Raw genomic sequence first — 99,005 nt, 5'->3', positions numbered from 1 at the left:
ATCGTCGACGCCATGCATCAGCGCGTCGCTTTCCTCCTGGGAGAGCAGCTCCGGCACGGCCATGTCGTGTTCCTACTGCAGTACGAAATTAGTGAAAAGCAACTGTTCGATCACCACTTTGCCCAGCTCTTTCTGCGCCACTTCCTGGACGCTGGCTGTGGCCTTCTGGCGCAACATCTCCTGGCCGACCGGGGTCGCCAGTGTGGCGAAATCCTGACCGGAGAAGAGCATCACCAGGTTGTTGCGGATCACCGGCATGTGCACTTTGAGCGCGTCCAGATCGGCCTGGTTACGCGCCAGCATGGTGAGGCTCACCTGCATGTAGCGCTGACGACCGTTCTGGTTGTAGTTGGCGACAAACGCCGGCGCCATCGGCTCGAAAATCGCCGGTTGCTTGCCGACGGGCGCTGCATCGGCGGCCTCGGCAGGCTTGCTCTGGGCACTGTGCATGAAGAACCAGGTCGCCCCCACGGATGCACCAATGGCCAATAGCAATGCCAGCACGATCACAATGATCAGCTTGAGTTTGCCTTTGGTTGCGGGGTCTTTCACTGCTGCTGTTTCGCTCTTCGCCATGCCAATAATCCGTCACTAATCGGGTTTTCACAGTCGCACGGCAAGGCAAGAGCAAGTGTTATGCCAGAAGTGTCAGTGATGGTGGAGACAACGCTAAAGTCAAAGGCACCCTCACCCCAGCCCTCTCCCGGAGGGAGAGGGGGCCGACCGAGGTGTCAGACGTCAAACATCGACCTCAAAGACTGAGTCGATTATGGATTTACAGCAGAAGTAGTGAGACATCGACCTGAAAGACCGAGTCGATTGTGGATTCACAGCAGAAGTAACCGGTCGGCGCACGTCCCGAGCACCCCCCGATCAGTCCCCTCTCCCTCTGGGAGAGGGCTAGGGTGAGGGGCTCTTGATTTGATCAGGCGTAATAGTCGACCGCGCTGCTGCCAATCACGCTGGTAGTTTGAGCAGCGGCTTCAGCAATGGCGGCAGGCGCCAATTCTTCATCCGCCGAATCGAGGCGACCGCCGGCCGCGCTGGTGCGGCCACTCTGGCCCTGCTGCGCCTGCTCCTGGCCTTGCTGGCCCTGCCAGCCACGGCTCTGGTCGGAGACATTGACGTCAACCTGGCCCATACCCTGCTGGTTGAACATGTCACGCAGGCGATGCATCTGGCCGTCAAGTGCTTCGCGCACACTTGGATGCGCGCTCATGAAGGTCACCTGTGTCTGCTGATCCGGCACCATGTTCACGCGGATATCCAGACGCCCGAGTTCGGCCGGCTGCAATTGAATGTCCGCCGCCTTCAGATTGGCGCTCGACAGATACATGACGCGGTTGACAATTTCTTCAGTCCAGCCGCTCTGATGCATGGCAATTGGTTGATTCACCGGTACCGCGTTGGCGGTCTTCGGTGTCGCGGCCTGAGTCAGTGCCGCCAGACGGTTGGCGAAGTCATCGACACGGGTATCGCTGGTCGCAGTCTTGAGGTCTTTGAGACCGTCATCGATCAAACCACTGAAAGCCTTGTCACCGCCCTGACTGGTGCTGTCCTTGTCGGCTTGCACGTCGAGCATACCGGCCATGCCGGCCGCAAAATTCTGCGCCGCCGTCAGCTCACCGTCGGCCTGAGCCTGAGCTGGCGAGGCTTTCGGTTGCGCCTGGCTGGCAGCGGAAATGTGCCCGCCCTGCTCCATCGCCATACGCACCACTGGCAGCGAGTCGAGGGGGTCCGCCGAAGGATCGAAATCACTGTCAGTGGCAGGCGCCGGGTCTTTGACCACGCTCGGCAATGCGGCGAGCGCAGGGGGGGCGGTTTCAGGCTGGGCGGTGGCAACCGGGGTCGGCACCACGGGCGGCGTGGTCACCGGCTGCACAGCGATTGCCAATGCCGGATCGAGTGCCGGGTCAACGGGCGCGGCATCAACCACTGCTGGCTGAGAAGTGTCCGTGCTGTCGTCGCTGCTGGCAGTGGTGTCATCGCTCGCGGCGGTTTTATCGGCTGGCAAGTCGTTGCCGCTATCGGCAACCGCCGGTTGCGCAGCGGCAGATGGATCCTTGCCAACGTCCTTTTTACCGCTGTTGTCAGCGACCTTGTCGCGCGGCGACTTGGGCGAATTGTCAGCGGCTGCAACAGGCTTGCTCGACCCCTGATCGGCGAACACTTTCGCGAAGCTTGAGGCTTTATCCCCGGTGTCTACGGCCATCGCCGACGTTTTGGCAGAAGCGGCTTGCGCCTTGGCCTGAGCGGCGTTTTGAAGAAGGATGTTGGGGGTCGCAGGCATGAAACGGTCTCCGCTGCACTGGGATCGTAGGTACAGTTGCGGAGATAACTGCAAGTGCCGGGCCAGTTTTGTCCGGCGCTTGATAAAAGCGCCGGACGGCGGGATCAGTGGGTGTGAGCGGGATGTTTTTCGCTTTCGTAAACCGGGCGAACTTCAGCAAATTCGCCACTGATCTCAGCGACCAGTTTGACTATTTCCGCCGGACTCTTGTCTTTGGCGTCCGATTCGAGTTCCTGGCAGAGTGCCGCCAAACGGACAGCGCCCATGTTGCTGGCGCTGCCCTTGAAACTATGGGCAACTTCCGACAACACCTTGGCATCAGAGGTCTTTTGCAACTCGCCCAAGCGACTTTCGGAATCCGCCAGAAAGGTATCCAGAAGCTCCGGATAACCCTCCTCCATGACTTCGCGCAGTACGCTGAGCGCCTCGCGATCAATATGTGTGTCAGCCACTTGTTCACTCCTTGATCAAGAATTGCGCGGATTATGCCTGAACCTCCCAGGAAAACTCCACGCGGGCACTACGACCTTCGTCCGACCAACTGGCGTTGCGCCCCAATTGCCGGACCAGGCTGACACCACGTCCCGACAAACGGACACCGTCCAGCGGTCGATCCATCACCCGCGCCACATCGAAGCCCTTACCACTGTCGTCCACCCGAATCACCAGACGACCGCCGTCGCCCTGCGGCTGCACCTGCAAATGCACGCGCACGAAACCGTCCTGCAACGCCTCCAGCCGATCGTTGCGCTGCTGATAGTAGCGAGCGAAACCCGCCGCATCGCGCTTGAGACTGGAATCCAGCCCGAGCACGCCGTGCTCGAGCGCATTGGAATACAACTCCGCCAGCACGCTGTACAAAGCACCACTCTGCGCCCGCAATCCATGCACCTCAAGCAGCAACTGCAGCAGGTACGGCAACGGATTGAAACGTTTGAGCGTGGCGCCGCAAAACTCGAAGCTTACCGACCAGTCCAGCGGGCACGACTGGCCGCTGTCGGAATACACCGGTGCCGAGGGCCTGACCTGCGCCGGCTCCAGCAGGCTAACCTCGACCATGCTGACGTCATCGCGCGCCTCGCCGCGAAAATCCCGCAGTGCCTGCTCGATGTCCTCGAACAAGCGATCCGGCTCGCGGTTGGCGGCGAACACCTGCTGCAAGCGCTCGACGCCGAACAATTGATCACTGGCATCGCTGGTGTCGATCACCCCGTCGGACAACAGGAAAACCCGATCACCGACTGCCATCGGATGAACTTCAGTGCAATCGTCGAACGCTTGGGGGCTGAGCACTCCCAACGGCAGATGCCGCGCGGCCAACGGCACGCGCTCGCCCGTGGCGATCCGGTGCAGATAGCCGTCGGGCATGCCGCCATTCCACACTTCGACCGAGCGCCGCTGAGAACTCAGGCACAGCAGCGTCGCGCAGCAGAACATGTCCACCGGCAGGATGCGCTTGAGCTTGGCGTTCATCTCGCGCAGGGTTTCGGCGAGGCCGTAGCCCTTGGCGGTCATGCCGTAGAACACTTCGGCCAACGGCATCGCGCCGACCGCAGCCGGCAACCCATGGCCGGTGAAGTCGCCGAGCAGCACATGCATGTCGCCGGCCGGGGTGTACGCCGCCAGCAACAAGTCACCGTTGAACAGCGCGTAAGGCGATTGCAGATAACGGATGTTCGGTGCACTGAGGCAGCCGGAGTGCGCAACCTTGTCGAACACCGCTTTGGCCACGCGCTGTTCGTTGAGCAGGTAATCGTGGTGTTTGGCAATCAGATCGCGCTGCTGCAGCACGGTCGCCTGTAACCGGCGCAAGCGGTCCATCGCCTTGATTTTGGCGGCAAGGATCACTTGGTTGTAGGGCTTCGCCAGAAAGTCGTCGCCGCCGGCATCCAGACATCGCACCAGCGCTTCGCTTTCAGTGAGCGAGGTGAGGAAGATGATCGGCACCAGCGTCTCGCCCGCCAGCGCTTTGATCTGCCGCGCGGCCTCGAAGCCGTCCATCACCGGCATCATCGCGTCCATCAGCACCAGATCGGGTCGCTGTTGGCGAAACAGATCGAGCGCTTCGGCACCGTTGGCCGCCGTCAGGACTTCGTGGCCCTGGCGACGAACGATGGTCGACAGCAATAAGCGATCGGCGGCGCTGTCTTCGGCGATCAGGATCGTCAGCGGCTCTTGCACCTGCATGGCCGTCAACTGATGTCGAAGAGTTTGTCGAAATTGGAGATGGCGAGGATCTTTTTCACGTCGGAGCTGCTGTTGACGACTCGCACGTCCGAGTTATCGCCGCCGGCGTGATCGCGCAGCAGGAGCAACATGCCCAGTGCCGAGCTGTCGAGGTAGGTGGCTTCTTTCAGATCGACCACAATGGATTCTGGTTTCCTGTCGAGCCGCTCATAAGACTCGCGAAATTCCTGATGGCGCCCGAAATCGAACCGCCCCTTGACCGAAATCGTCAGTTTTTGACCATCCGGAGATACTTCTGCAACGACTGACATTGACTGGCTTCCTTGTCATTGACGAACGTGTACAAGGTTTAGCATCTGGACAGGGTTGGGGCAAGGTCAGGAAGCCAGATCAAAAGATCGCAGCCTTCGGCAGCTCCTACACCGATCCCCTGCCGAAGGCTGCGATCTTTTGATTTTTGTTTCAGAACGGATTCTGTCGGGGCAATCGCTGCGACAGTTCATCAAGCAGCTTCTGCTCGCGCTTGTCTTCGAGGCGTTGCGCCTCTTCACGGTAGCGCTGCACCAGTTTGCGCAGGCCTTCGACTTTGGCGAATGCCTGTTGCCAGGCCTCACGCGCGTTGTCCAGATTCTTCTGGTGCCAGTTAAGGCTCTGCCGTTGCTGATCGACGGCGGTGTCGAGCTGCGCCAGAAAGCCCTGAAAACCCAGCAACCATTGGCCGGTCACGCCGGTGGCGCCGCGTACGATCCATTGCTCGGAGTAGTCCAGACGAAAGGCATTGAGGTCGGCCAGCTTGCTTTCTGCGACCTTCACTTGCCCCTGAAAGTAACCCAGGCGCTGCACAGCGGTTTTCTCGGCTTTTTCAGCCATGTCCACCACCGGCGCCAGACGCGCGGCTCGACTGACGGCGGCCATGAGCGGTTAACCGCCCGCCGCAGGTGCGAACAGCGTTTCGAGATAGGCCTGACTTTCACCCATGTTGATTTTGTCGTTGAGGCCCTGACGCTGATAGCGGACTAACTGCGGTTGCAGGGAAATCGCCACGTCGGTTTCACGGTCGCCGCCGGCCACATAGGCGCCGACACTGATCAGGTCACGACTCTGCTGATAACGCGACCACAGTTGTTTGAAATACTGCGCACGCTGCATGTGCTCCGGCGAAACCACCGCCGGCATCACCCGGCTGATCGACGCTTCGATGTCGATGGCCGGATAGTGCCCTTCCTCGGCCAGACGCCGGGACAGCACGATGTGGCCGTCGAGTACGCCTCGCGCCGAGTCGGCAATCGGGTCCTGCTGGTCATCGCCCTCGGACAACACGGTATAGAACGCGGTGATCGAACCACCGCCCTTCTCCGCATTACCGGCGCGCTCCACCAGTTTCGGCAGCTTGGCGAATACCGACGGCGGATAACCCTTGGTCGCTGGCGGCTCGCCGATGGCCAGGGCGATTTCCCGCTGGGCCTGAGCGAAACGGGTCAGCGAGTCCATCAGCAACAGGACGTTCTTGCCCTTGTCGCGGAAATACTCGGCGATGCGCGTGCAGTACATCGCCGCGCGCAAACGCATCAACGGCGCGTCATCCGCCGGCGAGGCAACCACCACGGAACGTTTGAGGCCTTCTTCACCGAGGCTGTGCTCGATGAATTCCTTGACTTCGCGACCCCGTTCACCGATCAGGCCGACGACAATAATGTCGGCCTCGGTGAAGCGGGTCATCATGCCCAGCAACACCGACTTACCGACACCGGTACCGGCGAACAGGCCCAGACGCTGGCCACGACCGACCGTCAGCAAACCGTTGATGCAACGGATACCGACGTCCAGCGGTTCGCTGATCGGGTCACGGTTGAGCGGGTTGATCGTCGGGCCGTCCATCGGCACCCAGTCTTCGGCCTTCATGCCGCCCTTGCCGTCCAGCGCACGACCGGCGCCGTCGAGCACGCGACCGAGCATGCTCATGCCCATCGGCAACCGACCGGTATCGGCCAGTGGCACCACGCGGGCGCCGGGGGCGATACCGGCGACACTGCCGACCGGCATCAGAAAGACTTTGCTGCCGGAAAACCCCATGACTTCCGCTTCCACCTGCGAGGGGTGATAGCTGTCGTCATTGATCACCAGACAACGTGTGCCCATGGCAGCGCGCAGGCCTTCGGCTTCGAGGGTGAGGCCGACCATGCGCAGCAGGCGACCTTCAAGAATCGGCGCGCCGGCAATCTCGGTGGCCTCAGCGTAAGTGCTCAGGCGCTTGGCGAAACTGGTGCGTTCAAGGCGCATCGGGTTCGTCCGCGAGCGGCTCTTCAGACGTGGCCGCCGGTTTCACGTCTTCGGGGATATCCAGAGTCAGATCCGCCTCGGCCGGGTGCAAGGCTTGCTCGTGCAACTGATCGAACAATTTTGCCATGACCTGGGCCACGCGGGTTTCGATGCTGGCATCGATGCGGCTGTGCTCGGTTTCAACCCGGCAACCACCCGGCAACAGCGATTCATCTTCGACAATGCGCCAGGTTTCCTCATGACGTTCGCGCAAAGCCTTGGCTTGCTCGAAGTCCTGCGGATTGACGTACAGGCGCACGTTGTCGACGCCCAGCGGCAACAGCTTGAGCGCATCGCGCATGACGTGTTCGATCTGGCTGGAATCGATGGCCAGTTCGCGCTTGATCACTTGTTTGGTGATGTGTTGCACGAGGTCGACCAACGACTTTTCGATCTGCGTGTCTTGCTCGGCGATGGGCTCGAACAGATTCGCCATCAACTGCTCAAGGCTGGCGAGTTTGGCGGTGAGCGCCACCTCGGCTTCTTGACGCACCTTGAGCGTGGCACTGTGAAAACCTTCCTTTTCGCCGATGCCGAAGCCCTCGTTGTAAGCCTCCTGACGGATGCTTTCGAGTTCTTCCAGAGTCAGTGGCTGGACTTCTTCCAGCGGCACTTCTTCCATTTCCGGCGGTTCGGGCTCCGGTTCAGGCTCGGGTTCCGGCTTCGGCGGGTCGAAGCTGGGCATGGCCCAGGATTCGAAACCACGGACATCGCGGGCACGGATCAGATCCGTCACATCGTCGTCGTGCTTGTCCATGGGCTTAGATCATTTCCTCGCCACCTTTGCCGCCGAGTACGATTTCGCCGGCTTCGGCCATACGACGGGCAATGGTGAGGATTTCTTTCTGTGCGGTTTCGACGTCGCTGACACGCACCGGGCCTTTGGCCTCGAGGTCGTCGCGCAACAGTTCGGCAGCACGTTTGGACATGTTCTTGAAGATCTTCTCTTTGACGCCCTCGTCCGAACCCTTGAGGGCCAGCACCAGCACGTCGGAAGACACTTCGCGCAGCAACGCCTGAATGCCACGGTCGTCGACATCGGCGAGGTTGTTGAACACGAACATGAGGTCTTCGATCTGACCGGACAGGTCTTCGTCGACTTCGCGGATCGAGTCCATGAGCTGGCCTTCGATCGAGCTGTCGAGGAAGTTCATGATGTCCGCCGCGCGCTTGATGCCACCCAGGGTGGTGCGCGAGGCATTCGAGTTGCCGGAGAACTGCTTCTCGAGAATCTGGTTCAGCTCTTTCAGTGCCGCTGGCTGCACGGTGTTCAACGACGACACGCGCAGGATGATGTCCAGACGCACTTTGTGGTCGAAGTTGCCGAGTACTTCACCGGCCTGATCCGGGTCGAGGTACGCGACCACGATCGCTTGAATCTGCGGGTGCTCGTAACGGATCACGTCGGCAACCGCGCGCGGCTCCATCCATTTCAGGCTGTCGAGGCCACTGGTGTTGCCACCGAGCAGGATGCGGTCGATCAGGCCGTTGGCCTTGTCTTCACCCAGGGCCTGGGTGAGCATTTTGCGCACGTAATCGTCGGAACCAACGCCGAGACTGGTCTGGTCGCCGACGATGTCGACGAACTCGCTCATGACCTGCTCGACCTGTTCGCGATGGACGTTGCCCATCTGCGCCATGGCTACGCCGACGCGCTGAACCTCTTTCGGGCCCATGTGGCGCAACACTTGTGCAGCATCGGTCGAACCCAGGGAGAGCAGCAGAATCGCGGCTTTGTCGACCTTGGTCAGTTTGACGGCTGCGGCTCGGTTATCACTCATCTGCGTTAATCCACTCTTTCACGACCTGAGCCACACGACCCGGATCCTCGGCCACAAGGCTCTTGATTGCATTCAGTTGCGCGTCATAACCCTCGCTCGGGCTCGGCAACAGAATGCTCTGCGGACCACCGAGGCTCACGCGGTCGTTGGAAAGTTCGCCGTCCAGGCCGCCCATCCCGCCGAGTTCCACGTCGCTGCCAAGACCGGCCAGCTCCTTGCCTTTGCCGCCGCCGGTAATGTTGTTGAGCACCGGACGCAGCACACCAAACACCAGCACCAGGATGAACAACACACCCAGCACTTGTTTGACGATGTCCCAGAACCATGGCTGGGAGTAGAACGGAATATCGGCAATCACTTCACCGCGCTCGGCGGAGAACGGCATGTTGATCACGCTGACGCTGTCGCCACGGCTGGCGTCGAAACCGACGGCGTCCTGCACCAGACGGGTGAAGCGCGCCAATTCGTCGGCGCTCCACGGCGCACGGGTGGTTTCACCGTTGGCCGCGTTGATCTTGACCTGATCGTCGACCACAACCGACACCGACAGACGATTCAGGCGACCCTGCTGCTGCTTGGTGTGGCTGATCGAACGGTCGAGCTCGAAGTTCTTGGTCGATTGTTGACGCTTGTCGGCCGGGTACGGCGCGAGCATTGGCTGGCCGGTGGCCGGGTCCATGATCTGCTGACCGTTGGCGTCAACCAATGGCTGACCTGGCTGCACCATGCTGGCCGGCGCGGCTGCGCCACCGGTGGTTTGCGGCGCAGAAGCCGGTGCCGGTGGCTGGTTGCTCAGGGCACCCGGCACACCTTGCGGGCCATTGCTGGCGGTGCGTTGTTCGTTGACCGACTGCTCGCTGCGCAACGCCGGTTGATCCGGGTTGAACTGCTCGGCAGTGGATTCGACGGCACTGAAATCGACATCGGCCGAGACTTCAGCCTTGTAGCGATCGTTGCCCAGTACCGGTTGCAGAATGTTGTGCACGCGCTGAGTGAGCATGCTTTCCATGCGGCGGCTGTAATCGAATTGCTTGCCGGCCATGGTCATTTCAGAGTTTTCCGCCTGATCAGAGAGCAGGTTGCCCTTCTGGTCGACGACGGTGATCTGCGATTTGCTCAACTCGGGAACGGAAGTCGCCACCAGATTGATGATCGCAACGACCTGACCCGGCTCCAGCGAACGGCCGCTGTACAGCTCAACCAGCACCGAAGCGCTTGGCTTGCGTTCGTCACGGACAAACACCGAGCTCTTCGGAATCGCCAGGTGCACGCGGGCACCCTTGACGTTGTTCAGGCTGGAAATGGTCCGCGCCAGTTCACCTTCGAGGCCGCGACGATAACGGGTCGCTTCCATGAACTGGCTGGTGCCCAGACCCTGTTCCTTGTCGAGGATTTCAAAACCGATGTTGCCATCGCTGGGAGTGACACCAGCGGCTGCGAGCTTGAGGCGCGCACGGGACAGATCATCGGCCTTGACCAGCAAGGCGCCGGAGTTCGGTTCGACGGTGTAAGGGATGTCGGCGGAGGCCAGGGTATCCATGACCTGCTTGGCGTCCATGCCGGCAAGGCTGCCGTACAACGGACGGTAATCCGGCTGCTGCGACCACAGCACCACGGCAAAGCCAATCGCCACGCTCGCAGCCAGGCCGACCAACAGGCCTACCTGACGCAGCATGGTCATCTCGGAGAGGTTTTCCAGGAAGGACAAGCCGAACAACGGCGGTTTGCCGTCTATCGGGGAGGCCTTGGCCGGAACATTATCGGCGACTGCTTCTGCCATGACTCAATCTCGTCCTTATACCGGCATCTGCATGATGTCTTGATAAGCCTGAACCAGTTTGTTGCGCACCTGGGTCAGAGCCTGGAACGACACGCTGGCTTTCTGCGAAGCGATCATCACGTCGGTCAGATCGACACCGCTTTTGCCCACTTCAAAGGCGTTGGCCAACTGAGTCGACGCGGTCTGGGTATCGCTGACTTTGTTGATCGCCTGACCGAGCATGTCGGAAAAGCTGCTGCCTCCCAGCTCAGGGACAGCGGTCGTCGATTTCGGCGCAGACATGGCATCCACTTTCATGGCCTGCATGTCCATCATCAACCGATTAAATTCAATACCTTGGCTCATGGTCTACTCTCTTGGGCGGCCCGCAATTTTTTGACACTCACTCGGCGGGTACACAGGTATTAGCAACAAGGGTGCCAGCTCACGGGCACCCCTTCAGAAAAGCGTTTGCAATGCATGACGCCACGGATCAAGTGGCGAACAGATAGCCTTCGACGTCCATCCCCGCATCGCGCATTTGCGCGAGTTTGTAGCGCAGGGTTCGCGGGCTGATGCCGAGTTTTTCCGCCGCTTCTTTGCGTCGGCCACGCTCGGTGCGCAGGGTGTCGATGATCATCTGAAACTCCCGGCGGCGCAGGTCATCGCCCAATGCCCCGGCGGAATCCACGTCGATTTCCACTTCACGAACCACGGTTTGCGCGGGCGCTGCGACCGGCAACGCGGCGAACGTCACGGCACCGGCGAGACAGAAATCCTGCGGCTGGATCAAACCGCCCTGCTGCAGAATCAGTGCGCGCTGAATCGCGTTATCCAGCTCACGAACGTTGCCTGGCCACGGGTAAGCGGTCAGGCACGCTTGCGCCTCAGGCGAAAGTTTCGCCGCGGCATGCTTCATTTTATTGACGTGTTTGGCCAACAAGCGCTCAGCCAGCGGCAAGATATCGGCAGTGCGCTCGCGAAGTGGACGCCAGGCCAGGGGGAAAACCGACAGACGGTAGAACAGATCCTCACGAAAACGTCCCGCCGCCACTTCGCCCGCCAAGTCGCGGTTGGTTGTCGCAACCACACGGATATCGAGGGTGATCGGCTTGCGCGCGCCGACGCGCTCCACCTCACGCTCTTGCAACACACGCAAAAGCTTGGCCTGCAGACCGAGGGGCATTTCGGAAATTTCGTCGAGCAGAAGCGTGCCGCCGTCGGCCTGTTCGAACTTGCCTGCCTGCGCGGCGATGGCGCCGGTGAATGAACCCTTCTCGTGACCGAACAACGTTGCTTCAAGCATGTTGTCCGGGATCGCGGCGCAGTTGATGGCAATGAACGGTTGATTGGCGCGATGGGATTGCTGGTGAATGTAGCGCGCCAGCACTTCCTTACCGGTACCCGACTCACCAGAGATCAACACGGTGGAATCGCTGCGTGCGACTCGCGCCGCCAATTCGAGAAGCTGTGCACTGGCCGGCTCGACGGCAATCGGACCTTCGCTTTCGCTTGCGCCCATATTGCCCAACGCATGGCGCGCCACCAGATCCAGCAGCGCTTTGGGCTCAAACGGTTTGACCAGATAATCCGCCGCGCCTTGGCGCATGGCATCGACCGCGCGTTCGACGGCGCCATGGGCGGTCATCAACAACACCGGCAATTGCGGCTGGCGGGCCCGCAACAATGCGAGCAGTTGATGACCATCCATGCCGGGCATGTTGACGTCGCTGACCACCAGACTGAACGCCTCTCGCGCCACCGCCGTCAGCGCGTCTTCAGCGCAACCGACCGCATGGTAATCATGGCCGGCCAGCAACAGCGTATCGGCCAGCGCCTCGCGCAAAGAACGATCATCCTCGACCAGCAAAACCTTGATGCCCATGACCTTTACTCAGCTCCCTGTACAACGGAAAACAGCGGCAGGATGACCTGCGCACACGTGCCACGCCCGACCCGCGAACGTAGCTGCAATTCTCCCTGATGCGCCCGGGCCACCGCCTTGACCACGGTCAGGCCCAGGCCAGTACCGGTCACTTTGGTGGTGAAAAATGGTTCGCCGAGCCGTGCCAGAACAGCGGGCTCGATGCCGCTGCCACTGTCGCTGACGCTGATGCGCAAGGCGTTGTCGCGGGTATAGCAGTGGACTTTCAGCCGTACATCGCCGGCGCTGGCCTGAATCGCGTTTTCGATCAGGTTCAACAACGCGCCGACCAGAGTGTCGCGGTTGCACAGCAACTCTCCGACATGACTGTCGCACTGCCAGCGGATTGGCAGATCCTGCACATGGGTCAGCGCCGCAGCTTGCAGGGCCTGCATCAAGGCGCCGGGAGTCAGGCGATCGGTCAGCGGCAATTCACCGCGAGCGAATACCAGCATGTCGCGCACCTGGTGTTCGAGCTCATGCAGGCGCTCTTTCAGGCGCCCGGCGAAACGCTGCTGCGTGGCCACCGGCAACTCCTGCTCAGTCAAATGACTGGCGTACAGCAGAGCAGCGGACAGCGGTGTGCGGATCTGATGAGCGAGCGAGGCAACCATGCGCCCCAGCGATGACAGACGCTCATGTCGCGCCAGCTGATCTTGCAGATGACGGGTTTCTGTCAGGTCGTTGAGCAGCACCAACTGACCCGGTTCGGCGTCCAGCGAGCGGGTCGCAATCGACAGGCGCCGACCGTTTTTCAGGGAGATTTCATGACCATCGTCTTCACGCGGGGCGAAGCAGCGCGCAATCACCTGGCGCCACAGTTCGCCTTCCAGTGGCAGGCCAAGCAGATCAATGGCAGCCGGATTGGCTTCGCGCACCATGCCGTGGCCGTCAATCACGATGACGCCACCGGGCAATAGATCGAGGAGGTTTTGCAGACGGTTGGCCAGGCGTTCTTTTTCCGCCAGTTCCTGCATGCGCTGGGCACTGACCACCGCCAGCTCACCTTTGAGCTCGGTCACCCGCGCCTCGAGCATGCTGTAGGAATCAGTCAACTGGCTGGACATCTGATTGAACAGCTCGAAGGCCTGCTCAAGACCCTGTCGGCTTGCCTGTTCTACGGAGGACGGTTGCCCCTCGGGACTGGAGGCAGAAGACATCTGGGCGGCTTGGGGCATTGTGCTTCTCGCTTGGCTGACCGTCAGTTAAACGGAACGTTGCGAGGGCTGTAGCAATACCCGTGCCTAAAAAAAACCGCTTATAAATGAAGCAGTTGAAAAACAGGCGTCAATCCTCCGCCTGTTCATCTCCATCGCGCCGGCTCATGCCGTACTTGCGCATCTTCTCGACCAGCGTGGTACGGCGAATACGCAGGCGCTCTGCGGCACGCGCCACAATGCCATTGGCATCGTCCAGCGCCTGCTGAATCAGGCCCTGCTCCAGACCACCGAGGTAGTCCTTCAGATCCAGGCCTTCCGGCGGCAGCATGGCATTGGCGGTGAAGTCCGGCGTATGGCCGTTGATGGCCACGCGCTCTTCCAGATCGCTACGCAGGCTGTCGACCATTTGCTCGTCTTCGTCGTCGACGTAGCGGAATTTTTTCGGCAATTCGACCACACCGATCACCCCGTACGGGTGCATGATCGCCATGCGCTCGACCAGGTTGGCCAGTTCGCGGACGTTGCCCGGCCAGCCATGACGGCACAGCGACATGATCGCCGCCGAGTTGAAGCGGATCGAACCACGCTTCTCGTGCTCCATGCGCGAGATCAGTTCGTTCATCAGCAACGGAATGTCTTCGACACGCTCACGCAGCGGGGCCATCTCGATCGGGAACACGTTCAGGCGATAGTAGAGGTCTTCGCGGAAGCCTCCGTTCTCGATCATTCTAGCGCGTTTCTTGTGCGTTGCGGCGCAGATGCGCACGACGACGGTCTGGGTCTTGTTGCTGCCCACGCGCTCGAAGGTGCGTTCCTGCAGCACGCGCAGCAGCTTGACCTGCATCGGCAGCGGCATGTCGCCGATTTCGTCGAGGAACAGCGTCCCGCCGTTGGCCAGCTCGAATCGACCGGCACGGCTGGTGATCGCGCCAGTGAAGGCGCCCTTCTCGTGGCCGAACAACTCGCTTTCGAGCAGCTCTGCCGGGATCGCCCCACAGTTGACCGGCACAAATGGCGCGTCGCGGCGCTTGGAGTGGTAATGCAGGTTGCGCGCAACCACTTCCTTGCCCGTGCCTGACTCGCCGAGGATCAGCACGCTGGCGTCGGTGTCGGCGACCTGCTGCATCATCTGACGCACGTGCTGGATCGCCCGGCTGGTGCCGACGAGACTGCGGAACAGATTGGGTTCGCGATGACGACCGCGCTCGCGGGCCTGGTCATACATTTCGCGATAGACCTGGGCGCGGTGCAGCGAATCGAGCAATTTGCTGTAGCTGGGCGGCATTTCGAGGGTCGAAAGCACTCGGCGACGCTGGTCATCAGGCAAGTCAACGGAAGAATTATCGCCCATCAACAAAACCGGAAGGAACTCATCCCAGGTTGAGAGTGTCTTTAGCAAGCCCAAAAGCGCGCCAGGAGCATTAACCGTCCCGATCAGTACGCAAATGACCTCACGACTAGACGACAAAGAGCCGACTGCCTGCTGCCAGTCATGGCTGCCGCAGGGTAAATTTTCTTCACCGAGAAAATTTAGAATCACCGCCAGGTCGCGGCGGCGGACGCTATCGTCATCGATTAGCAGAATTTTGGTTTCACGCCACATGCAATAGCAACTTCCCTAGTCAACTCAATGCCCGAAAAATGGGGCAAGCGACACGCTTGCAGGACACCATGTGCCTGTAGACGCCTGAAATCTGAAAACAGCCACTAGTTAAGTCAAAAAACCGTGCACAGTCAAATTTATGGCGCACATGTCTGGATTAACTGGAGGTTAATTAACCAAACAGATGGTAAACCTTTGCCGCCTTCTGCGCTTGGGTGATCTGCGACATCTCGTTGGCTATCGCCTGCCGCTCACCCATGGCCACCTCAAGAAGCTCCTTGTAGACATGGAGCAACTCCTCAAGATTATCGCGCAACGCGACTTCATCCAGTGCAGCTTCAGCCATGACGTCTTCCATGCAGGAACGGCAAGCCAGATCCAGCTCACCAATAGCTTCCCAATTGCGCTCGGCCAAGGCAGTGACCAACGCTTCACGGGTATCGGCAATTCGCTGCAATACAAGACTCATGGTGCTCTCCTTAAAACTGGGGGCCCGGCGGAGCAATGCCGTCCCAGCCTTCCTTCACAGTGCGCAGCAGGCCGGCAATCTCGTCGAGAATCTTCGGGTCGCTCTTGACGTTGGCTTCGGCCAGTCGCTTCATCATGTAAATGTAGAGCTGATTGAGCTCACCTACCGAATCGGCGCTGTTTTCCAGATCCAGGCCTTCACACAAGCCACCAATGATGCCAACGGCCTTGCTGATGGCCGTGCACTTGGCAGGAACATCCTTGCGCTCAATGGCGCCCTTGGCCTGAGCAATGCGCTCCAGACCGCCTTCCATCAACATTTGCACCAGACGGTGCGGGCTCGCTTCGGACGTCTGTGCGTGTGCGCCGACTTTCTGGTATTGCCGAAGGGCTAACATCGGATTCATGTTCTACCTCATTGCCACAATGACTCGTATATCCAGTGTATCGCCAACGAATCAGAGAACTTTAGATCAAAAGACAAAAACCCGGCGCACGCCGATAAAGCGTAGCCGGGTTTTTGTCGTGCACGTCTGTTACTTCGCGGACTGCTGAGCGTTCAGCGAGGTGAAGAACGAGGTAATGCTGCTCGCCGTCGCCTTCATCTGCCCTACCAGCAAGTCCATGGCGTTGTACTTGGCAGTCAACGTCTTGGTCAGGTTGGCGACACGCAAGTCCAGCGCCAATTGCTGCTCGGTCAGGCTTTTGGTGTTCTTGGTAAGAATAGCCATGCGCTGATCAAGCAAACCACTGCCGGTAATATCACCTGTAGCTGGCTTGAGATACGGGTCCACTGCTTTGCTCATGCGCGCCAACAGACCATTGGTGTCGTCGGTGCCGGTGAACAACTGCTGAACCTGGCCAGTCATGCCTGGCTGGGCCATGGTTTTGGTGAAAGCGCTGGTATCAAACGTCAGGTTACCGGTGTTGCGATCGGTCATTACACCCAACTGCGACAGCACCGCCAACGGACCGCCAGCCCCCGTGTTGGTCAACTCGGCACGCACGTCAGCAATCAGCGTGCGCGGCATCGCGTCGCCGGTGAATGCCGCTTGCACGGTCAACTTGCCATCGGCATCCGGCGTCGCCTTGGACAGCGTATCGATGGTGGTCTTCAAGGTGTTGTAAGCATCGACGAACGATTGAATCGATGTCTGCAGACCTTTGGTGTTGGCATCCACGGTGACAGCCGTAGGCTTGCTCGGCGGCGTGCCCTCACTGACCGTCGTCAAATTCAGGGTCAAGCCACTGATTGCGCCGCTCACCGTGTTGCTTTTGCTGGTGACCTCAAGGCCGTCGATGGTCAGCTTGGCGTTTTTCGCAACGCCGTTGACGGCGCCTGAAGCGCCTGCAGCCGGACTCGCGCCCATCTCCTGGGTACCATCGATTTCCAGACCGGCAATACCGCTGACTTTGAGGTCAGAGCCTTCGCCGGTCTTGCTCGAACTGATTACCAGGCGCGAAGCACCGGTACTGTCGGTCACGATGTTGGCAGAAATGCCGTTGGCGCCCTGAGCCTTGTTGATGGCGTCGCGAGTGGTCTGCAACGTGGCATTGGCCGGGATATCGACATTGTAATCAGTGCCATTCTGACTGATTTTCAGGGTACCACTCGGAATGGCACTGGCGGCACCGCCGGCGAAAGAGGCGCTGGCGATTTTCGAACCCGTGGCCAACTGACTGACAACAACGTTGTAATTGCCCGAAACCGCAGTACTGTCGGAAGTCGCGGTCAGGTTGGTGTTGCTGGAAGTCGCGGTGAAGCCGGCAAATGCAGGATTGGTCTTGCTGCCCAGATTGGTCATTGCCGTCTGGAACGCGGTCAATGCGCTCTTCAGCGAACCGATACCGGAAATCTTCAGCGTGTTGGCTTTGGTCGCGGTATCGATCTGCGTCTGCTTTGGCGCCTTGTCGGCGTTGACCAGCGCAGTGACGATCGCACCGATGTCCAGGCCGGAACCCAGTCCGGAACCCGGTAGAATTGGACTTGCCATGTGCATCTCCCTTCAGATTGTTGCCATTCTTTTGACCGTTACACGCGCCCTGAGAATGGACAAACATTATTCATGCCAGCTATCAGACTTTGGCGTCGAACAACACGTGACTCGCATTGGCCAGACTGTCTGCCAGCTTGAGGGCTTCTGCGGAGGGAATCTGTCGAACGACCTCACCCGTCTCGCTTGCGATCACCTTGACGATGACCTTCCCGGAATGCTCGTCGATCGAGAACTCCAGATTGCGCTTGATCGATTGTACGAACTTCTCGATCTCCTGCACCGCCAGTTTCAACTTGGCGTCGTCCGTAACCTGACTCTTGGCAGCGACCGGCGCTTCAGTCTTGGCAACTTTCGGCGTTTCTGACGGTTTGTCAGCAACCGGCGTGACTGGCTTGGGAGCCGGATAAGACTGGTTAAGCTTGACGCTCATGTCCATGCTCATCACCTCCTAACGTAAAAGGGCGAGAGAGCACGACAAGCGCACTCCCCCGCCCAAACTCGATCCGAAATTACTGAAGCAGCTTCAGTACAGCGGAAGGCAGTTGGTTGGCTTGAGCCAGAACGGAGGTCGAAGCCTGCTGCAGAGTTTGCTGCTTGGTCAGGTTAGCAGTTTCCGCGGCGAAGTCGGTGTCTTGTACACGACCCTGTGCAGCGGTGGTGTTCTCAACGATGTTCTGCAGGTTGGAGATGGTGCTGGTCAGACGGTTTTGCGAAGCACCCAGGCTGGCACGGGTATCACCGATCGCAGCGATAGCAGCGTCGATTGCAGTGATAGCGTTGTCGATGTTGCTACCAGCGGTAGCAGCGTCAGTACCGGTCAGAGCCAGAACGCCTTTGTCCACGGACAGGTTGACGGCGTCGAACTTGGAGCTCAGTACCAGGTCGATGTGGTTAGCAGTACCGGTGTTTGCGCCAACTTGCAGAGTCACAGTACCAGCCGAACCGTCCAGCAGGTTTTTGCCGTTCAGGTTGGTGGAAGCTGCGATACGGGTGATTTCGTCCGACATGTCGGCGAATTCTTTGTTGGTCGCTTTCTGGTCAGCAGTGCCGTTGGTGCCGGTACGTGCTTTAACAGCCAGTTCACGCATACGCTGCAGGATGTCGGTAGTAGCTTGCAGAGCGCCTTCAGCGGTCTGAGCAACGGAGATACCGTCGTTGGCGTTCTGGATAGCCTGGTTGCCACCGCGGATTTGCGATTGCATACGGGTGGAGATCTGCAGGCCAGCGGCGTCGTCTTTAGCGCTGTTGATTTTCAGGCCGGAAGACAGGCGCTGCATCGAAGTCGACAGAGCGTCGGAAGCGCGGTTCAGGTTTTTCTGAACGTTCAACGATGTGGTGTTGGTGTTTACTGTTAAAGCCATGACGAATTCCTCGGTGGTTGGGTACTGCGGCTTCCGGCCCTGGCAACCGCCGGGTATGGCCTAGAGAACCTTCGTAATAGTTATCGTCGGGATTGCAGGTTGCTTGAGGGCTTTTTGAAAAAAATTTGCCATCACCCTGCCACCCCCGCGAAAACAATGACTTAGCCACCCATCGCCCGCGAAAAAATGACGCCATAAAACCGACTGCCGCGCAAACCTGCGGGCCAGCGCTGTCGGCCTGCTCAGGCCGGAACGCTTTGCAGCAATTCGACCAGTTCATACTCCATATAGTCAGCCAGTCCCAACCAGTCCTGGCGCTCCTGGCAATCGAGCATTTGCGTGAGCACCTGGGTCCACATCTGCTGGGCATCCGCTGGCGCGGACAGCAGCCACTGCTGCGCTCCCTCGAAGACATCGACCATGCTCAACGCAGCCTCGACATCCCGCCCCAGCCGAAACAGAACTGCGCACTGACGGCATTCACCGATACACGCTTGCATCGCCGTCATTGCACGAACTCCTGATTGAACTGCGCTCCGGCGATCAGCGCGCCCGCCCGGCTGCTATTGAAGAACTGAACGTGCGGATGCGCAGCGATGTAACGTTCCAGCACACACAGATATCCGCGAAAGTTGAGTTGGGTACTGACACGCTGGCCATGCCCGTCGCGCACCCAATGCCGCGCCTGACTCACACCCGGACCCAGCTCGCCATCATTCCAGCCGGCGTGGGTCTTGTTCATCGGGAAGGCGAAGTCCGCGCCGAACAAGGTAATGCGCGTGCCGCCCAGTTTTACCGCCAGATCCACCGCCGGATGAATCACGCTGCCACCCACATGCAGTTCCCCGCGCGGATACTGCTCACGCAATTGCGCATACACCGGACTGGCCGAGTAGCCGCCGTAGCGCTTGCCCTTCCAGGCGCGCAACACCTCGGGGTCACTCATTGGCAAATACACCAGCGGGATATCGTCGGACGCTTCGAACGGCAAATGTCGAAAGCTGATGCGCTGATCAATGGTCACCACCAGATCCGGCACGATGCCGTGTTCACGCAATGGCCGATAAGCGGTGTCGACGCAGATGAACAGCGGAGGCTGTGCCTGAGCCTGGATGGCCGCCAGTGCCTGAAAATGCCCTTCAAGCGTCGGGCCGGTGCCGATCACATAGATCTCGCGCTCGGTGCACATGCCAAACAATTGCGCGACATCGTCATCGCCGAGCAGCACCGGTAAGCAGTCCTGCAAGCGCTGCTGTATGAACGGAGACTGCGCATCGAATTCGCGATTGTTGAAACTCAGATGGACTTCATTGACCAGCCGATCGCGGATCTTCGCGCTGAAGTCATCGGCCAGCAGCATTTCGGCAGGCAGCGCAAAAAACGGCGAGCAAATGTCCGACAGATCGCCGGCGTAGAACAGTTCGGTACGCGGATCTTCCAGCCACTGGCGCTGATCAAGCAGTTGCAGCACCAGCGCGAACAACGCGCCGTTGAGGATGTGCACGTACAACCGTTGCAGCCCTTCGCGCTCCAGCAGCACAACGGGCAAATCCCCAAGAGCGGTGCCATAGACGTGCAACTGCGGCTTGTCGGGCAGGCTGGCGGCCTGAGTCTGCGCTTCATGAAGGCGATCGTGACGACTGGTGAGCTGAATGCCGTTGATGCTCAGCGTCGAGCCAAGTCCCTCGACCAATTGCGCCGCAACGGCCGCACTGTCTTCTGCCTGCAGTCGCTCGAACAGCGCCGGCCAGCGCCGCTGCAACACCTCGGCATTGGCTTGAAAAAACTCGCTCATGACGCCTCGCGCTCCCCGTTCAGGCAAAAAAATAGCGCTCAAGGTTAACCTTGAACGCTATTTTTGTATCCGCCGTTTTTGCTTCGGTTCAAGGACGATAGATGATCGCCGAGCCCCACGACAGGCCAACGCCAAAACCGCTCAGCGCAATACGCTGCCAATCGGAATCGATGACGTGCTTTTCCAGCAGCAACGGAATGCTCGACGACACGGTGTTGCCGGTCTCGACCATGTCTTTGATGAACTTCTCCGGCTCGCCTTCGAAACGCCGCGCCACGGCATCGACAATCGCCGCACTGCCCTGGTGAATGCAGAAGGCATCGATGTCATCGGCTTTCAGACCGGAATCATCGAGCAGTTCGTGCAAGTGTGCCGGGACTTTGAGCAGGGCAAAGTTGAACACCTGACGACCGTTCATGAAGAACACGCCATCAGTGACTTTCAAGTGCGGTGCGCCGGAGCCGTCGGTGCCGAACTTGGCCTTGCCCAGCGCCCAGGTCGGATCTTCGCCCATCCAGGTGGCCGTGGCGGCATCGCCAAACAGCATGGTGGTGTTGCGGTCTTCCGGGTCAACGATTTTCGAATACGGGTCAGCGGTGATCAGCAGGCCATTCTTCAGGCCGGCGGCTTCCATGAAACCCTTGATCGCGTAGATGCCGTAGACGTAACCGGAGCAACCCAGGGAAATATCGAACGCCGCGACGTTGGTCGGCAGACCGAGTTTGTCCTGCACGATGGCGGCGGTGTGTGGCAGGCCTTCTTCGTCACCGTTCTGGGTGACGACGATCAACGCGTCAATCGATTCACGCTTCAGATCCGGGTTGCTGGCAAACAGCGCATTGGCCGCTTCCACGCACAGATCGGAAGTTTCCTGCTCAGCGTCTTTGCGTGGCAGAAACGCCGAACCAATCTTGCCAATGATGAACTCTTCATCCTTTTCGAATTTTGCACCTTGTGCGTAATTGTCCACGCCGGCTACAGGAACGTAGCTCGCAATGCTTTTTATGCCAATCATTACGGCTTCCCAATAAAAAAACAGCCCAAGACCACCGCTCGCAAGGATTTCGAGGGGCGCCGACAAACAGAAAACGGCCGCCACAACGGGCAGCCACGGAGAGCGAAAAGGGCTATCACTGGAATCGAAAACGAGCCAGGCGCCATCTCCCCGATCAATACAATACAGTGAAGATGCGCGTTATGACTCGCAGGTCACGCTATTTTGCCGATTCGGTGCAGATCGGCTTATTCGACCAGCGACCAGTCCAGCGGCGTGCCGCGCTTGATCGGCGCACGTGCGCGGCGGCCGAGGACGGCGTCGGTGTGTTTGGGCGGCAGACCGAGACCGGGGCGAATCGCCCGCAGATTGTCCCCGGTAAAGGTGTCACCGGCGGCCATGTCGGCGGTAATGTAAAGCGAGCGGCGATACACCACCGATTTCAGTTCGGCTTCGGTGGCGCCGTAACGCACTTGACCCAAGGCCTGCCAGGCACGTTCGGTTTCCACCACCAGACTGGCCATTTCTGCCGGTTCCAGCGAGAAACTCGCATCGACGCCACCCGCCGAACGGTCGAGGGTGAAGTGTTTTTCCACTACCGTCGCACCAAGCGCCACCGCCGCCACCGACACGCCCACGCCCATCGAGTGGTCGGACAGCCCCACCTCGCAACCGAACAACTCACGCAGATGGGGAATCGTGCGCACGTTGCTGTTGAGCGGAGTTGCCGGGTAAGTGCTGGTGCATTTGAGCAGCACCAGATCCTTGCAGCCGGCTTCACGCGCGGCGCGCACGGTTTCATCCAGCTCGGCGATACTGGCCATGCCCGTAGAGATGATCAGCGGCTTGCCGGTAGCGGCCACGCGGCGAATCAGCGGCAGATCGGTGTTTTCGAAACTGGCGATCTTGTAGGCCGGCACGTCGAGGCTTTCGAGAAAGTCCACCGCCGTCTCATCGAACGGCGTCGAGAATGCCAGCATGCCCAATTCCCTGGCGCGGGCAAAAATCGGTGCGTGCCATTCCCACGGCGTATGGGCCTTTTCGTACAGGGCATACAAAGAAGTGCCTGCCCACAGACTGCCTGGATCCTTGATGAAGAACTCACCTTCGGCCAGATCCAGGGTCATCGTCTCGGCGGTATAGGTTTGCAGCTTCAAGGCATGCGCACCGGCCTTGGCCGCCGCTTCGACAATTTGCAGGGCCACGTCCAGCGACTGGTTATGGTTGCCGCTCATCTCGGCAATGATGAAGGGCGGCGCATCGGCGCCGATCGAGCGGTCGCCGATCTTGAAACTAGTCATGCGGGTGATCCTTCAAAACACGGGTGAACGCACAGGCACTCTGGGTAAACCCGGCGTCACGAAACACATTCAGTGAGGGCAGATTGTCCGGCATGACACGGGCGCTGATGACCGTCAGTTGCGGCCAGTGTGCGGCGACAAACGTTTGGCCACGGGTCAACAGCGCCCTGCCCCAGCCGAGGCCGAAACGTCCTTGCAACAGGTAGAACGATACTTCGGCTTCAAAACCACGCAAGTCATAACGCAACACCCCGACGGCGCCGTCGTCCGCCTCGGCGATCAACAGCAACCGCTGCGGATTACGCAAAGCTGCCGTCAGCCAGTTGAGGTGTTGCGCCCAATCGATCGCGCCAGTCTCCGGCGACCAGCGCTGCACGGCTTGGGCATTACGTCCCTCGAACAGCAACTGCGCATCGTCCAGCGTCGCCGGGCGCAGCTTGAGCACCGCGCCCGCCAGCGCTGCCGCGACGCGCTCGGCGCCGCGACCATCGACCAGTTGCCGCGAACGCTCGGCCAGGCTCTGGCGCAGAAAATGGTTGCCCACAACAAAGCCGACAGCGTCACGCAACTGCTCGACACTGACCTGCTCGCGGGCGCCCATGAACACATGCGCCCCCGCCGCCGCCATCACTTCACCGTTGTTCTGCTGGTTGTTCGACACCGCAATGCAGATCGTTGGCAAACCCAGCGCCGCGCGCTCCCAACTGGTGCCGCCGCCGGCGCCGATAAACAGGTCCGCCTCAGTCATGCGTTGATGGAAATCACTGACAAAACTGTGCAGGCGCCAGTTCGGCCGCGTCTCGGCCAAGGCCTGCATCTGCGCCCACGCCGGGTTCTCGGCGCCAGCAACGAAATCCACCTGCAATTCGCTGAATTCAGCGAGGGCGAGCATCGCGTGATGAGTCTGCATCGCCGCATCGAAGCCGCCGAAATTCACCAGTACCCGGCGAGCTGTGGGTTTGATCTCGATGGCCGGGCAATTGAACTCTTCGCGCAGCATGGCGTAGCGCGGGCCGAGCAACGTGCGGCAACCTTCAGGCAGCAGAGGTGAGTAGTTTTCGCTGAGTCCGGACAAGTTCTGATTGAGCAAAAGATCAACGCTGTAGCGTCGGGTCGCCAGATCATCCACCGCCGCGATGCGATGCGCCCAGCGGCGTGCAGCGGTTTGCCAGTGATGATCGAGGCCGTAATGATCGACGATGATCCAGTCGAACTCGGCATGGCCGCCCAGCAGCAGACCCAGTGCGTCGATATCGGCCTGCCACGGCAGCATCGATTCGATGGCTTGCTGCGGGTCTTCAGCGGGGTAGAGATCGGGCAGCGCAAAGGTCTCAAACCCTTCGCCGCTCAGCATATCGAGCCGATGCCCCGGCAATTGCCGACAGGCAAACGCGACGTGGCTGCCCTGCCCGCGCAACACGCGCGCCAGCGTCAGGCAGCGGGCGATATGACCACTGCCGATGGTCGGCGAGGCGTCCGCGCGAATCAGCACTCTCATTGCAGCTCTCCGCCAGCCTTGAGCGCGGCGTACAAGTATTCGGCGCGCTTCCAGTCCTCAGGCGTGTCGATGTCCTGCACCAGGTGCCGGGGCAGAACCACCGGCAGACTGGCCGGCGAATAGACCGCCTCACCACGCAACCAGGCCTCACTGCGGCCCCAGTAAAACTGACCGGCATCCTGAAACGCTTCGGGCAGATCCTGCGAGCGGGTATGGCGAAATTCCGGGTACAACGCCTTCAAGGCGCCCTGCCCGTCCAGCGTCAGCGCACGCTGCACCGGAAACCCGAAGCTGCACACGGAAAACGCAAAAGACTTGTCGGGATGCTGCTCCAGCAACTCGATTCCCTGGCGCAGATAATGCGCCTGCAACAGCGGCGCCGTGGCGTACACACAGCAGGCATAATCGAACGCCGGCAACTGCTGCAAGGCATGCACGATCACTGCCGCCGTGCCGGTGAAATCATCGGCCAGTTCCGCCGGGCGCAGGAATGGCACCTGCGCACCCTGCGTGCGTGCCACATCGGCAATCTCGGCATCGTCGGTGCTGACCACGACCTGATCGAACAAGCCTGATTCCAGCGCGGTGCGGATCGAACGGACAATCATCGGCACGCCATCGAACGGCAAGAGATTCTTGCGCGGGATGCGTTTGCTGCCGCCACGGGCCGGGATGATTGCAACCTTGCTCAAGGACGTTTTTCCAGCAGGAACCAGGTGACATCGTCCGCCGGGAATTGCGGGTCACGGTGATAGACAAAGCCGTAATCGAGCAATTGCAGATCAGCATAGCGATCAAGCATCTCGCCAGCGAAATCGCGCTTGAACAGCTTGCCACTGTTACCGCGATAGGAGACTTCCACCGGGGCCGGATTGTAATACTCGGCAATCAGGATGTAGCGCTGGCTCAACTCGTACAACTGCGCATAAGCGGTCGGCAACAGCTCCGGGGCCAAGTGAATCAGCACGCCTTTGCTCAGGGTCAGGTCGTAGCAGCGCTCGCGCGGAAAATCGAACAGCGAGCCATGCCAGATATGGGCAATGTCCAACGCCTGGGCCTGAGCACAGGCGCTGTCATTGATCTCGACGCCGAACAGCTCACAGCGCGGCAGCAACTGATGCAGCGCCTGCAAATTGTTGCCGGCGTTGGTGCCCAGTTCGACCAGGCTGGCGATGCGCCCGGCGCGGCTCAGCGCTTTGGCAAACAATGCCAGATTCGCCGCCACCAGCGGTTGGCCGACATTGCGCTCGACGTACTGGTTACCGAAGTCGCCCTGCCAGAATTTTTCCTGCTCACTCAAATGACGCATTGCCATTACTCGTCCATTGCCTCAGCGGCCATTATTCGGTCAGCCGACGCAATTGCTCGACCACGTAATCCTGCTGTTCATCGCTCAACAACGGAAACAGCGGCAGGCTGATCGCCTCGGCGTAGTAACGCTCGGCCTCGGGGAAGTCGCCCTCGGCAAAACCCAGCGCTTGATAGTAAGGCTGCAAGTGCACCGGGATGTAATGCAGATTCACGCCAACACCGGCGGCGCGCAAGCCTTCGAACACCTGACGATGGCTGAGGCTGATGCGCTCGGTCTGCAAACGAATCACATACAGATGCCAGGCAGATTCAGCCTCTGGCTGAAGGCTCGGTAGCGTCACCGGCAAGTACGCCAACAAGCGATCATAACGCGCCGCCAGTTCACGACGACGGGCGATAAAGTCGTCGAGTTTGCCCAGTTGCGACAAACCCAGCGCAGCTTGCAGATCGGTGATGCGGTAATTGAAACCCAACTCGATCTGCTGGTAGTACCACGGACCGTGGCTGGGTTCGCTCATCTGCAGCGGATCACGAGTCATGCCATGGCTGCGCAGACGTTGCAGACGCTCGACCAGTTCCGGGCGGTTGGTCAGCACCATGCCGCCTTCGGCGCTGGTGATGATCTTCACCGGATGAAAACTGAACACCGTCATGGCTGCGAATTGGCCACAGCCGACCGGACGCCCGGCATAGCTTGCGCCCACGGCGTGCGAGGCATCCTCGATCACCGTGAAGTTGTAGCGCTCGGCAAGCATGGCAATCTTGCGCATGTCGCAGCTCTGTCCGGAGAACGCTACCGCCACCAGAACTTTCGGCAACGTGCCGTCACGCTCGGCCTGATCGAGCTTCGCTTCGAGGGCGAACGCATCGAGGTTCCAGGTCAGCGCATCAATGTCGACGAAATCTACCTCGGCACCGCAATAGCGTCCGCAATTGGCGGAAGCGAGAAAGGTGTTCGGCGTGGTCCACAAACGATCACCCGGCCCCAGCCCTGCGGCCAGGCAAGCAATGTGCAGCGCTGCCGTGGCATTGCACACCGCCACAGCGAAATCGGCTTGGCAACGCTCGGCCATCGCCTGCTCGAAACGCTCGATGCCCGGCCCTTGGGTCAGCCAGTCCGATTGCAGCACCTCGACCACGGCGTCGATGTCCGCCTGATCGAGACTCTGCCGACCATAGGGAATCATGCCGAAAGCTTCGCGTGCAGATCGGCGATCTGCCCGACCGAGAGGAAATGCGGATTGGTGTCGGAGCGATACTCGAAATCTTCGCTCACGGCACGCCCCTGCTCGCCGAGCTTGTCGACGGCAAAATCGACATCGACGCTGGTGAAGCGGATCGACGGCTGAATGGTGTAGTGATCCTCGAACTCAAGGGTCATCCGCGCATCGTCCAGCGGCACCATCAACTCATGGAGTTTTTCACCCGGACGAATACCGACATTCTTGTGCGGCAGATGCTCCGCCATGCCACGCGCCAGATCGACGATGCGGATCGACGGAATCTTCGGCACGAACACTTCGCCACCGTGCATGCGCGCGAAGCTGTCGAGGACGAACTGCACGCCATGATCGAGGGTGATCCAGAATCGGGTCATGCGCTCGTCGGTGATCGGCAACTGCTCCGCGCCATCGGCGATCAGCTTGCTGAAAAACGGCACCACGGAACCGCGCGAGCCGGCCACATTACCGTAGCGCACCACGGCAAAACGGGTTTCCTGCTCGCCGGCAATGTTGTTGGCCGCGACGAACAACTTGTCCGAAAGCAACTTGGTCGCGCCGTACAGGTTGATCGGGCTGGCCGCCTTGTCGGTGGACAGCGCGACGACCTTCTTCACGCCGTTGTCGATGGCGGCAGCGATGATGTTCTCCGCGCCGTTGACGTTGGTGCGAATGCATTCGGTCGGGTTGTATTCCGCCGCCGGCACTTGCTTCAACGCGGCGGCATGCACTACGTAGTCGATGCCGCGCATGGCCTGACGCAGACGGTCAGCGTCACGCACGTCACCAATGAAATAACGCATGCACGGCGCGTTGAACGTCTGCTGCATTTCGTACTGTTTCAACTCGTCACGGGAGAACACCACCACGCGTTTGGGCTGGTATTGCTCAAGCAGTCGGGCGATGAATTTGCGCCCGAACGAGCCGGTGCCGCCAGAGATGAAAATCGATTTACCGTTGAACATAGGTTGATTCCTGTCCGGCACGCTTAGGCGAGCAACTGAGCCCAATTGATCGAGCTGTTTTCGCCCAAGGTAAAACCTTTGCCGGTCAGGGCCAGGTTGGCGTTGTAAGCCGGATCCTGCGCGAACGCATCAGGCCATTTCTCACGCAGTGCCGCCAGTGTTTGGGGAGCCTCTGGCAACGCGCCGGTATGCAGCACCTGCACCGACGGCGTCCACACAGTGAGGAAACCGTTCTGACTTGCCTTGAGGCACAGATCGACATCGCTGAAACCGTCAGCGAAGGTCACTTCGTCCAGCCCACCGAGAGCGTTGAACAGCTCTTTGCGCACCATCAGGCAGACCTTGGACACAGCCGAGTAATTCTGCTCGACGGCCAAACGCTGCATGTAGCCCTCGGCCGCATGTTTTTCGCCGATGAACGCCGAACCCACCCCATCGTTCAGGCCTAGAATCAAGCCGGCCTGGGAAATCTTGCCATCGCGGTCGACCAGTTTGGCGCCGACGATGCCCACTTCCGGACGCTGGGCCTGGTTGAGCAACGAGTCGATCCAGTTCGGGTTGACGACTTCGCTGTCAGCGGCCAGGAGCACCAGATAGTCACCCCGCGCCTGTTCGCTGGCGGCGTTATACAACGCCACTTCACCGAGCGCCTGATCGGCACGCAAGACATTGACGCGGGGATTGCGCAACTGACCCAGCCAGTCGTTGACCGCCGCCGACTGATTCGGGTTGGCCGCCACCAGTAATTCATAACGGCTGTAGCGGGTTCTGAGCAGCACACCCTCCACGCAACGGCGCAGCGCTGGCAGGTCATCACTGGCCGGCACAATGATCGACACCATTGGCAGTTCGGTATGACGATAATCGACCTGCCAAGTGCCTGGCAGCGACGAAGTGACCTTGGCCTTGTAGCCGCGATTGCCCAAATGACGCAGCAACGCCAGGCGCTCGTGGGCATTCTCTTGCACTGCAGCGGCCTGGGTAATCAGCAGCGGCTCATCGAGGTGCGCCAGACCGCCGAGACCACCCTGCTCAATCAGGCGCAACAACAGGTCAAACTCCAGCGCCTTGCTGAAATCGGCCTGATAACCGCCCGCTTCAAGGAAAACGTCGCGTCGAATCAGCCAATGGCGCGCCATCAGCGATGGCACGCTTTGCAGCAAATCAAGGTTGAAACCCGGACGGAATACATCCACCAGCGCGCCATCTTCAGTGCGCTGGATTTCATCGGTGGCCACCGCGCGCAGATCCGTGGCGGACATCAATTCCAGGCCAGCACGCAACAGGCCACCGGCGGTGAATTCATCGCCCGCGTTGGCCAGCAGCAACCAGTCGCACGGAGACTGCGCGGCGCTCTGGTTGAGTTTGTCGATGAAGTTGCCCGGCGTGACCCGGACAAAGTGCAAGGTATTCTGTGCAGTGGTCGCACTCTGTGGCTCGTCCGTGGTGAAGACCACGATTTTGAAGGCTTTGCTGTGCCCTTCGACGAGGCTGTCGAGGGTAACCTGCAGCTTGTCGATGTCGTTGTCCAGATCCAGCAGGAAAATGCCGAATTGTGGTCCGCCATTGTTCGCCGCCAGATGCGCGGCAATCAACCCGGCTTGTTCGGCGTCCGGCTTGCGGGCAGCCATCCAGTCGAGCAAACGGCCCGAGCGCATTTTGTTGAAGACCGGGTAGTGTTCGACATTTGACACGACGTCAAGACGCGTCGCCCACTCAGCCATTTCCTGCGCCTGATCGTCCTCGCCGAGGATCTGCAGTTGCTCGGCCAGACGCTTGACCACGCGACGGTTGAACACGTTGCTGTCGTGGGCCTGCCACAAACGGTCGAGGACACTTTCCGCCGTATCGTTATTGCGCGACTGCAACAGGTACTCCTGGCGGGTCCAGATGCCTTCGAGCTTTTCCAGTTGGATACGACCAGCCGGCATCGCGTGCAGCAGAAACTCGAACTGGGCCAGCAAGTCAAAGAAGCGCTGGTTGTAGAACGGCATCTCGACGTATTGCCGTGGCCCGAATTTGCGCTCAGGGGCTTTGGTCAGGTGGTTCCAGGTCGACTCGAAAATCAACTCGGCCGTCAACGCCCGCCCGGTGACCAGGCTGTCGGTCATGGCCGCGAAACTTTCCAGGGCAAACGCCTTGCGCTGCGCCTGATCGAGATCCTTGATATCGGTCGGCAACGAGGCGAGGAATTCGGCGAAGGCTTCGCGCTCGGCCACCGACTTGGAGTCGGTGTACGACAGCGCGTGATACACCTCGGTGTTGTGGTCGGAGAAACCGACATTGATCTCGCGCACGACATACGGGATCGGCAGGATCCGCGCCTTGGCGTTCGCCAGCAGGTAATAGGTGTGGCCGATCTCCTGCCATTCGAAACTGGTGCCCGGCGGCAATGCCGCGTACCAGTCCTGAATGATCGAGGTGCGGCAGACGCCATAGAACGGCGGCACGTACTGATGCATGAAATCGAGGACTCGATCCTCGGCGCGCTCTGAGGCGTAGTCTTCGCAGATTTTCTTGTCGCGGCGGTAGTAGCTGACGCTGCCGGCCAGCGCCAGGTACATCAGGCAGTAGCCGTGGCACAGACCATAGTCGCGGTTGGCTTCGAGGAAGTTGACCGACTCGGCCAGCGATTCGTGCAGGATGAAGTCGTCGTCGGCGGCGAACACCATATAAGGCGTGGTCAGTTGCGCAACGCCATAGGTCAGTTTGGCCTGCATGCCCCAATAGGCAAATTGCGGCAGGTGCTGGTAATCGACCGCCGAAAAGTCATCTTCCGGGCGCTCGGGGGACGAGTCCAGCACCAGAACCTTGCAAGGCAGGCTGCTGTAATACTGCAGCGCTCGACGCAGAAACGCCGGGCGGTTGTGGGTGATCAGTACCACCGTCAGCAACTCGCTCAATGGCAGCTTTTGTTCAGAAACAGACTTGCCTTGCATAACTTCTCCCACGACCGGCGAAACCGCCCGAAAAACGCTTTGATAATGGAACTGATTAACGAACCCGGCGCAGGTAACCGTCCGACGCGACGGTGATCAGCAGCTTGTCTTGCATCGCCTGATCAATCTCGAAATCGTCGTTCTCTTTGAGGTACGCCCACACGGCGGTTTTCGGGTTGTCGCCCGGGCCCCATGGGCGATCCGGGAAGGCATCGGCCGGCATGTCTTCGACCACCGTGTCCATGACCACGCAATAGCTGTCGACCGACACCAGTGGTGCGTAGAGACGCAATTCTTCGAGGACATGTTCGTGGGTGTGGTTGGAATCGAGCACCACGATGACTTTCTTGCCTGCAGCGGCCTGACGCACTTGCTCGACCACCGCAGGATCAAGGCTCGAGCCTTCGATCATGCTGATGCGTTTGATCATCGGGTGGCTTTCGATGGCTTCACGGTTGTGCGCACGAATATCGCGATCAATGCCCAGTACTTCGCCGTGGCCCTGCAACTCCAGCAGCGAGGCGTAGTAAATGATCGAACCGCCGTGGGCAATGCCGCATTCGATCACCAGATCCGGCTTGATCCGCCAGATCAGTTCCTGCATCGCCATCATGTCTTGCGGCAACTGGATGATCGGACGGCCCATCCACGAGAAGTGGTAGGTGTATTTGTGCTTGGCCGACTGGTTGTAGAACTCCTGGGCCAGCGCCTTCAAGTCCTTGTCCTGGCCTTGGGCAATCACTTCGGCCTGGCACTCCGCCTCGAAAGCTTTGATTACGTTATCGCTCATTGTCCGGTCTCACTGAAAAGTCATTTGATATTCACGCTGCCAAAAGGCATTCGCTGCAGGCGCATCAGCGGATGCGTTGCGCCTCGAGTAACTGTTGTAATCGCTCGACCACGGCCCAGAACGCCAAGGGTTCGTGTGTCGGATAGGGGTAAAGCCCCAGGTTTAAATCGATCGAAGCGCCACGCTCGCGCAGGCGTTGTTCGACCAGGGCCCGCACCGATACCGGTTGGCCACTGGCGCAATTGATCACGCCGTCGAAGTCACGTTGTTGCACAATCGCAACGAGATAATCGGCGGCGTTTTCAATCGGTAGAAAATCGCGTAGCTGCTCGCCGGCCGACATGTTGAACGACGGCTCACCGGCATCGACGGCCCGGTCCAGTGCCGCCAACAGACTGTTGGGGTTTTGCCCTTCACCATGCAGATAAAACAGGCGCGCCCACTGCAAGGTGAACGGCTGTTGCTGCTGCAGATTCTGCAAGAACAGGTGCAGTGTGTGTTTGGCCAGACCGTAAGGATTGCTCGGCTGTGGCTCGCTGCTTTCGCTGAGCGGGCCGCTTTGCATGCCGTATTCGAAGCAGGTGCCGGTGACCAGCACTTGCTGCACGCCCGCCTCGACCGCGCTTTTGATAAAGCGGTAATCGGCCATCAGGTTGTGCTCGAAATGAAACAGCGCCCGGTAGTTCGGCAAGCCCGGCCACGCCAGATGCGCCAACGCATCGATGCCTTCTACCAGCGCAGCGACATCCAGATCGGGCGCGTGAATATCCGCGCTCACAAACTCGACGTCGTTGATCCACGGCATGCCTTGCGCCGTTTGCGCGTTACGCGCCACGGCGCGGACTTCGCAGCCACGTGCCAGCAATGCGGCAACCAGATGCCGGCCGACAAAGCCCGTGGCTCCGGTGACCAGAACCTTCACAGCACTTTCAACTCAGGCACGGCGATCACGAAGCGCCCGTCCCACTGACGCACCTGCGCCAGTTGCTGACTGACTTCATGCAGCAGGTTCCACGGCAGCACCAGCACGTAGTCGGGTTTTTCGAGATCGATCTGCGCTGGCGCAACGATCGGGATGCGACTGCCCGGCAGGAACTTGCCCTGCTTGTGTGGATTGGCATCCGCCACCCAGGCCAGCAGGTCCGGTTTGACCCCGGCGTAGTTGAGCAAGGTGTTGCCCTTGGCGGCCGCGCCGTAACCGACCACACGTTTGCCGTCGGCCTTGGCCTGCAGCAGAAAGCGCAGCAGTTCATGCTTGATACGTTCAGCAGCCGGCGCGAGGGTCGCATAGTACTCGGCGGTTTTTACCCCAGCATCGAGTTCGGCTTGCAACTGTTGCTGCACCGCTGGCTGAACCGGGCGGCGCTCGCCGTCCTTGCGCTGGACGAACACGCGTAACGAACCGCCGTGGGTGGTCAGTTGGCTGACGTCGAAGACTTCCAGGCCATTGCGCTCGCACAGGGTCTGCACGGCGGTCAAAGACAGGTAGGAATAGTGCTCGTGATAGAGCGTGTCGAACTGCGCGCCGGCCATCAGCGTCAACAGTTGCGGGAATTCGAAGGTGGCCACGCCGGTCGGCTTGAGCAGCGTTGCGAAACCGCCGAGGAAATCGTTGATGTCCGGCACATGCGCGAGCACGTTGTTGGCCGCCATCAAATCAGCGCCCCAGCCTTCGGCTTGCAACTGCGCGGCAGTCTCACGACCGAAGAACAGTTCGCGAATTTCCAGGCCTTTTTCACGAGCCGCTTGCGCGGTGCTGCGCGTCGGTTCAACACCGAGGCAGGGGATGCCGCGACCGGCCACATATTGCAGCAGGTAACCATCATTGGCGGCGACTTCCACCACGCGGCTATCGGCGCTCAGGCCGAAGCGCTCGACCATCTCGGCGACATAGCGCTCGGCATGGGCCAGCCAGGTGCTGGAGAACGAACTGAAGTAGGCGTACTCGGCGTCGAACAGGCTGTCGGCGCGGGTGTAATCCTCGGTCTGCACCAGCCAGCATTGCTGACACACCGCGACCTTCAGCGGCACCCACTGCTCAGCCTGTTCAAGACGATCGGCGTGCACATAGGCGTTGGACGGTGGCGAGGTGCCAAGATCAATCAGCGGCAGGCTCAGCGGTGCGGCGCACCCACGGCAGTTCATAGACGCACTCCAGCAAAGTGTTGATCGAGCGCGGGATGGCTGGAATCGCGCGCTGACAAATTATTGACAGGCAACGGCCAGGCAATCGCCAGCCGTGGATCATTGACCGACAGACCGCCCTCGTGCTCCGGCGCGTAATCGGCGCTGTGCAGGTAAAGCAGTTCGGCGTCCTCGGTGAGGGTCTGGAAACCGTGGGCGAACCCGGCCGGAATCAGCAGGCTGCGACCGTCGCCGGCCTTCAGATGCTCGGCGTGCCAGTGCAAAAACGTTTCCGAGTCGGGGCGCAGATCCACCGCCACGTCCCACACTTCACCGCGCAGGCAGGTGATCAGCTTGGCTTCCGGGGCGTTGCCATTCTGAAAATGCAGACCGCGCACACTGCCCTTCTCGCGGGTGCAGGAATGGTTGATCTGGCGGATATGGAATTCGCTGCCGAACGCGCTCAGACTGCCTTCGCAAAACAGCCGGGCGAAGTGTCCGCGCTGGTCTTCGAAGCGTTTGTGCTGGACGCTGAACAGCCCGGCCAGCGGCAACGCCTTCAGAGAGAATTCGCTCACAGCGCGCCTCGATACAGATTCAATTGACCAAGGGTGACGTTGCGCATGTCATCGCCGTTCTGCCAGGCCAGGTGCCAGTCGAGGGTCTGGGTCAGGCATTGCTGCAAGGTCCAGCGCGGTTGCCAGCCGAGCAATTGACGGGCGCGACTGCTGTCCAGACGCAACAGGCCGGCTTCGTGCAATTCGCTTTTTTCGATGCGCAGACCACGCGCCTGCGGCCAGCGGCTGGCGAGCAATTCGACCACTTCGCCAACGCTGCACATGTCCGCTTCGCCCGGGCCGAAGTTCCACGCCCCGGCGTACTCCGGGCCGTCTTCGTAAAGGCCGGCAGCCAGCTGCAGATAACCGGCCAGCGGCTCCAGCGCGTGTTGCCACGGCCGCACGGCTTGCGGGTAACGCAGGGTCACCGGTTCGTCTGCCGTCCAGGCCTTGAGCACGTCGGGAATCAGTCGTTCGGGGGCAAAATCACCGCCGCCCAGGACGTTGCCGGCACGCGCGGTGGCCAGGGCCAGACCGTGTTCGACGTACTTGTCAGCCGGAAAGAACGACGCGGCATAAGACTGCGCCAACAGTTCGCAGCAAGCCTTGCTGCTGCTGTAAGGATCGTGGCCACCGAGGGCTTCGTCTTCGCGGTATGGCCACAGCCATTCCTTGTTGGCGTAGACCTTGTCGGTGGTGACTAACACACAGGCGCGCACGCAACCGACCTGACGAATCGCTTCGAGCAGGTTCAGCGTGCCCATGACGTTACTGGAATAGGTGCCCAGCGGATCGCGATAGCCTTCGCGCACCAATGGCTGCGCGGCCAGATGCAAAACGATCTCCGGCTCGGTGTCGGCGATGATTTCCAGCAAGGCGCCGAGATCACGCAGATCACCGCGCTGATCGTTGATGCCTTCGTGTACCCGCGCCAGTTCGAACAGGCTTGGTTCGGTCGACGGCTCCAGGGCAAAGCCGCTGACTTGCGCGCCGAGGCTTTGCAGCCACAGGGTCAGCCAACTGCCTTTGAAACCGGTGTGTCCGGTGACGAGAACGCGTTTGCCGCGCCAGAAATCCGCACTCAGGCCCATTGCTTCCATGGGGCCTCCCCGCTCTGCCACAGCGCTTCGAGATGGTTCTTGTCGCGCAGGGTGTCCATGGGCTGCCAGAAGCCATCGTGTTCGAAAGCCTTGAGCTGCTCATCCTGAGCCAGACGGGCCAATGGCTCGGCTTCCCAGGTGGTTTCATCGCCAGCAATGTACGGCAGCACTTTCGGCGACAGCACGAAGAAGCCACCATTGATCCAGCCACCATCACCACGGGGTTTTTCGGTGAAGCCGAGAACCTGATCGCCCTGACGCTCCAGCGCACCGTAGCGCCCTGGCGGTTGCACGGCCGTCACGGTCGCAAGGCGGCCATGAGCCTTGTGGTATTCGACCAACTGACGAATGTTCAGGTCGGAAACGCCGTCGCCGTAGGTGAAGCAGAACGCCTCTTCATCTTTCAGGTAACGGCCGGCACGCAGCAGACGGCCACCGGTCATGGTTTCCTCGCCGGTGTCGATGAGCGTGACGCTCCACGGCTCGCTGTAGTTCTGGTGCACGTCCATGCGGTTTTCGCGCATGTTGAAAGTGACGTCGGAGGTGTGCAGGAAGTAGTTGGCGAAGAAGTCCTTGATCGCGTAACCCTTGTAGCCCAGGCAGATCACGAAGTCGTGGATTCCGTGGGCGGAATACTGCTTCATGATGTGCCAGAGAATTGGCTTGCCGCCGATCTCGATCATCGGCTTGGGCTTGAGGTGCGACTCTTCACTGATGCGCGTGCCGAGGCCACCCGCCAAAATTACTGCCTTCATCGTCTCCCCTCTCGTTCGTCACCGGGCTGCGCAATGCTTTCTTGAGCTTTGCGGGCCGTCTGCCTCAACCTTTTGCCGCTTCGGGCGCCGGTGGGATGACCGCGAGCGCTCGTTTTATGGCGATTTGCGGGGGACTTGCAGGAAACGCGCCAGCTCCATGAGCACCGTGCCTGCGGCGCCACAAGGCATGAAAAAAGGGCTGAATCCAGCCACGGACCCAGCCCTTTCCTTGAGCGGCGTCAAACAGTTGAGCGATTAGCCGAACATGGCGAACGCATCACCACTGGCGGGTAGATCGTAGACCTGACCGTCGGCAGTCTGGATATGCTCGATGTTGTTGAAGCCGGCATACCAACCCTCCAGTTTCACGCCATTATTCGGCACACCACTCGTGCCGTCGTTGGCGCTGTGCAGATAGGCATCGTTACCGATGCGGCTGACGCTCAACTGACTGGCATTGGCAATCGTGTTGAGGATCAGGGTGTCGTTCAGATCCCAGCCCTCATCCTGAATCGTCACCAGCCCGCTAGTGTTGACCACATAGGTGTCATCGCCCTGACCGCCATAGGCACTGCCGCCAGAGGTCGACTGGCCGGCAAGATTGAGGATCAACAGATCGTTGCCCTCGTCACCGAACAACAGATAGTTGCGTCCCGTGCCGGTGAGGATATCGCTGCCCTCACCGCCCCGGGCCTGACCGCCGACCATGGTGATGGTGTCGTTGCCTTCGTCACCGCTGGCGGAACTGGTCGTATCAAAGGCATCGCTGACGATGACGTCGTCACCCGCGCCTCCCGACAACCAGTCGCTGGCATAGCCTTGAGTATCGAGTCCGGAAGCCAGTCCGCCATAAATATGGTCGTTGCCGTCACCGCCGTAAATCATGTCAAAGCCAGCCCCACCCTCGAGAATGTTGTCGCCCGAGTCGCCATACAATTGATCGCCGAACTGGCTACCGCGCAACCCCTCAATATCGATGTAGGTGTCGTCAGTGGCGTCACCGCTGCGAGGTCCTCCCCAGTTGAGAGAAGCAGCCACCCCTTCCTTGCTGTCTGCGTAACTGACAATGTCGATGCCGGCACCGCCATTCAACACATCCCATCCCGCACCACCAGACAACACATCATTGCCGGCGCCCGAAATGATGATGTTGCTCTCATCATTACCGTAGCCAGTGAAGTCGCCGGTGCCGGTGTAGGTGAGGTTTTCAACGTACGCGCCCAGACGCACCTCCGACAGGTTGGTGTAGACCTGATCGATGCCGCCCGTGTAACCCTCGACTTCCTCGATGGTCACGCCGCTGCTATTGATCGTGTAGACGTCATCGCCCATGCCTCCGGCCAAGGTCAGGCCACCTGAGTTGGCCGTGAAATGGTCGGCGCCAGACGAGCCGATCACCTTCTCCACATTCACCAGCCTGGAGCCTGCGCCGACCTCAACAGTCACCGGATCGAACGAATGCTGATAACTCACAGTGTCATAGCCACCGGCACCGTCAATGATCATCGCCTGTTCGGCAGGTTGATTGAGGTAGATCAGATCATCGAAGCCTGAGCCCTCAATGGCTTCGATTCCGGTGAAAGTGTCGCCGTAGGCAATGGTCAGCCCGTCGAAGTTGGAGTCGTCATTGACCCTCACCCCCTCAAGACTGTCGCTGTAGCTGACCGTGTCGTAGCCATCACCGCCGACGAAGTGATCGGCGCCATCGCCGCCCCATAGCCAGTCGTTACCGGCACCACCGATAATCTCGTTGTCTGTGTCATTGCCGTAGGCGTGAACATCACCGGTGCCGGTGAAGGTCAGTTTTTCGACGAAGGCGTTCATCTTGATGCTGTTCAGGCTGGAACGCAGTTCGTCGTAACCACCGGAGTTCTCCTCGACAATGCTCACGTCGGCGCTGTTGACGATGTAGACATCGTCACCGTCGCTACCTTCCAGCGCCACACCGGCGACATCACTGGTGAAGGTATCGTTTTGCCAGGTGCCGATGACTTTTTCGACATTGAGCAGGGTATCGCGCTTGCCGGCGTTCCCCACTACCGTCGATGAGTCTGTGCCGATCTCGACACTCACACCCGAGGTCAGCATGCGATAGTCGGCGGTATCAAAACCCTCCCCGCCATCGAGCACATCCGAGCCAGTGCTGCCGTACAGATGATCGTCCGACTCCAATCCATAGAGTTGATCATTGCCATCAGTGCCCAACAGGGCATCCGCTTCACTCGTTCCATTCACCACTGTCATTTACGTCTTCCTTGCGTTGTTGAAACCGGATCAGCCGTGCGAGGGATCTGCCAATCTGCGTGGCAATCCTTGCCTGACGGACGAATAAACAAACACACGAAAAAGGCGATCCAGAGATCGCCTTTTTCTGTAAAGCCTTACGGGCAGATCAATCCGCCAGCCAGCCCTGCTCCCAGTAACGCAGGTTATCGCCGCGCAACACGTAGTCGCGCAGCACGACTTCACGCAACTCGTCGCCCATGCGGTAGCTGGCGTCCGGATCGGCCAGATGCATGCGGATTGCCTGCAGCCATTCTTGCGTGGTGTTGGTCTTGACTCGCGTGCACGGCAGGTAGCCGCGGTAGGCCTCAGTGTCGGTGCAGATCACCGGGTAACCGCAGGCACCGTACTCCAGCAGACGCAGGTTACTTTTGCAGTCGTTGAAAATATGGAATTCCAGCGGCGCCAAAGCAAGATCCAGATTGAGGCTGGCCAGTTTTGCCGGGTAGGCGTCGAGGCCGATCACGCCGTGGAACTCATGCATGTAAGGACGCAGATCGTCCGGGCACATGCCGAAAAACACCCAGTCGACTTCATCCGCCAATTCGCGCACGACATCTGCGATCACCGCCAGGTCACCATGGTGACTGGTGCCGCCACCCCAGCCGACGCGCGGTTTTTTCGAGGTCCGGCGCTGGCCGCGCAGGTTGCTCCAGAATTCTTTGGCCAACATGTTCGGCACCACGCGGATGTCTTGATGCATGTCCGACAAGGCATTGGCCAATGGCTGAGTCGAGACCACGACACGATCGCACATGCCGATCGCACGGCGAACAATGCGCTCCATTTCATACTTGTCCGGCATATTGCGAATATGCGCATTGCGATGCGGAACATCGATGACGTAATCGTCGAGCTCATAGATGCTGCGGGCGTTGAAGTAGTTGCACAGCACCGGCATTTCGTTGACCGATGACACGGTATAACGACCTTGCAGAACGATCACATCAGGCGCCAGACGCTCGATTTCAACAATCGGCGGCAGGTTTACGCTATAGCGAATCTGCCCCTGCACCCGGCCTGCCGCTTCGAGTTCGATCAGCGGTTGAGTGACACGATAGTGCCCGATCGCGGAAGCGTTGAGCGGCAACCCGAGAATCTTCGGCAGGGTGCTATTGCTGAACGGACTCCACCCGGTGCGCAGGCCCGGCTCGAGGGTGAAGCTCGAACCCGTGTGCTTGTGCAACGACAGATTGGGATTGTAGGCAGGGTCGCGGGCAATGACCGGCATCCAGCGCTTGAAGAACGTTTCTTCCTGCTGATTGTGCGAGACGCCTTCTTCATTGATGACCGCCTCGACCGGCTGCGCGCCAAGCGCCAGCACCGCATAAGGCGTCCACACCACGAGATACCCCTGGCCGGCCACGCGTAGCGCCAGGTCCACTTCATGCAGCATGCGCGGCAGACTCTGCTCATCCAGACCGTCAACCGCATCGAATACCGACTTGCGCACCATCAGGCAATCGGCACCGACGGCACTGAGGTCCTGAACCACCTGCAGGCGGAACATGTAGCCGGATGACTGCATCGCCTGACCATAAAACGGCAGACCGGCCGGCCCCTGCATACCCAGCACCAGACCTGCATGCAACACATAGCCATCGGGATTGAAGATCTTGGCACCGACGATGCCGACTTCCGGGCGCTGGGCGTGATTGAGCAACTCGTCGAGCCAGTCACCCTGAGTGATCACGGTGTAGGGATTGAGCAGCAGGACGTATTCGCCCCTCGCCTGAGCCACGGCAAAGTTGCGCAATGCGGCGACGTTACCCTGCTGCGGGTAGGTCAGCACGCGCACGCGCTCGCTGCCCAGTTGCGCCATGCCGTCCAGCCAGGCACGTGCCTCGGCAGTCTCGCTGGCGTTGTCGACCAGCAACAACTCGTACTCGCTGTACGTGGTTTTTTCCAGCAGGCTCTCGACGCAGCGCTGCAAGGCCGCAATCTGGTCGCGAGTCGAAATAATGATCGAGACCAACGGCCGCTGCGCATGCCGGTAATCGACCCGATTGAGCAACTCGACACTGCCACGACGCAGATCGTGGGCGATTCCCAGGCGATCAAGATGCGCCGACAGCAATCGTTCGTTGTTGTGCGTCACGGCGGGCAGCGACAACCATTGGGCCAGGTCGAAGGACGATTCGATGGCAATTTCGGCCAGATGCCCCACCACCTGCGTACCTTGATCCTCAACCATACGCCAGAGCATGTCGTGGGGCGCGAGCTCGGTGAACGTCGAATCAAAGCCGCCGAGCGCCAGAAAGGTCTCGCGCTGGAACGCCAGCGCGCGGCCGACATACGGATAGGTGCGCATCAGATCCAGGTTGAAATCAGGCTTGAATGCCGGCTCCGCCGACTCCCCCGAACGCAAGCTGCCCTCATCGCTGTACAGGCAGTGCAAGGCGCTGTTGAAGGCGATGCGTTCGGCCATCATCAGCAACGCCGGGGCCACCAGACGATCACCGCCGCGCAGCAGATAAAACCAGTCAGCGCCTTCCAGCTGCGGCAGCAGCTGATTGATCTGTTGCAGGTAATCGTCCTGCAACGGCAAATGGAACACACGCCCATCCAGTACCGGCTCAGTGCAATCCCTGGACAGTACCAGTGTCAACTCGGGTGGATAGACCTGCGCGGCGAGGCTTTCCAGCGTACGTTCCAGCGCCGCCGGACTGCCCTGCTCATCCATCACGATGGGCACGATTCGCGGCGTGGACGGCCAGCCCGCCAGAGTGTCCGGCAGCAATCTGCTCTGGACGTCGCTGAGCCTGCGGCACGCCAGCCATTGCGCATAGAGCTCGGAAAAACTCTGGCTGTCAGCGCCAACCTGCCAGATCTGGGCGCTCTGTTTGGTACCGAGCGTTCGGCTCAGCGGCAGCTCTGTCCAGACCCGGGGCGACTCATCCGCGTTGGGCAATGGCACATAACGCGCCCACCCTTTCGCAGGCGCCGACTCTCCGCTGCGCGCCTTGAGCATTTGCAGCAGCCATTGCCGCTCGACGAGCAAAGCATCCTTCATGGCTTGCTGGCCACTCAGGCGATCCGGGTACAGACGCTCGACACTCAACACATGATTGGAGATCACCGCGTTGCCGCGTCGCAGCAAACACACGAACAAGGCGAAATCGAGGCTCGCGACAAAACAGTGACCCGGCTGTGTCAGCGCCGGCAGTAACTCGACAACGTCAGCGCGACGGAACATTGCGTTACTGAAACCACCGAGGAGGTTCGACGGGAACGTCTCGAAGAGGGCCAGCAGGTCATCACCCTTGAACAAGCCACTGATCGGTGACAGGGGTGTGTTTTCCAGCCGTGAAGGCAGGACCATGTCGTCGGCGTCCCAGAACAGACGCTGGGCCAGCACCAGATTGACTTCGTCATGATGAGCGAGCACGTCGGCCTGACGCTCGATGCAGCTGGCGAACAGCTGATCGTCGTCGCACAGAAACTTGATGAATTCGCCCTGCGCCTGATCCAGGCAGGCCTGCAGATTGCCAACCATCCCCAAGGTCTGCGGATTGCGCACGTAACGCACCGCCACCCCGCTCTGCTCAGCCAATGCCGCGACAATGGTCTGGATTTCATCGCCACGACTGTCATCGCACACAATGATTTCAAGATTGCCGTAACCCTGACTGACGGCGCTGCGCAATGCCCGCTCGAAGAAGCGCGGATTGAAGGCAGGAATGACAAGGCTGACAAGGGGAAGTGAATTCACGGCGGACTCGCAAGCGGCGGGAACCCGCCCGGAATTGCGAGCCCTCTGAAACCGCGAAAAAAGACATTAAAAACTCAAGAGCCGAAGTTCCGGGCGCTTGCGCGCCCGTTATCGTCAGATCTTGTTGAACAGACCCAGCTGGCTGATCTTGCTGAACGCCAATTGCGCAGCCTGCAACATGGTCTGCTGCAAGGTCAGGCGGGTCATGACTTCGGCCGGATCGGAATCGCGGATCGAACCCTGCGTCGTGGTGTTAGCGGTGCTCAGGCTGTCGTTGGTGACAGCTTGCATATCCAGCGACTGACCACGGGCACCGATCGAAGTGACCGCGGTGCCAATCTGGTTGGCCGCGGCGTCGATGTTGCCGATACCGGCTTCCATGGCGCCCTGCAGCTTTTGCTTGGCGACCGGATCGCCATCGATCGGTGTGTTCAGCGCGGTAATCATCTGACCGAGGGTGTCGAGCACGTTCTGGGTCTGATGGTCATTCGGCTGGATCGAAAACTGATCGCCGGCTGCCGGGGTGTTACCCAAGGCAAACGTCACACCGGCTGCGGTCGCGTTACCGCCCGCCACAGTGCCCGAAGACACCGGCTTGCTGTCCGCAGTGACCGGCGCCGCGTACAGGTCGAACGCCGTGGCGCTGGTGAATTTGAGAACCGCGCCGCCCTGCGGGAATGCTGCGGTGTAGGCAGCCTGGTCGGTGATGCTGGAACCGCTGATCACCGCCGTCGAAGTGTTGCCCGGGCTACGCGAGGTGGTGAACGTGTCCGGGGTCACTGCCAGCTGAAAACTGTGCCCGGCAATGACTGCGTCCGGGTTGGTGTCTCCGGCCTTCAGGTTGAGGTTCAGCTGCATGTCGACGCCACGGAAGCTGAAGCTCTGGTTGGCGCCACTGGTGTTGCTGATCACGCCGTTCTTGCTGGCCTCAGCGGTCACGTCGTTACCCAGGGCGTCAGTGATCTGCATCTGCGTGCTGCTGACGAAACTCACGGTATACGGCTGCCCAGCGGTGAACTTGGCGTTGTAGGTGGCTTCAGTGCCGATCGTACCGTTGGACAGCACGACACGACCGTCATCCACCGCCGGAGCGGTGCGGGTGACGTTGGTGCGGGCAGTGTTGATGGTTTGCTGGAAAGCATCCCAACCGGTGGTGTTGGTACCAACCGACAGGCCATCGCCGATGCCCAGGTTGATGGTGGTCTGGTCACCGTTGTAGGTATAAGTGCCGTCGCTGTTTTGCGAATACGGGGCAGTGCTGGTTTTCGAACCGGAGAACAGGTAGTTGCCGTCGGCATCCTTGGAGTTCATCAGGCCCAGCACTTGCTTCTGGATCTCGCCCAGTTCCGAGGCGAAAGCCTGGCGGTCCTTGTCGGTGATCGTGCCGTTGTTGGCCGCCAGAGAAATTTCCTTGGCGCGTGCCAGCGCCGTGGTGATGGAGTCCAGCGTGGACTCCTGCACGGTCAATGCACTTTTGGTGGTGTTGACGTTGGTCTTGTACTGATCAAGCATCGCCGCCTGCTGACCCAGTTGCAGCAGACGACCGGCGCCGACCGGATCGTCGGAAGCGGTGTTGATGCGCGTCAGGCTGCTCGCCTCACTGGCGGTGGCAACGGCCTTGTTGAAGTTACGCTGATAGTCCGAAGCTTGCGTTCCGTAATACTGGGCGGTGGAAATGCGCATGAATTACGACTCCTTAAAGGCTGTTGATCAGCGTGGCGAAAGTTTCCTGCGCAGCTTTGATGATCTGCGAAGACGCTGTGTAGTACTGCTGGTATTTGACCAGGTTGCCGGTCTCTTCATCCAGGTTGACCCCGGACAACGAGTCGCGGGCACCTTTGGCGTTATCGAGAATCGCCGAGGTCGCAGCGCTGTCGGACTTGCCTTGAGCAGTCTTGGTACCGACGTTGGTGACCAGCTTGTTATAGGCGTCGGTCAGGCTGATGCCCTTGCTCGCCGAACCGGTATCGACAGTCTGCTTGGTTTGCAGGCCGACCAGTGCCTGCGCGTTGCGGTTGTCCGAAGACGCCGCACCGGTGAGATTCATGGTGAAGGTTTCGCCGGACTTCGGCGTGCCGCCGACCGTGGTCTGCACGGTGAAAGTCTTCTGCACGTTGGGCGTGACAGAGGTGTCCATCACCGGGTTGCCACTGGCATCGACGATGCCGACTTTGAGGTTCAGTGTGTTCGCCTGGCCGGGAACGATGGTGCCGCTGCTGATGGTGGCACCCTTGGTATCCACCAGTTTGTACGACTGGCTGCCCCCACTGGCATCACCGAACACCAGTTTGACTGGCGTCGAATTCTTCAGCGCCGCCTGCATGTCTGCCTGGGCGGTCGGGTTGTAGATATTGATGGAGTCGCTGAGCGTCGGCTGAGTGTAAGTACCCAGGCCGGCAGCACTGGCAACACCGGTCAATGGACCGGCCGCCGCGATTTTCTTCGGATCGCTGAGAACAGTCTGGATGCTTGCCGCCGCGTTGCGGGTCGGCGTCACCTTGAAGCTGTCACCGGCGCTCAACCCACCGCCATTGAGCGACAGGCTAAAGCCGTCGATCACCGGAGGTGGCGTGGTCGTGGTGCTGAACGCGCCCAGATCGGTGCCGTCGGAACGCTTGACGGTGTAGTCGGTGGCGCTGGTGAACGTGACCTGATAATCGCTGGTGGTCAGCTTGCCGGTATCCTTGATGGTAACGTCAAGGTTGCCCGAACCTGTGCTGTTGCCCGACGCCGCGATGCTGCGCTGGCTGACCAGTGCAGCACTGTTGATGTTGTTGAACAGCGCCGCGCCGAAGTCACCGTTCTTGTCGATGCCTTGTGCTTGCTGGCTGTTGATCTGATCAGCCACCACCAGTGCAACACGACCCAGCTCGTTGAGCGAAGGGTCGAGAACTTCCTTGCGATACGTCAGCAGACCGCCCATTTCGCCACCACTCATCACCGAAGTGATGTCGAGGGTGCTCGAGCCGCGATCCATCTGAATGCCCATGCGCGACGGATCGTCTTTGAGCGGCACGGTGCTCAAGGTGTTGGTAGTGTTGCCGATCACCAGCGGCTGACCGCTGCCGACGTAGATGTCGAAGCTGGTGCCGCGCTCGACGACCTGCGCACCGGTCAGCTCGGACAATTGGCGTACGGCTTCGTTACGGCTGTCGAGCAGGTCGTTCGGCGCGCCGCCGCTGGTGGAAATCTCACCGATCTTCTGGTTCAGAGTGGCAATCGAGCTGGCCAGCTTGTTCACCTGAGCCGCCATGTCGCCGAGGCTGCCGTTGATGCTGGTGTTCTGGTCGTTGAGCTGCTTGGCGAGGGTATTGAAGCGATTGGTCAGGGCCTGCGCGCCAGTCAGCACCGACTGACGGGAGGTGTCGTCGGTCGCCGAGGTCGAAACACCCTGCATCGAGGTGAAGAATTTTTGCAGCACGCCGGTCAGGCCGGTGTTGGTGTCCGACAGCATCGAATCCAGCGGTGTGGCCTGGGCCAGAAACGAGGCCGACTCGCTGTCGAGCGAAGTCGCCGTGTGCAACTGGCTTTCCAGGTACGAGTTGTAGACCCGGCGCACGTCGGCCAGGGTGGTGCCCGTGCCGATGAAGACGTTACCGAACTGCTGCGAGGACTTGGTGCCCTGCACGGTTTGCTGACGCGAATAACCGGCGGTGTCGACGTTGGCAATGTTGTTGCCTGTCGTAGCCAAAGAGGACTGGCTGGCCGACAGTCCCGACATCCCGATATTGAGCAAACTCATGGTTCAGACCTTATACCTTGTGCCTTATAAAGGCGTGGTGGATACACCCGCCGCAGCGTAGTTTTGGAAACTGTTCATCTGCTTGGCTATCTGCGAAATCTTTGTCGCGTAGTTCGGGTCGGTGGCGTAACCGGCCTTTTGCAACTCGCGTACAAACTGTTCTGGGTTATCGGCAGACTTCACGACATCTTGATAGCGATTATTGCTCTGCAGCAAAGTCACCAGATCGTGGAAACTGTCCTTGTACGAGGCGTAGGAACGGAACTCGGCCGTCTCCTTGACCATCTGCCCGTCACGGAACTCGCTGGTGATCGCCCGGGCCGAATCGCCCTTCCAGTTGCTGCTTGCCTTGATGCCGAACAGGTTGTGGCTGCTACTGCCATCCTGGGCGCGCATGACCGACTTGCCCCAGCCGGTTTCCAGTGCCGCCTGCGCCACCAGGTAACGCGGATCGACGCCGATACGGTCGGCGGCTTCCTTGGCCATCGGCAACATGGTGTTGACGAATTCGTCGGCAGAACTGAAGGCCTTCTTCGCCGGCGCCAGCGGAATTTGCGCCATGGCGCGGCCATAAATCTGCATCTGTCCGCCGCCAGCTTTTTCGCTTTCGGCGCGGGCCAGCCAGTCGCCGTTGTACAACGGCCCAGAGCCGGTGGCGACAGCGCTCGTGGCGCGCGGCAACAAGGTATTCGGCGCAGGCGTGGCGTTCGTCGCGGCCGACGGCACCAGACCGGCGAGCAGACGATCAGCCAGTTTCGGCGGCAAGGCCAGGCGACGCTTGTTGATCATCGCCATGTCATTGCTGTGGGAAACATCGGCGGTGTTCGACACCCGCCCGGAACGCGATGCCCACAGCGGACGTTCGCCATTGACCCGCGACAACGGACCGTTGGTGGCGGTGGTGCCGGCGGCAATCGGCGTGGCCACGGCAGCGGCTTTCGCCCTGGCTTCTTCTTGCTTGGCGGCGGACGCAGCGGCGGCTTCACCCGGGGCCATCGGTTTGTTCTTCGACATCTGGCGCATCAGCACGTCAGCGAGGCCGATACCACCGCCCTCGCGGGCCATGGAAACGGCCATTTGCTGGTCAGCCATTTCCTGATATTGCTTGGCCGCCGGAGTGTTGAGCGGATTATCCTGACCCAGGGTCTCGGTCGCCGAACGCATCGACTTGAGCATTTCGCCGATGAACAACGACTCGAATTCCTGCGCAACCTTGCGCATGTTGCCGTCGCTGTTCTTGTCGCCGACCTTGAGCTGATTCAGGCGATTGAGGTCGGAGTACGAACCCGAATCGGCGTTGCTGACCAGACTGCCTTTACGCATATCCATGATTGCCGTCCTCAGATCACGATCAGGTCGGCTTGCAACGCGCCGGCCTGCTTCAGAGCTTCGAGGATCGCCATCAAGTCACCTGGCGCCGCGCCGACCTGGTTCACCGCACGCACGATCTCGTCAAGGGTGGTGCCCGGACCGAATTTGAACATCGGCTTGGCTTCCTGTTCGGCATTGACGCGCGAGCGAGGCACCACAGCCGTCTGGCCATTGGACAACGGGCCCGGCTGGCTGACAATCGGGTCTTCAGTGATGGTCACGGTGAGGCTGCCGTGGGTCACGGCGGCCGGCGAAACCTTGACGTTCTGGCCGATGACGATGGTACCGGTACGCGAGTTGATGATGACTTTCGCCACCGCCTGACCCGGATCGACTTCAAGGTTTTCGAGGATCGACAGATAGTCGACGCGCTGGCTTGGATCGAGCGGCGCGGTGACACGGATCGAACCGCCGTCGATCGCTTGGGCGACGCCAGGGCCGAGCATGTCGTTGATCTTGTCGACGATGCGCTTGGCGGTGGTGAAGTCGGAGCGGTTGAGGTTCAGCGTCAGGCTGTTGCCCTGGTTGAAACCGCTCGGCACCGAACGCTCCACCGACGCACCGCCAGGGATGCGACCGGCCGACGGAACGTTGACGGTGATCTTCGAACCGTCGCGACCTTCGGCATCGAAACCGCCAACCACCAGGTTGCCCTGAGCGATGGCGTAGACGTTGCCGTCGATACCCTTGAGCGGGGTCAGCAACAAGGTGCCGCCGCGCAGGCTCTTGGAGTTACCGATCGAGGAGACAGTGATATCGACCTGCTGGCCCGGTTTGGCAAACGCCGGCAAGTCGGCACTGATCGACACCGCTGCGACGTTCTTCAACTGCACGTTGCCCGAGCCCGGCGGCACTTTGATGCCGAACTGCGAGAGCATGTTGTTGAAGGTCTGCAGGGTGAACGGGGTTTGCGTGGTCTGGTCACCGGTACCGTTAAGCCCGACGACCAGGCCGTAACCGATCAACTGGTTGGAACGCACGCCGGAAATGCTGGCGATGTCTTTCAGCCGCTCGGCGTGTGCACCAAAGGCTGCGGACATCAGCGCCGCAGCGAGCATGAGGCTCTTGAAGTTCAACGTAGCCACCTAGAAAGGGAACAGCGGGCTGAGGAAGAAACGGTCGAACCAGCCTGGCTGACTCGTATCGGCAAACGCACCGGTACCGGAATAGGTGATGCGCGCATCGGCAACCCGGGTCGACGACACGGTGTTGTCGGTGGCGATGTCATCGGCGCGCACCAGGCCGGCGATGCGAACCAGTTCGTCACCGGTGTTCAGCGTTAGCCACTTCTCGCCGCGCACGGCGATGATGCCGTTGGGCAGCACGTCAGCGACGGTCACGGTGATCGAACCGGTCAGGCTGTTGCTCTGCCCCGACTTGGCGTCGCCCTTGGTCGAACGGTCGGCGCTGTAGCCGGCGTTCAGGCTCAGGTCGTTGCTGCCGATCGGGTTGTTCGTTGTCAGACTGGAACCGAACAACGACGTCAGGCCGATCTTGTTGTCGCTGTTCTTGTCCATCTGCGAGTTGGCGTTCTTGCTCGCCTGGGTGCGCTCGTTCAGGGTGATGGTGATGATGTCACCGACCCGGAAGGCCTTGCGGTCGCTGTACAGGTTCTGCTCGAACCCGGCCTGATAGATCGAGCCATTGTTGGCGGCAGCCGGCAACGGCGTGCGCGGCAACACCGGTGCGTAGTAAGGGTCATTGGGCTTGGGCGTCGGTGCGACGCAGCCCGCGAGCGAGACGACCCCACCCAATGCCAGAACAGATACAAAGCGTTTCATGACCCTACCTCACGGTGTTGCAGGCAGCCTCATGGCTGCCTCATAGACTTGATTACAGATTCTGCGTTACGAACGAGAGCATCTGGTCGGCGGTGGAGATCACCTTGGAGTTCATCTCGTAAGCGCGCTGAGTGGTGATCATGTTGACCATCTCTTCAACGGTGCTGACGTTGGAACCTTCCAGGGTGTTCTGCAGCGTGGTGCCGAAACCGTTCAGGCCCGGCGTGCCGATTTGCGGCGCGCCGGAAGCGGCGGTTTCCAGGAACAGGTTGTTGCCGACCGCTTGCAGACCGGCCGGGTTGATGAAGTCGGCGGTTTGCAGGTTGCCGATCACCTGCGCGGCAGGGTTGCCCGGAACCGTGATGGACACGGTGCCGTCAGTGCCGACGGTGAAGCTCTGCGCGTTGTTCGGAATGACGATCGCAGGCTCCAGCGCGAAACCGCTGGCGTTGACGATCTGGCCATTGGAGTCGAGGTGGAAGGTACCGTCGCGGGTGTAAGACGTGGTGCCGTCCGGCTGCAGGATCTGGAAGAAACCGCGACCGTCGATGGCCATGTCCAGCGGCTGCTCGGTGGTTTGCAAGCTGCCGGCGGTGAAGTTTTTCTGCGTGCCGACAATGCGCACACCGGTACCCAGTTGCAGACCCGACGGCAATTCGCTGTCCTGGGTCGACTGAGCACCTGGCTGACGCTTGATCTGATACAGCAGGTCCTGGAACTCGGCGCGGTCACGTTTGAAGCCCGTGGTCGACACGTTCGCCAGGTTGTTGGAAATGGTGGTCAGGTTGGTGTCCTGGGCGGACAGACCGGTTTTGGCAACCCATAGAGCCGGAAGCATTCAATTCTCCTCGTGCGCCTGTTTTACGGCGCGACGTTCTGATAATTAGCTGATCTGCAAGACCCGAGCCATGGCCTGGTCGTCGTCTTTGGCGGTGTTCATCATCTTGATGTGCAACTCGAACTGCTTGGCCAGCGCCAGCACCGAGGTCATTTCTTCCACGGCGTTGACGTTGCTCGACTCGAGGAATCCCGACACCAGTTTGACGTTGGCATCGGCCGGCGCAGGCTGGCCGTCCTTGGTGTAAATCGAGCCGTCGAGGCCCTTGTTCATGTTCTTGATGTCCGGATTGACCAGTTTGATCCGGTCGACTTCCGCCATGACGCGCGGGCCTTCGCCCATCGCACGAATGCTGATGGTGCCGTCTTCGCCGACTTCGACCTGCTGCTCGGGTGGCACGGCAATCGGTCCGCCATTGCCCATCACGGCCATGCCGTTACCGGCGCGCAATACGCCGAGGGCATCGATATTGAGGCTGCCGGTGCGCACGTAGCTTTCACCGCCATTGGGGTTCTGTACGGCAATGAAGCCGTTGCCGGTTACGGCGACGTCGAGGTCACGCCCGGTTTCCACCAGGGAGCCCGGAGAGAAATCAGTGGCCGGACGCTCGCTCATGGCAAACGCACGCGCCGGAAAGCTGTCACCAAACACCGGCATCGAACGGGCCTGTTCCAGGTCCTTCTGAAAACCGTTGGTGGAGATGTTCGCCAGGTTGTTGGCATGCGCCTTTTGCGCCAGTGCGTTCTGGCTGGCGCCGGTCATTGCCACATAAAGGTACTTGTCCACACTCTTTCCTCTGCATGCCGGACGTTTGCCGCCCACCGCTGTACTGCTGAGCCATAAGCAATTTGCAGACCAACTTTTTTCTGGCGGCGCGAGACCCGGTAAACAAAGGACTTGAGGGATAACGAAGGGGAATTTGAAATGTATCGAAGTCGAAAAACCGGCGGTGTTATGCCGCTTGGCGGCAATCCCCTCGAATGATCGTTCCCACGCTCCGCGTGGGAATGCCTCAATGGACGCTCTGCGTCCGCTTTGGGACGCAGGGCGTCCCGGGCTGCATTCCCACGCAGAGCGTGGGAACGATCACGTGCTGCCCGGATCTTTGCCGACTTCGTATTCACGCAGCTTGTTGGCAATGGTGGTGTGTGAAACCCCCAGCCGCTTGCCCAACTGTCGACTGCTCGGATGCTCGGAATACAAGCGCTCCAGCACCGCTTTCTCGAAACGCCCGACAATCTCGTCCAGCCCGCCCTCCAGCGAGAAATCGCCAAGCGGCTGACGCACACCGTAATCCGGCAGACGAATGTGCTCGGCCTTCACCGTGCCGCCATCACACAGCGAAACCGCCTGGAACAACACGTTTTCCAGTTGCCGCACGTTGCCCGGCCAGTGGTAATGACTGAGCCGGTCCATCGCCGCCGGCGCCAGTTTCGGCAGCGAACATCCGATCTGCCGACTGGCCTGATCGAGGAAGTGCTCGACCAGCGGCGTCAAACCGTCGAGGCATTCGCGCAGCGGTGGAATGTGCAGGGACAGCACGTTCAAGCGGTGATACAAATCCTGGCGAAACTCGCCGCGTGCACACAGCTCGGACAAATCCACCTGGGTCGCGCAGATCACCCGCACATCCAGATAAACCTCTTCATCACTGCCGACTCGACGGAAGCAACCGTCCTGCAGAAAGCGCAGTAATTTCACCTGCAAACGCGGGCTCATTTCACCGACACCATCCAGGAACAACGTGCCGCCGGCGGTCAACTCCAGCAGCCCGAGCTTGCCTTCCGCACGCGCACCTTCAAAGGCGCCGGGGCCGTAGCCGAACAGTTCGGTTTCAGCCATTGATTCCGGCAGCCCTGCGCAATTGAGCGCCATCAAGGGCGATTGCCCGCGCGGGCTGGCGAGGTGACAGGCCCGCGCCAGCAATTCCTTGCCGGTGCCGGTTTCCCCTTCTATCAATAGCGGTGCGTCGAGCGGCGCCATTCGACGCGCTTCACGCACGACGGCGGCCATGACTTTCGAGCTCTGGAAAATACTGTCGAAGCCGCGCAACTCCTGCTTGCGCACGTTGTAGATGCGCTCACCGACGCGATCCGCGCGGTGCAGGGTCAGCACGGCGCCGGCCATGGCCTCACTGTCGTCGTGCTCCGATTGCAGTGGCGCGATGTCGGCGAGAAAGATGTCGCCCCGGACCTTGACGCGCATGCCGTTGATCCGCGACTTGTTGGCGCGCACCAGTTCCGGCAAATCGAAATCTTCGGCGTAGCGCGACAGCGGGATCCCGGGCACTTCATCGACCCGCACGCCGAGCAACTGCGCCGCCGCACGGTTGGCCGCGACGATCGAGCCGCCCATGTCGATCGACAACACAGGAAACTCCAGCGCGCCGAGCAAGGCGTTCAGCTCCATGTGCCGACGTTCGCTCGGCATCAGCCCTACCCGCTTGACGCCGAACACCCCGGCAATCGCCTCGAACTTCGGCCGCAGAGCCTGGAACTGAATGTTGATCAGGTTCGGGCAGTGCAGATAGATCGCATTGCCGTGCTCGCCACCGACCTCGCCGCGCGCGACGTTGATCCCGTATTCCACAAGCAGATTGAGGATGTCGCGCAGGATGCCGATGCGGTTCTGGCAGTGGACTTTGATGCGCATATAAATCGCCCGAATAAACGATGAAGAACCTTGTAGGAGTGAGCCTGCTCGCGATGGTTTTGGGTCAGTTGATATTGATGCTGACTGATACCCCGCTATCGCGAGCAGGCTCACTCCTACAGGAGAACGGCGCCGGACTTTTCTGTGGCGGCGCGCAGATAATTGTCAAGATTATGTGACAGTCGCTGGCCTTTTCAAACCTGCGAATCACCGTAAATGCGCGATAACGCCTAAAGCGTAACGAATAATTTACGAAATCCACCGATTTTTCCTACGCGAGCGCGTAACCACCTACTGCATACCACCCCACTCTCAGGTAATTCTGAATCCATCGCTGGACATAACAAGAACGAATTCCCCTAGCAGGAGAGCAGTATGAAGCAGACGCAATACGTGGCCCGCGAGCCCGATGCGCAAGGTTTTATCGACTACCCCGCCGAAGAACACGCGGTGTGGAACACGCTGATCACCCGCCAGTTGAAAGTGATCGAAGGGCGTGCCTGCCAGGAGTACCTGGACGGTATCGAAAAACTCGGTCTGCCCCACGACCGCATTCCGCAACTCGGCGAGATCAACAAGGTGCTCGGCGAGACCACCGGTTGGCAGGTCGCCCGTGTCCCGGCGCTGATTCCGTTCCAGACATTTTTTGAATTGCTCGCCAGCAAGCAGTTTCCCGTCGCGACTTTTATCCGTACCCGCGAGGAACTGGATTACCTGCAAGAGCCGGACATTTTCCACGAGATCTTTGGCCACTGCCCGCTGCTGACCAACCCGTGGTTCGCCGAATTCACCCACACCTACGGCAAGCTCGGCCTGCAGGCGACCAAAGAAGAACGCGTCTATCTGGCGCGCCTGTACTGGATGACCATCGAGTTCGGCCTGGTCGACACCCCGCAAGGCAAACGCATCTATGGTGGCGGCATTCTGTCTTCGCCAAAAGAAACCGTTTATTCGCTGTCGGACGAGCCTGAGCATCAAGTCTTCGACCCGCTCGAAGCGATGCGCACGCCATACCGCATCGACATCCTGCAACCGCTGTACTTTGTCCTGCCGAACCTCAAGCGCCTGTTCGACGTGGCTCATGAAGACATTATGGCCATGGTCAGACAAGGCATGCAGCTGGGTCTGCACGCGCCGAAATTTCCGCCCAAGCCGAAAGCGGCCTGAGCAGAACCCGCTCGCGACTTGCGTGCAAAGATAGTAATTTCCAACAAGAATCGAATTCAGGAACAGACCATGTCCACATTGAACCAAGCCCACTGCGAAGCCTGCCGCGCCGATGCGCCACAAGTCAGCGACGAAGAACTGCCGATCCTGATCAAGCAGATCCCTGACTGGAACATCGAAGTTCGCGACAGCATCATGCAGCTGGAGAAAGTTTTCCTGTTTAAGAACTTCAAGCACGCACTGGCGTTCACCAACGCCGTCGGCGAAATCTCCGAGGCCGAAGGTCATCATCCGGGCCTGCTGACCGAGTGGGGCAAAGTCACCGTGACCTGGTGGAGCCACTCGATCAAAGGCCTGCACCGCAACGACTTCATCATGGCCGCGCGCACTGACGAAGTGGCCAAGACCGCAGAAGGACGCAAGTAATGCACTTCGACGCCATCGGCCGGGTCCCCGGCGACCCGATCCTCGGTTTGATGGAGGCGTATGCGCAGGACAGCAACCCGCGCAAATTCGACCTGGGCGTTGGCGTCTACAAGGATGCCCAAGGCCTGACGCCGATCCCTGAGGCGGTGAAAATCGCCGAAGCGCGCCTGGTCGAAAGCCAGGACACCAAGACTTACATCGGCGGCCACGGCAACCCGCTATTCGGTAAAGTCATCAACGAGCTGGTGCTGGGTGGCGACTCGAAGCTGATTGCCGAACAACGTGCTGGCGCCACGCAGACCCCGGGCGGCACCGGTGCCCTGCGTCTGGCCGCTGACTTCATCGCCCAGTGCCTGCCGGGCAAAGGCGTATGGCTGAGCAACCCGACCTGGCCGATCCACGAAACCATCTTCGCCGCAGCCGGGGTCAAGGTCAGCCACTACCCATACGTGGGCAGTGACAACCGTCTCGACGTCGAAGCCATGCTCGCCGTGCTCAATGAAGTGCCCAAAGGCGATGTGGTGCTGCTGCACGCGTGCTGCCACAACCCGACCGGCTTTGACTTGAGTCACGACGACTGGCAGCGCGTGCTCGATGTGGTGCGCCGGCGCAACCTGCTGCCGCTGATTGACTTTGCCTACCAGGGTTTTGGCGATGGTCTGGAACAGGATGCGTGGTCGACCCGGTTGTTCGCCGCCGAAGTTCCCGAGCTGCTGATCACCAGCTCCTGCTCGAAGAACTTCGGCCTGTATCGCGACCGCACCGGGGCACTGATCGTCTGCGCGAAAAGCGCCGACAAGCTCATCGACATCCGCAGCCAACTGGCCAACATCGCCCGTAACCTGTGGTCGACGCCACCGGATCACGGTGCTGCTGTAGTCGCGACCATCCTCGCCGACCCGGAGCTGAAAGCGCGCTGGGCCGATGAAGTGGAAGCCATGCGTTTGCGCATTGCGCAACTGCGCAGCGGCCTGGTCGAAGCGCTGGAGCCTCACGGTTTGCGTGAGCGTTTTGCGCACATTGGCGTGCAGCGCGGCATGTTCTCCTACACCGGCCTGTCGCCGGAGCAAGTCAAACAACTGCGCGAGCATCACAGCGTGTACATGGTCAGCTCGGGCCGGGCGAACGTCGCCGGTATCGATGCCACCCGCCTTGCGCTGCTGGCTCAGGCTATCGCTGACGTCAGCCAATAACACCGCAATAACCTGTAGGAGCTGCCGAAGGCTGCGATCTTTTGATCTTGTTTCTAAAGCAGGATCAAAAGATCGCAGCCTCCGGCAGCTCCTACAGTTGATCGTTCCCACGCTCCGCGTGGGAATGCAGCCCGGGACGCTCTGCGTCCCAACAGCGGACGCAGAGCGTCCATTGAGGCATTCCCACGCAGAGCGTTGGAGCGATCAATCTCTCCTCTGGGCCTCCCCTGCGGCCATCTGTCGCATTATTTTGAATTAAAAGTCTGATTGTCATTTTTCCTGCTGTATCCTGCGCAGGCTTTCCAAAAGCGCGGATCGACCAGATCTATCAACAGACTTAGCGAGGAGCGCAACCATGCACGAGATTCCTAATCTCCCCTTCCCAAGCCTGCACGTACCTGAGCAGACGACCACGCAACAAGCCGGCGCGGGGCAGCCCGAGCCGAAAGAAGCCGTTGAGAGCCGTCCGGCCGACAACGAAGAGTAAGACCCGTCGTACAGACCGTGTGGAAAGCGCTAACATGCGCTTTCCACACTGCCTGAAACTTCGAGCCCGCCATGACCGACGAATTCTCTGAAAGCCAAGCCGCCGTACTGATCGGCGCCACCGAGAAAATGATCGACATCTGGAACCGGCTCTCTCCCGAGAAACAAGCCGCCCTGCTCGCTCGATTTGGCAGCGAAGAAAATGCCCTGGCGGCGCTGGTCACCACGCAACTGGTTGCCCCGGCCAAGTCCTGAAGCGACCACCGGGTAAATAGTTTTACTTTTCCCGCCCCAGAGTGCTCCGCGCCGGTATCATAAGCAGCCTATCTAATCTGCCGTTCCCGTGGATCGTTACCCATGTCGTCCTCTATGTCCGAGCCCCAGCGCCCCCTGGCGGTTACGCTGCAAGTCGTTTCCATCGTCCTCTTCACCTTTATCGGTTACCTGAACATCGGCATTCCGCTGGCGGTGCTGCCCGGCTATGTCCACAGCGATCTCGGTTTCGGCGCGGTGATCGCCGGCCTGGTGATCAGCGTGCAATACCTCGCCACCCTGCTCAGCCGCCCGTATGCCGGCAAGATCATCGACAACCAGGGCAGCAAACGCGCCGTGATGATTGGCCTCGCCGGTTGTGGTTTGAGCGGCGTGTTCATGCTGATTTCGGCGTGGACACCGAACCTGCCGACACTCAGCCTGATCAGCCTGTTGATCGGTCGACTGGTATTGGGCAGCGCCGAAAGCCTGGTGGGCTCAGGCTCGATTGGCTGGGGCATTGGCCGCGTGGGCGCGGCAAACACGGCCAAGGTGATTTCCTGGAACGGCATCGCCAGTTACGGCGCACTGGCGGTCGGCGCGCCGTTCGGCGTGTGGCTGGTCGGCCAGTTGGGTTTGTGGAGCATGGGCGTCAGCATCATCTTGCTCGCCGCGCTGGGGCTGCTGTTGGCCTGGCCGAAAACACCGGCACCGATTGTCGCCGGCGAGCGCCTGCCGTTCATGCATGTGCTCGGCAAAGTGTTTCCCCACGGGTGCGGCCTCGCGCTGGGCTCGATCGGTTTCGGCACCATCGCCACGTTCATCACCCTGTATTACGCGACGCAGCATTGGGAAAACGCGGTGCTGTGCCTGAGCCTGTTCGGCGCCAGCTTCATTGGCGCGCGCCTGCTGTTTGGCAACTTGATCAATCGCCTCGGTGGCTTCCGCGTGGCGATTGCCTGCCTGTCAGTGGAAACCCTCGGCCTGCTGCTGTTGTGGCTGGCGCCGGACGCGCACTGGGCATTGGCCGGTGCGGCGTTAAGTGGTTTCGGCTTCTCGCTGGTGTTCCCGGCGCTGGGCGTGGAGGCGGTGAACCTGGTACCGGCATCCAGCCGTGGCGCGGCGGTCGGCGCTTATTCACTGTTCATCGATTTGTCGCTGGGGATCACCGGCCCACTGGCCGGGGCGATTGCCGCAGGATTCGGCTTTGCCTCGATCTTCCTCTTCGCCGCCCTCGCCGCGTTGAGCGGACTGGCGTTAAGCGTGTATCTGTACAAGCACACCACCAAGTATCGCGAGGACTAGAAATCCACCTTGCCGCGCCCGGCCTTGATGCTGCCGCGCTTGGTCTTCGATTCAAGCCGACGCTTCTTGGAGCCGAGGGTCGGTTTGGTCGGGCGACGTTTCTTTTCGACTTTGGTGGCGATGAGGATCAGCTCGACCAGTCGTTCCAGCGCATCGGCGCGGTTGGCCTCCTGCGTACGATATTGCTGCGCTTTGATGATCAACACGCCGTCGCTGGTGATGCGACTGTCGCGCAGCGCCAGCAGCCGTTCCTTGTAGAACTCGGGCAAGGACGAGGCCGGGATGTCGAAGCGCAGGTGCATGGCGCTGGAGACCTTGTTGACGTTCTGCCCGCCGGCGCCTTGCGCGCGGATGGCGGTCAATTCGATCTCGGCATCCGGCAGATGCACATTGTTGGAAATCACCAGCATGGAGAAGCGTCCGTATTCAGAGCGTGCAGGATACCGCGAAACCGATGCGAGGCCTGACGAAGATCCCCTGTAGGAGTGAGCCTGCTCGCGATAGCGGTGTATCAGTAGACGAATTTGTACCTGACACACTGCTATCGCGAGCAGGCTCACTCCTACAGGGGTTTTGTGTGAATCCTGAAAATGACAAACCCGGCACTTGGCCGGGTTTGTTGTTTCTGCGCGCGCGATTATTTGGCGGTCGCAGGCACCGCAGCTTGCGCACTGCGCTTGTTCTTGATCACGTAGCAAACCCACATGAACACGACCCACACCGGAATCGCGTACACCGAGATCTGAATCCCCGGGATCAACAGCATCACGCCAAGGATGAACACCACGAACGCCAGGCAGACATAGTTGCCGTACGGGTACCACAGGGCCTTGAACAGCGGCGTCTGCTTCGTTTTGTTCATGTGTTGACGGAACTTGAAGTGCGAGAAGCTGATCATCGCCCAGTTGATCACCAACGTCGCAACCACCAGCGACATCAGCAGTTCCAGCGCACTGTGCGGGATCAGGTAGTTCAGCAACACCGCAATCACGGTCACCGCTGCCGAAGCCAGAATCGAACGCACCGGCACGCCGCGCTTGTCGATCTTCGCCAGACCTTTCGGCGCATCGCCCTGCTCGGCCATGCCCAGCAGCATACGGCTGTTGCAGTAGGTGCCGCTGTTGTACACCGACAATGCCGCAGTCAGTACCACGAAGTTGAGGATGTGCGCGGCGGTGTTGCTGCCGAGCATCGAGAACACTTGTACGAACGGGCTGCCGCTGTAGGAATCACCGGACGCATTGAGGGTTTCCAGCAGGCTGTCCCATGGGGTCAGCGACAGCAGGATCACCAGTGCACCGATGTAGAAAATCAGGATCCGGTAGATCACCTGGTTGATCGCTTTCGGGATCACGGTTTTTGGCTTGTCGGCTTCCGCTGCGGTGAAACCGAGCATTTCCAGACCACCGAAGGAGAACATGATGATCGCCATGGCCATCACCAGACCGCTGACGCCGTTGGGGAAGAACCCACCGTGGGACCACAGGTTGCTCACCGAGGCTTGCGGGCCGCCGTTGCCGCTGACCAGCAGGTAGCTGCCCAGCGCAATCATGCCGACGATTGCCACGACCTTGATGATTGCGAACCAGAATTCGGCCTCACCGAAGACTTTGACGTTGGCCAGGTTGATCGCATTGATCAGCACGAAGAAGGCTGCCGCAGAAGCCCAGGTCGGAATGTCCGGCGCCCAGTAGTGAATGTACTTGCCGACCGCGGTCAGCTCCGACATGCCTACCAGGATGTACAGAATCCAGCAGTTCCAGCCCGACAGGAAGCCGGCGAAGCCACCCCAGTACTTGTGCGCGAAATGGCTGAAGGAACCGGCCACCGGCTCTTCGACGATCATTTCGCCCAACTGGCGCATGATCATGAAGGCGATGAAGCCGCAGATGGCATAGCCGAGGATCATCGACGGGCCGGCGGATTTGAGCACCCCGGCCGAGCCGAGGAACAATCCGGTACCGATCGCGCCACCGAGGGCGATCAGTTGAATGTGGCGATTTTTCAGGCCGCGTTTAAGCGTACCTGATTGCGAGGGTTGTCCACTCATGAAAAAGGTCTCACGCAAGGTTTGATGATGTTCAGTAGACGTTGCTGCAAGGTTGCGATTTCAGGCAGCCCCGATCAAACCCCAGCGCAGGCACCAGGAGTTCAGCTCATTTACAACGGTCATGCGTCACCTGTTTGTTTTTATCTGTGACGAAATCGAACCCGAAACGCTTGTGGCGCCACGGAGTGAACAAGGCGGTTAGCCTTGAGATTTGCGCGATTACGCAGAGGGTCACAGTTAAAACGCGGCGCATTGTACACCGCTAACCCCCTGCTGCCAGACCCCGCTGGATCAGCGTGGCGGTTGCCGGGATTGCGTGTGTCCGCCACGAGAACCTCGGGCGGCTGCAAAAATTGAGTCAGGCCTTTGCAAGCCATCGACGCGGACGAGGAAAAAACCGTCCCACGGAGAGAAGTGGAAATCAGTCACGGCGTTCATTGCGCCTCCTTGTTGTTATGCACCTGCACGACAGGCATGGGGCGCATCACACCCTGCAAATGCCTTTGAAACAAGCGCGCCAGAGCCTCGCAAGGCGCCTGGCAGGCAAGGCTTCGGCAGCTTTTCCTTACAGCGCCCGCACCGAGGTTGATTCACTGGGTTTTACCGCGGTTTTCGTAAATATTTCTTTACGCTACGTAACGAATAATTTCCTCTTCAGAGATTTCTGTAGGACGTCTGCAAATTGACGGTAGCAAGCTTGCTAATGAAATTGGTCGCTAGTTTTTTGTTTTTAAATAAGAAAAACGCAGCCTAAAAACAGAACAAAAAGTCTATTTAAATTTTAAATAAATAATTTTTTGCATTACAAAAAACCTTGAACTAGGTTCTTCACGTCTCGCCGGCCACCTCGACCGGCCAGTCACAACCGTGAAAGTCATCTAGGAGATCGACCATGCAACTGGAAAAAGACTTGGACACCGAACTGCAGCTGGACGAATGGTTTGAAGCACCGACCCACGAGGCGGCTGTGGAAATGATGCAAGCCGACGCGGTGGTTCCGTTCGGCACGGCGATGTGGCCTCTGTAAGACATCCCGGGCAGGCACGATCCGGCCGGTCGTGCCTGCCGCTTTCTTCACGGTCAGTCAGGGAGGACTCATGGATAAGCCCCGCGCGATCTCGCATTTCCTTTACTACCTCGAACATCACCCAGCCCTTGCCGGCCTCGACTCGGCAAAGGTACTGCTCGGCCATACGGCTGATTACGCAGCGCTGGCCGGCGCCATCGCCGAACAGGCTGGCGATCATCCACGCTTCACGTTCAGCGCCCGGCGCCTGGACCTCGACAGCACCGCGACGCTGACTTCGGCAATCACCGACAGCGATCTGTACATTTTCTTCTACGACTCTTCCACCCTGCCCAACCCGCGCCCAGAAGGCCCGGAGTTTGTCCGTGCGCTGCAAGGCGTGATGGCGGAAAACTGGAAGAAGTCGCTGCTGTTCAAGGACTACGGCGAGTATTTCTACGACACCTTCAGCGTCACGCCGCAGCGGATTGCCGGTCTGAACAGCCATTTGATCCAGCGCATGTCCCACGCGACCACGCTGAGTTTCAAGGACGATGACGGCTCATGGTTTGAAACGCCGCTGAGCAGCATCAAGAAATGGACCGACATCAACGGTGTCGGCAACTTCGACCTCGCGCCGGGTGAAATAGCCACGCACAGCGAGGCCATAAACGGCCATGTGAAATTCAAGGGCACGTTCCTCAGCACCATCCCGTTTGCGCGCAAATACGGCGTGCTGGAATCGCCGCTGGAACTGTGGATCGAGAATTCGACCATCAGCCGCATCGCCACTGATGTGCCGGGGCTGGAGCATGATTTCAACAAGTATCTGGATGCCAATCCGTCGAATCGGCGGATTGAAGAGTTGGGGATTGGCACCAATGAAGGCGTGAAGGATTTGTATGCGCGCAATGCCGGGTTTGAGGAGCGGCATTGTGGGTTGCATCTGGGGTTGGGTGGCGGGGCCAAGGGCAGTCATCACCTGGACTTGATCTTCTCGGGCGGGGTGCTGGCGCTGGATGACAAGCCGGTGTTTGATGGGCGCTTTGTGTTTTAGGGCCGGCACCTGATCGTTCCCACGCTCCGCGTGGGAATGCAGCCCGGGACGCTCCGCGTCCCTCTAGAGCCGAACGCGGAGCGTCCGTTGAGGCATTCCCACGCAGAGCGTTGGAACGATCGGTGTGCGCCAGACGAAAAAAAACGCCAACCCTGCGGTTGGCGTTTTTTCATTCGGCGCTAAACCCGATCACTCAGGCTTCTTGCGACCAAACCCCGGACGCTGACCAGACCCTGCCGGTGCGCCGCGACGCTTGCCCGACGGCTTGTCGCCATCAGCCAGCTTGATCCCCGGACGCTTCGGCGCAGGCTTGGCCGGGCGCTTGTTGGTGGTGTCTGCTGGACGATCCGCCACTGGCGTGCCACGACCGGCAGGTGCACCACGCTCGCCACGCTCAGTACGACCGTTGGCCGGACGCGGAGCGCGCTCGCCGTCGCGGGCAACCGGCTTGCGACCTGGACGCTCGCCTTCGATCTGCGGCTCGCGGCTAGGACGTGGGCCGGTCGGCGCGCCAGCGGCTGGACGCAGCGTGCGTACGCGCTCGGTCTTGCCCATTGGGCGCGACGATTTGCGCTGCATACGCTCAAGCTTGTCTTTGCTCTTGGCGTTGAGTTGCGGCATCGCCACCGGCGTCAGGCCGACTTCAGCACTGAGAATGTCGACTTCGTACTGGCTCATTTCGCGCCAGCGGCCCATCGGCAGGTCGGAATTGAGGAACACCGGACCGAAACGCACGCGCTTCAGACGGCTGACCACCAGACCTTGCGATTCCCACAGGCGACGAACCTCACGGTTACGACCTTCCATCACCACGCAGTGGTACCAGTGGTTGAAGCCTTCGCCACCCGGCGCCTGCTTGATGTCGGTGAACTTGGCCGGGCCGTCTTCCAGCACCACGCCCGCTTTCAGACGCTCGATCATTTCGTCGTCGACTTCACCGCGTACACGCACGGCGTACTCACGGTCCATCTCGTAGGACGGGTGCATCAGGCGGTTGGCCAGCTCACCGTCGGTGGTGAACATCAGCAGACCAGTGGTGTTGATGTCGAGACGACCGATGTTGATCCAGCGGCCTTCTTTCGGACGCGGCAGCTTGTCGAACACGGTCGGACGGCCTTCCGGGTCGTCACGGGTGCAGATCTCGCCATCGGGTTTGTTGTACATGATCACGCGGCGTACCGATTCGGCCGCCTCTTCGCGCTTGATCACCTTGCCATCAATGGTGATGGCGTCGTGCATGTCGACGCGCAGGCCGAGGGTGGCGTCTTTGCCATTGACCTTGATCCGGCCCTGGCTGATCCAGGATTCCACGTCACGGCGCGAGCCGACGCCGATACGGGCGAGGACTTTCTGCAGTTTTTCGCCTGCTGGGCCGATTTCCTGGTCGTCTTTCTGATTGATGTCACTCATCTGGGCACCTCCCGGTGTGGTCTGTTCAGGCGCTCTGAATTGAGCGCCTGAAGCATTGAAATCTGGGTTCTCGGCCGAAGGGATCGGCGAAGGGTCGCGAATCATACGCGGATGTGCGCCGTCGCGCATCAGAGACTAGCTGATCGATCGACAGTTATTTCTTTTTCCGCCGACCGGCGCCACCAAGTTTGATCAGGCGCAGTGCGGCTTCGGCCAGTACGGTGCGCTTGTCGTCCTTGTCGAGTTTCTTCCAGGCCTTGATTTCACGCTTGCTGCGGCCGCAGCCGAGGCAGATGTCGTCGGTGAATTTGCAGACGCTGATGCAGGGGTCTTTGGTGGAACTCATCGCCTTCTCCGGAAAAACACAAATCCTTTGTAGGAGTGAGCCTGCTCGCGATTGCGGTGTGTCAGTCGACATCTTCTTGGCAGATACACCGCAATCGCGAGCAGGCTCACTCCTACAGGGGGTTCGCGGTGTCCTTGGAATCGCATCAGTCTTCGAACTCGCGGCGTTCGGCTTCGATCGCTTCGGCCAGGGCGCGGGCTTCGGCTTCTTCTTCGCTTAGCTCCGGCTTTGGCGTGGGTTGTTCGAGGGCAGCGACGGCGGCCAACAATTTCTCGCGGGCCTCAGCGACGCCGAGAATGTCCTCTTCCGGTTCGGCTTCGGGCACAGCTTCGAGTTCAACTTCGATGGTTGGCTCGGCGATCTGTGGCTCAGGCTCAGACTCAACTTCTGCTTCAACCGTCGGTGCCTCACCATCCGCCGCATCGCGCAGCAAATCGTCGAAGTCGGTCTTGATCCCCTCCTCCATGCTGTCCAGTTCCAGCAACAGCGTATGGAAACTGGTTTCCTCTTTCTCCTCCTCGGGCTCGGCGCTGGCGTCGGCCAACTCCTGCAAACTCTGCGGCACCGGTGCGTCGTCAAAATCGAGCACCGGGTCGGTTTCCATTTCGCGCAGTTCGGCCAATGGCGGCAGGTCTTCGAGGTTTTTCAGGTTGAAGTGATCGAGAAACATCTTGGTAGTCGCAAACATTGCCGGTTTACCCGGCACATCACGATAACCAACAACACGAATCCACTCGCGCTCCAGCAAGGTTTTGACGATGTTGCTGTTCACCGCCACACCGCGCACGTCTTCGATCTCGCCACGGGTGATCGGCTGGCGATAGGCGATCAATGCAATGGTTTCCAGTAGCGCACGGGAATAGCGCTGCGGGCGCTCCTCCCAGAGTCGGCCGACCCACGGCGAAAACTTCTCGCGAATCTGCAAACGGTAGCCCGACGAGACTTCCTTGAGCTCGAACGCGCGGCCCTCGCAGGACTTGCCCAGCAGCGTCAGGGCTTTCTTGAAGACCGCAGGCTCAGGCCGCTCGCCTTCTTCAAACAGTTCAAACAGGCGCTCAAGGGATTGCGGCTTTCCCGAGGCCAACAGAAAGGCTTCAAGCAGGGGCGCCAGCTCGCGGGGTTCAGTCAGGTTCATGTTTCGACTCGTTATTCGGCTCGGGCTCGCACGTGGATCGCGGCGAACGGCTCATTCTGCACCAGCTCGACCAAGGATTCCTTGACCAGTTCAAGGATCGCCATAAAGGTCACTACCACACCCAGCCTGCCCTCTTCGGCGGTGAACAGCTCGACAAACGGTACAAAACCGCCGCCCTTGAGCCGTTCCAGCACATCGCTCATGCGCTCGCGGGTGGACAATGCCTCACGGCTGACCTGGTGGCTTTCAAACATATCGCCACGGCGCAGCACTTCGGCCATGCACATCAAAATCTCTTCCAGCGCCACGTCCGGCAACAGCTTGCGCGCGCGGGCTTCCGGGGCGTCGAGCTTGGGCACGATCACGTCGCGACCGACCCTGCTCAAGCCGTCGATGCCTTCAGCGGCGGCCTTGAAGCGCTCGTATTCCTGCAAGCGGCGGATCAGTTCGGCGCGCGGGTCATCTTCTTCGTCTTCGACGGTTTCGGCGCGCGGCAGCAGCATGCGCGATTTGATCTCGGCGAGCATCGCGGCCATCACCAGATACTCGGCGGCGAGTTCCAGACGCACCGACTGCATCAACTCGACATAGCCCATGTACTGGCGGGTGATTTCCGCCACAGGGATGTCGAGGATGTTGATGTTCTGTTTGCGGATCAGGTACAGCAGCAGGTCGAGCGGGCCTTCGAAAGCTTCAAGAAAGACTTCCAGGGCATCCGGCGGGATATACAGGTCCAGCGGCATTTCCATGACCGCCTGACCATAGACCATGGCAAACGGCAGCTCCTGCTGGGCGCCGGCCTGGGGATCGACTACGGTTTCCACTGCGGACATTCAGGCCTCGACCATGAACGGCGTCGGATCGCCGCAACCGACGCGCACGACTTCCGGGTCATCGCCGGTCAGGTCGATCACGGTGGAAGCTTTGATACCACCGAAACCGCCATCGATGATCAGGTCCACCTGGTGTTCAAGCAATTGGCGCATTTCATGGGGATCGCTCAGCGGGTCTTCATCGCCAGGCATGATCAGGGTCACGCTCATCAGCGGCTCGCCAAGTTCGGCCAGCAGTGCCAGCGCGATCGGCTGGCTAGGTACGCGCAGGCCGATGGTGCGTTTCTTCGGATGCAGCAACAGCCGGGGCACTTCGCGAGTGGCATTGAGGATGAAGGTGTAAGGCCCCGGCAGATGGGCTTTGAGAATACGAAAGGTACCGGTGTCGATCTTGGCGTAGTTACCCAGTTGCGACAGGTCACTGCAGATCAGCGCGAAGTTGTGTTTGTCATCGAGCTGACGCAGGCGGCGCACGCGCTCAATGGCGGTCTTGTCGCCGATCTGGCAACCGATCGCATAGGAAGAGTCCGTGGGATACACCACCACCCCACCTTTGCGGATGATCTCGACCGCCTGTTTGATCAGGCGCGCTTGCGGGTTTTCCGGATGTATCTGGAAAAATTGACTCACATTTTCTACCTGTTCAGACGGCGGCAATAACTGTGTCATGTTTGAACCGACACCACAGGGGTGGAAGGTCCTCGGGAACCGGCCGGTACTGGCCGATCTCGGACCAGCCGCCAGGGCCATGGAAGTCACTGCCGGCGCTGACCAGCAGACCGAACTCACGGGCAAGGATTGCCAGGCTGCCGACCTGTTCCGCAGGCTGATGGCCATTGACCACCTCGATTGCATGCCCGCCTGCTTGAATATAGTCGGCAATCAGCTTTCGGCGCTTGCTGCGAGTGAAATCGTAGTGCCACGGGTGCGCCAGGCTGACCCAGGCATTGGCGGCGCGCAACGTGCCGACGGTGTCTTCCAGCGTCGGCCAATGCAATTTGACGTCACCGAGCTTGCCGGCGCCGAGCCATTTGCGAAATGCCTCGGCGCGATCCTTTACAAAACCTTCACGCACCATCCAGTCAGCGAAATGCGGACGGGCCGGGGCGTTGCCGCTGTCGCCCAGTTCCTGCTGCACCTGCCGGGCGCCTTCAAGGGCACCGGGCATGCCCTTGAGGGCGAGCTTGCGGCTTATTTCTTCCGACCGCAGCCAGCGGCCATCGTGCAATTTGGCGATGGCCTCGACCAACGGCGCGGCGTTGACGTCGAAACCGTAGCCCAGCACATGAATGGTCGCGCCGCCCCAGGTACAGGACAATTCGACACCGTTGACCAGTTGCATCCCCAGTTCATTGGCGGCCGTGCGCGCTTCGGCCAGGCCTTCGAGGGTGTCGTGGTCAGTCAACGACAGGACTCGCACGCCGTTCTCGAACGCACGCGCAACCAGAACCGCAGGCGCCAGGGCGCCATCGGAGGCCGTGCTATGGCAGTGCAAATCTACATTCACGGAGAGTTGTAACCTCAAATCAGCTGGCGCTATCGCGCGCCCATATGTTTGTTATTATGCCGCCACATCCAGCTTCTGGCTCTCACTGTGAAACAATTCATCGATTTCATCCCGCTTCTGCTGTTCTTCATCGTTTACAAACTTGATCCACGGGTTGTCGACATCGCTGGCCATGAAGTGACTGTAGGCGGTATTTACAGCGCCACGGCGATGCTGATCATCAGTTCCCTGGTGGTGTATGGCGCGTTGTTCATCAAACAGCGCAAGCTGGAAAAGAGCCAATGGCTGACCCTGATCGCCTGTCTGGTGTTCGGCAGCCTGACGCTCGCCTTCCATAGCGAGACCTTCCTCAAGTGGAAAGCGCCGGTGGTCAACTGGCTGTTCGCTGTTGCTTTCATCGGCAGCCACTTCATTGGTGACCGCTTGCTGATCAAACGCATCATGGGTCACGCGCTGACCCTGCCGGATCCGGTCTGGACCCGTCTGAACATCGCCTGGATCGCCTTTTTCCTGTTCTGCGGCGCTGCCAACCTGTTCGTCGCCTTCACCTTCCAGAGCATCTGGGTCGATTTCAAGGTGTTCGGCAGCCTGGGCATGACCGTGCTGTTCCTGGTCGCACAGGGCATTTACCTGTCGCGCCACCTGCACGACGCCGATACCACAACACCAAAAACCGAGGACTGACATGCTCTACGCAATCATTGCCACCGACGTCGCCAACTCGCTGGAAGCACGCCTGGCAGCACGCCCTGCGCATCTGGAACGCCTGCAAGCGCTCAAGGGTGAGGGCCGCATCGTATTGGCCGGCCCGCACCCGGCCGTCGACAGCAATGATCCGGGCGCAGCGGGTTTCACCGGCAGCCTGATCGTCGCCGAATTCGACTCCCTGAGCGCTGCGCAGGCGTGGGCTGACGCCGATCCGTACATCGCCGCTGGCGTCTACGCCAACGTCGTCGTCAAGCCGTTCAAGCAAGTCCTGCCGTAACTTTCCTGCGCAAGTCTCTCCCACGCGATGAACCTTGTCGGTTCATCGCGTTCTCAATCGCTCATTATTCTCGTTTGCCTGCCGACAACCTGCCCAATATCCATTTGGAAGCAGGTGTAGCGATGCGCAAGGGTCCGTTGTGTCTGATGTTGGTCTCGTTGTCGATGATGACGCCCGCCCATGGTGAGGAATCCACCGAAGGCGGCAGCTCCACGCCATTGTCGCTGAGTGCCGGCAGCCAGATCACCGAACTGCAGCAGCGCCTCAAGGCCAGCGAGCAGCAACGGGAAGAATTGAGCAAACAACTGCAAACTGCCGACAACACCCGCGAAAGCGCCCAGCTCGCCCGGCTGCGCCAAGAGAACCAGCGCCTCAAGCTGCAACTCAAGGAAGCCCAGGCCAGCCCGGTGCCGCGACTGTTGACCGACCAGCAGCAGTGGTTCGTCACGGGAGCAGGAGTAGCGCTATTGGCGCTGCTCTGCGGTATCTTTGCCAGTGGAGCAAGCCGAAAACGTCGGCAATGGCTAAATTGAGTGAGTCATGAGCGAGCTGTTATTGATTGATGATGACCAGGAGTTGTGCGAACTCCTGAGTAGCTGGCTGAGCCAGGAAGGCTTTCAGGTCCGTGCCTGCCACGATGGCCAGAGTGCCCGCAAGGCTTTGGCTGAAACCGCCCCGGCAGCGGTGGTGCTGGACGTGATGCTGCCTGACGGCAGCGGTCTGGAACTGCTCAAGCAACTGCGCAACGATCACGCTGACCTGCCGGTTCTGATGCTCTCGGCCCGTGGCGAGCCGCTGGACCGTATCCTCGGCCTGGAGCTGGGCGCCGATGATTACCTGGCCAAACCCTGCGACCCGCGCGAACTGACCGCGCGCCTGCGTGCCGTATTGCGGCGCAGTCATCCGGCTGCCGTGTCGACTCAGCTTGAGCTGGGCGACCTGAGTTTCAGCCCGGTGCGCGGTGTGGTCAGCATCGACGAGAAAGAGCTGACCCTGACCGTTTCCGAAAGTCGCCTGCTCGAAGCGCTGCTCAAGCAACCCGGCGAGCCGCTGGACAAACAGGAACTGGCGCAGCTCGCCCTCGGTCGCAAGCTGACCCTGTACGACCGCAGCCTCGACATGCACGTCAGCAACCTGCGCAAAAAGATCGGCCCCCACTCCGACGGCCGCCCGCGCATCGTCGCCCTGCGCAGCCGGGGTTACTACTACAGCCTCTGAACCTCCCACTTGTAGGAGTGAGCCTGCTCGCGATAGCAGTGTGTCAGTCGACATGTTCTTGCCAGATACACCGCTATCGCGAGCAGGCTCACTCCTACAAAGTGTGTTTGTCAGGTCGGACGCGAAGCGTCTTTACCCAAGCTTTACGTAGCGCTGACCGCCGCTGACCTTGATCTCCGTAATCTGAACTCATCCGGAACGTACCGGGAACGAGACAAGGAGATACACCATGCGCAAGACTCTTATCGCTCTGATGTTCGCTGCCGCTCTGCCAACCGTCGCCATGGCGATGCCGCAAGACGGCGGTCCGATGGGTGGCCCGCTCGACGGCCCACGCCACGGCGGTCAGATGCACGGCATGCACGGCAAAGGCCCGTACAGCCAACTCGACCTCTCCCGCGAGCAGCGCGAGCAGATTCGCAAGATCATGGGCGAGCAGATGCACGAGCGTAAGCAAGTGGTCGACAAATACCTGGAAAAACTCTCGCCGGCTGACCAGAAAGCCATGAAGGACGAGATGGCGGCCAACCACAAGAAAGCCGAATCCGATGTCCGCGCCGTGTTGAAACCGGATCAACAGAAGAAATTCGACGAGATCCAGAAGAAACAGGCTGAACGCCGCGCCGAATGGGCCGAGTTCAAAGCGTGGAAAGCGCAACAGGCGCAAAAAGCGCAATAATGTTCTGACCCATGGCCCATCGGCCAAACCCGATGGGCCTGTTTTCATCGATCCAAATGTAGGAGTGAGCCTGCTCGCGATAGCGGTGTGTCAGTTGACAGATTTTTGTCTGACCCACCGCTATCGCGAGCAGGCTCGCTCCTACAGGGATTTGTGTTTGTTTTGAGGATTTTCTGTGCGTTCACTGTTCTGGCGTATTCTCGCGAGCTTCTGGCTGGCCATCGCTCTGGTGGCAGGGCTGTCGATTCTGCTCGGGCACATGCTCAATCAGGACGCGTGGATCCTTAGCCGTCATCCCGGCCTCAAAACCCTCGCCGGCGAGTGGACACAAACCTACGAAGCCCAGGGCGAGGAAGCCGCGCAGGACATCCTCGAACAGCGCAAACGCCAATATCACATCGACGTTCAAGTGCTCAACGAAAGCGGCGATCCGGTGGTGCGCGGCACTTTCCCCCGGCGCGCGGCGGCCTTCGAAGCACGACAGAACAACGATGACCGCCGTCTGCCATGGCGACGCCTGACCGACGAGTTCACCAGTGAAAAAACCGGCGACACCTACCTGTTCATCTACCGCATCCCCCACCCTGAACTCGACGCCTGGCACCGCGAAAGCCTGCTCTGGCCGTTGAGTGCGCTGGGCATCGCACTGGTGGTACTGACCCTGTTCAGTTTGCTCGTGACCTTCTCGATCACCCGCCCGCTCAGCCGTTTGCGCGGCGCCGTGCATGATCTGGGGCAGACCACTTATCAGCAGAACAGCCTGGCGAAACTGGCCAATCGTCGCGATGAATTTGGCGTGCTGGCCACTGACTTCAACCGCATGGGCGCGCGTCTGCAAAGCCTGATCGGCAGCCAACGTCAGTTGCTGCGCGACGTCTCCCATGAACTGCGCTCACCGTTGGCGCGGCTGCGCATTGCCTTGGCGCTGGCCGAACGGGCCAACCCTGAAGAACGGGAAAAACTTTGGCCACGACTGACCCGCGAGTGTGATCGGCTGGAAGCGTTGATCAGTGAAATTCTGGTGCTGGCACGGGTCGATGCTGACAATGCCAGTGCTGAAGAAGTGGATCTGAATGCATTGCTTGGCACGTTGCAGAAAGATGCACAACTTGGATCGCCCGAGCAGACGGTGCGTCTCGATGCCGATCCGCAACTGCACCTGAAGGGCTGGCCGACCATGATCGAGCGTGCGGTCGATAATCTGCTGCGCAATGCCCAGCGCTTCAACCCGCAAGATCAGGCGATCGAGATGCAAGCCTCGCGTCAGGGTGAAAAAATCATCGTCAGTGTGCGTGACCACGGACCGGGCGTGCTAGCCGAACATCTGAGTCAGTTGGGCGAGCCGTTTTACCGGGCGCCGGGGCAGACGGCGGCGGGACATGGCCTGGGCCTGGCAATTGCCCGGCGGGCGGCGGAGCGCCATGGTGGGAGTTTGATGTTGGCCAATCATCCGCAGGGCGGATTTATTGCCAGCCTGGAGTTGCCATTGGTGCCGGGTGCGGTGGTGCAACCCTAAGAGCCGCCCGCCCCAGAAAAGCCCCTCACCCCAGCCCTCTCCCAGAGGGAGAGGGAGCCGAACGAGGTGTCTTGCGTCAGACATCGACCTGAAACACCGAGTTGATTATGGATTCGACAGAACCGTAATCCGCGTCGATTCTGGATTCAGCGAAGAGCGTTCAGGTCGGCGTACCTCTACAGCATCCCCCAATCAGTCCCCTCTCCCCCCGGGAGAGGGTTAGGGTGAGGGGCTTTTGATCTTCAGGCGATGGCGGGCCAGGCACTAACAAACTCAACCAGATCAACCTTCTCCGCCACACGCGGTTCTTTCTGCGGTGTGCCGAGGTAAAGGAACGCAATCACCTCTTCGCCCTCCGCCAGCCCCAAACCTTTGGCTACGTGCTGCGAATAAGCCAAGTCCCCCGTGCGCCACACCGCACCAATCCCTTGCGCATACGCCGCCAGCAAAATCCCGTGCGCCGCACAGCCTGCAGCCAGCAACTGCTCGGCTTTCGGATACTTGACGTGCTCCTGCAGTTTGGCGATCACCACAACCACCAGCGGCGCACGCAGCGGGCCGTTGCGGGCCTTGTCGATCATCGCTTCGGTGACTTCGCCTTCCTGCATCTGTGCAGCCTGAGCCAGCAACTCGCCCATCTGCTCACGTGCCGCGCCTTCGACCGTCAAGAAACGATACGGCTGCAAATGCCCGTGATCCGGTGCACGCAAGGCGGCACCAAACAGGGCTTCGCGCTGCTCGGCAGTGGGGGCCGGTTCGACCAGACGTGGAACGGAAACACGGTTGAGCAACGCGTCGAGAGCCTGCATCGGCCACCTCCTGAAAAATATGTGCGGCTATTCTAGCTGTATCTGCCAACAGGATGCCGGTTTACATGCCCTGCCCCACGGGTAGAATGGCGCCCTTCCCACATCAGCCCGAGCGGACTTCATGGCGTTGCCGACCTTACGGATCATTGGTTTCATCATCGGCATCTTCCTGATCACCCTGGCTGTGGCCATGGTCGTACCGATGGCCACCCTGGTGATTTTCGAGCGCACCAGCGACCTGCCGTCGTTCCTCTGGGCGAGCATGATCACCTTCGTCGCCGGCCTCGCGCTGGTGATTCCCGGCCGCCCCGAACACATTCATCTGCGCCCGCGCGACATGTACCTGCTGACCGTCAGCAGTTGGCTGGTGGTGTGTATCTTTGCCGCGCTGCCGTTTCTGCTGACGCAGCACATCAGTTACACCGACTCGTTTTTCGAAAGCATGTCCGGCATCACCGCGACTGGCTCGACTGTGCTCAATCATCTGGACAATATGTCCCCGGGCATTCTGATGTGGCGCTCGCTGCTGCACTGGATCGGCGGCATCGGCTTTATCGGTATGGCGGTAGCGATTCTGCCGCTGCTGCGTATCGGCGGCATGCGCCTGTTCCAGACCGAGTCCTCGGACCGCTCGGAAAAGGTCATGCCGCGCTCGCACATGGTGGCGCGGCTGATCGTGGCGGCTTATGTCGGCATCACCATCCTCGGCAGCCTGGCGTTCTGGTGGGCCGGGATGAGCCCGTTCGATGCGATCAACCACGCCATGTCGGCGATTTCCACCGGTGGCTTCTCGACCTCCGACCAGTCGCTGGCCAAGTGGACGCAACCGGCAGTGCACTGGGTTGCGGTGGTTATCATGATCCTCGGCAGCCTGCCGTTCACCCTGTACGTGGCGACGTTGCGCGGCAACCGCAAGGCGCTGATCAAGGATCAGCAGGTGCAGGGTTTGCTCGGCATGTTGCTGGTGACCTGGCTGGTGCTCGGCACCTGGTACTGGTGGACGACCAACCTGCATTGGCTGGACGCCTTGCGCCATGTGGCGTTGAACGTGACATCGGTGGTCACCACCACAGGCTTCGCCCTCGGCGACTACAGCCTGTGGGGCAACTTCTCGCTGATGCTGTTCTTCTATCTGGGCTTTGTCGGCGGCTGTTCCGGTTCGACGGCGGGCGGAATCAAGATTTTCCGTTTCCAGGTCGCCTACATCCTGCTCAAGGCCAACCTTAATCAGCTGATTCACCCACGCGCGGTGATCAAGCAAAAGTACAACGGTCACCGCCTCGACGAAGAGATCGTCCGTTCGATTCTGACTTTTTCGTTTTTCTTCGCCATCACCATCTGCGTGATCGCCCTACTGCTGTCGCTGCTCGGCGTCGACTGGATGACCGCGCTGACCGGCGCCGCCAGTACCGTGTCCGGCGTCGGCCCGGGCCTTGGCGAAACCATCGGCCCGGCGGGTAACTTCGCCACCCTGCCGGATGCGGCCAAATGGATCCTGTCATTCGGCATGCTGCTCGGCCGACTGGAGATCATTACGGTGTTTGTGCTGTGTATTCCGGCCTTCTGGCGTCACTGATCGCGTTCGGTGCCTGCAACAACCGCGTCCGGTAATCGCCGGGCGTGGTGTCGAACCAGCGGCGGAACGCGCGAAAGAAGTTGCTCGGGTCGGCAAAACCCAACAGGTAGGCGATTTCCAGCAAGGTCATGCTTGGCTGCGCCAGATATTGCTCGGCCAGTTCGCGACGAGTGTCATCGAGCAACTGCTGAAAACTCGTGCCCTCCTCCTGCAAGCGGCGCTGCAAAGTACGCTGCGACAAATGCAGGGTCTGCGCCACGGTATCGCGCTTTGGCTCACCTTGTGGCAGCAACCGGCACAGCACCTGTCGCGCTTTGTGGGTCACGCGGCTTTCGGAAAATCGTGCCAGATACTCCCCGGCAAAGCGGTCGTGCAACAGCGCCATCGCCTCGTTGGCGGTGGGCAGCGGCGCCTCCATGTCAGCGCGTTCGAAGATCAGCGCATCGTACGGTGCGTTGAACACCAATGGCGCGTGGAAGGCTTGTTTGTAGGGTTCCAGATTCTCCGGCTGATCACCCTGCACCAGCACTTTGACCGGATGCAGCGTGCGCCCGGTCAGCCAACCGCACAGACCCAACGCACAGGCCAGCGAGGCTTCGGCACTTTGCCGGGTCGGCGGCAAATGGTCGCCGTGCACGGTCAGAATCAGCGCGTAACCTTCTTCCAGCAGACGGAAACTCAGGTCGGCACTTTCAGCGATGATCCGCTGATAGCGCACCAGTCGCTGGAAGCCTTCGGCCAGGGTATTGCTCGACATCAATGCGTAGCCGGCGACATGAAACGACGCCGGTCGCACCACTTTGCCCATATTCAGGCCGATCGCCGGATTGCCGGACAACTCGACCGCCCGTTGCCAGAGTCGGGTCATGGAGTCTTGCGGGAAACGTGCATCCGGATCATCCAGAGCCGTGTAATCGAGCCCCAGTTGCTTGAACAGTACCCGGCAATCCAGGCCGTCCATCTCCAATGCTTTGACAATCCCCATCGCCCAGCTTGCAGAAGTCGTTCGTTCGCTCATGGCGTTATTCTTTTACATGATGGGCCGCATGTTACGGCCTGATTTGCGAAGGATACTAAAGTGGCGCCGATTGTCACTGGCCCACGCCAATGATCACTCTAGACTCAAATAAGCTACCCGCAGAACAACTCGTCGCCAGAACAATAACCACAGAGAACGCGGTCGTGGAAAACATCAAGCGTTTCAACAGCTTCGCTGAGTTCTATCCGTATTACCTCAGCGAACACAACAACAGCACCTGCCGGCGTCTGCACTTCATTGGCACGACGCTGGTTATTTTCATTCTCGCGATGACCATCGCCAAAGGCGCCTGGCTGCTTCTATTGGCGGTGCCATTGGCTGGCTACAGCTTTGCCTGGGTCGGGCATTTCTTTTTCGAGAAGAACCGACCGGCGACTTTTCAGCATCCCCTGTACAGCCTGCTCGGTGACTTTGTCATGTACCGCGACATGATCCTTGGTCGCGTGGCGTTCTGAATGAGGGTCAGCCAATGAATGCCAATGCCCGCTTCACCCATATGAAGGACGGCACGCAGGAAGACTGGGCGATCATCGCCGCTGACTTCAGTGCCTACGCCAAACAGTTGCCCTCACGGATCATGACTCACCTGAAATTGCTCGAAGGCGATTTCGGCGGTTTCCCGGTGGATCGCCTGACCCACTCGCTGCAAACCGCGACCCGCGCCTGGCGCGATGGCCGTGACGAGGAATACGTGGTCTGCGCGCTGCTGCACGACATCGGCGACACCTTGGGTTCGTACAACCACCCGGACATCGCCGCAGCGATTCTCAAACCGTTCGTCAGCGCCGAAAATCTGTGGATGGTCGAGAAGCACGGGGTGTTTCAGGGCTACTACTTCTTTCATCACCTGGGTATGGATCGGCACCTGCGCGAGCAATTCAAAGAGCATCCGCAGTTTCAAGCGACCGCCGAATTTTGCGCCAAATACGATGCGGCGGCGTTTGATCCGGAGTACGACACACTGCCGTTGAGTTTCTTCGAGCCGATGATGGAGCGGTTGTTTGCACAGCCGAAGAACTCGATTTACAAGGCCGCGATGGCTGAACACTCACCAGCGTGATTATCTTCGGGAACCGCTGCGCGGTTCATCGCGAGCAGGCTCACTCCTACAGTTGAAATGCGTACCCCTGTAGGAGCGAGCCTGCTCGCGATGAGGCCCTCTCAATCACCGAAGAACTAGGCAAGTTCGGCGACTTTGGCGGCCTTCAGCTCCGCCTCCCGGGCCTGAGCATCCGCCAGCCGATACAACTCGATCGTGCCATCCCAATGCTCGATCAGCGCCGTGCACGATTCCACCCAATCGCCGCAATTGAGGTAATCCACCTCCCCCACCTTGCGGATCTCGGCGTGGTGAATGTGCCCGCAGACCACGCCATGCAACTCGCGCTTAACGCACTCATGGGCAATGGCTTCTTCAAAGTCGCTGATGAAACTCACCGCGGTTTTCACCTTGTGTTTGAGGTACGCCGACAGCGACCAGTAACCGTAGCCATAGCGCGCACGCCAATGGTTGAGCCAGCGATTGAGGGTCAGGGTGAACTCGTAGGCCGAATCGCCGAGGAAGGCCAGCCAGCGATGATATCGGGTGATCACATCGAACTGATCGCCATGAATCACCAGCAGATGCCGGCCGTCTGCCGTGACGTGTATCGCTTCGTCGACCAATTGGATGTTGCCGAGGATCAGCTTTGAATAACGGCGTAAAAACTCGTCGTGATTGCCGGTAACGTAAATCACCTCGGTGCCGCGCTTGCTCATGGTCAGCAAGCGGCGAATCACATTGGTATGCGCCTGCGGCCAGTACATGCCACCGCGCAGTTTCCAGCCATCGATGATGTCGCCTACCAGGTAGACTTTGTCGGCATGGTAGCCTTTGAGAAACTGCGACAAGTGTTCGGCCTGGCAATCGCGCGTGCCCAGGTGCACGTCGGAAATCCACAGGGTTCGCACCCGTTGTTTGCGGCTGGGTCTGGCGAGCTCGGCGCTGGTCATGGGCAACCCTCTGCGATGTTTTCGCCAGAGTGCGCTTGCCCGGTGAATCGACCATGACAAGCGTGAGTCAGTCCTGTGACAGCGCAGCCCGTGCCGCTCGGTGTAGACTGCAGGCCTGCCCGGAGATCTGTTCATGCGCCCGATCCTTACCCTGCGTCAGTACACCCGCGACCTGATCGTCCACAGCCACGAGCACGCCCAGTTGGTGTTCGGGCTGTCCGGCGCGCTGGACTTCGAGGTCGAAGGCTGTGGCAGCCAGGTGCGCCAGCAAAGTTTTGTGGTGATCCCTTCGGGTGCGCATCACGCGTGCGGCAGTCCCGATGGCAGTCGTTGCCTGGTGATGGACATCCCTGACGGGCAATGGCTGGTGGATTCGTTGGGTGAACATGCCGAGGCCAGCCGCCGTTTGCTCGATCAGCCTGCGCGTTTGTCGCTGGATTCGGGGCAGAGCCAATTGGTCAACTGGCTGGCGAACAGCCCGGTCAGCGATCCGCTGATCGCGCAGCAAGGCGCGGTGTTGCTGCTGGCCAGCCTCAATCATGCGCAACCTGCCGAACTCGCCGCCCGCCGTCTGCCCTACGCGGCGCTGGATGCGTACATCGAGCAAAACGCTGGGTATCCACTGCAAGTCGCCGATCTGGCGCGCGTTGCCGGGTTATCCAGCGCGCGTCTGCATGCTCGGTTCATGGCCGAATGCGGGCAGACGCCGATGGATTACCTGCGCAGTCGGCGCTTGCATCTGGCGGTGCAACTGCTGCGCGATACGGTTTTGCCCATGGGTGAGATTGCCAGCCGCGTCGGTTACAACTCGCAGAGTGCTTTCTCGGCCGCCGTCCTGCGCGAGTTCGGCGCCTCACCCGGCCAGCTTCGGCGCGATTCCCGCGACAAAAGACAATAGCCTGCCGACAGACTTACTGACCTCTACACGCTTAAATGTAGGAGCTGCCGAAGGCTGCGATCTTTGATCGTTCCCACGCTCCGCGTGGGAATGCAGCCCGTGACGCTCCGCGTCACTGGACGCAGAGCGTCCCTAGAGGCGTTACCACGCAGAGCGTGGGAACGATCAAAAGCAAGATCAAAAGATCGCAGCCTTCGGCAGCTCCTACAGTAAATGGTCGTTCCCACGCTGCTGCGTGTGATCGATCAACAGTTGAATTGTGTTTGCGATAGAAGGACTGCAATGACTCCGCGTACTGCCCTCGGCGCCCTGCACATTGGTGCTTTGATGTTTGGCCTGACCGGTGTGTTCGGCAAACTCGCTGCCGCCTCGCCGGCCGTGATCGTTTTCGGTCGTGCCGCCTTCGCCGTACTCGCCCTGGCTTTCTTCGCCCGATTCGCCAGCCAAAGCGCTTGGCAAAAACTCCAGGCCGTGGATTGGCGACGTCTGGCCCTCAGCGGCGTGTTGCTGGCCGGGCACTGGGTGAGTTTTTTCGTTTCGGTGAAGATCGCCGGCGTGGCCATCGCGACCCTGGGTTTTGCCAGTTTCCCGGCGTTTACGGTGATTCTTGAAGGGCTGATCTTCCGAGAACGCATTCGCGCCAATGAAATCGTGCTCGTGGTGCTGGTCAGTGTCGGCCTGATACTGGTGACGCCAGCGTTCGATCTGGGCAGCGGCGCGACCATCGGTCTGCTCTGGTCAGTGCTGTCGGGGTTGCTGTTTTCCTTGCTGTCGCTGACCAATCGCGCCAGCTCCGGGCGTATTCCGGCGGTGCAGGCGGCGTTGTGTCAGAACGTCGTGGTAGCGCTGTGTCTGCTGCCGGTCGCAGCACCACAATTGAGCGAAGTCCGTGCGCTGGACTGGTTGTGGATTGCCCTGCTCGGCGTGTTCTGTACCGGCGTCGCCCACAGCCTGTTCGTGGCCAGTCTGGCGGTGATCAAAGCACGCACGGCGGCGGTGGTGTTCGCGATGGAGCCGGTTTACGGCATCACCGTCGCCTGGCTATTGTTCAATGAAAACCCGACCCTGCGCATGCTGATGGGCGGCGCGCTGATCATTGTCGCCATCGTGGTGTCGGCGCGGATGTCAGGCGCCAGCGATAAAAAAACCGTCGCCGCCGAGGCCGCATCTCACTGAGCGCGATCGTTGTGGCCGAGGTCGCGGTCAGGGTCGATCTGATCGCGAACCCGTTGCTTGAGCACCTTGGCCTCGGGAAAGCCGCCGTCCGCCTTGCGTTCCCAGATCTGCACGCCTGCGCAGGTAATGTGAAACACCCCGCCGGTAGCCGGCACCAGTGAGACTTTGCCGAGATCATCGGCAAATGTGCTGAGCAGTTCCTGCGCCAGCCACGCGGCGCGCAACAGCCACTGGCATTGGGTGCAATAAGTGATGACAACTTCGGCTTTTTCTACAGTCATGTTCGCTGAAACTCCTGAGACAGAGGGCGCCGCTATAATAGCCGGCTTTATCGCTTGCCCCGAGACTCACAATGCGCCGTCTGCTGTTCTGCCTGCTGCTTGGTTTACTGCCCCTGCTCGTCCACGCCAGCGTCGAAGCCACCGAAGCTTCGCGCCCCAAGGTCGGCCTCGTGCTGTCCGGCGGCGCTGCTCGTGGGCTGGCGCACATTGGCGTGCTCAAGGCCCTGGAAGAGCAAGGCATCAAGATCGATGCGATCGCCGGCACCAGCATGGGTGCCGTCGTCGGTGGCCTATATGCCTCGGGCTACCAGATCGACGAGCTGGAAAAACTCGCGCTGAACATCGACTGGCAAGCAGCGCTGTCCGACGCCCCGCCCCGTGAAGACGTGCCGTTTCGACGCAAACAGGACGACCGCGACTTTCTGGTGAAGCAAAAACTCAGCTTCCGTGACGATGGCAGCCTCGGCCTGCCGCTCGGGGTGATTCAGGGCCAGAACCTCGCATTGCTGCTGGAAAGCCTGTTGGCCCACACCAGTGACACCCGCGACTTCGACAAACTGCCGATCCCCTTCCGCGCCGTCGCCACCGACATCGCCAACGGTGAGAAAGTGGTGTTTCGCAAGGGGCATCTGCCCCAGGTGATCCGCGCCAGCATGTCGATTCCGGCGGTGTTCGCCCCGGTCGAACTCGATGGCCGGCTGCTGGTAGACGGCGGCATGACCGACAACATCCCGCTCGATGTCGTACGGGCGATGGGCGTCGACATCGCCATCGTGGTCGATATCGGCACGCCGTTGCGCAACCGCAAGCAATTGACCACGGTGGTCGATGTGTTGAATCAGTCGATCACCCTGATGACCCGCAGCAACTCCGAAGAACAACTGGCCGCGCTCAAACCGACCGACGTATTAATTCAACCCGCACTGGCAGCGTATGGCGTCACCGATTTTGGCAAGGCTCAGGACATGATCGACGCCGGTTACCGCGCGACCCGAATCCTTGATGCACGCCTGGCCACTCTTAAACCCACAGAATCCCAGGACGCCGAACTCAACGCCGCACGCTCGCCAGGCCAGCGCACACCGATCATCACTGCCATCAAGGTCGAGAACGACTCGAAGGTCGACGACGATGTGATCCGCTACTACATCCGCCAGCACATCGGCGAGCCGCTGGATCTGGGTCGTCTGCATTCGGACATGGGCACCTTGTACGGCCTCGACTATTTCGAGCAAGTGCAGTACCGCGTGGTGCACAAGGGGCAAAATCACACCCTGGTGATCAGCGCCCGCGGCAAGCGCAGCGGCACCGACTACCTGCGCGTGGGCCTCAACCTCTCGGACGACATGCGCGGCGACAGCGCCTTCAACCTCGGTGCCAGTTACCGTATCAACGGCATCAACCGCCTCGGCGCGGAATGGTTGACCCGGGCTCAAATCGGCGACAAACAAGAGCTGTACACCGAGTTCTACCAGCCCCTCGACGTCGGCTCGCGCTACTTCGTTGCACCGTATGCATCGTTCGAGGCACAGAACGTCGATTCGGTGCTCGATAACGATCCGGTCGCGCAATACCGCGTCGAGCGCTACGGTTTCGGCCTCAACCTCGGTCGACAGATCGGCAACAACGGTGAAGTGCGCTTTGGTGTCGGTGAGGCCTGGGGCAAGGCTGATGTGCGCATTGGCGATCAGGATCTGCCAAGCGAAAGCTTCACCGAAGGCTTCTACTCGCTGAAGTACTCCTACGATTCGCTGGACAACGTGTACTTCCCTCACGAAGGCAAGTACATCAGCCTGACGCTGATGCAATTCGAACCAAGCCTGGGGTCGGACACTCGGTACCGGCAGTGGGAATTCAAACTCGACAAAGCCATGAGCAGTGGGCCGGACACACTGATTCTTGGCGGTCGTTATGGCCGCACGCTGGACAATGCCAACGTGGTGACGTCGAGCTTCCTGTTGGGTGGCGCACGGCAGTTGTCGGGTTTCCGCGAGGATGCGGTCTCGGGGCAGAATGTCAGCCTGATGCGCGCAGTGTATTACCGCAGGCTGACGCCGCGTTCCTACCTGCCGCTGGATTTCCCGCTGTACGCCGGTGCTTCGCTGGAACGCGGTCGGGCATGGAACAACGACAATGAGTTCGACAGCGGCTACATCAATGCGGCGAGCGTATTCATTGGCTTCGATACGCCGTTGGGGCCATTGAATTTCAGCTATGGGTTGAATGATGCGAATGAGCAGGCGGTGTACCTGAACCTTGGGCAGACTTTCTGATTCTTTATCGACTGACCATTTGCTATCGCGAGCAGGCTCACTCCTACATTTGGAGTGCATTTCAACTGTAGGAGTGAGCCTGCTCGCGATGGCGATATCCGGTCCGCCACAAATCATCAGAAATCAACGAATCCCCGCCAACAACGTCCGCGCCGTTTGCTTCAACGGCTCATCAGCCTCTTTGAGCAATTCATTGAGCAATGCAATCGCACTGTCGATATCACCGTCGTCGATGCACGTCTGGGCCTGTTCGAGCTTCACCGAGCCGGTGGGCTCCGCCGGTTCGGACAATTGCAGATCCAGAGGTTGCAACACCAACGATGATTCCGAATCAGCGAACTCATTGAGAAAGTCGTTATCCAGCGGCTGTGCGTCAGGCTCGGGAATCCATTCAAGCTCCGACTCTTCACTGGCCACTGGTGCAGGCAATTCGAACTCCTGCGGCAAGACCTGCAGGCTTGAACCGGGACCCGGCTCGCCCGACGCCGGCTGCGCTGAAGATGGCCGACTGTCCTCCAGATCCCAGCTGGAAGCCATCGACAACTCCCCCAGATTCAACTCGAAATTATCTTCCGGGGTCGGTTGCACCGGGGCAGTCGGCGCTGCTGCGACAACGGGCGCCAACGGCACAGCGCTGACCAGTTTCGGATGACGGGCACGGGTGTCGTGCAGTTGCTGTTCATCGACACCTTGTGCGCGCAGATGACTTTCCTGCTGATCGTAGGCGCTGTTATCACCCTGACGGCCCAACACTTCGAGCAATTGCAACCCAAGGTCGCGGCGCTCGGGCTCCTTGTGCGAGGCATCACGCAACAGGCCAACCGCTTCACCAAGTCGCCCATACGCCAGGTAAATGCCAACCGCTTCCAGCACATCCCCGGCAGCGGGCTCTTCGCGGTGGTCGGCTGCGTTGTGAGCCCGGACGTGGGCTGCCGGTACCGGTTCGTCTACGTCCGCTGCATCGGGTTGCGCTGACAATGGCAGCGGTTCGCCCGCGTGCAACTGTTGTTGCCGACGACGCAGGAACAAGGCCGCCAAGGCTCCCAGCAATAACAGCAAGCCGCCGAGCAACGGCCAGTTCAGACCGTCGTCCGTGGTTTCGACAGGGGCAACAACGGGAGAGGCCGTTGGTGGCGGTGCTACGACAGGCGCTGGCGGAGGTTTCTGCAGCTCGGCGAGGCGGGTTTGCAGCTCGCCGATCTGCTTCTTGCCTTCGGCGATCTGCGTCTCTTGAATCAACAGTCGGGCTTTCTGCTCGTCGAGGGTCGCTTGCAGTTGCTGATTGAGCAGCACACTGGCAGCCAATTGTTCGGCCAGTGCATCGTTGGCGGGCGGGGTGGCAGCCGCGGGTGCACTTTCGCGCTTGCCCTGAGCTGCTTGCGGTGGCGCAATCGCCGGCTCGACCGTGGGGAATTCAGAAGATTGCGGGCGTGGGTCAGGCTCATCGGTGGCCGGCACAATACCGGGCGAGCCCGGTGGGTCGATCAGTACAGTGTATTCGCGCAGCAAGTGGCCGTTAGGCTGACTGAGCTGCACCAGGAAATTCAGATAAGGCTCGTTGACCGGTTTACTCGAAGTCACCCGGATCATCTGCCGATTACCGCGCAGGATCGGCGTGAACTTGAGGTCGTTGAGGAAGAACACCCGCTCGACCCCAGCCTGGCCGAATTCATCGGCCGTGGCCAGGCTCACGGAAAGATCGTTTTGTGTCAGCCCGCCGACATCCACCAAAGCGATGTCGGCCTTGAGCGGCTGATTAAGGGCTGAATGAACGGTGATATCACCCAGCCCCAACGCCATCGACCAGGTCGAATAGCTGAATACGCCAGCGACCAGCAGGCATTTGGCGCCACCGCGCAGTACCACGTACCGACTTGCGAGCATGAGCATCCCTTAAATAAGCAAAACCGACTTCTATGCGTTCGCACATCCGGTACGAACACGATATTGCCCAGTAGTTCTTATAGTCTGCTCAGCGCGATCTCTCAAAAAAACGGCAGCGGGTTGTGCCTCAAGATTTTTCCAGATTACCCAGAATGTGCCCGTGAACCCGCATGCACACCTTTAAATCCGCCTCGTCGACGCCCTCGAACAACTCGTGACGCAGTTGCGTGGCAATCGTTTCGATTTGTTCGATCAACGGCAAGGCCGGCGCGCAGAGAACGATCTTTTTCGCCCGACGGTCTTCCATTACGGACTGGCGTTGCACCAGGCCCTGGCTTTCCAGGCTATCAAGCAAGCGTGCGAGGGTCGGACCTTCGACACCGACGCTCTGCGCCAGCTCTCGTTGAGTCGGCGCCTCTTCGAAACGCGCCAGATGCAGCAGCACTAGCCAGCGCGCCTGGGACAACCCCAGGCCGGCCAGCCGGCGATCCAGTTCGGCACGCCAGCCACGGGACATCTGGGCCAGTTGCATGCCAAAGCGGTGTTGATCGGTTAACGGCATAAAACACTCACGGTTAGACTGAAAAATAAAGAATTTCTAATTATTAGCCAGCTAAGCATGAGCTGCAGTTATAGGCAAGTGGCGGTCTGTACTGAATCGTTACATCTCGAGGCCCCCTCACCCTAGCCCTCTCCCAGGAGGAGAGGGGACTGAATGGGGGATATTTGGGAATTACGCCGACGTGACAGCTCAGCGCTGAATCCATAATCGACTCGGGCTTTCAGGTCGATGCAGGACGCAAGACACCTCGGTCGGCCCCCTCTCCCTTTGGGAGAGGGCTGGGCGGGCGGCGTTCCGATGAGGGTACGGCCAAATTACATCTCGAATTCCGACTGCAATGCAGCCCGCACGCAATACAGCACGCCTTCCGGCACACGTCCGGCAAACAGCTCCGCCACTTCGGCGACCGACGGCAACTCGCCTTCGCCATCGAGGAACGCGTCCTGCACTTCGCCCATCAGCTCTTCAGGCAAGTCCAGCGCCTGCTCGAGCGACAACTGCTGCTTGCCAATCGCTTCGGCGAGCATCGTGTAGACGTTCTTTTCCGAGCACTGCAACTGACCGGCAATTTGTAGTGGCGTCATGCCGGCGCGGGCCAGTGTGATCAGTTCATGGCGCACGTCGGCCACCGCTTTCGGCGCCTCGACTGCGCCGCCAAGCACTTCGAGGAAGGCCTCGCCGTAGCGTTCCAGCTTGCGTGCACCGACGCCGCTGACCGTGGCCATTTCCGCCAGCGAAGTCGGCTGGCTGCGGAGCATTTCCAGCAGCGTCGAGTCGGGGAAGATGACGTACGGCGGCACGCCGTGTTCTTCGGCGAGTTTGCGCCGCAGCGCGCGCAGCGCTTCCCACTGTTCGCGCTCTTCACCACGCACCAGTTGGCTGGCCGGACTCTTGCTGTTGCTCTTGGCGGCGACTTGCGGCTTGAGATCGCGGCGCAGCTCCAGGCTCACTTCGCCCTTGAGCAATGGCCGGCAACTGTCGTTCAGACGCAGACCGCCGTAACCTTCGTGATCGACATCAGCCAACCCTCGCGCCACCAACTGACGGAACAACGAGCGCCATTCGCTCTCGCTCAACGCCTTGCCGACGCCCCACACCGACAGGTGCTGATGGCCGAAACTGCGGATTTTTTCGTTGTCCTTGCCCAACAGCACATCGACCAGATGGCCGACGCCATACCGCTGGCCGGTACGGAAAATCGCCGACAACGCCTGACGTGCAGGCTCGGTGGCATCCCAGGTCTGCACGCCATCGACACAGTTGTCGCAATGGCCACACGGCTCGGGCATGTCTTCATCGAAGTACGCCAGTAGCGTCTGACGACGGCAGCGGGTTTCTTCGCAGAGCGAGAGCATCGCGTCGAGCTTGTGCTGCTCGAGACGCTTGTGCCGCTCGTCGCCCTCGGAGTTCTGCAGCATCTGCTTGAGCATCACCACGTCTTGCAGACCGTAAGCCATCCACGCATCCGCCGGCAGGCCATCGCGGCCACCACGACCGGTTTCCTGGTAATACGCTTCAAGCGACTTCGGCAGATCGAGGTGGGCGACAAAACGCACGTTGGGTTTGTCGATGCCCATGCCGAACGCCACGGTGGCCACCATGATCAGGCCTTCCTCATTGAGGAAGCGCTTTTGGTTGAAGGCGCGCAGATCGTTGGGCAAACCGGCGTGATACGGCAGCGCCGGGAAGCCCTGCTCGCTCAAAAACGTTGCGACTTCTTCGACTTTCTTGCGCGACAGGCAATAAACGATGCCCGCGTCGCTGCGCCGCTCGGCGAGGAACGCCAGCAACTGCTTGCGCGGCTGCTCCTTGGGCACGATGCGGTAAAAGATGTTCGGGCGGTCGAAGCTCGACAGAAAGCGCTCGGCGTTCTGCAGGTGCAGGCGCGTGACGATTTCTTCGCGGGTACGCTTGTCGGCAGTGGCGGTCAGGGCAATGCGCGGCACGTCCGGGAACAGCTCGGCCAACTGGCCCAGTTGCAGGTATTCCGGACGGAAATCGTGGCCCCATTGCGATACGCAATGCGCCTCGTCGATGGCGAACAAGGCAATGTTCAAGCCCTGCAGGAACGACAGCATGCGCGGCTGCACCAGGCGCTCGGGCGCCAGATACAACATCTTCACTTCGCCACGCTTGATCCGCGCGGCCAGGTCGCGCTGTTGCTCGGCACTCAGCGTGGAGTTCAACGCCGCTGCCGCCACGCCCAGCTCTTCGAGGGTGGCGACCTGGTCGTCCATCAACGCAATGAGCGGCGACACCACCACCGCCAAGCCTTCGCGCAGCAGCGCCGGGACCTGAAAGCACAACGACTTGCCGCCACCGGTAGGCATCAAAACCAGCGCATCCCCGCCGCTGGCCACGCGCTCAATGATTGCACCCTGACGGCCACGGAAACTGTCGTAGCCGAAGATGTCCTTGAGGACGCGTTGAGCCTGTTCGAGCATAAAAACTCCAAAAATCACAAAAACATCCCTGCAAGGCTGGTTCATGACGGGCAAGGCTGCACCGCAGAATCGTAAGAACGCATTGCATGACAGCTGCAATACGGGCAGGGAGCGCAAAACGCGGCAGTATACCCGAGCCCTCCCCTGCACAGGGCGACACCCGTCGATACAATCCACAATGCGCCCCCGTCCCCCTGTAGGAGCTGCCGCAGGCTGCGATCTTTTGATCTTTTAAAAACCACATCAAAAGATCGCAGCCTGCGGCAGCTCCTACAGCGATGTGGGTGAATCAGGGCAAATCTGCCGTTCGGCTGGCTTGAGCGCGCAAGAAGGCCTAGAATTCACGCATTGTTTATTCCCCAAGGTAGCCCCGTAATGTCCTTCGCTGAGCAACTGACCCGCCTGCAAGTCTTCCTCGATGCCGACGAGCTGCATGACGAGGCGCTGGATTACGTGGCCGCGCACGGTTATCTGACCGCGCTGTCGATCTGCGCCGAAGACGTACCGGAGCGCGAATGGATCGACGCCCTGTTCGCCGAGGAGCCGCATTACGCCGATGACGCCCAGCGCGCAGAAATCGAAGCCACGCTGATCGGCCTCAAGGCCCACATCGCCCGTCAACTGGCATCCGATGAAGAATTCGAACTGCCATGCGAACTGGATCTGGGCGAAGAGCCGGACGACTCCGAACTGCGCGGCTGGTGCATCGGTTTCATGGAAGGCGTATTCCTGCGTGAAGAAGCCTGGTTCGAAACCGCTGAAGATGAAGTCAGCGAAATGCTCCTGCCGATCATGGTCGGTTCGGGCCTGTTCGACGAGCAGCCAGAGTTCGAAGACATTGCCAAGGACGCCAACCTGATGGACGACATGATCGTGCAGATCCCAGAAGCACTGACCGCGCTGTACCTGCTGTGCCAGGCGCCTGACGAAAAACCGGCGATCCTCAAGCCACGTCACCACTAAGATCCGGCCTATGGACAACCCCATAGGCAACCGCCCCCTGATGTTGCGCTACTTGCTGCTGGCCATCGGCTGGCTTAGCGTGGCATTGGGGGTGATCGGGATCTTCCTGCCCGTCCTGCCCACCACGCCCTTCCTCCTGCTCGCCGCAGCCTGCTTCGCGCGCAGCTCTCCGCGTTTCTATCAATGGCTGGTCGAACATCCACGACTGGGGCCATGGATCCGCGATTACCTCGACGGTAACGGCATTCCGCTCAAGGGCAAGGTCTACGCGATCGGGCTGATGTGGGCGAGCATTCTGTTTTCGTGTTACCTGGTGCCTCTGCCGTGGGCACGGGGGTTCATGTTGACGAGTGCAGTGTTGGTGACGATCTATATCCTTCGGCAGAAGACTTTGCGCAAATCCTGATGCCTCCAACTTTTTAAAAGACACCCTGTAGGAGCTGCCGGGTGGCCACAGCTTGACCATTCGTCTTAAACGTTTGCTTACCTGTCAGATCTGACAGTAGGCGGTGCCGGTCAGTGCGGTTCTAATCGATAGAGATCAGTGCGCCCCCCAGGGCATCCGCCTCTCCGACGATGGGTTATTGCTCATGAGCCAGACAACCAGCAGCGCCAACGCTTCAGAAGAACAGGTCGTCATCTTTCCACCGCCGTCCGGCGACATTGGCCTGCTCTCCGTACCACCGCCGTATGTCATCGGCTACAAGCCGCTGAGCGATGGTGCGCTGGGGGTCAACTACAGCATGGTACACAGCGATCTTCAGGGCTTGCTGGTGTACATCCTCAGCTATCTGCAGATGGCTGTCGGTGACCATATCGATGTCTATCTCGGCGATGACCCTGCCCCCGTGGCCTCATTTCCTGTAACCGTCGAACATCTCGATGCCGACGGTGTGGCCCGAGACGTGCCGTTCCATATCTCGGCCAGTGACATGAATTCCAGGTATCCGCAGCCGGGAAATCAGCCGCTGTCTTTCACTGTGGAGCGCATCAGCGGTAACGTCGAAAGCTCAATACCCTATCAGCTGTACTATAAAAGTTTTCCGCCGGGCAATCCGGACACCGACGGTGGCAAGCCATTCAACCAGGGCCTGCCGCTGCCCATCGCCTCGGAAACGATCATTGACCAGAGCGTGATCGATACCGGCATGACCGTGACGATCAAACGCTACCTGCATCAAGCGCTGGAGGATGTGGTGACACTCGCCTTCGGGACATTGACGTTGGTGTTCAAAGTCACCAATGCGACGGCAGATATCGTTTTTGAACTGACACCGGAACAGCTCGCCACATTGCCACCAAGCGATTCGCTGGTGGTGCGCTATCAGTTGACAGACAAAGTACACAATCAGAGCGGCTGGTCGGATGCACTGCTCCTGCAAAGCAAACCGGGAATCACATTGCTGCCAGCTCCGGCAGTCGAAAGGACACCGGGCAACATACTCAATCATGACCTGCTCTTTGGTGAACCGGCGCGGGTCGTGATCTTCCTCAGCAATTATGCAAAGAATGACCAGTTGCAACTGACTCTGCAGGGCCTCACGGAAACGGGCGAAGCGGTCACGTTCACGTACACCCGGTCCCTGGACGGGATGAGCAGCGTGATTTATTTTGAAGTCGAGAATGAGCGCGTGCTGGCGCTGATCCGGGGTTCCCTGAGACTGACCTACACCCTCAGCGCAGGAGGCACTGGCGCGCCGCAACTGTCCAAACCGACCCATATCACCATTCAGGGCGGTGCCTTTACCCTTCGCCCGCCAATGATCGAGCAGGTTGTGGAAGACGAACTGCCTGCCAACATCAGCATGGCCAAAGTGTTCATCCCCGATTACTGGGCCTTGAAACCCGGTGCGTTGGTGCAGCTGTTTTGGCAGGTCGTCGATGAACTCGGGGTCACGCTTCTCTTTATTTTCGGGCGCACAATTACTGACCCCAACCAGCCCCTGACCTTTGATGCAGGCAGCCGTTACATCGTACCTTTCGCCGGCAATCCTCTGACGGTGCACTACAAGGTGACCAACCCCGGGCGTGCGCCAGTGCAATCACCGCTGCTGGCACTGCGGATCGGCAAGGCCAGCGAGCCGCCGCTGAAACACGACCTGACAAATTTTGACCAATACGACTGGAATGGCTGGCGTCGGGGTCCGGCAACGCTGCCGAATGACTGGACCATCGTGTTCGAACAAGGCAACTACAGGGCGCAAAATTACACCTACAGCAACAACTCGGCGGGCGTTGTGTTGCAGAAACAATTCGCCAATCTGAAGCCCGGTGGCCGGTATTCGTTGACGGTCAACTGCATCCGCTTCCGTGGCGAATATGCTGCACCGTCGCTGTCGCTGAGTGCCGGGGGCGTTGCCATTACCGGGCCGGTGACCCTCAATGACCTGGCCTGGACAACCTTGTCAGGCAACTTCGTCGCCAACGCCAGCGAGATGACTCTGGCCATCGTCAGCCATGTCGGCTCAGGGGTCGGCAACGATTATCAGGTTGACGATCTGCTGGTGCAGCTGATCGATACCTGACCCGTTGTAGGACGCCCCCCTCGACCGTTCGACTTAAATACTCAAAAACCTGTCAGATATGACAGTGGCGAGCTTGGCGGAACTGGTGTGTGATGGGTAATGCCATATTCGGCAGTACCCGTCATGCCAAGGAGTACATCGTGGATATCCAGTCATTGGTCTTGAGCGAATCATTTGTGCTGTTTCCTGTTTTCCTTCCAGGCTGGATATCGCCGATCAAACCGCCCGAGCGCGCCAATGGCGGCGTTCCCAGATCGCTCTACGATGACAAACCGACAGGCCTCCAATGTGTCGTTGACCCGTGGTCTGAGATGCAAAGTCGCAACCAGACCATGGAGGCGTTCGATTCGGTTGCCCTGTTTATAAACAACGAGCTTACGCAGGTGGACAGCGCCACCGTTCAACCCGGCGACGAGCAAAAGCGCATCGCACTGAATGTGCCGCACGGGCATTTGAATCACGGGGTCAATCGCCTGTATTACAAGGTGACCCGCCTCGGCGGTAACGTCGAAACCTCGCGCGATCTGTTGGTGCTCTATCACCTGCGCGCGCCGGCCAACCTTGATCTGATGATCCCGCCAGACGTGGTTGCCAACGGCGTGAGTGCCGAACAGGCGGCGCAAGGGGTGGAGTTCGGTTTCACCTTCACCCCCCTGGAGCCTTTTAGCCTCGTCCGCTTTCGGATCGGCAATGAGTTGTATACCCGAGAGGTCACTTCCCCACCGACACCGGTGACCGTGACGCTGTTCACCGCTGACTTCCAAAAAATCGGCGACGGCAAGATCGAACTCGACTTCGTGGTGACCGACCAGTTGGGTAACTCCAGTACCTCCACGGTGAAGACTCTGGACGTTCACCTTTCCCGCCCGCTCGAACTACCCGCCCCGACCGTACGCGGCCAGACCGGCAACAACTTCAGTCCGACCCAGCCGGAGATTCGCGTGCTGGTGCCACAGGGTTCGCTGCTGCCTGACGACAAGCTGACCGTGCAATGGACAGGCGCCACCGCCGTGCCAGCGGGTTCCTACACCAGCACGCAACGGCTGGTCAGCGCCGGGCTGGAAATCGCGGTGCCACGTTCGGTACTCGCCTACAGCCTGGGCAAACCCGTCACCGTGACTTACACCATTGAGCGCAATGGCGTCTCCACCACATCACTGCCATTGACGCTGAACATTCAAACCTTGCCGGCCAGTGCTCTGATCACGCCCAAGATCATCGACGCCGATGCCAACAACGTTCTGGATGTGATCGCGCTCGGCACCAAAAACCCAACAATTCATGGTCTGCTCTGGACGTTGATCGACGTAGGCCAGCACGTCTGGATGAGCCTGGAAGGCAAAAAGGCCGATGGCAGCCCCCATAACCTGACGGTGTGGAGCGGCGGCGCGAGTTACGCCAATGCGACGTGGGTCAGCCAGGGTTTCTGGCCTCGCACTTTTGCCAATAGTTACGTGAAAGAACTGGGCAACGACTCGACGCTGACGATCAAATTCAAGGCTTCGCTGGACAAGAGTAACAACGCGGCCACGGCCACGGTGTTTCCGGATCGCACTTACACCATCAGAGCCGTGGCACTGGTCGCACCGACCATCACTCAGGCCCTGGACTCCAAAGGGGTGGCGATTCCTCAGGGCGGTACGACCGTCGACACCATAGTCAAACTTTCAGGGGCCGGGGCTAAAGGTCAGAAAGTCCAGATCAAGGATGGCGCCACCGTCAAAGGTGAGGCGACGGTTAATCTGACGACAGGCCTTTGGGAGCTGATCATTACGGGCTTGAGCGTGGCTGCTCACAGCTTCACCGCCACCGCGCTGTATGGCAGTGGCCAAGTATCGGCTGCGCGGACGCTGAATGTAATAGTCAAGGAACTGGCTATAGATACAACCCCTCTTCGCCTGTCAGCTTTTAAAATAAACTGGTGGAACACAAGCCCAGTACCTGGAAATTTCGCCACCAGATTACCCTCCGGTGGCACACCTCCCTATAGATATTGGTCTCGCAACATAAATGTTGCAACTGTAGACAGTCGCGGCGAAGTAACTGGAGTCAAAAACGGGTCAGCATTTATCGATGTACATGATAGCGCAGGCAAATTCGTGACTTATCAAGTTGTCGTTTCTAACGTATGGGATTTGGTAGCTAGCTTTCATGTGCCAACAGATTTAGCAACGAACATTGGGAATAGACGAGGCCACAGGCCATTCACCCAATCAGATCTAGACCATCTGAAACGCTTCAATAGTCCTATTCGATTGAGCGCTGGTGAACTGTGGTGCTGCGTTCCGCCATCAGGAGGATACTCAAGCGTATTCAATACAGTTTCGCAGAGTTTTTCTCAGGCGCATGAAACGGCGAAATACGGTTCAATTACGTTATATGCAGTGGTCTAATTTCCCCGGACACCCCGATAGGTGGAAAATACATCTATCGGGGAGTTATTCATGACTAAAAAACGCGGGGCATTCGACGACAGCTTCAAGCTGCAAGTCGTGAAGATGATCAACGATCAATTAAAAGAGGCTGGGCTGCTCGCAGATCTGAAGCGCTGCACAAACGTTGAAGGTATTGGTTTTTTGACCGGAGCCCGTTTGATCGCAACATTTCAGCGGGGCGACTTCAAAAACGCGGATGCATTTATTGCGTTTTTGGGGATGGATTTGCGCGTGTCGCAGTCAGGACAAAAGGACGGTCGCCGGCGACTGCTCCATAACGCAGCCATGTCGGCCAGCCGTACACCGGCTTGGAAAAGCTTCTACGAGGAGCAAAGAAACCGTGGGTTCAGTACGACAAAGGCGCTGGTGATATTGGCTCGCAAGCTTGCGCGAGTAGTATTCGCGCTGCTGAAGGGGCAAAGCGAATACCAGCCGAAGGGAGGTTGAGGGCTTCCCCTCAACCATAGAATCTCCCACAGGGATTGAGTGAACCTGAGAGGGATTGGGTGGCTGTCAGGTGTTTATCGCGAGCAGGCTCACTCCTACAGGGGATTTTTGTCGGGCACAAAAATGGTGACCATCGCAAATCCACTGTGGGAGTGAGCCTGCTCGCGATGGCTTATTCACAGGCAATAGATATCTCCAGACAGAAAAAACCCGCCGCCCCGATCAACCGGGGCGGCGGGTTTTGTCGTTTCAGCCCTCGATCAAACCGTATCCACCTTCAACGAATGATCATTCAGCATCCCGCTGATGATCGTCGCCGTGTCGTGCCCGCTGGCGATCATCCCGCCCGCCCCCGGGGTCACGCCGTAGTGGCTGGCGAGGTTGACGCCGGCGAGGTCGATGGTCTGGTTCGGCGTGGCGCCGGCCATGGCGCTGACGTCGATGCTGGTCATCACCGACGCGCCGCTGCCGGAGACGGTGAAGTGCAGGTAGTCGTCGAGCGACGCGGTGGTGCCGTTTTCGCCCTGCAGCAGTTGCGACAGGTCGAGCTTGTCGGTGCCGGGGGTGAAGTCGGTGATCAGGTCGTGGCCGCTGTTGCCCTTGAGCCACTGGAAGGTATCGGCCCCTGCGCCGCCGGTCATGGTGTTGTTGCCCATGCCGCCGATCAGCAGGTCGTCGCCACCGCCACCGTTGAGAATGTCGTTGCCGAGGCCACCGTTGATCACGTTGTTATTGTTGTCGCCGGTGAGGGTGTCGTTGAAGTTCGAGCCGATCAGGTTCTCGATCCCGGTCAGGGTGTCGGTGCCGGCGCCGAGGGTGTTTTGCGCACCGAGCAGGCCGAGGTTGACCGTGACCCCGGCCGTGGCATGGGCATAACTGGCGGTGTCGATGCCAGTGCCGCCATCGAGCAGGTCATTGCCCGGGCCGCTGTAGAGCAAGTCTTTACCGGCGCCGCCGTGCAGCTCGTTGTTGCCGGAGCCTGCGCTGAGCACATCGTTGCCGTCGCCGGCGTTGATGATGTTGTCGCCGCTGCCGGCCACCAGCACGTCATCCCCCGCAGTGCCAGTGAGGGTGTGGCCGTCCTGATAGCTGATGCTGACGTTGGCGGTGTCGCTGCCGCCATGGTTGTCGTTGGCGGTGTAGCTGCCGTGGAAGTCCGGAGTGATGTCGTGGGCACCGGCGTAGTTGAGGGTCATGGTCAGCTGATAGTTTTCCGCTGCGTTGGGGTTACCGCCGCCGCTGGGATTGGCGATGTTGGTGATGTGGATCTGATAGACGCCATCGGCCGCCGCGGTGAGGGTTTGCCCGTCCGCCAGGGTTGTGTAGGCGCCACCGTTGATCGAGTACTCCATGGTGACGTGACCGGCCGCCAGGTTGTGATCGAGGTTGAGGGTTTCGCCCTGGCGCAGGTTGACGGTGATGCGGTCTTCATCGTTGGCATTGCTGTTGGTCACCGCGCCGAGATAGCCACTGACCACCAGCAAGGCAGTCATGGTCGCAGCGTTGGCGCTGAACGAACTGCGCACGTTGGCCAGGTTCTGGTTGGCGGCGGTGTTGACGTTGGTGCCAGTGAAATTGATCGCGCCGGTGCCGGTGAAGTCCGCGGCTTTCGAGATCCAGCCGGTGTTGAAACTGGTCGGTGTGGCGTTGAGGGTATCGCCGTTGGGGTCGGTGTCGTTGGCCAGCAGCAGCTCGCCCGGCACGACGATGTTGCCCGAGAGCACGTTGGTGATGACGTGGTCGTCCACGGCCACCGGCGGCGCGTTGGGGATCACTTTCACGGTCAGCGTCGAACTGGCGAGGTCGCCGTCATTGTCGCTGACGGTGAAGCCGATGTTCTCGGTGATCAGCACCGCCGTGGTTTTCTGCGAGGTGTAGGTGTAGTCGCCGCTGTCGAGGTTGATCAGCAGTGTGCCGCCGTTATTGGTGGCGATGCTCAACGTGTTGTTGGCGGTGTTGAAAGTACCGTGATTGGTGCCGCCGCTTGGCGTCAACGAGCCTTGGCCGCTGAGGGCTTTCGGATCGTAGGTGTAGGTGGTGCCGTCGATCACGATGGATTTGATGAAACCACCATCAGCGCCGAAGGTGCCGCCCTCGCCCAGCAACGAACCGGTGACCGGCGCACCCTGTACGGTGCCGGACAGCACCGAGTTGAGCTGGTTGAGGTCGGTGACCACCACCGCGTTGGTGTTGGTGTGGCTGATGCCATCGTACGCCAGCGGGTCGAGGTTGGCATTGCTCACGCCGCTGCCCAGGCCAATCGCGTAGTTCTTGATGTTGTTGGCATCGAGGAAGTTTTTCAGCGCGGCTTCGTCAGCAGCGTTGATGTCACCCTCGTTGGGTTTGCCGTCCGAGAAGAAGTAGCCGACGTTCTGCGCCCCGGTGAGTTTGCCCGAGGTGTTGAACGCGGTTTGCATCACCGCCACGGCGGCGTCGTAGTTGGTGCCGCCACCCGCCGTCAGACCGGCGAGAATCGTCTTCGCGGTCGCCACATCAACCCACACCGAGGTTCGGTCAGTGGCGTTGCTGCTGAAGGTGACGAGCTGGACTTTGACATCACCGAGGTCGTCGTACTTGTCGAGCAAGGCGCTGATCGCCTGCTTGGCCAGGGCCAACCGCGACAGGCCTGGCACGCCGGAGGCATCGGCCATACTGCCGGAGATGTCGAGAACGATGAGCAGGTTGGAATCGATCTCCACCGCCGCCACCGAGCGATCCGAGGCCACGGCTTTTGGTACGTCATCGACGATGTTCACCACGAGGGTGCTGGTGGTGCTGTTGCCCAGAGCGTCAGTGGCTTTGTAGGTGAAACTTTCGCTGAGGGTGTTGGCCCCGTCGTTGGCGCTCGGCGAGGTTTTCGGCGCCGAAGTCAGCGTGTAAGTGTAGGTGCCGTCGGCATTGAGCTGAATCTGCCCGTAGCTGCCGGTGGCGCTGCCGACCAGGGTGTAGGTAATCGCGCCACTGCCGCCAGTGACCGCACCGACCAGCGTGCCGGTGGCGGTTTCGCCAGTGTTGCTCGGGTCGCTGCCGGTGACCGTACCGGGGGCCAGATCCGCGCCGTCCTTGCTCAGGTCGAGGGCTTTTTCATACACCGTCACGTCCTGATCGACCGAGGCCAGCAGTTTGCTGTCGGCGACGTTGATGGTGATGGTCGTGGTGCTTTCATCGCCGTCGCTGTCGCGGATCGTATAGGTGAAGGTGTCGGTGGCGCCGGGCGGGCTCACCGAGTTCGGGTTGCTGTGATAGACGGCGTTGCCGGCCGCATCGAGGGTCAGGTAACCGAAGTTGCCATTGATGTTGCTGTTGAGGCCGCCGATGGCCGAAGTGCCGGTGTTGCTGCCGGCGCGCACGCCAACCACCGTGGCCGCGCCATCGGCACCACTGATGTCATTACCGAGCACGCTGACGTTGACCGTACCGCCCTCCGCCACCGAGCCGGTGTCGGGTTTGGCGGTCGGCAGGTCGTCGATGATATTGACGTTGATCTGGCCGTTGGCAGTGCTGCCATCGGTGTCCGTCGCCACCACGTTGAAGTTCTCGGTGAGGCTGTTGGCACCGTTGGCGTTCGGGTGGGTTTCGTTGTCGACCAGGGTGTAGCTGTAGCTGACCACGCCGGTGGCCGGGTTGTAACCAGTGACGGTGAAAGTGCTGCCCAGCGGCGAGACGACGGATTGCGGGAAACCTGCGGCCACGCCGTTGGTGACCACGGCAATGCCCCCAACGGTGAGGGTTTGCAGGCCATCGAGCGCGGTAACGATGAAAGTACCGTTCTGGGTCAGCGCCGGGGTATTGGGGCTGGTGCCGTCGCCGAGGTTTTTCTCGTAGACGGTGAGTTCGCCGCCATTGACGTCGAGGCCGTTGAGCAGCACCGGATCGTCGTTGTTGTGGATGTTCAGCACCAGATTGGCGGTGCTGGTATCGCCGTCGGCGTCGGTCAGGGTATAGGTGAACGTCTCGGTGCCGTTACCGCCGCCGTGCAGGTTTTTGAAGTCGGCATCGTTGGGGTTCAGCGTGTAGGTGTATGTGCCGTTGGCGTTGAGCACCAGCGTGCCGTAAGTACCGGTGAAGGTGCCGGCGGTGATCGGCCCGGCATTCGGTCCGGTTGCGACCACATCGGCGCCTTGCACGTCGTTGGTCAGCACGTTGCCAGTCAGGGTCAATTGCGTTTCCGCAGCGCTGTTGGCGTTGCTGTCGTTCACGGCTTTCGGCACATCATCGACGATGTTGACGACGATGGTGCTGGTGACGATGTTGCCCAGTGAATCAGTGGCCTGATAGGTGAAGGTTTCAGTCAGGCTGTTGGCGCCATCGTCGGCATGCGGCGTGGTGCTCGCCGGCGAGGTCAGGGTGTAGGTGTACGTGCCGTTGGGGTTGAGGACGATCTGCCCGTAGTTGCCGCTGGCGCTGCCGACCAGCGCATAGCTGATCGCGCCGACCGCACCAGTGACCGAGCCGACTAGCGTGCCGGACGCGGTTTCGCCGGTGCTGGTCGGGTCGCTGCCAGTGACCGTACCGGGCGCCAGATCCGCGCCGTCCTTGGTCAGATCCAGCGCTTTCTCGAAGACGGTGACGTCGGTGTCGCTGGTCGCACACAGTTTGCTGTTGGCGACATCGATGGTGATGGTGGTAGTGCTTTCATCACCGTCGGCATCGCGCACGGTGTAGGTGAACACATCCACTGCGCCCGGCCCGTTCACGACGTTGGGATTGCTGTGGTAGACGGCGTTGCCGTTGGCGTCCAGGGTCAGGTAGCCGTAGGTGCCGTTGATGTTGCTGTTGAGGCCGCCGATAGCCGAGGTCGAGGTATCGGAGCCGGCGCGCACACCGACTACCGCACCGGTCACGGCCGGGCCATCGGCGCCGCCGATGTCATTGTTCAGCACATTACCGCTGACCGTGCCGCCCTCCGCCACCGACGCCGCGTCAGGGTGGGCGCTGGGCAGATCATCGACGATATTGACGTTGATCTGGCCGTTGGCAGTGCTGCCATCGGTGTCCGTGGCAACGACGTTGAAGTTCTCGGTGATGCTGTTGGCGCCGTTGGCGTTCGGATGGGTTTCGTTGTCGACCAGCGTGTAGCTGTAACTGACCACGCCGGTAGCGGGGTTGTAACCGGTGATGGTCAACGTGCTGCCGAGCGGCGTGACGACCGATTGCGGGAAGCCTGCCGCCACGCCACCGCTGACCACGTTGATGCCGCCCACGGTCAGGGTCTGCAGACCGTCGAGGGCGGTGACGGTGAAGGTGCCGCTCTGGGTCAGCGCCGGGGTGTCTGGAGCGGTGCCGTCGCTGAGGTTTTTCTCGTAGACAGTGAGTTCGCCACCGTTGACGTTGAGGCCGTTAAGGATCACCGGATCGTCGTTGTTGTGGATCTGCAGGACCAGATTGGCGGTGCTGGTATCACCATCCGAATCGGTGAGGGTGTAGGTGAAAGTCTCGGTGCCGTTGCCGCCGCCGTGGAGGTTTTTGAAGTCGGTGTCGTTGGTGTTCAGCGTGTAGGTGTAGGTGCCATTGGCGTTGAGCACCAGGGTGCCGTAAGTGCCGGTGAATGTGCCGGCCGTGACTGGCCCGGTCGGTACGCGGTCAGCACCTTGCACATCGTTAGTCAGCACGTTGCCGGTCAGGGTCAGTTGGCTTTCTGACGCTGTTCCGTTGCTGTCATCGTTGGCCTTCGGCAGGTCGTCGACGATGTTCACATCGAGCGTGGCGTTGGCTGTGGTGCCGTTGTCATCGACCACGGTAACGGCGAACTGCTCCGGCAGATTGTTCGCGCCGTTGGCCGTCGGGTGCGCTTCGTTGTCGACCAGCGTGTAGCTGTAACTGACGACACCGGTGGTGGCGTTGAAACCGGTGATGATCAGCGTACTGCCGAGCGGCGTGGTAATCGATTGCGGAAAGCCTGCGGCCACGCCATTGGTGACGACGGCAATGCCGCCGACGGTCAGCGTTGTTACGCCATCGAGTGCGGTGATGGTGAACGTGCCGTTTTGCGTCAGTGCAGTGGAATCCGGCGTGCTGCCATCCGTGAGATTTTTCTCGTAGACGGTGAGTTCGCCGCCGTTGACGTCGAGGCCGTTGATGATCACCGGATCGTCGTTGTTGTGGATCTGCAGCACCAGATTCGCCGTGCTGGTATCGCCGTCCGAGTCGGTGAGGGTGTAGGTGAAAGTCTCGGTGCCGTTGCCGCCGCCGTGGAGGTTTTTGAAGTCGGTGTCGGTCGGGTTCAGCGTGTAGGTGTACGTGCCATTGGCGTTGAGCACCAACGTGCCGTAGGTACCGGTGAATGTGCCGGCGGTGACTGGGCCGGTCGGCACACGGTCGGCGCCTTGCACGTCGTTGGTCAGGACGTTGCCGGTCAACGTCAGCAAGGTTTCAGAAGCGGTCGATGGGTTGCTGTCATCCACGGCTTTTGGCAGGTCATCGACGATGTTCACATCGAGCGTGCCGTTGGCAGTGCTGCCGTTGTCATCGACCACGGTAACGGCGAACTGCTCCGGCAGATTGTTCGCGCCGTTGGCCGTCGGGTGCGCTTCGTTGTCGACCAGCGTGTAGC

At 60.0% G+C, this 99,005-nt stretch carries 85 protein-coding genes and 1 pseudogene; 25 read left to right on the top strand and 61 right to left on the bottom strand.

All coding sequences use genetic code 11. The features are described 5' to 3' along the window. Window positions 1–72 precede the first annotated feature (72 nt). The 45 genes from fliL to ACIPIZ_RS09080 all read right to left on the bottom strand — a co-directional run bounded on the left by fliL (window position 73) and on the right by ACIPIZ_RS09080 (window position 52,577). Window positions 73–576, bottom strand: coding sequence for a flagellar basal body-associated protein FliL (gene fliL, locus ACIPIZ_RS09300; protein WP_064390867.1), 504 nt, complete (start codon window positions 574–576; stop codon window positions 73–75). A gap of 349 nt (window positions 577–925) precedes the next feature. Beyond that, window positions 926–2,290, bottom strand: a complete 1,365-nt coding sequence (locus ACIPIZ_RS09295) for a flagellar hook-length control protein FliK (RefSeq protein ID WP_401165059.1) — start codon at window positions 2,288–2,290, stop codon at window positions 926–928. 104 nt (window positions 2,291–2,394) lie between these two features. Next, complete coding sequence (locus tag ACIPIZ_RS09290; RefSeq protein ID WP_105709138.1) at window positions 2,395–2,742, bottom strand: Hpt domain-containing protein; 348 nt, start codon at window positions 2,740–2,742, stop codon at window positions 2,395–2,397. A gap of 31 nt (window positions 2,743–2,773) precedes the next feature. Further along, window positions 2,774–4,477 carry a SpoIIE family protein phosphatase gene (locus ACIPIZ_RS09285; RefSeq protein ID WP_401165057.1) on the bottom strand — a complete coding sequence of 568 codons (1,704 nt, stop codon included), beginning with the start codon at window positions 4,475–4,477 and terminating at the stop codon, window positions 2,774–2,776. 5 nt (window positions 4,478–4,482) lie between these two features. After that, the gene (locus tag ACIPIZ_RS09280; RefSeq protein ID WP_064390863.1) at window positions 4,483–4,788 is read right to left on the bottom strand and encodes an STAS domain-containing protein; all 306 of its coding nucleotides are present in this window, start codon (window positions 4,786–4,788) and stop codon (window positions 4,483–4,485) included. A gap of 151 nt (window positions 4,789–4,939) precedes the next feature. After that, complete coding sequence (fliJ, locus tag ACIPIZ_RS09275) at window positions 4,940–5,392, bottom strand: flagellar export protein FliJ (protein ID WP_064390862.1); 453 nt, start codon at window positions 5,390–5,392, stop codon at window positions 4,940–4,942. Between the two features lie 6 nt (window positions 5,393–5,398). Then, window positions 5,399–6,757 carry a flagellar protein export ATPase FliI gene (gene fliI, locus ACIPIZ_RS09270; protein WP_122855452.1) on the bottom strand — a complete coding sequence of 453 codons (1,359 nt, stop codon included), beginning with the start codon at window positions 6,755–6,757 and terminating at the stop codon, window positions 5,399–5,401. Then, the gene (fliH, locus tag ACIPIZ_RS09265) at window positions 6,747–7,553 is read right to left on the bottom strand and encodes a flagellar assembly protein FliH (protein ID WP_122855453.1); all 807 of its coding nucleotides are present in this window, start codon (window positions 7,551–7,553) and stop codon (window positions 6,747–6,749) included. The genes fliI and fliH overlap by 11 nt, the downstream gene beginning before the upstream one ends. Before the next feature lie 4 nt (window positions 7,554–7,557). Next, window positions 7,558–8,577: a flagellar motor switch protein FliG gene (gene fliG / locus ACIPIZ_RS09260; RefSeq protein ID WP_039761172.1), complete on the bottom strand. Its 1,020-nt coding sequence runs from the start codon at window positions 8,575–8,577 to the stop codon at window positions 7,558–7,560. Further along, the gene (gene fliF, locus ACIPIZ_RS09255) at window positions 8,570–10,357 is read right to left on the bottom strand and encodes a flagellar basal-body MS-ring/collar protein FliF (protein ID WP_064390859.1); all 1,788 of its coding nucleotides are present in this window, start codon (window positions 10,355–10,357) and stop codon (window positions 8,570–8,572) included. The genes fliG and fliF overlap by 8 nt, the downstream gene beginning before the upstream one ends. A 15-nt stretch (window positions 10,358–10,372) precedes the next feature. Beyond that, complete coding sequence (gene fliE / locus ACIPIZ_RS09250; protein ID WP_064390858.1) at window positions 10,373–10,702, bottom strand: flagellar hook-basal body complex protein FliE; 330 nt, start codon at window positions 10,700–10,702, stop codon at window positions 10,373–10,375. Window positions 10,703–10,829: 127 nt separating this feature from the next. Beyond that, window positions 10,830–12,221 carry a sigma-54 dependent transcriptional regulator gene (locus ACIPIZ_RS09245; protein WP_105709134.1) on the bottom strand — a complete coding sequence of 464 codons (1,392 nt, stop codon included), beginning with the start codon at window positions 12,219–12,221 and terminating at the stop codon, window positions 10,830–10,832. Window positions 12,222–12,226: 5 nt separating this feature from the next. Beyond that, window positions 12,227–13,420 (bottom strand): PAS domain-containing sensor histidine kinase, encoded by a 1,194-nt coding sequence (locus tag ACIPIZ_RS09240; RefSeq protein ID WP_177431003.1) that lies wholly within the window; start codon window positions 13,418–13,420, stop codon window positions 12,227–12,229. Between the two features lie 127 nt (window positions 13,421–13,547). Beyond that, complete coding sequence (locus ACIPIZ_RS09235; RefSeq protein WP_401165055.1) at window positions 13,548–15,023, bottom strand: sigma-54-dependent transcriptional regulator; 1,476 nt, start codon at window positions 15,021–15,023, stop codon at window positions 13,548–13,550. Window positions 15,024–15,195: 172 nt separating this feature from the next. Next, entirely contained in the window at window positions 15,196–15,492 is a 297-nt protein-coding gene (locus ACIPIZ_RS09230; RefSeq protein ID WP_016984299.1) for a hypothetical protein, read from the bottom strand. A gap of 10 nt (window positions 15,493–15,502) precedes the next feature. Beyond that, the gene (fliS, locus tag ACIPIZ_RS09225; protein ID WP_064390854.1) at window positions 15,503–15,898 is read right to left on the bottom strand and encodes a flagellar export chaperone FliS; all 396 of its coding nucleotides are present in this window, start codon (window positions 15,896–15,898) and stop codon (window positions 15,503–15,505) included. 129 nt (window positions 15,899–16,027) lie between these two features. After that, entirely contained in the window at window positions 16,028–17,485 is a 1,458-nt protein-coding gene (fliD, locus tag ACIPIZ_RS09220) for a flagellar filament capping protein FliD (protein ID WP_105709132.1), read from the bottom strand. An 82-nt stretch (window positions 17,486–17,567) separates the two neighbouring features. Continuing rightward, the gene (locus tag ACIPIZ_RS09215) at window positions 17,568–17,924 is read right to left on the bottom strand and encodes a flagellar protein FlaG (RefSeq protein ID WP_064390852.1); all 357 of its coding nucleotides are present in this window, start codon (window positions 17,922–17,924) and stop codon (window positions 17,568–17,570) included. Window positions 17,925–17,997: 73 nt separating this feature from the next. Next, window positions 17,998–18,849, bottom strand: a complete 852-nt coding sequence (locus tag ACIPIZ_RS09210) for a flagellin domain-containing protein (RefSeq protein ID WP_122593378.1) — start codon at window positions 18,847–18,849, stop codon at window positions 17,998–18,000. Window positions 18,850–19,091: 242 nt separating this feature from the next. Continuing rightward, window positions 19,092–19,358 (bottom strand): hypothetical protein, encoded by a 267-nt coding sequence (locus tag ACIPIZ_RS09205; protein WP_064390850.1) that lies wholly within the window; start codon window positions 19,356–19,358, stop codon window positions 19,092–19,094. Further along, complete coding sequence (locus ACIPIZ_RS09200) at window positions 19,355–20,644, bottom strand: motility associated factor glycosyltransferase family protein (protein ID WP_064390849.1); 1,290 nt, start codon at window positions 20,642–20,644, stop codon at window positions 19,355–19,357. The genes ACIPIZ_RS09205 and ACIPIZ_RS09200 overlap by 4 nt, the downstream gene beginning before the upstream one ends. A gap of 88 nt (window positions 20,645–20,732) precedes the next feature. After that, window positions 20,733–21,659: a ketoacyl-ACP synthase III gene (locus ACIPIZ_RS09195; RefSeq protein WP_401165054.1), complete on the bottom strand. Its 927-nt coding sequence runs from the start codon at window positions 21,657–21,659 to the stop codon at window positions 20,733–20,735. A gap of 227 nt (window positions 21,660–21,886) precedes the next feature. Next, on the bottom strand, window positions 21,887–22,939 hold the full coding sequence (gene pseI / locus ACIPIZ_RS09190) for a pseudaminic acid synthase (protein WP_064390847.1): 1,053 nt from the start codon (window positions 22,937–22,939) through the stop codon (window positions 21,887–21,889). Beyond that, the gene (gene pseG, locus ACIPIZ_RS09185) at window positions 22,932–24,437 is read right to left on the bottom strand and encodes a UDP-2,4-diacetamido-2,4,6-trideoxy-beta-L-altropyranose hydrolase (protein ID WP_253485235.1); all 1,506 of its coding nucleotides are present in this window, start codon (window positions 24,435–24,437) and stop codon (window positions 22,932–22,934) included. Before pseG ends, pseI begins: the two co-directional genes overlap by 8 nt. Beyond that, the gene (pseF, locus tag ACIPIZ_RS09180; RefSeq protein ID WP_122661539.1) at window positions 24,434–25,129 is read right to left on the bottom strand and encodes a pseudaminic acid cytidylyltransferase; all 696 of its coding nucleotides are present in this window, start codon (window positions 25,127–25,129) and stop codon (window positions 24,434–24,436) included. The genes pseG and pseF overlap by 4 nt, the downstream gene beginning before the upstream one ends. Continuing rightward, the gene (locus ACIPIZ_RS09175) at window positions 25,126–25,746 is read right to left on the bottom strand and encodes a pseudaminic acid biosynthesis-associated methylase (protein WP_064390906.1); all 621 of its coding nucleotides are present in this window, start codon (window positions 25,744–25,746) and stop codon (window positions 25,126–25,128) included. Before ACIPIZ_RS09175 ends, pseF begins: the two co-directional genes overlap by 4 nt. 31 nt (window positions 25,747–25,777) lie before the next feature. Beyond that, window positions 25,778–26,935, bottom strand: a complete 1,158-nt coding sequence (gene pseC, locus ACIPIZ_RS09170; protein ID WP_401165051.1) for a UDP-4-amino-4,6-dideoxy-N-acetyl-beta-L-altrosamine transaminase — start codon at window positions 26,933–26,935, stop codon at window positions 25,778–25,780. Beyond that, a complete protein-coding gene (pseB, locus tag ACIPIZ_RS09165; protein ID WP_122661541.1) occupies window positions 26,932–27,933 on the bottom strand; it encodes a UDP-N-acetylglucosamine 4,6-dehydratase (inverting) in 1,002 nt (333 codons plus the stop codon). Before pseB ends, pseC begins: the two co-directional genes overlap by 4 nt. Window positions 27,934–27,956: 23 nt before the next feature. Then, a complete protein-coding gene (locus ACIPIZ_RS09160) occupies window positions 27,957–30,872 on the bottom strand; it encodes a TIGR00180 family glycosyltransferase (RefSeq protein ID WP_401165049.1) in 2,916 nt (971 codons plus the stop codon). 55 nt (window positions 30,873–30,927) lie between these two features. Continuing rightward, a complete protein-coding gene (locus tag ACIPIZ_RS09155) occupies window positions 30,928–31,662 on the bottom strand; it encodes a cephalosporin hydroxylase family protein (RefSeq protein ID WP_122855462.1) in 735 nt (244 codons plus the stop codon). Window positions 31,663–31,726: 64 nt separating this feature from the next. Next, a complete protein-coding gene (locus tag ACIPIZ_RS09150) occupies window positions 31,727–32,584 on the bottom strand; it encodes an NAD-dependent epimerase/dehydratase family protein (protein WP_401165048.1) in 858 nt (285 codons plus the stop codon). Next, a complete protein-coding gene (locus tag ACIPIZ_RS09145; RefSeq protein WP_401165046.1) occupies window positions 32,581–33,807 on the bottom strand; it encodes a methyltransferase domain-containing protein in 1,227 nt (408 codons plus the stop codon). The genes ACIPIZ_RS09150 and ACIPIZ_RS09145 overlap by 4 nt, the downstream gene beginning before the upstream one ends. Continuing rightward, the gene (locus ACIPIZ_RS09140; protein WP_401165044.1) at window positions 33,804–34,364 is read right to left on the bottom strand and encodes a dTDP-4-dehydrorhamnose 3,5-epimerase family protein; all 561 of its coding nucleotides are present in this window, start codon (window positions 34,362–34,364) and stop codon (window positions 33,804–33,806) included. Before ACIPIZ_RS09140 ends, ACIPIZ_RS09145 begins: the two co-directional genes overlap by 4 nt. After that, window positions 34,361–35,443: a CDP-glucose 4,6-dehydratase gene (gene rfbG, locus ACIPIZ_RS09135; RefSeq protein WP_401165043.1), complete on the bottom strand. Its 1,083-nt coding sequence runs from the start codon at window positions 35,441–35,443 to the stop codon at window positions 34,361–34,363. Before rfbG ends, ACIPIZ_RS09140 begins: the two co-directional genes overlap by 4 nt. Beyond that, window positions 35,425–36,198: a glucose-1-phosphate cytidylyltransferase gene (gene rfbF, locus ACIPIZ_RS09130; protein WP_007966191.1), complete on the bottom strand. Its 774-nt coding sequence runs from the start codon at window positions 36,196–36,198 to the stop codon at window positions 35,425–35,427. The genes rfbG and rfbF overlap by 19 nt, the downstream gene beginning before the upstream one ends. A 255-nt stretch (window positions 36,199–36,453) precedes the next feature. Beyond that, window positions 36,454–38,442: a calcium-binding protein gene (locus ACIPIZ_RS09125; RefSeq protein WP_122661545.1), complete on the bottom strand. Its 1,989-nt coding sequence runs from the start codon at window positions 38,440–38,442 to the stop codon at window positions 36,454–36,456. Window positions 38,443–38,590: 148 nt separating this feature from the next. After that, entirely contained in the window at window positions 38,591–42,193 is a 3,603-nt protein-coding gene (locus ACIPIZ_RS09120; RefSeq protein WP_401165039.1) for a glycosyltransferase, read from the bottom strand. Window positions 42,194–42,307: 114 nt separating this feature from the next. Further along, window positions 42,308–43,876 carry a flagellar hook-associated protein 3 gene (locus ACIPIZ_RS09115; RefSeq protein ID WP_064390834.1) on the bottom strand — a complete coding sequence of 523 codons (1,569 nt, stop codon included), beginning with the start codon at window positions 43,874–43,876 and terminating at the stop codon, window positions 42,308–42,310. 13 nt (window positions 43,877–43,889) lie between these two features. After that, window positions 43,890–45,935: a flagellar hook-associated protein FlgK gene (gene flgK, locus ACIPIZ_RS09110; protein ID WP_064390833.1), complete on the bottom strand. Its 2,046-nt coding sequence runs from the start codon at window positions 45,933–45,935 to the stop codon at window positions 43,890–43,892. Between the two features lie 24 nt (window positions 45,936–45,959). Continuing rightward, complete coding sequence (gene flgJ, locus ACIPIZ_RS09105) at window positions 45,960–47,264, bottom strand: flagellar assembly peptidoglycan hydrolase FlgJ (RefSeq protein WP_122855467.1); 1,305 nt, start codon at window positions 47,262–47,264, stop codon at window positions 45,960–45,962. Between the two features lie 11 nt (window positions 47,265–47,275). Beyond that, a complete protein-coding gene (locus ACIPIZ_RS09100) occupies window positions 47,276–48,364 on the bottom strand; it encodes a flagellar basal body P-ring protein FlgI (RefSeq protein WP_161806659.1) in 1,089 nt (362 codons plus the stop codon). Between the two features lie 27 nt (window positions 48,365–48,391). Continuing rightward, complete coding sequence (flgH, locus tag ACIPIZ_RS09095; protein WP_064390830.1) at window positions 48,392–49,087, bottom strand: flagellar basal body L-ring protein FlgH; 696 nt, start codon at window positions 49,085–49,087, stop codon at window positions 48,392–48,394. 52 nt (window positions 49,088–49,139) lie between these two features. Beyond that, window positions 49,140–49,925 carry a flagellar basal-body rod protein FlgG gene (flgG, locus tag ACIPIZ_RS09090; RefSeq protein WP_003222804.1) on the bottom strand — a complete coding sequence of 262 codons (786 nt, stop codon included), beginning with the start codon at window positions 49,923–49,925 and terminating at the stop codon, window positions 49,140–49,142. A gap of 45 nt (window positions 49,926–49,970) precedes the next feature. Continuing rightward, complete coding sequence (locus ACIPIZ_RS09085) at window positions 49,971–50,711, bottom strand: flagellar basal body rod protein FlgF (protein ID WP_064390829.1); 741 nt, start codon at window positions 50,709–50,711, stop codon at window positions 49,971–49,973. A gap of 300 nt (window positions 50,712–51,011) precedes the next feature. After that, a complete protein-coding gene (locus ACIPIZ_RS09080; protein WP_064390828.1) occupies window positions 51,012–52,577 on the bottom strand; it encodes a sigma-54-dependent transcriptional regulator in 1,566 nt (521 codons plus the stop codon). 375 nt (window positions 52,578–52,952) lie between these two features. Here ACIPIZ_RS09080 and phhA point away from each other — a divergent pair, with 375 nt between their 5' ends. The 6 genes from phhA to ACIPIZ_RS09050 all read left to right on the top strand — a co-directional run bounded on the left by phhA (window position 52,953) and on the right by ACIPIZ_RS09050 (window position 57,406). After that, on the top strand, window positions 52,953–53,744 hold the full coding sequence (phhA, locus tag ACIPIZ_RS09075; protein WP_064390827.1) for a phenylalanine 4-monooxygenase: 792 nt from the start codon (window positions 52,953–52,955) through the stop codon (window positions 53,742–53,744). A 69-nt stretch (window positions 53,745–53,813) separates the two neighbouring features. After that, a complete protein-coding gene (locus ACIPIZ_RS09070; RefSeq protein WP_003222798.1) occupies window positions 53,814–54,170 on the top strand; it encodes a 4a-hydroxytetrahydrobiopterin dehydratase in 357 nt (118 codons plus the stop codon). Further along, window positions 54,170–55,363, top strand: coding sequence for an amino acid aminotransferase (locus ACIPIZ_RS09065; protein ID WP_401165033.1), 1,194 nt, complete (start codon window positions 54,170–54,172; stop codon window positions 55,361–55,363). Before ACIPIZ_RS09070 ends, ACIPIZ_RS09065 begins: the two co-directional genes overlap by 1 nt. A 355-nt stretch (window positions 55,364–55,718) precedes the next feature. Then, window positions 55,719–55,850: a hypothetical protein gene (locus tag ACIPIZ_RS09060; protein WP_016987951.1), complete on the top strand. Its 132-nt coding sequence runs from the start codon at window positions 55,719–55,721 to the stop codon at window positions 55,848–55,850. 71 nt (window positions 55,851–55,921) lie between these two features. Further along, window positions 55,922–56,104, top strand: coding sequence for a hypothetical protein (locus ACIPIZ_RS09055; RefSeq protein WP_038364048.1), 183 nt, complete (start codon window positions 55,922–55,924; stop codon window positions 56,102–56,104). A 114-nt stretch (window positions 56,105–56,218) separates the two neighbouring features. Then, window positions 56,219–57,406 (top strand): MFS transporter, encoded by a 1,188-nt coding sequence (locus ACIPIZ_RS09050; RefSeq protein WP_177330960.1) that lies wholly within the window; start codon window positions 56,219–56,221, stop codon window positions 57,404–57,406. Here the strand turns inward: ACIPIZ_RS09050 and arfB are convergent. Next, complete coding sequence (gene arfB / locus ACIPIZ_RS09045) at window positions 57,403–57,816, bottom strand: alternative ribosome rescue aminoacyl-tRNA hydrolase ArfB (RefSeq protein WP_401165030.1); 414 nt, start codon at window positions 57,814–57,816, stop codon at window positions 57,403–57,405. The two genes, ACIPIZ_RS09050 and arfB, sit on opposite strands and share 4 nt — an antisense overlap. A 227-nt stretch (window positions 57,817–58,043) precedes the next feature. Continuing rightward, window positions 58,044–59,456 (bottom strand): amino acid permease, encoded by a 1,413-nt coding sequence (locus ACIPIZ_RS09040; RefSeq protein ID WP_122661552.1) that lies wholly within the window; start codon window positions 59,454–59,456, stop codon window positions 58,044–58,046. Window positions 59,457–60,348: 892 nt separating this feature from the next. On the opposite strand from ACIPIZ_RS09040, the gene ACIPIZ_RS09035 reads away from it, so the two are divergent. Both ACIPIZ_RS09035 and ACIPIZ_RS09030 read left to right on the top strand, forming a co-directional pair. Beyond that, window positions 60,349–60,483 carry a hypothetical protein gene (locus ACIPIZ_RS09035; protein ID WP_064390823.1) on the top strand — a complete coding sequence of 45 codons (135 nt, stop codon included), beginning with the start codon at window positions 60,349–60,351 and terminating at the stop codon, window positions 60,481–60,483. A gap of 70 nt (window positions 60,484–60,553) precedes the next feature. Next, a complete protein-coding gene (locus tag ACIPIZ_RS09030) occupies window positions 60,554–61,519 on the top strand; it encodes a leucyl aminopeptidase (RefSeq protein WP_401165026.1) in 966 nt (321 codons plus the stop codon). 189 nt (window positions 61,520–61,708) lie between these two features. Here the strand turns inward: ACIPIZ_RS09030 and rluB are convergent, their stop codons facing one another. From rluB to ACIPIZ_RS09000, 6 genes are all read right to left on the bottom strand, one after another. Then, entirely contained in the window at window positions 61,709–62,929 is a 1,221-nt protein-coding gene (rluB, locus tag ACIPIZ_RS09025) for a 23S rRNA pseudouridine(2605) synthase RluB (RefSeq protein ID WP_064390821.1), read from the bottom strand. A 154-nt stretch (window positions 62,930–63,083) separates the two neighbouring features. Further along, the gene (locus tag ACIPIZ_RS09020) at window positions 63,084–63,275 is read right to left on the bottom strand and encodes a DUF1289 domain-containing protein (RefSeq protein ID WP_105709112.1); all 192 of its coding nucleotides are present in this window, start codon (window positions 63,273–63,275) and stop codon (window positions 63,084–63,086) included. Between the two features lie 145 nt (window positions 63,276–63,420). Beyond that, the gene (gene scpB / locus ACIPIZ_RS09015; protein WP_401165025.1) at window positions 63,421–64,410 is read right to left on the bottom strand and encodes an SMC-Scp complex subunit ScpB; all 990 of its coding nucleotides are present in this window, start codon (window positions 64,408–64,410) and stop codon (window positions 63,421–63,423) included. 11 nt (window positions 64,411–64,421) lie between these two features. Further along, the gene (locus ACIPIZ_RS09010; RefSeq protein ID WP_172828192.1) at window positions 64,422–65,120 is read right to left on the bottom strand and encodes a ScpA family protein; all 699 of its coding nucleotides are present in this window, start codon (window positions 65,118–65,120) and stop codon (window positions 64,422–64,424) included. A 123-nt stretch (window positions 65,121–65,243) separates the two neighbouring features. Further along, on the bottom strand, window positions 65,244–65,873 hold the full coding sequence (locus tag ACIPIZ_RS09005) for an L-threonylcarbamoyladenylate synthase (RefSeq protein WP_105709141.1): 630 nt from the start codon (window positions 65,871–65,873) through the stop codon (window positions 65,244–65,246). Between the two features lie 13 nt (window positions 65,874–65,886). Further along, a complete protein-coding gene (locus tag ACIPIZ_RS09000) occupies window positions 65,887–66,750 on the bottom strand; it encodes a PHP domain-containing protein (RefSeq protein WP_064390817.1) in 864 nt (287 codons plus the stop codon). Window positions 66,751–66,837: 87 nt separating this feature from the next. On the opposite strand from ACIPIZ_RS09000, the gene ACIPIZ_RS08995 reads away from it, so the two are divergent. From ACIPIZ_RS08995 to ACIPIZ_RS08970, 6 genes are all read left to right on the top strand, one after another. Further along, on the top strand, window positions 66,838–67,434 hold the full coding sequence (locus tag ACIPIZ_RS08995) for a septation protein A (protein ID WP_105709110.1): 597 nt from the start codon (window positions 66,838–66,840) through the stop codon (window positions 67,432–67,434). Window position 67,435: 1 nt separating this feature from the next. Continuing rightward, window positions 67,436–67,735 (top strand): YciI family protein, encoded by a 300-nt coding sequence (locus tag ACIPIZ_RS08990; protein WP_007919677.1) that lies wholly within the window; start codon window positions 67,436–67,438, stop codon window positions 67,733–67,735. 122 nt (window positions 67,736–67,857) lie between these two features. Then, the gene (locus ACIPIZ_RS08985; RefSeq protein ID WP_064390816.1) at window positions 67,858–68,268 is read left to right on the top strand and encodes a translation initiation factor 2; all 411 of its coding nucleotides are present in this window, start codon (window positions 67,858–67,860) and stop codon (window positions 68,266–68,268) included. Between the two features lie 7 nt (window positions 68,269–68,275). Beyond that, window positions 68,276–68,953 carry a response regulator transcription factor gene (locus ACIPIZ_RS08980; RefSeq protein ID WP_064390815.1) on the top strand — a complete coding sequence of 226 codons (678 nt, stop codon included), beginning with the start codon at window positions 68,276–68,278 and terminating at the stop codon, window positions 68,951–68,953. Between the two features lie 229 nt (window positions 68,954–69,182). Beyond that, window positions 69,183–69,632, top strand: a complete 450-nt coding sequence (locus ACIPIZ_RS08975; RefSeq protein WP_064390814.1) for a Spy/CpxP family protein refolding chaperone — start codon at window positions 69,183–69,185, stop codon at window positions 69,630–69,632. Window positions 69,633–69,807: 175 nt separating this feature from the next. Continuing rightward, on the top strand, window positions 69,808–71,148 hold the full coding sequence (locus ACIPIZ_RS08970; protein ID WP_401165021.1) for a sensor histidine kinase: 1,341 nt from the start codon (window positions 69,808–69,810) through the stop codon (window positions 71,146–71,148). Between the two features lie 242 nt (window positions 71,149–71,390). Here ACIPIZ_RS08970 and ACIPIZ_RS08965 read toward each other — a convergent pair whose 3' ends face one another. After that, the gene (locus tag ACIPIZ_RS08965) at window positions 71,391–71,957 is read right to left on the bottom strand and encodes a nitroreductase family protein (RefSeq protein WP_401165019.1); all 567 of its coding nucleotides are present in this window, start codon (window positions 71,955–71,957) and stop codon (window positions 71,391–71,393) included. A 121-nt stretch (window positions 71,958–72,078) separates the two neighbouring features. Here ACIPIZ_RS08965 and ACIPIZ_RS08960 point away from each other — a divergent pair, with 121 nt between their 5' ends. Continuing rightward, complete coding sequence (locus tag ACIPIZ_RS08960; RefSeq protein ID WP_064390811.1) at window positions 72,079–73,533, top strand: TrkH family potassium uptake protein; 1,455 nt, start codon at window positions 72,079–72,081, stop codon at window positions 73,531–73,533. Here the strand turns inward: ACIPIZ_RS08960 and ACIPIZ_RS08955 are convergent. Further along, window positions 73,490–74,551: an AraC family transcriptional regulator gene (locus ACIPIZ_RS08955; RefSeq protein WP_201783041.1), complete on the bottom strand. Its 1,062-nt coding sequence runs from the start codon at window positions 74,549–74,551 to the stop codon at window positions 73,490–73,492. The two genes, ACIPIZ_RS08960 and ACIPIZ_RS08955, sit on opposite strands and share 44 nt — an antisense overlap. 164 nt (window positions 74,552–74,715) lie before the next feature. Between ACIPIZ_RS08955 and ACIPIZ_RS08950 the strand changes: the two genes are divergently transcribed. Together ACIPIZ_RS08950 and ACIPIZ_RS08945 are read left to right on the top strand one after the other, a co-directional pair. After that, window positions 74,716–75,027 (top strand): DUF962 domain-containing protein, encoded by a 312-nt coding sequence (locus tag ACIPIZ_RS08950; RefSeq protein WP_122855473.1) that lies wholly within the window; start codon window positions 74,716–74,718, stop codon window positions 75,025–75,027. Between the two features lie 14 nt (window positions 75,028–75,041). Further along, a complete protein-coding gene (locus tag ACIPIZ_RS08945) occupies window positions 75,042–75,632 on the top strand; it encodes an HD domain-containing protein (protein WP_064390808.1) in 591 nt (196 codons plus the stop codon). Window positions 75,633–75,748: 116 nt separating this feature from the next. Here ACIPIZ_RS08945 and ACIPIZ_RS08940 read toward each other — a convergent pair whose 3' ends face one another. Then, the gene (locus tag ACIPIZ_RS08940; protein WP_064390807.1) at window positions 75,749–76,564 is read right to left on the bottom strand and encodes a UDP-2,3-diacylglucosamine diphosphatase; all 816 of its coding nucleotides are present in this window, start codon (window positions 76,562–76,564) and stop codon (window positions 75,749–75,751) included. A gap of 133 nt (window positions 76,565–76,697) precedes the next feature. Between ACIPIZ_RS08940 and ACIPIZ_RS08935 the strand changes: the two genes are divergently transcribed. Together ACIPIZ_RS08935 and ACIPIZ_RS08930 are read left to right on the top strand one after the other, a co-directional pair. Further along, entirely contained in the window at window positions 76,698–77,462 is a 765-nt protein-coding gene (locus ACIPIZ_RS08935; RefSeq protein ID WP_401165015.1) for an AraC family transcriptional regulator, read from the top strand. A 282-nt stretch (window positions 77,463–77,744) separates the two neighbouring features. Next, window positions 77,745–78,638 carry a DMT family transporter gene (locus tag ACIPIZ_RS08930; RefSeq protein WP_122661561.1) on the top strand — a complete coding sequence of 298 codons (894 nt, stop codon included), beginning with the start codon at window positions 77,745–77,747 and terminating at the stop codon, window positions 78,636–78,638. Here ACIPIZ_RS08930 and ACIPIZ_RS08925 read toward each other — a convergent pair. Further along, window positions 78,632–78,919 (bottom strand): SelT/SelW/SelH family protein, encoded by a 288-nt coding sequence (locus ACIPIZ_RS08925; protein WP_064390804.1) that lies wholly within the window; start codon window positions 78,917–78,919, stop codon window positions 78,632–78,634. The genes ACIPIZ_RS08930 and ACIPIZ_RS08925 overlap by 7 nt on opposite strands. A 71-nt stretch (window positions 78,920–78,990) precedes the next feature. Here ACIPIZ_RS08925 and ACIPIZ_RS08920 point away from each other — a divergent pair, with 71 nt between their 5' ends. Further along, window positions 78,991–81,192, top strand: coding sequence for a patatin-like phospholipase family protein (locus ACIPIZ_RS08920; RefSeq protein WP_401165013.1), 2,202 nt, complete (start codon window positions 78,991–78,993; stop codon window positions 81,190–81,192). Window positions 81,193–81,315: 123 nt separating this feature from the next. On the opposite strand, the gene ACIPIZ_RS08915 is transcribed toward ACIPIZ_RS08920, so the two are convergent. The 3 genes from ACIPIZ_RS08915 to recQ form a co-directional block, all read right to left on the bottom strand. After that, window positions 81,316–83,076, bottom strand: coding sequence for a FimV/HubP family polar landmark protein (locus tag ACIPIZ_RS08915; RefSeq protein ID WP_401165010.1), 1,761 nt, complete (start codon window positions 83,074–83,076; stop codon window positions 81,316–81,318). Between the two features lie 127 nt (window positions 83,077–83,203). Beyond that, a complete protein-coding gene (locus ACIPIZ_RS08910; RefSeq protein ID WP_016984207.1) occupies window positions 83,204–83,638 on the bottom strand; it encodes a MarR family transcriptional regulator in 435 nt (144 codons plus the stop codon). A 314-nt stretch (window positions 83,639–83,952) separates the two neighbouring features. Then, window positions 83,953–86,082: a DNA helicase RecQ gene (gene recQ / locus ACIPIZ_RS08905; protein WP_401165007.1), complete on the bottom strand. Its 2,130-nt coding sequence runs from the start codon at window positions 86,080–86,082 to the stop codon at window positions 83,953–83,955. A 375-nt stretch (window positions 86,083–86,457) separates the two neighbouring features. Here recQ and ACIPIZ_RS08900 point away from each other — a divergent pair, with 375 nt between their 5' ends. From ACIPIZ_RS08900 to ACIPIZ_RS08880, 5 genes and pseudogenes are all read left to right on the top strand, one after another. Further along, window positions 86,458–87,045 (top strand): YecA family protein, encoded by a 588-nt coding sequence (locus ACIPIZ_RS08900; RefSeq protein ID WP_064390800.1) that lies wholly within the window; start codon window positions 86,458–86,460, stop codon window positions 87,043–87,045. Between the two features lie 10 nt (window positions 87,046–87,055). Next, a complete protein-coding gene (locus tag ACIPIZ_RS08895; protein WP_064390799.1) occupies window positions 87,056–87,451 on the top strand; it encodes a YbaN family protein in 396 nt (131 codons plus the stop codon). Between the two features lie 103 nt (window positions 87,452–87,554). After that, on the top strand, window positions 87,555–89,570 hold the full coding sequence (locus ACIPIZ_RS08890) for a hypothetical protein (protein ID WP_401165006.1): 2,016 nt from the start codon (window positions 87,555–87,557) through the stop codon (window positions 89,568–89,570). Between the two features lie 140 nt (window positions 89,571–89,710). Beyond that, the gene (locus ACIPIZ_RS08885) at window positions 89,711–91,963 is read left to right on the top strand and encodes an Ig-like domain-containing protein (RefSeq protein ID WP_401165004.1); all 2,253 of its coding nucleotides are present in this window, start codon (window positions 89,711–89,713) and stop codon (window positions 91,961–91,963) included. A gap of 96 nt (window positions 91,964–92,059) precedes the next feature. After that, window positions 92,060–92,452 (top strand): annotated as a pseudogene (locus tag ACIPIZ_RS08880) (transposase); the annotation flags it as partial. Between the two features lie 260 nt (window positions 92,453–92,712). Here ACIPIZ_RS08880 and ACIPIZ_RS08875 read toward each other — a convergent pair. After that, window positions 92,713–99,005: Ig-like domain-containing protein (locus tag ACIPIZ_RS08875; protein ID WP_401165001.1), on the bottom strand; the 6,293-nt coding region annotated here is incomplete at its 5' end.

The organism is Pseudomonas sp. NPDC087690, from assembly GCF_044743175.1.
GTDB lineage: Bacteria > Pseudomonadota > Gammaproteobacteria > Pseudomonadales > Pseudomonadaceae > Aquipseudomonas.
This window is presented reverse-complemented; position numbering and strand designations above follow the sequence as displayed.

What these genes read in the sequence shown, in the direction of transcription:
- fliL (WP_064390867.1), bottom strand. Translation starts at nt 576, where the DNA reads ATGGCGAAGAGCGAAACAGCAGCAGTGAAAGACCCCGCAACCAAAGGC.
- ACIPIZ_RS09295 (WP_401165059.1), bottom strand. Translation starts at nt 2,290, where the DNA reads ATGCCTGCGACCCCCAACATCCTTCTTCAAAACGCCGCTCAGGCCAAG.
- ACIPIZ_RS09285 (WP_401165057.1), bottom strand. Translation starts at nt 4,477, where the DNA reads ATGCAGGTGCAAGAGCCGCTGACGATCCTGATCGCCGAAGACAGCGCC.
- ACIPIZ_RS09280 (WP_064390863.1), bottom strand. Translation starts at nt 4,788, where the DNA reads ATGTCAGTCGTTGCAGAAGTATCTCCGGATGGTCAAAAACTGACGATT.
- fliJ (WP_064390862.1), bottom strand. Translation starts at nt 5,392, where the DNA reads ATGGCCGCCGTCAGTCGAGCCGCGCGTCTGGCGCCGGTGGTGGACATG.
- fliI (WP_122855452.1), bottom strand. Translation starts at nt 6,757, where the DNA reads ATGCGCCTTGAACGCACCAGTTTCGCCAAGCGCCTGAGCACTTACGCT.
- fliH (WP_122855453.1), bottom strand. Translation starts at nt 7,553, where the DNA reads ATGGACAAGCACGACGACGATGTGACGGATCTGATCCGTGCCCGCGAT.
- fliG (WP_039761172.1), bottom strand. Translation starts at nt 8,577, where the DNA reads ATGAGTGATAACCGAGCCGCAGCCGTCAAACTGACCAAGGTCGACAAA.
- fliF (WP_064390859.1), bottom strand. Translation starts at nt 10,357, where the DNA reads ATGGCAGAAGCAGTCGCCGATAATGTTCCGGCCAAGGCCTCCCCGATA.
- fliE (WP_064390858.1), bottom strand. Translation starts at nt 10,702, where the DNA reads ATGAGCCAAGGTATTGAATTTAATCGGTTGATGATGGACATGCAGGCC.
- ACIPIZ_RS09245 (WP_105709134.1), bottom strand. Translation starts at nt 12,221, where the DNA reads ATGGGCATCAAGGTTTTGCTGGTCGAGGATGATCGTTCTTTGCGCGAG.
- ACIPIZ_RS09240 (WP_177431003.1), bottom strand. Translation starts at nt 13,420, where the DNA reads ATGTCTTCTGCCTCCAGTCCCGAGGGGCAACCGTCCTCCGTAGAACAG.
- ACIPIZ_RS09235 (WP_401165055.1), bottom strand. Translation starts at nt 15,023, where the DNA reads ATGTGGCGTGAAACCAAAATTCTGCTAATCGATGACGATAGCGTCCGC.
- ACIPIZ_RS09230 (WP_016984299.1), bottom strand. Translation starts at nt 15,492, where the DNA reads ATGAGTCTTGTATTGCAGCGAATTGCCGATACCCGTGAAGCGTTGGTC.
- fliS (WP_064390854.1), bottom strand. Translation starts at nt 15,898, where the DNA reads ATGAATCCGATGTTAGCCCTTCGGCAATACCAGAAAGTCGGCGCACAC.
- fliD (WP_105709132.1), bottom strand. Translation starts at nt 17,485, where the DNA reads ATGGCAAGTCCAATTCTACCGGGTTCCGGACTGGGTTCCGGCCTGGAC.
- ACIPIZ_RS09215 (WP_064390852.1), bottom strand. Translation starts at nt 17,924, where the DNA reads ATGGACATGAGCGTCAAGCTTAACCAGTCTTATCCGGCTCCCAAGCCA.
- ACIPIZ_RS09210 (WP_122593378.1), bottom strand. Translation starts at nt 18,849, where the DNA reads ATGGCTTTAACAGTAAACACCAACACCACATCGTTGAACGTTCAGAAA.
- ACIPIZ_RS09205 (WP_064390850.1), bottom strand. Translation starts at nt 19,358, where the DNA reads ATGACGGCGATGCAAGCGTGTATCGGTGAATGCCGTCAGTGCGCAGTT.
- ACIPIZ_RS09200 (WP_064390849.1), bottom strand. Translation starts at nt 20,644, where the DNA reads ATGAGCGAGTTTTTTCAAGCCAATGCCGAGGTGTTGCAGCGGCGCTGG.
- ACIPIZ_RS09195 (WP_401165054.1), bottom strand. Translation starts at nt 21,659, where the DNA reads ATGATTGGCATAAAAAGCATTGCGAGCTACGTTCCTGTAGCCGGCGTG.
- pseI (WP_064390847.1), bottom strand. Translation starts at nt 22,939, where the DNA reads ATGACTAGTTTCAAGATCGGCGACCGCTCGATCGGCGCCGATGCGCCG.
- pseG (WP_253485235.1), bottom strand. Translation starts at nt 24,437, where the DNA reads ATGAGAGTGCTGATTCGCGCGGACGCCTCGCCGACCATCGGCAGTGGT.
- ACIPIZ_RS09175 (WP_064390906.1), bottom strand. Translation starts at nt 25,746, where the DNA reads ATGCGTCATTTGAGTGAGCAGGAAAAATTCTGGCAGGGCGACTTCGGT.
- pseC (WP_401165051.1), bottom strand. Translation starts at nt 26,935, where the DNA reads ATGATTCCCTATGGTCGGCAGAGTCTCGATCAGGCGGACATCGACGCC.
- pseB (WP_122661541.1), bottom strand. Translation starts at nt 27,933, where the DNA reads ATGTTCAACGGTAAATCGATTTTCATCTCTGGCGGCACCGGCTCGTTC.
- ACIPIZ_RS09160 (WP_401165049.1), bottom strand. Translation starts at nt 30,872, where the DNA reads ATGCAAGGCAAGTCTGTTTCTGAACAAAAGCTGCCATTGAGCGAGTTG.
- ACIPIZ_RS09155 (WP_122855462.1), bottom strand. Translation starts at nt 31,662, where the DNA reads ATGAGCGATAACGTAATCAAAGCTTTCGAGGCGGAGTGCCAGGCCGAA.
- ACIPIZ_RS09145 (WP_401165046.1), bottom strand. Translation starts at nt 33,807, where the DNA reads ATGAACTGCCGTGGGTGCGCCGCACCGCTGAGCCTGCCGCTGATTGAT.
- rfbG (WP_401165043.1), bottom strand. Translation starts at nt 35,443, where the DNA reads ATGGAAGCAATGGGCCTGAGTGCGGATTTCTGGCGCGGCAAACGCGTT.
- rfbF (WP_007966191.1), bottom strand. Translation starts at nt 36,198, where the DNA reads ATGAAGGCAGTAATTTTGGCGGGTGGCCTCGGCACGCGCATCAGTGAA.
- ACIPIZ_RS09125 (WP_122661545.1), bottom strand. Translation starts at nt 38,442, where the DNA reads ATGACAGTGGTGAATGGAACGAGTGAAGCGGATGCCCTGTTGGGCACT.
- ACIPIZ_RS09115 (WP_064390834.1), bottom strand. Translation starts at nt 43,876, where the DNA reads ATGCGCATTTCCACCGCCCAGTATTACGGAACGCAAGCTTCGGACTAT.
- flgK (WP_064390833.1), bottom strand. Translation starts at nt 45,935, where the DNA reads ATGAGTTTGCTCAATATCGGGATGTCGGGACTGTCGGCCAGCCAGTCC.
- flgJ (WP_122855467.1), bottom strand. Translation starts at nt 47,264, where the DNA reads ATGGATATGCGTAAAGGCAGTCTGGTCAGCAACGCCGATTCGGGTTCG.
- ACIPIZ_RS09100 (WP_161806659.1), bottom strand. Translation starts at nt 48,364, where the DNA reads ATGCTCGCTGCGGCGCTGATGTCCGCAGCCTTTGGTGCACACGCCGAG.
- flgH (WP_064390830.1), bottom strand. Translation starts at nt 49,087, where the DNA reads ATGAAACGCTTTGTATCTGTTCTGGCATTGGGTGGGGTCGTCTCGCTC.
- flgG (WP_003222804.1), bottom strand. Translation starts at nt 49,925, where the DNA reads ATGCTTCCGGCTCTATGGGTTGCCAAAACCGGTCTGTCCGCCCAGGAC.
- ACIPIZ_RS09080 (WP_064390828.1), bottom strand. Translation starts at nt 52,577, where the DNA reads ATGCGCATCAAAGTCCACTGCCAGAACCGCATCGGCATCCTGCGCGAC.
- phhA (WP_064390827.1), top strand. Translation starts at nt 52,953, where the DNA reads ATGAAGCAGACGCAATACGTGGCCCGCGAGCCCGATGCGCAAGGTTTT.
- ACIPIZ_RS09070 (WP_003222798.1), top strand. Translation starts at nt 53,814, where the DNA reads ATGTCCACATTGAACCAAGCCCACTGCGAAGCCTGCCGCGCCGATGCG.
- ACIPIZ_RS09065 (WP_401165033.1), top strand. Translation starts at nt 54,170, where the DNA reads ATGCACTTCGACGCCATCGGCCGGGTCCCCGGCGACCCGATCCTCGGT.
- ACIPIZ_RS09060 (WP_016987951.1), top strand. Translation starts at nt 55,719, where the DNA reads ATGCACGAGATTCCTAATCTCCCCTTCCCAAGCCTGCACGTACCTGAG.
- ACIPIZ_RS09055 (WP_038364048.1), top strand. Translation starts at nt 55,922, where the DNA reads ATGACCGACGAATTCTCTGAAAGCCAAGCCGCCGTACTGATCGGCGCC.
- ACIPIZ_RS09050 (WP_177330960.1), top strand. Translation starts at nt 56,219, where the DNA reads ATGTCCGAGCCCCAGCGCCCCCTGGCGGTTACGCTGCAAGTCGTTTCC.
- arfB (WP_401165030.1), bottom strand. Translation starts at nt 57,816, where the DNA reads ATGCTGGTGATTTCCAACAATGTGCATCTGCCGGATGCCGAGATCGAA.
- ACIPIZ_RS09040 (WP_122661552.1), bottom strand. Translation starts at nt 59,456, where the DNA reads ATGAGTGGACAACCCTCGCAATCAGGTACGCTTAAACGCGGCCTGAAA.
- ACIPIZ_RS09035 (WP_064390823.1), top strand. Translation starts at nt 60,349, where the DNA reads ATGCAACTGGAAAAAGACTTGGACACCGAACTGCAGCTGGACGAATGG.
- ACIPIZ_RS09030 (WP_401165026.1), top strand. Translation starts at nt 60,554, where the DNA reads ATGGATAAGCCCCGCGCGATCTCGCATTTCCTTTACTACCTCGAACAT.
- rluB (WP_064390821.1), bottom strand. Translation starts at nt 62,929, where the DNA reads ATGAGTGACATCAATCAGAAAGACGACCAGGAAATCGGCCCAGCAGGC.
- ACIPIZ_RS09020 (WP_105709112.1), bottom strand. Translation starts at nt 63,275, where the DNA reads ATGAGTTCCACCAAAGACCCCTGCATCAGCGTCTGCAAATTCACCGAC.
- scpB (WP_401165025.1), bottom strand. Translation starts at nt 64,410, where the DNA reads ATGAACCTGACTGAACCCCGCGAGCTGGCGCCCCTGCTTGAAGCCTTT.
- ACIPIZ_RS08990 (WP_007919677.1), top strand. Translation starts at nt 67,436, where the DNA reads ATGCTCTACGCAATCATTGCCACCGACGTCGCCAACTCGCTGGAAGCA.
- ACIPIZ_RS08985 (WP_064390816.1), top strand. Translation starts at nt 67,858, where the DNA reads ATGCGCAAGGGTCCGTTGTGTCTGATGTTGGTCTCGTTGTCGATGATG.
- ACIPIZ_RS08980 (WP_064390815.1), top strand. Translation starts at nt 68,276, where the DNA reads ATGAGCGAGCTGTTATTGATTGATGATGACCAGGAGTTGTGCGAACTC.
- ACIPIZ_RS08975 (WP_064390814.1), top strand. Translation starts at nt 69,183, where the DNA reads ATGCGCAAGACTCTTATCGCTCTGATGTTCGCTGCCGCTCTGCCAACC.
- ACIPIZ_RS08965 (WP_401165019.1), bottom strand. Translation starts at nt 71,957, where the DNA reads ATGCAGGCTCTCGACGCGTTGCTCAACCGTGTTTCCGTTCCACGTCTG.
- ACIPIZ_RS08960 (WP_064390811.1), top strand. Translation starts at nt 72,079, where the DNA reads ATGGCGTTGCCGACCTTACGGATCATTGGTTTCATCATCGGCATCTTC.
- ACIPIZ_RS08955 (WP_201783041.1), bottom strand. Translation starts at nt 74,551, where the DNA reads ATGAGCGAACGAACGACTTCTGCAAGCTGGGCGATGGGGATTGTCAAA.
- ACIPIZ_RS08945 (WP_064390808.1), top strand. Translation starts at nt 75,042, where the DNA reads ATGAATGCCAATGCCCGCTTCACCCATATGAAGGACGGCACGCAGGAA.
- ACIPIZ_RS08940 (WP_064390807.1), bottom strand. Translation starts at nt 76,564, where the DNA reads ATGACCAGCGCCGAGCTCGCCAGACCCAGCCGCAAACAACGGGTGCGA.
- ACIPIZ_RS08935 (WP_401165015.1), top strand. Translation starts at nt 76,698, where the DNA reads ATGCGCCCGATCCTTACCCTGCGTCAGTACACCCGCGACCTGATCGTC.
- ACIPIZ_RS08930 (WP_122661561.1), top strand. Translation starts at nt 77,745, where the DNA reads ATGACTCCGCGTACTGCCCTCGGCGCCCTGCACATTGGTGCTTTGATG.
- ACIPIZ_RS08925 (WP_064390804.1), bottom strand. Translation starts at nt 78,919, where the DNA reads ATGACTGTAGAAAAAGCCGAAGTTGTCATCACTTATTGCACCCAATGC.
- ACIPIZ_RS08920 (WP_401165013.1), top strand. Translation starts at nt 78,991, where the DNA reads ATGCGCCGTCTGCTGTTCTGCCTGCTGCTTGGTTTACTGCCCCTGCTC.
- ACIPIZ_RS08915 (WP_401165010.1), bottom strand. Translation starts at nt 83,076, where the DNA reads ATGCTCGCAAGTCGGTACGTGGTACTGCGCGGTGGCGCCAAATGCCTG.
- ACIPIZ_RS08910 (WP_016984207.1), bottom strand. Translation starts at nt 83,638, where the DNA reads ATGCCGTTAACCGATCAACACCGCTTTGGCATGCAACTGGCCCAGATG.
- recQ (WP_401165007.1), bottom strand. Translation starts at nt 86,082, where the DNA reads ATGCTCGAACAGGCTCAACGCGTCCTCAAGGACATCTTCGGCTACGAC.
- ACIPIZ_RS08900 (WP_064390800.1), top strand. Translation starts at nt 86,458, where the DNA reads ATGTCCTTCGCTGAGCAACTGACCCGCCTGCAAGTCTTCCTCGATGCC.
- ACIPIZ_RS08895 (WP_064390799.1), top strand. Translation starts at nt 87,056, where the DNA reads ATGGACAACCCCATAGGCAACCGCCCCCTGATGTTGCGCTACTTGCTG.